The following is a 115,343-nucleotide window of genomic DNA, read 5'->3' on the forward strand; positions in this document are numbered from 1 at the left end:
ACGGATGACAGTGGAAATCTCTGGTTTATCAGCAGTGGAAACAGTAATAAGAATTTTGAAATCAAAGAAGACCGCAGGGTACAGTTGTTTTTTATGAATAACAGTGATTCTCAGTATCTTTCGGTGTACGGAGAAGCTTCTGTTTATCGGGATAAAGCTACCATAGAAGAAAAATGGTCTCCCTTAGCAAAAGCCTGGTTCGACGGAAAAGACGATCCCAATGTTACTATTATCCGTGTAGAACCTAAGGAAACTTATTATTGGGACACTAAAGCAGGAAAACTGGTCAGCCTGTTTAGCTTTGTTGCTTCTGCAATCACAGGGAATAAAACTAATAATTCTGACGGTGTAGAAGGAAATGCTACAATATAAAAGCTCTGAATGAATAATAAAAAACGGCTCAAGAAATTGAGCCGTTTATACAACAAGATTAATATTCTATTTTTTCACATCTTCCATAGATGCTCCAAAATTAATATGAAGAACGTTCCCATTGGGTGTTACTAAAGCAGGTACAGACTTTACGCCTGCCTTTTCAGCCTCTTCAATTTTGTTTCTGTCATTTCCCAAATGGATAATGTCAACATTTTCAAGACCTATCAGGTTGGTAATGTCATGTTCTGCGCTGATACATACAGGGCATCCTGCATGATAAAAAATGGATTTTTTCATAAGATGGTATTAATTAACAAGGGTTTTAATAATATTTTTCAATTCTTCAGTTTCTTTTTCCTGAAGTGGTTTTAAAGGGCTTCTCAAATTTCCGCCATCTTCGCCCAGAATCGTAAGACCTGATTTTACAGCTCTCGGTAATCCTTTATTGACAATAAATTTTAAAAGATCGAACTGTTGGTAGAAAATAGCTTTTGCTTTCTCAAGATTTCCTTCCTCAACGGCATTATAAAGGCTGATCGTTAGTTCAGGAATAAGATTCGGGGCTGCAGTACACCAGCCTCTTGCTCCGGCAGAAAAGGCAGCCAGCGCCAAAGGATTGGAACCGTTATAGAATGCAACTTCTTCTCCCAATTCTCTTCTTAAAAAGTGCATTCTCTGAATATCTCCCGTGCTTTCCTTAATCATGGTAACATTAGGAATCTCCAGGAGTCTTTTCAATAGGGCTGGCGACATGTCTACTCCACTCGTTGCCGGATTGTTGTAAGCCATAATCGGAATAGATATTTTACTTGCTACGGCATCATAATGCGTTACAATTTCATCGTCCGTAAGTTTCCAGTAACTCATCGGTATAATCATAACTGCATCAGCACCTGCTTTTTCTGCAAACTGAGCATGATGAATTGTTTTCTCTGTCGTAAGATTGGAAACTCCTACAAGGGTCGGAATTCGTCCTCTTACCTGCTGCAAAGTAGCTTCTGTCAGTTCTTCTTTTTCTTCATCAGATAAATAAGGCATTACCCCTGTACTGCCCAATGGAGCAATTCCATGGCTTCCGGAAGTAACCAGTCTTTCTACCAGATGCTTGAAAAGAGGAATATTTACTTTTTCATTTTCATCAAAAGGTGTTATGGGATAAGCAATAATCCCTTTAAATGGAACATTTTTCATGTTTTGCTGATTTAAAAATTTAAAATAATTCTAAACCATTAAGAGAACTTAAGATGTTAAGAATATTAAGTTGATCTTCGCATTGAAAAAAATCATATCCGCATCAATAGAGTTTAACAATGAAAGTATCTTAATGGTTTACCTATTGATTATTAAAGATCTCTGCCCTCTTCTTCTCTCAAAGCAACACCCAGATTCTGCAATTGGGGAGCATTTTCGCAGGCAATATATTTGGCAGGCTCAGTATTGCTTAGGTTTTGATGCTTATGCCATGCCCATGAAGGAATATATACAGCATCTCCTGCTTCCCAATGTACTCTTTCATCTTCTACTTCTGTCCAGCCTTTCCCTTCGATCACATATAATACGGTTTCGTAGGTATGGCGGTGTCTGTTGGTTTGCTGCCCTGGAGTGAGCCCGCCAATCGTCATACTGACATTCTTACTTGGTAGATCTACAAAGAAAACAGGATGCTTTCTTTCTGTTGAAAACTGATTGTGTTCTCCTGCATTTTCTACATTTTTATGAATCAAATGGCTTGGTTTTACATACTTTGGTCTTGCAAAAGTTTCGTGGAAATCTTTAGAACTGAATTGTTTCTTATCCATGATTTTAAAATTATTATGGTTTCGTGCTTTATTGCATGACAAAATTATTTTATATTTGGACTATTCAAATGATTCAGTTTTTACACAAATAGATAGTCCAGATGTTACGCCCTTGGAAATTAGAATTGGAAATTGATAAAAAGCTTGATAAAGCCGTTTATCTACAGATTGCAGATACCATTATCAGTGATATCCGCTCAGGAAGATTAAAAGCCGGAGATGCACTCCCCGGAAGCCGAAATCTTGCACAAACCCTAAAAATCAACAGAAATACCGTGGTAGAAGCTTATCAGGTACTGATCAATGAAGAATGGGTGATTTCAAAAGAAAGGAAAGGAATTTTTGTATCAGAAAAACTGCCTCTTTTGCATGACAGAAATGCAGAAGCCACTCATCATTCCCCGCATCAACAGAGCCAATCTACTGGAGTTTTAATCAATTTCGATGATGGTCATCCGGACAGCAAAATTGCTCCCGTAACGGAGCTGGCAAGGGCCTATAGACAGATTTTCAGCATCAAGGCAAAGTGGCAGATGATGGGCTATGGAGATGAACATGGTGATAAAGAATTTCGAAAAATGATTTCCCAAATGCTCAATCATCAGCGCGGAATGCATATTCATGAAGATGAGCTTTCTATAACAAGAGGCAGCCAGATGGGAATGTTTTTGACCGCTCAGACTCTTTTTACTTCCGGTGACGCTGTTATTGTAGAAGATCCGGGATATCAGCCTGCATGGCAAGCTTTTGAATATGCAGGAGCACAGCTTTTACCTGTTACTGTAGATAAAGAAGGAATCAGTATTGAAGCCATTGAAAAGCTTTTAACAAAGCATCAGAATATAAAAGCGATATACATTACGCCTCACAGACAATATCCTACTACCGTTACCCTGAGTTTATCCAGAAGATTAAGGTTAATAGAATTATCAAACCAATACAATATTACGATCATTGAAGATGATTACGATAATGAGTTTCATTTCGGTTACCGCCCTATCCTGCCGATTTCAAGCTTTCCGGAGCTTCAGAATTATGTTTATATCGGAACGTTGAGTAAGGTTGTTGCACCCGCATTAAGAATTGGTTATCTCGCCACTGCCAATCAGGAATTACTGAAAAAAATAGGAGATCTGAGAAAGATTATTGATGTACATGGAGATGTTATTATGGAACAGGCCGTTCTTCAGCTGATAAAAGAAGGAGCGGTAAAGAAACACATCAGAAAAGCAACCGTTCATTACAAGAATAAAAGAGATTTTGTTTTTGAGCTGCTGAAAAAGCATATGACTGGTATTGCAGATTTTACACTGCCTGAGGGCGGACTTGCTTTTTGGATTGTGCCTAAAGTAAAATTAGATTGGGATGCCGTAACCGCTCAGTTATTGGAAAAAAATATAAAAATCATTCACCCTAAACAGTACAGTCAGCATCATGTAAATGGATTCAGATTGAGCTATGGAGCACTTTCTGAGGAACAGCTGGAACAAAGTATTCCTGTTATTTCAGAGGTTTTTGCTAAGCTTTTTTAACAAATAAGAAAATCTGTGGCCCAATAGTAACCACAGATTTTATTTTTTTGAAATCTATTCTATTTCAAAAACCGCCTGAATTTCAACAGAAGAATTCACCGGAATTGAAGAGGCTCCAAAAGTCGCTCTGGCATGTTTTCCTTTGTCTCCGAAAACTTCAACGGCAAGATCAGAAGCAACATTCATCAAGTCTGCATGTTTTGTATAATCGTCTTTTGTATTGAAAATTCCTGTAAGCTGCACACATTGTTTTACTCTGCTCAAATCTCCTCCTACCGCTTCATTCAAAACAGAAATAACGTTCAGCATGGTCACTTTTGTAGCGTCTTTTACCTGTTGTTCATTCACTTCAACACCCAGTTTTCCCGGATTGAGAATTTTCCCGTCTTTCAAAGCAACCTGATTAATAAATACCAGATTTCCAGTACGAACAAACGGCTGATAGTTTCCTGCGGGTTTAGGAACCTGTGGAAGCATAATATTTTTTTGTTTCAGTATTTCATTGAAGTTCTGACGATTTTCAACAATTGGTGTACTTTTTTTCGGACGGGTATCTTTCAATGCCAAAGCTATTTTTGCAAAGTTTTTTCCCTGCAGCTCAGCAATATTTCGTTCTCCTTTGGTAGGTCTTTCAACGTCTTTTAAAGAAGCCATACTTGTCACTCCCAAAACGGTATTTCCTTGTGGAATAGCTTTGTTCAGTTCTTCTGTTCCACGAATTCCGTTAGGTACCAGTACCATTCCATGTACGGCAAGGCTGTTCCAGAATGCCTGAAGTGCAAGTTCTTTTCCTGCCCCGCTTCCCGCTGACATGAAAACAGCAGCCGGAACTCCTTCCAAAGCGTGATTGGTCCAAAGCTGAGCGGTTTTGGATAAAAATTCACTCATTCCTGTACTGATATTCCCGAAATAAACCGGTGAACCAAAAGCAATTCCATCATAATTTGTCAGTTCATCTACGGTAGCTACAGGCAGATTTTTCAGATTGGGATGTTGGGAAGCTTTGACTAATTTGATATAAGGAACTGCATTATTTTCGCTTTCAATGCCTTTGGCGATCTCTTTGGCCAGTTCGTAGGTTCCGCCATTATCAGAATGGATAAGAACCAGTATTTTAGCTTTATTTTGTGCCATGATATTGGTGATATTAGATAATAAAATTAAAATAAAAAAAAGACATAATTTTTTCATTCAGAATAAGATATAAGTTAATATTTTTTGTTGAGACTATTGTTTTTAAGGTCTGTTATCTTGATGATACAAAATTACTATTGTCGTTTTTATTAAATTTGCCAAAATATACATACAAAACGACAACATGAAATGTGGACTGATTGAAAAAACGGAAAGCCAGTTTGTAGATTCCATCGAGAAGGAAGCTTACGTATGGTGTGAAAAAGACTGGAAACATGACGATTATGAACATCAGCACAACCGTGCCCAGCTTACGTTTGTGGAAGAAGGGTACCAATATTTCCATATTGACAGGAAAATCTATCTTGTCCCACAGCATCATGTCATCTGGATTCCGTCAGAAAAAGCCCACAAAATAACTTCTGAAGCACAAACGGTGAATCTGATGGTGTTTCTGTTCAAGTCAGTTTTTGAAGATGAATTTTATCAGAATGTACAGGTATTTGCCGTTCCTCCTGTTCTAAAGGAAATGCTTTTGTATGCTTCAAAATGGAACCAATCGTTGGATGAAAATGAGGAGCAGGATATTTTCTTTAAAGCTATATTAAAGAGTCTTCCCAACTTCTGTAAAGAAAGCAGCGGACTGGAAATTCCTGTTCCTGCTGATGTAAGGTTGATTCCCGTATGCAATGATATCAACGCTCATTTTAAATATAATCTGGACATTGATTCGTTAGCTGAAAAAGCGCAAATGTCTGTGAGAAGCCTTCAGCGAATTTTTAAAAATGAAACCGGAATTACCCTCCAAAAATACCTGCAGCTGACAAGGATTTTAAAAAGTATAGAATTGATAGATACCAAACAGTATACCTTGAGTGAAGTTGCCTATAAAGTAGGCTATCAAAGCTTATCGGCCTTCACATCATCCTATTTTGCGATTATGCAGGTGAAGCCAAAGCTCAATAAAAATCAAGGGGTTTCATCATGAGGCATATCAACGGGTTTTGATTCCGGTGAGCCTTTTTCACGAAGCCAGACAGATAAAAGAACAAGAGAAGCTACAGCCATAAATTCACTCTGCCAGTTCTGAAAAGATTCAAACCAAAACCTTGATTCAGAAATATATTGCATTGCTTTATGTATTCACTCATCTTTAAAGCATTCTGTCAGTTTTCAATCAATTCTTTGTTTTCCGTTTTCCAACCCATAAAAAACTGTGCTATGAGAAAATGATCATCAGAGAAATCAAAACAATACTTAAGCTGTTGCGATAAAAGAAACTGGAGCGTGACATAACTTTGAGTTTAAAGTTTATAGTTTGCACTTTTCATGTGGAAATATTTCCTACAGGCTCTTTGTTGTTATTTTAGCCATTTACAATCAATCCTCCATTGGGATGAAGTACCTGCCCTGTCACCTGCGAGCCATCTGTAGCTGCCAGAAATAAAAAACTGAAGGCTATTTCTTCCGGTGTGGCATTTCTTTCCAGAGGAGGCTTATTGGGATTTTCTTCTTTTTCGTCAAATGTTTCTTCAGTAAGCGGAGTCGCAACGGGGCCTGGAGCAACGGCATTCACCCGGATTCCTTTTGGTTTTGCCTGTAATGCCAGTGAGCGGGTAAAGGAAACAATAGCTCCCTTTGTTGCTGAATAATCTAGCAGTTCAGGATGTCCCTGATAAGCAGAAACAGAGGTTGTATTAATCACAGAGCTTCCTTCTTTCAAATAAGGGAATACGACTTTTGTTAATAAAATCATTCCAACAATATTAGAATCGAAGGTCTCTCTGATGTTTTTCTCTTCAAGATCTTCAATCGTATCCGCGGGAAACTGAACTCCCGCATTATTGATGAGAATATCAATCTTCCCAAATGCTGAAATAACTTCTTTCACCGTCTTTTCACAGAATTCATAATCATTGATATCACCTTTGAAAATCCTGCATTTTCTATTCAGATTTTCAATTTCTGCTTTTGTTTTTCCGGCGTCATGATCACTGGAATGATAAATAATAGCAATATCAGCTCCTTCCAATGCAAAAAGAAGAGCTACTGCTTTACCGATTCCGCTGTCTGCTCCGGTAATCAAAACGGATTTATTTTCTAATTTCCCCATCTCTTGATGTTTTAATTTTTCTTTTGCAGGTTTCTTCTTATTTTAAGATTAAAAGCCTGTTGAGTTCACTTTTAAAACACCCTAAAATAAATTCCGTATAATACAGCTGGGCATTCAGGGCTTGTGTTTTGGGATGTAATTCCAGTTTTTTAGTCAGAATGATCTCCCCTTTATAGGAGAATGCGAAATAGGCAAAAATTTTATAGTCAGAACTCCGGTTCGGTGTACAGTAGCCTGTTGTAGCAATAGACCAGTCCGATTCGTAAAGTCTGGCAACGTTTAATGCCATGGTTTCTGCAATATTTTCTGAGACGCAGTCACATTCTTCAGCCTCCTGTCTGTTGACTTTTAAAAGTCTTACTTTCTCTGGTAAAGAATAAGTTGTCATGCCTCCCTTGTAGAACATTGAGGCATTGGGCATCTGTGAAAGAGCCAGCTGTAAACATCCTGAAGTGACACTTTCAGCAATTGAAATAGTCTCATCTGTAGTCATCAGGGACTGGCTTATATATTCTAAGAGATTTTGTTGAAAATTCATAATGTTAATATTTTGAATGTGGTTAAAATTAATTTGAGAAAATAAAATAGAGAGGTTAAAAAGCTGCTGAATGAATCAATACAGCAGCTTACTTACATATTTAAATTGGTGTGAAGGTGTTCTGATTAAGTGTTTCTTTCCATTTCAAGATCCCAGACTCTGTGTTTGGCAATAGCATTAATAAATTGATCTGCAGGCTTTCCATCTTCCCATGTAATAATACCCGGATCATCATGTTTCTTCGCTGATACATTGGAATTATGATAAAGAGCCTGTGTATCTGTTCCAAAATAAATGGCCTTGCAATGCTTATAAGCTTCGTTGATAAAATGCAGTACATGATGTTTATTTTCTGAAATCATCAGTTCTTTTACGGAATCTGCGCCAGAACAAATGAATAAAGCATCAAAGCAGACACTGGCAGTATTCGTCAGAGAATATTTCGGAGTCAGGTCTGTCCCGTCATTGGTTCTTACAGGAGCTAGACTTGGCGCAATCAATTCCACTTTGGCTCCTTCTGCTTCAAGTTTTGTTTTAAGATCGCTGACAGCTCCGCCATCAGCGCCATTGGCCAGGATAAATCCTATTTTTCTGGTTTTAATAGTGTTTTTAACGGTATGTCTCATGCTTAAGGCATCCGAAATCTTTGTATTAGGCTCCCTTTCTTCGCTTTGAAGCTCTACAATATTACCGTCTGCGGGCAGACTTTGGTTGGGAAATTCTAATTTTTTGACCTCTACCCCTAATTTTTCTGCAACTCTCCAGGCCAAAATCGTATCAATATATGCTAGCTGTCCTACCATTCTTTCTCTAATTTCAGGACGATTCACTTTAGACAATTCAAAGATCAATGCATTCTGGAGGTGCGTTTTCTCCGGTGTCGACTGACTATTGTAGAATAGTTTAGCCTGTGAATAATGGTCTACAAAGCTTTTACTTCTTTCTCTGATCTTTACCCCTGAAACTCTTTCCTCTTGTGAAGTAAACCCACCTTCAGACATCATCGCCTGAAAAGGACATCCACCGCCTATGGAATTGGGTTCGTAGCTCGTTTTTCCTTTGACGATCTGTTGTCTCATATGCCCGTCCCGTTGGTTATTATGAACGGTATTGAGTGATCTGTTAATCGGAATTTCATGGAAATTGGGTGATCCCAGCCTTGACAGCTGAGTATCAGTGTATGAAAATAATCTTCCCTGCAGCAGTGGATCATTCGTGAAATCTATTCCGGGAATAATGTGTCCGGGATGGAAAGCTACCTGTTCAGTTTCTGCAAAGAAATTATCAGGATTTCTATTAAGCGTTAATGTTCCTACAATTTCTACGGGAACTTCTTCTTCGGGAACCAGTTTGGTAGGATCAAGAAGATCAAAATCAAATTTGTGCTCATCTTCTTCAGGAATCAGCTGTACCCCAAAATCCCATTCAGGATAGTCGCCGTTTTCAATGGCTTCCCAAAGGTCTCTTTTGTGAAAATCAGAATCTACTCCGGAAATAATCTGAGCTTCGTTCCAGGCTACGGAATGCACTCCCAGTTTTGGTTTAAAATGGAATTTTACGAAATGTACTTTTCCTTCCTCATTGATGAATTTAAAAGAATGTACCCCGAAGCCTTCCATCATTCTCAGACTTCTCGGAATGGCTCTGTCGCTCATCACCCACATGATCATATGCATACTTTCCGGCATGAGTGAGATAAAATCCCAAAATGTATCGTGAGCGGAAGCAGCTTGCGGAATTTCATTATCCGGTTCAGGTTTTACCGCATGTACCAGATCCGGAAACTTCATAGCATCCTGAATAAAGAATACAGGTATATTGTTGGCTACAAGATCATAGTTCCCTTCATCAGTATAAAATTTCACAGCAAAACCTCTTGCATCTCTGGCCAGATCTGTACTTCCTTTACTTCCTGCAACAGTTGAAAATCGTACAAAAACAGGAGTTTCTTTTCCCGGTTCTGTTAAAAATTTAGCTTTGGTATAGGCTGCAAGGCTTTTGTTAAGTTTAAAAACGCCGTGTGCACCGGAACCTCTCGCATGTACTACTCTTTCGGGAATCCTTTCGTGATCGAAATGGGTAATCTTTTCTCTCAGAATAAAATCTTCCAGTAATGAAGGACCGCGCTCTCCGGCTTTTAAAGAATCCTGATTGTTATTGATCTTTAAGCCCTGATTGGTAGTCAGTTTTTCATTTTCATTGGAAGTACTGTGTACATCCAGCTGTTCTGCTTTTTTGTTGTGTTCGTTGGTTTTCATATTCATAATCTTTTTGTGGTTGGTGTAGGGGTTCAAAGCAGTGAGATAAAGAAATATTTTGCAGAATTAATCTGCTCTTTTCTCCAGAACTTCAAGAAGCCTGTTGATATATTCTTCTTCCTTCAGCACTTTATAGTAAGCCGTTTTAGCATACAAAGTAAAATCCGGAGATTCAAATCTTATTTCATCATCCATATCAGAAGTTTCCATCGTGTTTTTAGTATGGAATTCCCGGATATGAAGGATATATTCTTCCATGTAAGCATCTATTACTCTTTTCAGAACCTCGCATTGAGCATTATTTTTAATCTTTTCCAATGATTTGATCAGAAAAGCAGTCACTCCGTAAGAATTGATAATAAGCGGAAATAAAGATTCATTCTCCAGCGCATTATTTTTATCATTCAGCCCGGAATGTTGTAAAGTGTCGTTTTCAAATATCATGTTCAAAAAGGGTATTAGTTATGGGAAGCTTTTAAATATTGCTCAAAATAATGGAGGTCGTTTTTATCTTTGATGGACAGATAAAACATGATCTGTTCCGGCTCTTTTAATCCGATACTGTTGAAACAGTCGAAATGAGCGATTAACGCCTGTATATTTTCAATATCAATATCTTTCAGGATAATGAATAAAAGAAAGATATTATCCCTGATCTCTTTGGCATAGATTGCGGCTCCATCCTCGAAACACTTTCCTGTGTGGGTAATTTTTATAAAATCTTTGTGTCTCAGCGTTTTTATTATTTTCTGACCGTCCATATATATTTTGATTTCATGGTTAAAATAAGCCATATAGAGCAAGCTACGGGGCTTATTGTCTACTGTTAGTCTTCTTGTTCTGCATCAAAATTGATTGATGTTTCCGCAATATCTGTAAGATGCGAATCGGTATCTTCTTCTTCCTGAAGTGTTCTTTCAAGAAGATCAGCGGCTTTATCATGTCCCATGGTAGTGGCAAGCTGGGCAAGTCCGCCATAGGTTGCAATTTCGTAATGTTCTACTTTTTGTGCAGCAATAATCAATGCCACATCTCTTGTTGCAGAGCCCTCTTCTGTAGACTTGATGACTTCTTCCCCTTCTTCAATGATTCCTTTTATAGCCTTACATTCTTTTTTTTCGGGCTTTTCGTCAATAAGTTTGAAAACTTTCTCCAGACGTTTTACATGTTTTTGGGTTTGAAGATGATGATCTTCAAAGGCTCCCTTCAGTTCTTCGGTGGTAGCAGCTTCCTGCATTTTCTCCAATGCTTCAAGAATAGCATTTTCAGCATAATAAATATCTTTCAGGGCACTTACAAAGAATTTGTGAAGCGGAGCATTTTTCATTTCATCCTTGTTGACAGTCGTCTTGTCTGCAGTTCCTTTCTGGGTAATAGAAACTGCACTATTGGTTTCTAATATTTTATTGGGCATGGTGTAAAATGGTGTTTGTATTAAAAGGATTACCTCTTTATATAAGTCTAAAGAGGCAATCCAGGAAAAAGAATTATGAATTACGTCTGCCTGGAATACCCGGCCTCCTAACTATGGTTCCTGAGTTTCTAGTACATAACTAAATTATTAATATTTAGAGATGAGTATTACATTCCGTGACTAGTATTAGACGGCAACAATTGGGTGTCGGTAATGTTAAAATGATTATAAAAGCAAATGCTTTTTACGTGCCTTTTACTAAGGTCTTAAGTATTTTGAAACGTTTACATATCAAATATACGTCTTAATAACTCACTTTTTTATGACCTGAGTCATGTTAAAGCAGATTAATACAAAATTTTTCGGTCTTGTAAAGTGATATGCCCTTCTTTCTCCATCTTTTTTAAGGTTCTGATGACAGTTTCCACACGCAGACCCGTGAGATTGGCTATCTGCTGTCTTGTAAATGCAATGTGAAAGCAGTGATGGCAGTCATCATTATGGTAGCTTTTAAGGTAATCCAATAATCCTCTCAGCCTTTGCATAGGGTTTTGAGAGGCCAGGCTCTGCATCATTTTTAATTTGTAATAAATTTCCTGTGAAAAACAGGCATTCATTTCCAGAGAAAGATCAGGATGCTGGCTGATCATTTCAAAGAAGTTATTTTTGGGAAGTCTTATAATTCTGGAAGCTTCAAGGCATACGGCATTGATGGGATAATCCTGGCTGAGAAAAAGCATCGCCTCCCCAAAGCTCTGTTTTTTGCCTAAAATATTATGAATAAACTCTTTTCCGTCTTCATTATAATTATTAAGTTTTACTTTTCCCTCGCTGATCTGAAAATAATAAAGTGCATGATCTCCTTCCTTAAAAATCGTCTCACGGTTTTTATAATCCCTGCCTTCCGCACCAAAAGAGTACAGAAGGTTTTCATCAATATTCATGCAGCTTATTGTTTTCATAAATTCACTAGATTTTAATTGGAAAAATCACAAAATCATATACCTGAAATTGATTCTAATATAAGATTTTGCGATTTTCAATTCTTAGGATTTTATCCCTTTCCATATGTTTGATCGTCCTTATAGCGGTTTCCACACAAAGACCTGTAAGGCTTGCCATCTGCTGCCTCGTTAATGGGATCAAAAAAGAATAAGGACTTATATCCTTTTGAAAACTTTTAAGATAATCCATCAGTCCTTTCAGTCGTATAGAAGGGTTTTGGGATGAAAGATTCTGCATCATCACAAATTTATAATAAAGGCGTTCAGAAAGAAAGTTGCTCACCTCCATGTACAATTCCGGAGATTGGTTCAGTAAACTGAAAAAAACGGTTTTATGAAGCCTTAGAACAGTACATTCTGTAATGGCTTCAGCATTCATTGGATAAGGTTTTTCTATAAAAAGGATAGATTCTCCACAGCTTTCTCCGTCGGATAAAATATTTTGAATAAATTCTCTCCCTTCCTCATTATAATTATTGAGTTTTACCTCTCCTTTAATAATCTGGTAGTAATAATTGCATACATCCCCTTCGCAGAAAATAGTTTCTGAAGGGGTATAGTGTCTCGTTTCTGCTCCCGCTGAAATCAAAATCTTTTCGTCGATAACCATAATAGTTGTTTTTGGCGTTGTTTTCTTCTTCTTTTTTTCCTCTTCCTAGTCTTAGTAAAAATATCATTGGGAACTGATGAACGTATACATACAAAAATCGCACCCTTGTGATTAATTAAAAAGTTAAATAATGTTAAATTAATTATCAATTTTAAGTGCTTTCAATTTTATTTACTAAAAAATTATCAATAAAATCATCTTATCTTTACTGTTTCGTAAATTTAATATTTATCCAATGGTTTGATTATTAATGCTTAAACCTCCATCCCTTTTTATGGAATGGAGGTTTTGGTCCTTAGCAAAGAATATTATTTCCTTGTAGTTGTTATTTTATTTTAAATTATTTGGCGAACTTCTTAGTTCCTACAACGCATAAGATCACACCTACTGTCACCCCCAGCATTCCCATACTCACCTGCTCATTAAGAAGCCAGGCAGCCAAAGCTAATCCAAAGAAAGGCTGAAGCAGCTGCAGCTGTCCCACAGTGGCAATACCACCTTGCGCCAATCCTTTATACCAGAATATAAAACCAATAAACATACTGAAAAGAGAAATATACGCCATCCCGAACCATCCCTGAAAACTGACATTTTGAATATCATCAGGAAAATAAATAAAAAATAAAGGAATCATAACAGGAAGTGCCAGTACTAACGCCCAGGAAATCACCTGCCATCCTCCTAATGTTTTAGATAATTTAGCACCTTCAGCATAACCCATACCACATAAAATAACGGCTAGCAGCATCAGAATGTCGCCAATGGGCGAGGCAGATATCCCTTGGGAAACGGCATATCCAATTACTAAAAGACTTCCTACAATTGAGAAAAACCAAAATACAGGATGAGGTCTTTCACCGCCACGCATTACCCCGAACACAGCAGTTGCCAAAGGAAGCATTCCCAGAAATACGATAGAATGGGCGGAAGTAAGGTATTGCAGAGCCAATGCTGACAAAAGAGGAAAACCTACCACACAGCCAAGAGAAACCAAGAGTAAAGGAGTTAACTGTTCTTTAACGGGACGTTTTTCTTTACCCAGCCACAATACCACAAGAGCTAATATCCCAGCCACCATTGCACGAACTATCGTTACAAAGGTGGGACTCATTTCCATTACTGCTAATTTGGTAGCGGGCAAACCACCGCTAAATAATACAACACCTATAAAGCCGTTGATCCATCCACTTATATTTTCATCTTTTGATATCTGTTTTGTCATCATTGTATTGAAACTTTTAATTGATGGTTCAAAATTAGAAAGGATAATTAAATAAACACAGTATCAGTTTTGTATATTTGCATGAGCACAGTTTAATAATATGAATAAAGAATTTTTATATACAGAAATTGCAGACGGTATTGCAGGACAGATCAGGAATGGTATTTTAAAGGCGGGGGATAAGCTTCCTTCGGTAAGGATGCTATGCCATGAACATCAGGTAAGTATGAACACAGCCAAGCGTGTTTTTCTGGAACTGGAATCCCAGTCTTTGGTAGAATCCAAGCCGCAATCGGGTTATTTTGTGAGCCAGTTATTATCTGCAAAACTTCCTTTGCCGGAAGTGAGCCGCCCGTCATTGATTGCCAATAATGATGAACCGGATGAACTGATCAGTAAAATATATGAAAATATGGGTAAAAAGGACCTTACTTTTTTCTCTATTGGTGTTCCGTCCGGAGATCTCTTACCTCAGGCAAAACTGAAAAAAGAAATTGTAAATGCCATCAGAGAATTAAAAGAAGGTGGTACTGAATATGAAGAACTTCAGGGAAATCTGAAGTTGAGAAGAATGATTGCCATACGTTCTTTGCAATGGGGAGGAAACCTGAGTGAAAACGACCTGATTACGACCAATGGCGGAATGAACGCCTTGTCTTTCTGCTTAATGGCATTGGGGAAACCTGGTGATACAATTGCTATTGAAAGTCCCTGCTACCCGGGAATTCTACAGCTGGCCAACGGATTGGGTCTAAAAGTGCTGGAACTTCCTACCCATCCTACTACCGGAATAGAAATTGACGCTCTAAAAAAAGTAATCCCCAAAATAGATATCTGCCTGCTTATTCCCAACTTCAACTCACCTTTGGGAAGCTGTATGCCTGACGAAAATAAAAAGGAAATTGTTAAAATACTTTCGGAGAATAACATTCCTCTGATTGAAGATGATGTGTATGGAGATTTGTATTTCGGTTCTACCCGTCCGAAATGCTGCAAATCTTTTGATAAAGACGGGAATGTACTGTATTGTAGCTCTATTTCAAAAACTTTGGCTCCAGGATATCGTGTAGGCTGGATTGCTCCCGGAAAGTATAAAGACAAGATACTGAAGCTTAAGCTCCTGCATTCCACATCCTCTATTTCAATTGTCAATGAAGCTGTAGCCAATTTTCTGAAATCCGGAAAGTATGAAAAACATCTTCAGCAGCTCCGCAGAACGCTGCAAAACAATTATCAGAACTATGTTCAGACGATCGCGGAATCTTTCCCTGAAGGTACCAAAACCAGCCGTCCACAGGGAGGATTGTCTTTATGGGTAGAATTTGATAAGAAGATACGGACAACAGAACTATATGATCTGGCCATCAAGCAAAACATAAGTATTGCTCCCGGAAGAATGTTTACCTTTCAGGAGCAGTTTGAAAACTGTATGAGACTCTGCATAGGACTTCCTTGGTCAGAAGATACGCAGACAAAACTCAGACAGGTTGGGAATCTTGCGAAAAAGATCTGATAGTTATTTGTTATCTGGAACGAAATTTTTTCTCGCCAGTTCTTTTCTTACACGGCTCAGACTCTCAGGAGTAATTCCGAGGTAAGAAGCAATCATCCATTGCGGAACTCTAAGCAGTAAATCCGGATACATTTTAATGAATTTCATATATCTTTCTTCTGCAGTCTCACCAAGCAAGGAGTTGATTCTGTTTTGAAGACTTCTGATATGTTTCTGAAGCAGAAAATCACTTCTTTCAATACTGTTTGGAAACTGTTCCACCAATTTATTAAAGAAATCAGGATGAAGAAACAGAACTTCCGAATCTTCCACTGCTTCAATATAATAAATGGATTTTTCATTGAAATAAAGACTGCTTCGGTCAGAAATCAGCCAGCTTTCAGGAGCGAACTGTATAATGTGTTCCTTTCCATTTTTATCAATAGAATACATCTTTATCAGTCCTTTTTCTACAAAGAAAATATGCCGGCATATTTCGCCATACTGAAGAAGAAACTGGTTTTTAGGAATTTTCTTTACTTCATAGTGCAGACTACAGGTGTTCACATTTTGAAGAGGAACATTTAAAACTTTGGCTAAATAATCATTTATATTCTTCATGATACAATCTGGCTTAAAGAAATATCCTGGTGTGATGCATTGTTTACAGGTTTTCCGTTCTCTATGACAATCAACTGCGGGCTTTCATGTCTGATCTCAAAATCTGCAGCTATTTTACTGGAAATCGTTCTGTGAGCCAACAGATCAAGGTAGTATACATTGACCGGCTGATCTGAGTTTTCAACTTCTCTCTCAAAGTTCTTCAGCACAGTTTTGCTGATAAAACAGCTTGTTGAATGTTTAAATATGGCAATCTTATTCTGAAAAGAGTCTTCTATCGCTTTTGTAAGGTCTTCTTCAGACTCTATCTTTTTCCAGAATGTTTTTTGGTCAGGGGTTTCGTTTTTTCCACCGAATATTTTATCAAAAAAACTCATACATTAAATTGTTTTAGATGATGATTAAGATGTTTGTACTCCAAAAATGTCCAGTCTTTTTCAGTCATATTTCCGAATAGTCTGTGATGATCCGGCAGGTTGTTTTTTTCACAAGCTTCCCGGAATTCTTCCAGTGTTTTCAGCAGATTGGTTTTTGATTCATCAAAATCACACTCAAAATTAACGATTAGTTTTTGAAAAGTAGGCATGTTTCTGGGAATTCCATTATTGAAGACATACATTTCTGCTTTTGTGATGATTCCTATTGTCTTATACACAACATTGATACGGGGAAGTTCCACCTTTTTCAAAGCGACCTGAAGAACTAAATCACAATGCTTTAACATTTGACATACGTCCATTTCTCCCCACTTTCCAGAGGAATTTTCAGATAACATGGAAATTCTGTCTACAATTTCCTTATAGTATATGGGATTATTAAGATTCTTCCTTACCAACCTTTTTCTATCTTCAGATTTTCAATATGGGCAAAATGATGATTACAATGCCAAACGTATAAAGCAAGGCTGTCTCTTAAATTATAATCTCTATTATGCTCAGGATGGTGAAAAGTTCTTTCAAACTGTTTATTGGTAAGGCTTTTAAGGAGTACAACCCATCTTTGATGTGTTCCTTTCAGCATTCTCATGGCCGGCTTTACAGGCATATGGAAACTATCCTGAAGCTCTGCCCATTTAGCTTCATCGTAAGGCTTTATAGTAGGGTTATCTTCTGTAAGAGCAAGCTTAAAACGTATAAAACTATTCATATGACTGTCTGAAAGATGATTCACAAGTTGTCTTACAGTCCAGCCTCCTTCTCTATAGGGAGTATCCAATTGATCGTCTGTAAAATGTTCAATGAGATTTTTTAACCTGCCTGGAAAGTCTTTAATCACTTTGATGTAAGTATCCAATGTGGTATCGCAGATGTTTTCGGGAGCTTCAAACGGGCCTATTGGAAACTTTTTTTTCTCTAAATCACTCATTGCTCAAGGTTTTTTAATTTTTAAATATTGCCGATTTGTCCGGTCATTACCTTTTGGGACAATTTTCGAATATCATTGGTGTAAATTTATCAAAAATTCAAGAAACTAAGGTGAATAAAGCATTAATTGTAGAGATAACAATTTTTGTGGTACCAATTGTTCACAAAAAAGGCTTCACTGATCAACTGAAGCCTTTTTATAAATTATATTGAAGAATTAATACCCATGCAGATCAATACCTTCTGTTCTTTGCAAGGTTACTTTTTTTCCCATTTTCTTTTGAATCACTCTGAAATGCTGCAATTCATCATCCGTCAGAATACTGATTGCTGTTCCTTTCTCGTTTGCACGTCCCGTTCTACCGATACGGTGAATATAATCCAAAGGAGAACGCGGCAATTCGTAATTGATTACACATGGTAACGACTCGATGTGTATTCCACGTCCAATCAGGTCTGTTGCCACCAGGATCTGAGCTCCGTTTACCTTAAACTCTTCCAGGTTATTTCTTCGGGCCCCTTGTGATTTCTGGCTGTGAATAGCCACTGCTTTAATTTTATTCTTTTTAAGTTTTTCAACCAGATTATCTGCAGATCTTGTAGACGAAACAAAAATCAAAGCCTTTTCAACCTTTTTCTCTTTAATTAAATAACGTAAAAAAGGTCCTTTATCTTCCGGAGAAACATGATATGCCAGCTGTTCGATGTTATCAATTTCAACTTCTTCTTTCTTAATTTCAATAATCGTAGGATTGATAGAAAGGCGTTCTTTCATTTCAGAAACCTTATCATTTAAAGTCGCTGAAAACAAATTGGTTTGTTTGACAACAGGCATCATTGCGAAAAGTTTATTCATTTCTTCTCCAAAGCCCAGCTGAAACATTTTATCCGCTTCATCAATCACCAAATGCTGAATTCCTGAAATACTCAATGCATTATGATCAATTAAATCTAACAAACGTCCGGGAGTAGCAATAAGAACTTCTACCCCAAACATTCCTTTCATCTGCGGATTGATAGAAACACCACCATAAACAGCCATTGTACGAATTTCCCGCTTCAGATTTTCTGTAAAAGCTCTGAAAACTTCATCAATCTGAATGGCCAATTCACGTGTAGGAACCAATATTAAAACCTGAACATTACGGTCTTTTTTAACTTCCGAATTCTGTAGTTTTTCTAAAATCGGCATTACAAAACACGCCGTTTTTCCGGAACCTGTCTGTGCAATTCCCATCAGATCTTTCCCCTGCAAAATAACAGGAACCGCCTGCTCCTGTATTGGAAATGGCTTTAAATATCCCAGCTTTTTAACGGAACGAATAATATTGTGTGATAATCCTAACGATTCAAATGACATAAAAATACTTATTTACTGCAAAGATAAGCTATTGATATTTGGTTTATATCCCAAAATCCAATACTCTGTAAACAAAGTTTGATTATTTTGAGGCTTGAACCCTCATTTTATCAGTCTTACAAATTTATTTTGCCGATTTGTCCGATAATTTGGTTTTGGACAAATTTTTGAAGATTAGTTTTGTAAATTTATCAAAAATTCGAGAAATCAAAATATGAAAAAAGCGTTAATAATAGTCGATGTACAGAATGATTTTTGTGAAGGCGGAGCACTTGCAGTCCCTGGATCCAGCGAAATTATTCCGTATATCAATCTTCTGATGGAGGAAAATGCATACGATCAGGTGGTTCTTACACAGGACTGGCATCCTGCAGGCCACAAAAGCTTTGCAAGCAGCAATGGCAGACAGGTTGGAGAAAGTATTATTTTAAATGGTGTTCCACAGTTTATGTGGCCGGATCACTGTATTCAGGGAACTTTCGGAGCAGAATTCCATAAAGATCTGAACAGAGACAAAGTAACCCACATTATACAAAAAGGTAAAAATATTGAAATCGACAGCTATAGCGGCTTCCAGGATAATAATCATTTTATGAAAACCGGACTGGATGATTTCTTAAAATATCATGATATTCAATTGGTAGAAATCGTAGGATTGGCATTAGATTATTGTGTTAAATTCACTGCTCAGGATGCTGTAGCCAACGGATATGTAACTTGTCTTCACTTCAATGGAACACGTGCTGTAAATGTAAAACCAGACAACGCCAGAGATGCCATCTACGAGATGATTGAAAAAGGGGTAACAGTGCTTGGATAATAATGAATTATAAATGATGAGTTGAATTGTAATACTATTGAAATTCTGAAACTCATAGCCCTATATAAAAAAAGCGCAGAATTACTTTCTGCGCTTTTTATTTTTTACACTTAAATGTACTTTTAAAAAATGAAATAGGTTACAAACCTGAATCTAATATTAAAGCATTTTAAGGTTATTCACTTCCAGTTCTGTAAGGATTCTCCAGTGTCCTCTCTTGATATTCTTCTTCGTTAATCCTGCAAACATTACTCTGTCTAAAGATTCCACTTCGTACCCTAATCTTTGGAATATTCTTCTGATAACACGGTTCCATCCGATATGAATCTCAATTCCAATCTCATTTTTAGGTTTCCCTTCAATGTACGAAATCTGATCAACCACTGCTACTCCTTCATCAAGACGGATTCCTTCTGCGATAAGACGTAGATCTTCACCTGTAAGCTTCTTATCCAACGTTACATGATAAATCTTTTTAGCATCAAAAGATGGATGCGTTAATTTTTTAGTCATGTGCCCGTCATTGGTCAATAAAATAACCCCTGTTGTAGAACGGTCCAATCTTCCAACCGGGAAAACTCTGTAAGGAGAAGCATTCGCTACAAGATCCATTACTGTTTTTCTGGCTTTGTCATCTTTCGTTGTAGAAATATATCCTTTTGGTTTATTCAAAAGTACATAAACAGGTTTTTCCGGAGTAATATTTTGTCCGTCGAAAACTACTCTGTCTGTTTTCTGTACCTGATAGCCCATTTCATTGACTACTTTTCCGTTTACTTCTACCAATCCCTGGGTAATAAGCTCATCAGCTTCTCTCCTGCTGCAGATTCCTGAATTGGCAATATACTTATTAAGACGGATAGTGTCTTTATGAACATCTTTGTCAATTTTGTTTAACCTTCTTTTTTGTACAAAAGATTTTGCTCTGTCTTCTCTTTCCTCTCCATTAGAGGGTCTTCTGCCATATTTCAGACTACCTCTTTCATATTTATCTCTTGCATCAAAGCTATTTCCTCCTCTTTTTGGTTTTCCGAAAGATTTTCTCTCAAAACTCTCACTTTTATTCGTGATGTAAGGTTTTCTTTCAGATTTTGAACCCGTATCTTCGTTGGAACCTTCAGAGCTGTCTGTACTTCTCTTGAAAGGTTTCTTTTCAAATTTTGAGTTAGAACCTCTATGTTCTGGAGCTGGTTTGCCTCCGTCTTTAGAAAAAGGTTTCTTAAAAGGTTTTGATCCTGAAGAATTTCCAGATCTGGAAGCACGAGAATCATCAGAACTTTTCTTAGTTGAAATTCTTGGTCTCTTTGATCTGTCTGAATTATTATTATCTCTGCTCATTCTAAAAATTTTTGCAAAGATAGTAATTTAGTTACGAGTTAAAAATTAAGAATCATAACTTTGCAATATAGTTTACATTTTAACTTTACAAATATTAGAAGATGATAACAATATTAAACGATAATTTTTCTCAGCTTAACGAGTTTCTTCATGAAAAATCTTTCAGTAAAATTTTCATTCTGGTAGATGAAAACACTCATGAATACTGCCTTCCTATTCTTTTAGGAAATATGGAAACAGATTTGGGCTTTGAAATTTTAGAGATTGAAGCAGGAGAAGAAATGAAAAATATCCAGACTGCCAACCAACTTTGGGAAATTCTTACAGAGATGCAGGCAGACAGAAAAGCACTGGTTATCAACCTTGGCGGCGGTGTAATTACGGATATGGGAGGATTTGTGGCATCTACTTATAAAAGAGGAATACAGTTCATCAATATCCCTACTACCCTTTTATCAATGTGTGATGCTTCCATAGGAGGAAAAACAGGCATTGATCTGATGCACTATAAAAATATGGTGGGAACTTTTGCTTTCCCGGAACAGATCTTTATTTTCCCGAAATTCCTAGAAACATTACCATTTAAAGAATTAAGAAGCGGATTCGCTGAAATGCTGAAACATGGATTAATTGCTGATAAAAATCATTGGGACCAGCTGATTCAGGTTCGTAAACTGGAGGTAGAAACAGTAATTCCACATATTCAGACTTCTATGAATATCAAGCAGGATGTTGTAGACAAAGATTTCCACGAACAGAATATCAGAAAAACATTGAATTTCGGGCACACCATAGGCCACGCTGTAGAAAGTTTATGCTTACAGCAGGGAAATCCTATTCTTCACGGGGAAGCTGTTGCAATGGGAATGATTGCGGAGGCTCATCTGGCTTATCTGGAGAATCTTATTTCTGAAACAGATGCAAATATGGTCATCGAAAATGTTCAGAGATACTATCCTTACCTTGATATCAATGATTTTAAAGATGAAGATATCACGGCATTATTAATGAATGATAAAAAGAATACAGACAGTAAAATCAACTTTTCATTACTTTCCGGAATCGGTGCTTGTACTTATGATCACCAGTGCAGCCAGGAAAATATCCTTGAATCTCTATCTTTTTACAGAAAATTGAATAATGCTTAACGGTTTTTTGGAAAAACAAACCCGTTTAAAAGGTTATTTTTAACAAAATTGTCAATTTAGACACCTTCTAAACAAATGTTTATTTAAATTAATAATCAACTGTAATTCAATTACATATTTCAAAAATCACTTAAACACTAAGTGATTTTTTTATTGATTTTAATCATAAAAAATATTTTTGGCAAGCAATTTGAAAGATACTCTGCGTTCAACTGAAAAGCTGAACAAGTAGTAAAATTTAAAATTAAGAAAGAGTAAAATTAAAAAAATTAAAGTTATGAAAAAGTTAATTTTAGGATTAGCGTTAACTGCAGGAACATTCGCATTCGCTCAACAGACAGGAAACACATCTTCTAATCCAGTAACATTTGGGGTAAAAGGAGGAATGAACGTTTCTTCACTTTCAAAAGACAGTGGTCTTGATGATCAGAAATCTAAAATCGGGTTCAATGCAGGTGTATTTGCCAACATTCCGTTAGCAGCTTCATTCAGCGTTCAGCCGGAGGTTCAATATTCACAATATGGTAATAAATCAGATTATACTTTAGGAGGAACAAAGTTCTCAGCTTCTACTAAACTAGATTATATTACAGTACCGGTAATGTTCCAGTACAACCTGATTCCTAACCTTTATGTGGAAGCAGGACCAGAATTCGGTTTCATGGTAAGTGCTAAAAACAAATTCAAAAATGAATCAAACGGACAATCTAATACTACAGATAACTATAAAGACAACTTAAATACTTTTAACTTTGGTATTGGTCTTGGTGCTGGGTATTATTTCACTCCTAACTTAGGACTTACAGCAAGATATGTTGCAGGTTTAACTGATGTAGCGAAAAACAGACCTAGTGGATCTGATGCTACAAGAAACAACCTATTCCAGGTAGGTTTAGCTTATAAATTCAAATAAGCTTACACATTCACTAACAAATTTTATATTCAATAGAAAAGATCAGATTAATTTTTTAATCTGGTCTTTTTTTATGTTAAAAAAATAAAATTTTAAGACTTAATTTTTAAATAAAGAAAAATTCGCTCTTCACACCATACAGTAAACAACTGGATAACAGCTGATTTCAATTTTGGCACACCATTTGATTCTTAATAAAATGTTAAATAAAACTTAAAAACTATTAAAATATAAAACTTATGAAAAAGATTCTTTTAGGCCTTGCCTTAGTAGCAGGTACTTTCACTTTCGCTCAGAAAACTTCAACTTCTACTGCTTCATCTTCACCAGTTAGGTTTGGTGTAAAAGCTGGTCTTAATGTCTCTACTGTTTCTAACAGTGAGTTAAATTCAAAAGCTGGATTTTATGGAGGTGTTTTTGCAAACATTCCAGTAGCACAAGATTTCTCTGTACAGCCGGAAGTATTATACAGTGGTATGGGAGGTAAAGCTAAATCTAACAGCAGTGCAAAACTGAATATGGATTATATCGCAGTACCAGTAATGTTACAGTACAACCTGATTCCTAATCTATATGTAGAAGCTGGTCCTCAATTCGGTTTCCTTATCAGCGCTAAAGCAAAGAATAATAGTGCATCTGCAGACGTTAAAGACAATTTAAAAACTTTTGATTTTGGTATTGGTCTTGGAGCTGGATATTATTTCACACAAAATATCGGAGTGAATCTAAGATATACCGCAGGATTATCTGATGTCCCTAAGCATAACAATGGTGATGCTGCCAGAAACGGTGTATTCCAGGTAGGTTTAGCTTATAAATTCTAAGAAATAGGTTAGCTTTTAAAGCAAACTTTTTAATCAATACAGAGCCGGATTATATTTAATCCGGCTTTTTTATTTTGCAGATGTTCTTTGGCAAGAAATTTGAGTATTGAGTAGTGATTGTACTCCATTGCGGAAATTTCCAACTTACGGTTTCTGTTTTTACAATGAAATAGTATGGGTTCAGCTGATAAATCAGTTAAATTTCAATACTAAAATCTAACTATTACCATATAAAATTTTAACAGAAGCTGCATTGAGTTGGTCCATTCCATAAAGTGCAAAGCAAAAGATGAAGAGTATTTTGCTCCATAATTAGATACATTTTGATTTCAATAGAAAAAGTCAGGTTTATTAGTTTAAGCCTGACTTTTTCGCTTATTGCATGATTTTTATCACTTCTCTCCTTTGTGGCAGATATTTTGCCACAATGAAGAAAATTAAATTAAAACTTTAATCATGAAAAAACTCTTTACAGTACTGGCAATCGCTGGTGGTCTTTTCGCCAACGCACAGGAAAAAACTCAGTCAAAATCTTCTTCTCCCGTTACTTTTGGTGTTAAAGCAGGTTTGAATGGATCTACACTTACCAGAGGAGACGGTTATGAATATGATAACAATGAGAAAATGAAAGTAGGTTTTCATGCAGGAGTATTTGCAAATATTCCGGTTTCTGAGAAATTCAGCATCCAGCCGGAACTCCTTTTCAGCCAGTTGGGATCAAAATCAGATTATAACTACAGAACAAGTTCAGGAAATTACAGAAGAACACAGCACTATGATTATAGTACAACCTTAAATTACCTTTCTCTTCCTGTAATGGTTCAATATAACATTCTTCCCCAGCTTTATGTGGAAGCAGGTCCTGAATTTGGATACCTGTTGGGAGGAAAAACAAAAGGAGATTTAACTACCATTGAAACTTCTGGAAATTCAATAACGGTTGATCATACAGACCACGTTTCAAAGAGTATTTCAACACAACTTTTTAACCGTTTCAATGTGGGATTAGGTATTGGTGCCGGATATTATTTTACGAAAAGCTTTGGTGTGACAGCAAGATTTACCGCTGGTCTTACTGAGGTTTACAAATATAATGAGGAGGATAAAGTAAGAAATAATGCACTTCAAATAGGAGTAGCTTATAAGTTTAAATAGAGATATTTATTATTTTCAAAATCGATACCGGACCTTTTAGAGGTTCGGTATTTTTATTTCAGCCTTACCATCGTCCCGGATATCTTATTTCTATTATAAAAATAGTTTCTGCTTTTAAATTTTTTATCATTTCAATTATCAACAATAAAGCTTTTTGAGTCTTCAACTCTTTTCATAAAATAGTCCGTTTGGAATATATTTATTCATTAAAAAGGGATAAATGATTAAAAAAAATCTTTCTGAAAACCTCTTCAAAACCCTTATAAACAGGGATTTTTCAACTTTGGCAAGCAATTTGCAAAATAATTGACGTCTGATTGAGAAATCATCCGGCACACAAATAGTAAAATTAAAAAAATAAAATTATGAAGAAGTTATTTTTAGGATTAGCATTAACTGCTGGTACTTTAGCTTTCGCTCAAGAGACAGAAACAAAAACAGTAAATGCATCACCACTAAAAAAAGATGTTCAACCTATTAGATTCGGGATCAAAGCAGGGGGAAACTCAGCGTATTTCAGTCAGCAGAAGTTTGGGATCAATACTCAGCAATTAGGTTTCCACGCAGGTGCATTCGTTAATATTCCAATTTCAAAACAATTCAGCTTCCAGCCAGAGATATTATTCAACCAAATGGGGGCTAAAGATGTAATGTATTCTACAGAAACTGACAATGGAGTTACGAATGTGAAAACTAAAGTACAGAGCAGAGTACAAATGAACTACATTTCAGTTCCATTAATGGTTCAAATGAGACCTATTGACAAGTTTTATATTGAAGCAGGACCTGAATTCAGTTATTTCCTTAATGGGAAAAACAAAGCAGAATCTTCTGTAGCAAGTACTACAGGAGGTGTTACTACCACTACTGCAAGTTCAAACTCTCAGGATATTGATAAAGATATGATCAACAAATTCAATTTCGGATTGGGTCTTGGTTTAGGATATGATATCACTTCCAACATTGGTGTAAGTGCAAGATATGTAAACAGTTTGACCAAAATCGATAAGAGCAGACCTGCCGCTGAAAACAATAACAGAGTGTTCCAGTTAGGACTGAACTATAAATTTTAATCAAAAGAACCAATTTTTTAACCATAAGTGCATTAACCTGCACGCATGAAATAGCCGGAAGAATTTCTTCTGGCTATTTATATTAATGTACTTTACAATATTTAAAATTATTCAAATATCCTCGGATCATCACTGATAACGCCGTCTATTCCCATCTCTTTTAATTCTTTTAATCTTTCTTTTGTGTTCACGGTCCATGGGATCACTTTCATGCCTAATGAATGGCATTCCTGTACCAATTGGGGTGTAACAAGGGTATGATCAGGACTGTAAATAGTAGGAGTAAAACTCAGAAACTTCATATCTCCAGCCACACCATTCAGATGATCGGGATACATTTTGAATTTCTCAGTAGGAATATTTTTAAAATAAGCCTGCTGCTGCGCAAGTTTTTTATCATCCACTTTTTCTACCAGCAGAGCCGTCATGATACTAGGATATTCTTTATGAAGAATCTCCAATGTTCTTGGATCAAAAGATTGGATAATCACTCTGTCCTGAATCTTTTTCTCAACAATAATCTTCATCATCAGATCGACAAATTCTTTAGGTTCGGGATGAAATATATGATCGGAGAAAGGACGGGTTTTGGTTTCTATATTATAAAAAGGCAGTGGTCTTTTCAACTCACGGGCATAAGCTTCACATGCATCTACGACGTCTGAAAAGAGAGGTTTCTGCACCTTCATTTTCTTTTGATCAGGATAGTTATTAAGTTTTTTCAAGCCTACGTCAAATGTTTTAATTTTTGCATAAGGCATTTCATAAATTTTGTAATAAAAACCAGAGTCTTTTGGAATATACGTTCCATCCGGTTTGGTGACCAGCTCCGGCGAGAGGAAAGCATCATGGGAAAGGATCACCTTTTTGTCCTTTGTGATAGCCAGATCCATTTCCAGGGTTGTGATATTCATTTTTAAGGCATTCTTCATTGCCGGGATAGTATTTTCCGGATAAAGAGATTTTCCGCCGCGGTGAGCCTGTTTATCGAAAGACTGTGAAGAGTAAAGCTGGGCAAATACCAGAAAAATACCCGTGAAAAATGCGTTTTTCATATCCTGAAGTTTTAATCCAACAAAATTAAAACTCTCCTGTGTATTGTATAATACATGAATATTAAGCTTCTGCTACATTTATAAAACAAAAGAGCCAGGTGATAGACCCAGCTCTTTTATTATATAATTTCAGAAAAGAGATTAATTGAATAACTCTAATTCTTCTCCTTTTCCTACAGGATATTCTTCAGTAAAACATCCGAAGCAGTGATTGGCAGACCCTAAAATAGTTTTCAGGTTATCTATGCTTAAAAACTCTAAAGAATCTACTCCTAAATAATTTTTAAGTTCTTCTGTCGTCATATTGGCAGAAATCAGATCATCTTTAGACGGAGTATCAATTCCTAAATAACATGGTGCAATGATTGGTGGAGAAACACTTCTGAAGTGAATTTCCTTTACTCCTGCATCTTTCAGAATTTTAACAAGTCTTTTAGATGTTGTTCCCCGAACGATAGAATCATCAATGATCACTACTCTTTTATCCTTCATCTCAGAGATGATTGGGTTCAGCTTAAGGTTCACTACCCTTTCTCTCATCTCCTGTGTAGGAACAATGAAACTTCTTCCGATATATCTGTTTTTGATCAAAACAGGACGGAAAGGGATCCCTGAAGCTTTAGAGAAACCAATGGCAGCAGGAACTCCGGAATCCGGAACTCCAATAACCAGATCAGCCTCTACGGGAGCCTGTTCCCAGATTTTCTCCCCAGATTTTTCTCTGATCTCGTATACATTGATGTTTTCTAAAGTAGAGTCAGGTCTTGCAAAGTAAATATATTCAAAAGAACAGATTCTCTGCTTTCCTTTCGCCTCATCCATCATATAAGAATGAAGTTTTCCAGGTTCGTTTTCATTGGTATAAATGATCTCACCAGGAAGAATATCACGAACGTATTGAGCTCCTACAGCATCCAATGCCACAGATTCTGAAGCCACTACATAAGATCTTTCATCGATAGCTCCCAAAACCAATGGACGGATTCCGTTGAAGTCTCTGAATGCAAAGAATTTATTTCTTGTCATCCCTACTACGGAATAAGCTCCTTCAATCTTTTCCATTGTTGCCTTAATGGCTCCACGAAGGCCTAAATCAAGGTTTTTCTGGATCAGTCTCAGGATTACTTCAGAATCGGATGTAGCTCTGAAAACTACGCCTTCAGCCTCCAATTCTTCTTTTAATTCTTTCGCATTGGTAAGGTTACCGTTGTGTGCTATAGAAAGTATAATCTGGTCATATTCGTTTTTCGCGAAAAATGGCTGAAAATTATATTTCTTTTTATCTCCTGCAGTGGTATAACGGGTATGTCCAATTGCAGAATTTCCCATAAAAGTTTCAGGTTCCTGAATGTCTTTATAAACATCTAAAACCAGTCCTTCATCTTTCATGTTTGTAATCCTTCCATCTTTTAAAACGGAAATACCACAAGCTTCCTGGCCTCTGTGCTGTAATGCAAAAAGCCCGAACTGCGAAAGAGAGAAAGTATCCAGATCATTATCCGAATACAATCCGAAGATCCCACACTCTTCATTGGGAGCATCAAGTCTTTCCTCTTCCTGAGTTCTGAAAAGATTTCTTCCGTAAGTCTGGGTTTCAAACTGTTTTAAATATTCACTTTTATGAATGTCTAAACTTTTCATTTCTATTTTTTCTAATTGTAGATCTTAGAAGTCAGATTTCAGATCTCAGACTAAAAGCTAACTTCAAATTTTAATTTTGTTTTAACTAACAAAGTATTTTCAGTACCAGCATCTGATATCTGAAATCTGGTATCTGAAGTCTTATTTCTGTAAAAGATTTTTAAGACGGTTGTAGATTTCTACATAAGCCTCAGTAACTTCTCCTAAGTCTCTTCTGAATCTGTCTTTGTCAAGCTTCTTCATAGTATCTTTGTCCCAAAGTCTGCAAGTATCCGGAGAAATCTCATCAGCAAGGATAATTTCACCATCTGAAGTTTTACCTAGTTCGATTTTGAAATCTACAAGGATGATATTGATTTTATCAAACAGGTCGATAAGGATCTCATTGATATCCGAAGTCAATTCATACATCTCGTCAAGCTCTTCGTAAGTAGCAGCTCCTAAGAAAACAGCATGGTGATCATTGATAAGCGGATCTCCCAATTCGTCTTTTTTGTAGCAGATATCGAAGATGGTTACCGGAGATTTGATTCCTTCTTCTACTCCTAATCTTTGTGCCATACTTCCTGCAGAGTAGTTTCTTACTACCATTTCCAAAGGAATGATAGATACTTTTCTTACCAACTGCTCTCTTTCGTCCAATTGTTTGATGAAATGAGTTTTGATTCCTTTTTCATTTAAGTATTCAAAAATAAGGGTTGTGATTGCATTGTTCATTTCCCCTTTCAGATCAACCTGACCTTTCTTTTGAGCGTTAAATGCTGTAGCATCGTCTTTGAAACGTACTACTACTTCATCAGGATTATCGGTTGCAAATACTTGTTTTGCTTTCCCCTCGTACAACATTTCTTTCTTTTGACTCATAATTTTACTTTCTAAATTGTAGTTAGATTTATTGATTTATTTTATAATTATTCCTGTTAAGACAGCCAGCCCAAAACTCAGCAGTGTACCAATTAATACATATTCTGTAAGTTTTCTCTGTTTTGCCTGTGCAAGGTCGCTGAACCTGAAAATAGATTTGGCAGCTACCATGAAACCCACGCCTTCCCAGTGATTCACCATGATAAAAGTGAAAACCAGCAGACGTTCTAAAATTCCGATATATTTTCCGGCACTTGATAAAGATTCGGTTTGAATAGTGTTTGGGCCATCCGGAGCAGGCGTCCATGATGACAATAAGATTTTGATAAAAATAGATGCTGGTGTTGTCAGAAACAACGCAGCCATGATGAGCTTTAAAAATTCCTGATTCTGCAAAAAGCTGAAACTGAATTCCTGAAAATAAAAGGAAACTCCGGCAATCACCAGAATATGCAGTAACTGATCAATGAAAAACCATCTTTTTTTGGTTTTTGCATTTTGAAATGTAAGCTTGGCAGCATCAATAATGAAATGAGTGATCCCTATCAAAACAGCTACCCACCAAAGTTGCAAATCCCAAAGAAAAATAAGACTTAATGCAGTGTGAATCAGAATATGAAAGTATAAAAACTTACTTTTTAGTTTATAGTTCTCCTTATCTGCAACCCATGAATTTGGCTGAAGTATAAAATCTCCGAGTAGATGTGCCAATATGAGTTTGATAAAGATCATGCCTATAGTTCTGAGATTTTCTTTCTGAAATACTGGTTGGTTTCCACGATGAGCTCATAGTTGGCTCGCTTCAGCCTCTGGCTCACCGAAGACTGTGAAATAGCAAATCTCTTAGCAAGATCTTCCTGGGTAATATCCTGATTCATGATCATCTCATGAATGATCTCTGCCGTAGCCATAGTCCAGTTGTCAAAATCTTTGGAAGACCATTTCAACAGAATATTAAGATCTCTGTCTACAGAGTCACTGGATGTTTTGATGGCAACTGTATGTCCGTCATTTTTAAGATCATTAAGTAATCTTCCGGAATGTACATAAGCTGTACCATTGGATTCTGTGATTTTCTCAGAAGAGAAACTTTCTTCACCAATACCGATGGCCATTCTTACATCTAAATTTTCCAGACTTTTAATAAGAGATTTTATGGCTAGAAACCGCCAGAAAACGTCATCAATACTGCATTTGAACTGGAACTCATCTCCTCTGTAGATTTCCCATGTGCCAGGAGCGCTTCCCCATCTTTCGAGAAGATTTTTAAGTCTGGTAATCCAAACTTCAGTGTCCGCATGCTGTGAATTTATAATATCACCGGTAATGACCGCTATCATACTGCAAATATAAGCATAATTACTTATAAATAAAAAATATAAGCAGAAACACTTATAGATATTGATTATTAGTGAATCTGCTTATATCGATTATGTAGTAACCATAAGGTTTTTAAGCCTTTAACAAAAATGCAAAATTATGAAAATGCAAAGAATTGATAAAACTTTTGTTATTATGTTTACTTTAACTCCACATTTTTTACTTTATTTTTAGGTAAGAAGCTATTCCTGCTATCCGCTCATACTCCTCGCTCCTTCCTTTTCCTTTCATGCTGTGGGGTAACCGCTACTATCAGGGCTAAACTTGTCATTACGAGCAAAGTGAAGCAATCTCATCAATTCCCTTTACCTATTATTTAAAAATAAACTTCACCAGTTTTAGAAACCTGTGAGGTTTTGCTTGTCACAAAAAATAATATTATTTAAATCCTGAGATTATTTATTTTTTTATAAACTGATGTGTCTTATCATCAAGCTTTAAAAAATAAACTCCTGTCGGAATTCCCTGCACTGAAATACTTTTCTTATTTCTGAACGGCTCCTTCTCTGTGAAAATCACTTTTCCGGAAAGATCTATAATCTGAGCTGTTTTTACTTGTTCCGCTGCTCCGCTTACATAAAGATCATCATAAACAGGATTCGGGTAGATTTTAAATTCATTGGCTGCAGCTATCAGCTCTGAAGCAGACAATGTACCGCCAAGATCCTGACAATAATTGGACGGATAAGAATCCCATTGACTAATATTAAAAGTACTCGCTGGCTGATTTACCGTAGCTTTTCTATATAAAGATACATTCCCATTATTATTGGTAGTATATTTTACACCGATAGCATCTATGGTAACCGTTTTATTATAAGCGAGCTCTACATAGTTTTGTCCTGCAAAAATCATAGGATCAGAAGCTGTTACAAATTTTGCCTGATCATTAGTATAACATGATAAAGTCGCTTTTGGATTCAAAATAACAAAAGTTTCATTGTTCCCCACTTTACCTTCCAGCTCATAGGTATCTCCGTTATAAATAGCTCCTGATGAATTGTTTTTAAACTGAATATTGATTCTGTAATTATTTAAATTGACTTCGTGCCCGGTTTTATTAACGATTTCCAGAGCATTATTCTTAACGGAATCTGTATTGGTTCCAGAGATATACTTTGTAATCATAAGATCCTGAGCATAGGAATCCGAAGCAATTGTTGACGCTGTAACCGTATTACTGAACGGAGATTCCAGATAGGCTTTATCAAAAGCTTTCACTGTAAAAGTATAAGTTGTTGACGGGTTCAGGTGGTCTATGCTTATAGAAGTTCCCTTTGTAACAGCTGCAGGTGTTGCTGAACCATTCACATAAACTCTGTATCCTAAAACATCAGTATCAGAAGAAGCCATCCAGCTAAGATTCACAAAATAAGCATTTTGCTGTGTTGAAACCAGCGATCCGGGAGCTGCCGGAGCAACATTATCAGGAGTTTCAGACCAAATCAGATCAATCCATTCAGGATGATCAATAAATGGGTTCCTGTTTTTCTGTATCGTATAAATGGTATTATTTCTGTCGATTTCTCTTTGTGAAACAGGATCTGAGGCACTCCATTGCTTCAGCATAGCAACATATGGAAGGTCAATAGCTCTTTCTTCCGTTCCGTCAAGCGGACACTGATCGGTAGTTGGTGTTAAGTTGGCTGATGTAGTATAGGCTGTATTGAACGACCCTAGTTTTCCTTCATATCTTACCGCAAAATACAACAAAGTCCTTGCAATATCCCCTTTGAACTCATTAATAGGTTCATAAACTCTTCCGGTATAAGGATAATTGGGAATTGCAGCATTGGACATCCTCGAAGTATTGGTGAAAATATAATGATTGGTATTATTTCCTATTCCATAAGGATAATTATTCCTTCGCTGGTTGATATAGGCATCAACAGGAATAATGAAATTCAGATCAGAATACATAGGATAATCACTGATAGAAGAGCTTGTACTGAATGTACTTTGAGGCATCATATGCTCTCTGTTATAACCCAGCCCTTCTCCGGCTGCACCAGCTATTAACTGATCTGATTTGTATTCATAAGCATCCGGGCCCGCAGGTATTTCCGAATATATATCCAGCATATACTGAGTATTGGAAGCATCATGATCATAATATTTGTCAAGATCAGTCTGGTTATAGAGCACCTTCAGGTCATCATAATGCCAGTTGATCATTTTATCCGAAATAATATCGTGAATTTTTGATTTCAGAGCATACCCTGTCAGTCCTGCCGTTCCGTCATAATATCCGGCTGGTGCCTGCGCAGAAATATAGGATGAAATTAAAATGATAGGAAGTAAAATTTTTTTCATGCTTTAAAAATTGGGGAACTAAAATAGTGAAATAAAAAACGGAAAAGACTGAATATTTTATTAAGAAAACATTAATTCTAAAAATATAAAAAATTGAAAATTAAACGCATTACCGCTTAAATATTACGAATGTAATAATTTGTTTTAGCATTCCATCAATTTGGTTATCTTTGGGCACTAACTATTATTATATGAATACAGAGACTATTGACAACATCAAAATGATAGCGGAGACAGCTAGAGAATTTGCAGAAAAGAACATCAGACCGAACATTATGGAGTGGGATGAAAGTCAGACTTTTCCAAAAGACTTATTCCACCAGTTAGGTGAGATGGGTTTTATGGGAATTGTTGTTCCAGAACAATATGGAGGTTCCGGCTTAGGGTATCATGAGTATGTTACTATTCTGGATGAAATTTCTCAGGTTGACCCATCTATCGGTCTTTCTGTAGCAGCACACAACTCGCTTTGCACCAATCATATCTATGAATTTGGAAATGAAGAGCAGAGACACAAATGGCTTCCTCAGTTAGCTTCCGGAAAAGTAATCGGAGCTTGGGGGCTTACAGAGCACAATACAGGTTCAGATTCAGGAGGTATGTCTACTACTGCTGTAAAAGATGGTGACGAATGGATCATCAACGGAGCTAAAAACTTTATCACTCACGCTATTTCAGGAGATATTGCCGTAGTAATGACAAGAACAGGAGAAATAGGTGCTAAGAATAACTCTACAGCTTTTGTTTTAGAAAAAGGAATGCCTGGATTTACTTCAGGTAAGAAAGAAAATAAATTAGGAATGCGTGCTTCCGAAACAGCAGAATTAATCTTTGATAATGTACGTATACCAGATTCTCACCGTTTAGGAGAAGTAGGTGAAGGTTTCAAGCAGGCTATGAAAGTGTTGGATGGTGGTAGAATTTCTATTGCTGCACTAAGCTTAGGTACTGCAAGAGGAGCTTACAAGGCTGCTTTGAAATATGCAAAAGAAAGACATCAGTTCGGAAAGCCAATTTCAGATTTCCAGGCCATCAACTTCATGTTAGCAGATATGGCTACAGAAATTGATGCTGCTGAGCTTCTTATCCAGAGAGCTTCTACTTTGAAGAATGCAAAACAGAAAATGACAAAAGAAGGAGCTATGGCTAAATTGTATGCTTCTGAAGCTTGTGTAAGAATTTCTAATAATGCAGTTCAGATTTTCGGAGGATACGGTTATACAAAAGACTTCCCTGCTGAAAAATTCTATAGAGACTCAAAACTTTGTACAATTGGTGAAGGTACTTCTGAGATCCAGAGACTGGTAATTGGAAGAGATATTACAAAATAAATCTTTAAATCCCAATACAAATGATTAAACAGGCACTTTTAGGTGAATTTCTGCACGAAGCTGAAAACACCAGAAAAATTTTGCAGGCAATCCCTGACAGCGCACTAGACTGGAAACCGTCCGAAAAGAACTGGACTACCGGTCAGTTGGCCTCTCACATTGCTGAAGTATACAATTGGTACGAATCCACTTTCAATGAGGATACGTTTGATATGGGTGCGTACAAGTATGACAAGGGAGACATTTCCAAAGCGGAAAATATCCTAGCAAAATTTGAAGAAAATGTTGCCAATGCACAGAAAGTTCTGGAAAACTCGGATGAAAGCACTTATTTTAATGAGTGGAAAATGGAAATGAACGGAAATGTACTTTTCCCGCCATCTCCCAGAATCCAGGTGGTAAGAGGCTTTCTTTATAATCATCTGTACCATCACAGAGGTGAACTGGTTGTTTACTTAAGATCAACTGGGAACAAAGTCCCTGGACTTTACGGCCCTACTGCTGATGATAAAATGTAATTAAGGATTATATAAATATACTAAGCTGTTTCATTTTGAAACAGCTTTTTTTTGTACAGAAACGTAGAGCATATAGTACTATTTACCAAAACTCAATTCATCAATATTACTCACATATAATTAAATAATTAATGAATTTTATTGTCTCATTTTAGTAAATTAATAAAGAAAATAACTTATTCCGTTTTTTTTCAAAATTAAAATTCATTTCATCACTTTCACTTTTCTTTTATTAATAAGCTTTTTCAATTATATTCAATGTATCGCATAGTATTTTAATTCCATGTTCTAAATTTCTCTTAAAAAATTTTGTTTTTGATAATATATTTTTCATTAGCTTTGATATTCCACAATCAAATTTAATATTTAATATGAAAAAACAATTAACGCTGATTGGAATGCTCCTTATCTCGGGTGTTTCTTTCGCACAGACTGACCGTCTTTGGTCTGAAGGTTCCAGAAAAGCTTCATCAGAGGTTTTTGAAAACAAAACCGGTATCAGCAATCCTAAGGTTTACAACCTAAACATCGACGGATTGAAAAATGCTTTAGCAAAAGCTCCCAAAAGACTGGCTGTAGGCGAAAAATCAGAACTCATCATCTCTTTTCCAAATTCTGAAGGCAGAATGGAAAATTTTAAAGTGAGGGAAAATTCCAACTTTGCCCCTGAACTGGCAGCAAAATATCCGGATATCAAATCCTATGTAGGACAAGGTCTGGATGATCCTAATTCCACAGTCTACTTCAGTGTTTCTCCACTAGGGCTGTCTTCCATGGAAATTTATGGTGATAAATCGACTGTTTTCATTGAGCCTTACACCAAAGATCTTTCTTCTTATGTAGTATACAGAAAATCTGACAAAAAAGACGATCTTAACAAGTTTGAATGTACTGTAGTAGACGCTGCCCAAAAAGGAGTTTCCAACTCTGCTCTTGCGGCAAGACCTAATGCTGATGATGCCAAACTAAGAACCTTCAGACTGGCTCTATCTTGTACCGGAGAATACACCACGTATTTCGGGGGTACAAAAGCTCAGGCTTTAGCTGCAATGAACACTACGATGACCCGTGTAAACGGTGTTTTTGAAAAAGATTTCGCAGCAAGAATGGTCCTGATCGCTAACAATGACACTGTAATCTATACCAATGCCTCTACAGACCCTTATTCAGCAGCTTCCGGAATGAGCAGCTGGAATTCTCAGTTACAAAGTACCTTAACTTCTGTAATTGGTGAAGCCAACTATGATATCGGGCACTTGTTCGGAGCATCAGGAGGCGGAGGAAATGCAGGCTGTATCGGCTGTATCTGTACAAACGGATCAAAAGGAAGCGGATATACTTCCCCGGCAGATGCTATTCCTTCAGGAGATAATTTTGACATCGACTATGTAGCCCACGAAATGGGGCACCAGTTTGGAGGAAACCATACATTCTCTATGAACAATGAAGGAACAGGCGCTAATATGGAACCAGGATCAGGATCAACCATCATGGGGTACGCGGGAATTACCAGCCAGGATATCCAGCCCCATTCTGATGCATTTTTCCATGCGATCAGCATTCAGCAGATCACCAATAATATTAAAGCTAAAACTTGTTCTGTCAATACCAATACAGGAAATTCAATTCCAACAGCCAGCGCAGGTTTAGACTATACAATTCCAAAGGGAACTCCATTCGTACTGACAGGTACAGGAACGGATGCTGACGGAGATTCTCTAACTTACATCTGGGAACAAATGGACAATGCTTCTTCTTCTCAAACAGGAGCAAGTTCAGCAGCCAGTGCAACAAAAGCTTCAGGGCCTAACTTCAGATCATGGGTTCCAACAACCTCGCCTGCAAGATATTTCCCAAGAATGGCTTCTGTATTAACAGGTGCAACAACTACAGCAGGTTCTGAAATCACAGTAGAAGCTCTTTCTTCAGTGGCAAGAACATTAAATTTCAGATTTACGGTTCGTGATAATAAAGCAGGAGGTTCAGGAAACAATTCTGATGATGCTCTTATCACAGTTAATGCAACTGCAGGTCCGTTTGCTATAACTTCCCAGAATTCAGCAACAACCTACGCAGGAGGTAGTTCTCAAACAATCACATGGAGCGTTGCAGGAACTACAGCAAATGGTGTGAATGCAGCGAATGTGGATATTCTTTGGTCAACAGACAATGGAAATACATGGACTACTCTATTGGCTGGAACTCCAAATGACGGTTCACAGGCAGTAACTATTCCTAATTCTACTACAACTACAGGAAGAATTATGGTAAAAGGATCTAATCACATTTTCTTTGATGTAAACAATGCCAACATCTCTGTAAATGCAGGTTCCGGAACTCCTGACACCGTTGCTCCTACAGCACCTACCCTTGCTGCTTCAGGAACCACAGCTACAACAACTAACCTTTCATGGTCAGGGGCTACTGATAATGTAGGCGTTACCGGATATGACGTATATCAGGGAGCTTCATTAATAGGCTCTACAGCTTCTGCTACTTATACTGTAACAGGACTTACTCCATCAACAACGTATTCTTTCTCTGTTAAAGCAAAAGATGCGGCAGGAAACGCTTCAGTTTCCAGCAATACCGTAAGTGTTACTACTCTTGCAGGAGGAAGCGTTTCATATTGCTCTTCTTCAGCATCTAACACCGCTGATGAAAGAATCGGAAATGTAAAATTCGGATCTATTAATAATACATCTACAGGAACAGCAGGTTATGAAAACTTTACTTCAGTTTCTACCAATGTAACCAAAGGAAGTGCTTATACAATCTCTGTGACTCCGGTTTGGACATCAACAAAATATAGCGAAGCATACGCTGTTTATATTGATTACAACGGTGATGGAGACTTTACAGACAGTGGAGAATTAGCTTGGACAAAAGCTGGATCTACAACAACTCCTGTTACCGGATCTATCACAATTCCTGCTACAGCAACTGTTGGGTCAACAAGAATGAGAGTGATGATGAAATACAGCTCAATTCCTACTTCATCTTGTGAAGCTTTCACTTATGGGCAGGTTGAGGATTACACTCTTAATATTGTTTCTTCAGGAAAAGGAGATCTTCAGAATACAAAAGATCTGATCACAGATATTAAGCTTTATCCAAACCCTGTTAGAGATATCCTTTATGTTTCCAATACAACTTCAGAAGACTATAAAATCTTCGATATGGGTGGAAAACTAATTGACTCAGGAAAACTTCAGAGAGGCTCTGTGAACGTAAGCAACCTTATCAAAGGTGCTTATATGATTCAAATTGGAGAATCATCTAAAAGATTTATTAAAAATTAATAACTTTTAAAATTAAACGATGTGAAAAAACTGCCCTTTACGGGGCAGTTTTATTTTTGTAAAATGTAAAATATCACTTCAAAAACATTTATGAATGTAATTAATTTCATAAAAATATTTTATTTAAAATAAAATAACTAGTATTTAAGTTTTTTGATTTAAATTTATCGCACAATAATATTCTTTTATTGTACCGTTTACCCAGTTTGTATTTAAGGGAGCTCCGAAGTCGTTTTTTAACGTCTGATGACGTTGCTTCTCTCGACCCTATTTCGGCAGAATTGATTTTTCAACCATTCAATGCCAGAAAAGCTGTTATTATTGCAAATTCTGATCAGTACCTTTTATTGACAGGAAAGTATTAATAATATTCATATCAGTATTTCCACTTAAGATTTCTGTAAAGAAAATGATGTTTCTAAAAGGCAGCCCCCTCTAATACCTCCTGATTTTAAAATAATTTAAAATTTTTTATATGAAACATTTATTTAAGTACATCTTTTTTTTAACGATTACTTCGTTCTCAATTGCCTGTAATTCGGATAGAGATGATGAAGTAGTTGACTCCAACCCGGACGTCACCACCGTATTCTACAAAAGCGCTGATGAACTGGCGGTAACTTATGACCCCAACAATACGGTAAGCTCAACCGTTAGAAACCAAGCCTATGATCTTTACAAACGAGGTAAATGGAGTGAGCTGGAATCACTTTTTAAAGCTAATAATTTAAATGGCGGATGGCCGCCTGCTAACGGAGGTTACAATATCGTTGATGATGTTGCTTTACAGGCCGGGCAGAAATTTGACAGATACAGCGGAGCTGTAGGCAGTTACAACGGAACAGGTGTTCCTACATTGGGAGGAAGCTTTACAAGCCCTATCATCAACGGATATACCTATACGTTTACCCAAAGAGCATTAAACCAGGCTGAAGAAAAGTATGATTTCTATTATGAGATTGATGTATTGAACAATTCAATGCAGTTTAAAACTCAGACAGCAGACATTATTCCTTGGTTTAGCCAGGCTGGAAAAGGAAAACAAACTATGTGGAAAATTCCAATTGATATCAACACAGGTTATCAGAAAACATGGAATAAATTAGCAGAAGAAGGTTACATAAAAGTGACTATTAAGAAAAGTCCAAGCGGAAAATACCCTAACTTAGTAGGCACGGTTATTCAGCCATAAAATCATTCAGATGTATTCAATATCAAAAAAAATAAGCATTACTAAAAAAGCTTCCGTTACAAAAAGTACTTTCATGAACGATGAAGCACTTCCGGCAGCCATTACTACTTTTACCTGCTGTAATTGTGGTCATGAAAATACAGTTGAGATAAAGCCCTACGAATCGGGATTTTCCATCTTCCAGTTGTACAATGAAGACAAAGTAGTATCAAAAAACGAATTATTAAAGCATGAAATTGTCAATGGAACTTCCCAAAGAATGCTTCATTTCGGAGAACTGACAGTCAATGATCAGCCCACTTTATACTTTGGTACCGATTGTTCCTCATGCTATTCAAAATACATAGGTGTATTTAGCTATGGTGAAAAACAGCCGGGATTGACGATATTGAGTATTTCAGGCATCTGGAAATATGAAGAATTAAAATAATTGAATATAATCAACTGATTTCAAAACAAAAACCACAATTTTTAAAGTTGTGGTTTTTTGCTTTTATAGATTCAGTTTTTCCCACAGATAATATATATTTTCACAGATGTTTATATTTAAATACGATTGTAAATTCAACTTTATTTTGAAAATTAAAAGTTATAATCTTCCCTTCCTCTTTATTCATACATTTTCCCATGGACATTTCCCATTTTAAAAATCCTTTTCTATCTTTGTGGGAAATAAAAAAATTCATGGATAAAATTGATAGTCTGAACCAAGTAGCAGAATTCCATACTACTTTCAAAGCCCCTATTTTAGATACCCCGCAAATTCCTTCTCCGGAAAGATGTAACCTTAGAGTAGAGCTTTTACAGGAAGAATTGAACGAACTGAAGCAGGCGATTGCAGACAATGATATTGTAGAAATTGCAGATGCATTATGTGATCTTCAGTATGTTTTGAGTGGTGCAGTGCTTGAATTCGGACTTGGCAGCAAATTTGTAGAGCTATTCAACGAAGTTCAGCGTTCCAATATGTCGAAAGCGTGTGATAATGAAGAACAGGCAAAAGAAACCGTTGAATTCTACAAAGAGAAGGAAGTAGAATCTTTTTATGAAAAGTCCGGAGAAAAATTTAACGTTTACAGACAGGCAGATCATAAAGTATTAAAAAACAAATACTACTCTCCTGCTGATTTAAAATCAATTATCGAGAAATAATTATGAAAAAATTTATTACCAATATTGTTGCCTTTTCAAGCTTATTTTTAGCTGCACAACAGCTTAGCGCTCAAAAAGTAGTGGTAAACCGTGAGGTTGAAACTCAGAAAGATGGCAAAATGCTTTTAGGAAACCAACTGAAAGAGCAGTTTTTAAAAGCTCCTTATGCAGATTGGTATGTAAAAGAGCATGATGAATATGCCCTTGACCAAAAAGCAGTCAGTGAATTGAAAAAAGAGAAAATCGGTACGTATGACATTATTGTTTTCATAGGAACATGGTGTGAAGACAGCCACAGAGATTTTCCAAGACTGATGAAAATATTGGAAGCCGTAAACTATCCGGAAAATAAATTAAACATTATTGCCGTAAACCGTAAGAAAGAATCTCCTACCGGAGATGAAAGTCTTTATAATCTTCAGAAAGTCCCTACCATTATCCTTAGAAGATATGGAAAAGAGATTGGAAGAATTGTAGAAATGCCTACTACAGGCTATATTGAAAGAGATTTAGCTGAAATCCTTAAAAAGAATGATTCGTCTGTCATCAAAGAAATTTTTAAATAGATTTTGAGAAATTATAGAACAATCCTGTCCTTTGCAGCCGGTGCTGGCGCTATGGTACTTCTGTTTTTTGGTCTGAAGTCCTGTCTGAACCTTGGAACTAAAACTGAACAGTCGGATTATTATATCCTGACCAATCAGATTTCCAAGATGAATAAGATGGTGGTGATGGAACAGAATACTTCCAGCATGCAGAAAACCAAAATGGGCTATGAAGTATTCGGGAAAGAAGTTTCCAGCAACAGCATTATTACGTATACAAAGACGAATGCACAGGTTTCTTATGACCTTAATAAAATGAAGATTGAAGTAGATTCTATCAACAAAAAGCTGGTTATTACAGAACTTCCTGATGCTGAGATCAGAATTACTCCGAGTGTTGAGATTCAATCTTTGGATGACTCTTTTATCAACCGTATTTCGGAAAAAGATATTAAGAATGTTACCGCAAAAGCTAAAGAAACGGCAGAAAAATCAATTGATCAGAATCAGTTGAGAAATGAAGGGCGTAAACAGCTGATGGAAAACCTTAATAATGTTTTTGTGTTGGCAAAAGCTCTAAATTATACTATTGAGGATAAAACCGGAAAAATTGGTATTTTAGGACTTTAGGATAAAATATTTCCGTTTGGCAAACACTTTGAATGATAATATCAATATTCTTGAAATTAAAAATTCAAAGTCATGGATACAAGAGGAAACACCAAAAAGAAAGAATCTGCCAATACCGCAGAAACTAAAAAGCAAAATCAGGATTTCCAGAATATTCCTGCTGCTTCAGAAAAGACCAATCCACCTGATATTGACAAGAAAGATATTCAGAAATCTTCAAAGGCCAAATCAGGAAAAATGGATAATACAAAATAACAAAAGAGCTTTTAAAGCTTCTTTACCGTTGAAAAATGAAAAGTTCCGTCTCATACGAGGCGGAACTTTTCTTCTAACTATCTAAATGAACTTTTTGTTTTCTATACAATAGTTGATTTTCCGATCTTTATATTTTCAAAATTATAATATGATTTTTCGGAATATCTGATATGGTCGGCAATAAAACTTCCCACTTCACTTGTTGAGTAATATTGTTTGGTATTAAGATCAACAGTAACATACTTATTCTCAATAGCATGTTCTACCGACTGTCTCAATTTGCTTGCTGCAGCCTGTAAGTTAAGATGATCCAGCATCATTGCCACACTTAAAATAGAAGCAATAGGATTCGCAATTCCTTTTCCTTTAGCCTGAGGATAAGATCCATGAATAGGCTCAAATAGAGCATTTTCCTCACCTATTGAAGCAGACGGAAGCAGTCCGATAGAGCCTCCAATCACGCTCGCTTCATCTGAAATAATATCACCAAACATATTTTCAGTCAAAATAACATCAAAATGTTTAGGATTAAGGATCAGCTGCATGGCGGCATTGTCTACAAACATATAATCAAGCTGTACATCCGGATATTCCGGAGCAATTTCCTGGCATGTTTTTCTCCACAATCTTGAAGTATCCAAAACATTGGCTTTATCAATAAGGGTAAGCTTTTTATTTCTTTTCTGAGCTTCCTGAAACGCCATATGAGCAATCGGAATAATATCTTCACGGCTGTATTTACAGACATCATAAGCATAATTACCTTCCGTATCTGTAAATTTTTCACCAAAATAAATTCCGCTTACCAGTTCTCTGAAAATCTGGATGTCAGCTCCTTCAATAATTTCTCTTTTGAGCGGACTTTTATCAATTAAAGAGGCATAGGTTTTCAAAGGACGGATATTAGCAAACAACCCCAGCTCTTTGCGGAGTTTCAAAAGTCCTTGTTCCGGTCTTACTTTTGCTTCAGGATTATTATCAAAAACCGGATCACCAATGGCTCCGAAAAGTACAGCATCAGATTCTTTACAGATTTTTAACGTCTCTTCTGGTAAAGGGTTTCCTGTCTTGAAAATAGCTTCTGCCCCGATTAACCCATAGTCAAAATGGAATTTACATTGAAAAGCCTCAGCAATAACATCTAATATTTTAATGCTTTCACTGATGATTTCCGGGCCAATCCCATCTCCGGGAAGAACCGCGATTTTAAAATAATTGTTGCTCATTTGTTTTTTGTGTCTTTAGTTCAAAATTTGTGATCGTCTGTTTTCTGCTGATTAAAAAATCAATATCGTCATAGCCGTTCAACAGACATATTTTTTTATAAGAATCAATCTCAAAAGTCTCCGTTGTATCTTTAAAGCTTACTGATTGTAGTTCCACATCAATCGCAATTTCATTGTCAGGATTTTCATTGATTCCTTCTAAAATTTCTTTTAAAAATTCTTCAGAAACTTTTACAGGAAGAAGTCCGTTATTCAAAGCATTTCCTTTGAAAATATCAGCAAAATAACTGGAAATAATCACTTTGAATCCATAATCTGTCAATGACCAGGCTGCATGTTCACGGCTACTTCCACAACCGAAGTTATTTCCTGCAACAAGAATCTCACCACTGAATTTAGGATTGTTTAAAACAAAATCTGGATTGGGTTCTCCTGTATGAATATTGAATCTCCAGTCTCTGAACAGGTTTTCTCCGAAACCTTTTCTGTCTATACTTTTAAGGAATCTTGCCGGAATAATCTGGTCTGTATCTATATTTTCTGCCGGCAATGGAACTGCGCGGGATTTTAAAACAACTAATTTTTGCATGTATTCTACATTGTTAGACTTGAACCACAAAAGTCACAAAAGTTTTTTTCGTCTCAGTTTACTTAAGGATGGATAAAAGAATCCATATAAGAAGTTCGCAAAAGAATGAAAATCAAAAATTTTCATAAAGCTTAAGTGCTCTTTTATGTAAGCAAATGATAACTTCTTCTTACAAACGACACAACCTTTTGTGCCTTTTGTGGTTAAAATAAATTTAAAATTACTTTTAGTTTAAACTTTCAAGGGCTGAAATTTTACCTTCTATCGCTGCTTTTGCTGCAGTAAGAGGGCTGGCAAGAATCGTTCTTGAACCTTGTCCTTGTCTGCCTTCAAAGTTTCTGTTGGAAGTGGAAACACAATATTCACCTTCAGGAATTTTATCATCATTCATCGCCAGACATGCTGAGCATCCCGGCTGACGGATCTGAAATCCTGCATCATTGAATATTTTATCCAAACCTTCCTCATAAATCTGTTTAACAACCTGTTGAGATCCGGGAACAATCAGAGCTTGTACCGCTTCCGATTTGCTTTTCCCTTTAATATAATGGGCTGCAGAACGGAAATCCTCTATTCTTGCATTGGTACAGCTACCTATGAAAACATAATTAACCTTAATGCTGTTAACCGCCTGCCCGGCTTCCAGTCCCATATATTGTAAAGCTTTCTCCTCCGATTCATTCTGTGGGGTTGGGATAACTTCACGGATGGAAATGCCCATTCCCGGGTTGGTACCATAAGTAATCATCGGATAAATATCTGACGCATCAAAACTTAGTTCTTTATCAAAAATAGCTCCTTCATCCGTTTTCAGGGTTTTCCAGTACTCTACTTTTTCCTCCCATTCATCTCCTTCCGGGGCAAATTTTCTTCCCTGAACATATTCAAAAGTTGTTTCATCAGGAGCAATCATTCCCCCTCTGGCACCCATTTCAATGCTCATATTACAGATTGTCATTCTTCCTTCCATCGACATTTCTTCAAATACATTGCCCGCATATTCACAGAAATATCCTGTTCCGCCATCGGTTCCTATTTTTGAAATAATATAAAGAATCACATCTTTGGGCTGAACATTTTCATTCAGTGTACCATTGACCTTAATTCTCATTGATTTTGGCTTGTTAAGCAACAGACATTGGCTGGCAAATACCTGCGCAACCTGGCTTGTCCCAATCCCAAAAGCAATAGTTCCAAATGCACCATGGGTAGATGTGTGGCTGTCACCACAGACAATACTCATTCCCGGCTGGGTAATTCCTAATTCCGGAGCGATGATATGAACGATACCCTGGTATTGATGTCCTAATCCGAAGAGTTCAATATTGCTTTTCTTACAGTTTTCCGTAAGCTGCTCTACCTGATTTCTTGAAAGTTCATCCCTGATAGGCTGTTCCTGCTGCAACGTAGGCACATTGTGATCCGCAGTGGCCACAATCTGTTCCGGTCTGAATACTTCCAGATTTCTGGATTCAAGTTCTGCAAAAGCCTGAGGACTGGTTACCTCATGGATAAGATGTTTGTCTATATAAATAATCTGAGGCCCGTCAGGAATGGTTTCTACCACATGAGCGTCCCATACTTTATCAAAAAGTGTCTTTTTACTGTTGTTCATTTTTACTTTATCTTGATTTACAATCAAACCTATCCTATTTTTCTGCTGAAAGAATCCATCATCAGGCTCAGATCATCATTACATATTTCTTTTTTAAGGTCAGCGATTTTCAAAAATTCCTGGTATAAATAATCAAGCTCATTCTTGGTAACCTCATATCCAATATGCTTGAATCGATACGCCAATGCTGAACGGCCGCTTCTTGCTGTAAGAATAATTGAAGAGGCATTCACTCCTACTTCTGCAGGATCAATGATTTCATAAGTTTCTCTGTTTTTGATCACGCCATCCTGATGAATTCCTGAACTGTGAGCAAAAGCGTTAGCTCCTACAATAGCCTTATTAGGTTGCACAGACATTCCCATCAGATCAGATACCATTGTGCTCATTTCATTCAGCATTCTGGAGTTCACATCTGTATGCAGATTCAAATCTCTGTGCTGTTTCAGGATCATCACGACTTCTTCCAAGGCTGTATTACCCGCTCTTTCTCCCAATCCATTGATCGTACATTCAATCTGGCGGGCTCCATTAATAGCTCCGGAAATAGAATTAGCAGTAGCCAGTCCCAAATCATTATGACAATGGCATGACAGTACTGCTTTTTCAATACCTTTTACATTTTCCCGCAGATATTTTATTTTCTGACCATATTCTTCCGGCAAACAATAGCCTGTTGTATCAGGAATATTCAAAACCGTCGCTCCGGCTTTGATAACAGCTTCACAAACCTGCGCCAGATATTCATTGTCTGTTCTTCCAGCATCTTCAGCGTAAAATTCTACGTCTTCCACATAAGTTTTAGCGTATCTTACAGCTTCGACTGCTCTTTCAACAATATCTTCTCTTGTTGAGTTGAATTTATATTTAATGTGAGAATCTGAAGTTCCGATTCCGGTGTGTATTCTTGGTCTCTTTGCAAACTTCAGTGCCTCTGCCGCTACATCAATATCTTTCTTATTCGCTCTTGTCAGTCCGCATACTTTAGCTTTTTTCACCAGTTTTGAAATTTCTGAAACAGATTCAAAATCTCCCGGACTGGAAATTGGAAATCCCGCTTCAATGATATCAATCCCTAGCTCATCCAGTCTTTCTGCAATAATCAGTTTTTGTTCCGTGTTCAGTTTACATCCCGGAACCTGCTCCCCATCTCTTAGTGTTGTATCAAAAATTTCAATTTTTTCGGAATCCATAAGTGAAGTTTTTTACTTAATTTTGATTCAAAACTACGGGTTGCAATATTTTTTCATTTTCACTTTTTCTGAAAACTACAATATTCAACCGTTGAAAAAACAATCGTATTCATTTATTAATCAGTATTTTAATTTATAAAAATTTACAATGGCAGAATTGCAGAAAGATTTTTTGTTTGTATTGGTAAAGTCATTGACCACCTCTGAAAAACGTCAGTTTAAGTTATATGTGAACCGTCTCGGAATTAATGTAGATGCCAAATTTCTGCTGCTCTTTTCCGAAATGGATAAGATGAAAGAATATGATGAAAGTGTGATTATTGAGAAAAAAATTTCTACCAAACAACAGCTTTCCAACCTTAAAGCTCATCTTTATAAACAGATCCTCGTGAGTCTTCGTATGAACCCAAGTCACCAGAACTATAGAATTCAGCTTCGTGAGCAGCTGGATTTTGCCAATATTCTGTATCAGAAAGGATTGTACAAACAGGCTTTAAAGATATTAGACAAAACCAAGCAGTCTGCACTGGAACTGGATGAAAAAAGTATTGCTTCTGAAATCATCGATCTTGAAAAAGTAATTGAGTCACAATTCATTACCCGGAGTATTGAAGGCCGTGCCGAAGAGCTTATCAAGCAATCCCAGGAAATCAGCAAACAGAACCGCTATACCACAAAACTGTCTAACCTTTCTCTGAAATTATACAGTGAAATGCTTACCCACGGCTATGTAAAAAATGATACAGGCCGGCAGGAAGTGATGGATGTTTTTAATACCCAGATTAAAAATATAAACCCTGAGAAGCTAAATTTCACGGAAAAACTGTGGTATTACAAAGCCCATGTATGGAAAAACCAGCTGTTGCAGGACTACAAATACACCTTGAAATATGCCTATCAATGGGTAGACCTGTTTCATAAAAAACCTGAAATGATCTACAGCCACCCGGTTTGGTACATCAAAGGGAATACTTATCTGTTGAAGATCCTGTTTTTGTATGGAAATATTGATATTCTGGAGGAGCATTTCGCCAATTTTAATAAAATGGTACATGCTGAGAATTTTATTCAGAATGAAAATCTTCAGTCTCTTATTTTTCTTACCCATTACAATACACTAATGAATATTCACTTTGTAAAAGGAGAATTTTTCACAGGAACAAAGCTTATTCCTGAAGTGGAATTAAAAATGGAAAAACTCAGAGAAAGAATAGATGAACACCACTTTATGATTCTCTACCTGAAAATGGCAGCCATGTTCTTCGGCAGTAAAATGTTTGACAAATCTATTGAGTATTCTATGAGAGTCATAGAATCCAAAGGAAATGTACAGGAAGATCTTCTGTTCCATACCAGGATTCTGATCTTAATGGCGAAATATGAATCAGGAAATGATGAAGATTATGATGAGTTTATTGCCTCGACATTGAAGTTCGCAAAAAAAATGAAAAAGCCGGAAGACTTCCATTTTGAAAGCATTCAGTTTTTTAAGAATCTTAATAATCAGGTGTTGAATCAAAGACAGAAAGCCTTTGAAAGTTTTGATAAAAAGCTGGAAGAATTTTCTAATAACGAATATTACAGACGTTCATTATTTTATATTGACATCCATGGATGGATCAAGTCTAAAGTTCAGAATGTAGATGTAATTGAAATCATCAAACAGAAAGTAAAGTATAAAAGAAAACATTAAATAAAAATATATAAATACATATTATTAAACAACTTAACAAACTTCACTTAATCTGAAATTTAACATTAAAAATAGCTAGTTTACTTAAAAAAATAACCTCCCGCAGATTGAACTGATTTCGCTGATGACATAAAAATCTGCTTGACCTGCTCTATCTGCGAGAGAATAAAATCATCTTAAATATTCTAAACGCAATATTTATTTGTACATATTTTCTATAAAATTCAATGCATTTTTATGACTGATCTTTTCTGCCAGTTCAGATGAAAACCGCTCTTCAATTTCTTTATTGATTGCCGGGTATACAGAAGCATTGGAATGTTCAGGAAAGAAAAAAGGATGACGGGATGTGTCCGGATGATCTTTCCAGTAAAAATAATCTGCCCCATAGGCTATGCTGTCTTCACCACCAAGATCTAGTGCGTATTGGATATGCTCGTAAAGTCTTTCCGGATTGTCAATATCAACATAATCTTTGATAAAATTCAGGCCAATCAATCCTTTTCTGTTAATCACTTCCTTCGCCAGTTCATCAGGAAGATTCCTGTTGTTTTTGTAAACGGTTCTATAATTGGAATGGCTTGCCAGAATAGGAATTGAGTAATTTCTTTGATCAATATAAGTAAAAATATCATAAGCCAGCTGATCACTTGTGTGGGCCAAATCGATAGCGATTTTCCGGTCAGAAATATAATCAATCAGCACTTTTCCATCGTCTTTCAAGCCAGCCGTAGCATTATTTCCACCTCCGAAGCGGTTTTCCAGATGATGGGTAATTCCTATATAAAAGACTTTTTCAGTATTTTCAATAATTGTCTCCAGGTTTTTGAATCCTGATTCCAGACTTTGGTTTTCATCACAGAAAGCAGATGCGTTTTCAATAGAAGCAATGACTCCAACCTTGTTTTTATTTGGAACTTCATTGTTATCATTGTTAAAAAGGAAAAAATTCTCGCTTTTAATAAGCTTTGAAAACAATTTGCTTTGTTCCAGTCCGTGAACCGTACTATTGGCTCCTGTTCCTGCATACATCGCCATGATCTGAAGTTTTACATTTCCGTCCTGTAAATAAGGCAGTGAACAGCCGAGTTCTTTATCATCAAGCGCGGAATCTGATCTTAAAAGGTAATAGAGAAGATCACAATGTAAATCGATGTTTATCCTACTCATAGGGATTGTAGTTTTTGAAGTTTAATATTTATTGGATTTTAATTGAATAAGGTCATTGTATTTCAGAGATTTATAAAAAAGAAGAGTAAAATTTCTGTTCTTTCTATTTTAAACCTTTATTTATTGTATCAATATCCTGTATTCATCGGATTAAGATATTACTTTTAATCTTCTAAAACTTATATTTTTATTCTTTTACTAAGATTTAAAATTTCTATTACTTTTTTCTGAGCCTACTTAATAAAGAAGACCGGTAAAGTGGTGAATTCCAGTCATGCTAAAGGAATAAAAGTGTCAGAATTATTTTCTGAGAACACCCCAATATAAAGTTTATGGCTTCTAAACGGTAAAAATCTTTCTATTTTCGATATTAATTCTCATTCTAAATACAGACGGATGTAGTATTTTATCTAAAAAATGCGTATTTTTGCCTCTTAAAATTTCTTAGTAAACAATGATAAAAATTACACTTCCAGACAATAGTGTCAAAGAATTCGAGGGAGCAGTGACTCCTCTAGATGTGGCAAAATCTATAAGCGAGGGATTGGCTAGAAACACCATTTCCGCAATTGTTAATGACAAACAAGTAGAAATAACCACACCTATAACCACGGATTCTACGGTACAACTATTGACCTGGAATGATGATCTTGGAAAGAAGGCTTTCTGGCACTCTTCTGCCCACCTTTTGGCGCAGGCTATCCTTGATTTTTATCCTAATGCTAAGCTGACCATTGGTCCTGCTATTGAAAGCGGGTTCTACTATGATGTAGATTTCGGGGATGAAAGCTTATCTGAAAAAGATTTTGAAAAGATTGAGAAAAAGATCTTAGAAAACGCGAAGAAAGGTTCTACATTCTCTCTTTATCCGGTTTCTAAAGAAGATGCCTTAAAGACTTATGCAGATAATCCTTACAAAGTAGAATTGATCTCTAATCTTAATGATGGAGAAATCACTTTTGTAACGCATGATAATTTCACAGACTTATGTCGTGGTGGTCACATTCCGAATACAGGAATTGTAAAAGCGGTTAAAATTTTAAATGCAGCAGGAGCTTACTGGAGAGGAAGCGAAAAGAACCCTCAATTGACAAGAGTATATGGTATTTCTTTCCCTAAGCAGAAAGATCTTACTGAATATCTTGAAAGATTGGAAGAAGCTAAAAGAAGAGACCACAGAAAATTAGGTAAAGAACTTGGAATTTTTGCATTCTCTGAAAAAGTAGGTGCCGGGTTACCGCTTTGGTTGCCAAAAGGAACTGCTTTAAGAAGAAAATTGGAGAATTTCCTTTCAGAAGCTCAGAAAAAAGGAGGATATGAGTTTGTAATGTCTCCACACATTGGAGCAAAAGAACTATATGTAACTTCAGGACACTGGGATAAATATGGAGCAGACAGCTTCCAGCCAATCAAAACTCCGAATGAAGGAGAAGAATTCTTATTGAAGCCAATGAACTGTCCTCACCACTGTGAAATTTACAAGACTTCACAATGGAGCTACAGAGATTTGCCTAAGAGATATGCAGAATTCGGTACAGTATACAGATATGAGCAAAGTGGAGAACTTCACGGCTTAACAAGAGTTCGTGGATTTACTCAGGATGATGCCCACCTTTTCTGTACTCCGGATCAGCTTTCTGAAGAATTTGAAAAAGTAATTGATTTGACTCTTTATGTTTTCAAATCATTAGGTTTTGAAGATTTTGTAACTCAGGTATCTTTAAGAGATCCTGAAAACAGAGAAAAATATATCGGTTCTGATGAAAATTGGGAGAAAGCAGAAAGCGCTATTATCAATGCAGCTCAGAAGAAAGGGTTAAAAACAGTTGTAGAATATGGAGAAGCAGCATTCTATGGTCCTAAACTAGACTTCATGGTGAAAGATGCTTTAGGAAGAAAATGGCAGCTTGGAACAATCCAGGTAGATTATAACCTTCCGGAAAGATTTGATCTTCATTATATCGGAAATGATAATGAAAAACACAGACCGGTAATGATCCACAGAGCACCATTTGGTTCTATGGAACGTTTCATCGCTATTTTGCTGGAAAACACAGCAGGTGATTTCCCATTATGGCTGAGCCCGGAACAGTTTATTATTCTACCAATCAGTGAAAAATACGTAGATTATTCAAAAAAAGTTTCACAATTTTTAGAAAATCACGATATTAGCGGTCAGATTGATGACAGAAACGAGAAAACGGGTAAAAAGATCCGTGATGCTGAATTGAATAAGATTCCTTTCATGCTTGTAGTAGGAGAAAATGAAGAAAAAGAAGAAACGATTTCTGTAAGAAGACGTGGAGAAGGAGATCTTGGAGTGATGAAACTGGAGGATTTCGTTGCTTACTTTAAAAAAGAAGCAGCCATATAATTTAAGATTAAAAGATTGAAGGATTCAAGGTTTATATAATAACGGAATCTTTCAATTTTTAAATATTTGAATCAATTAAATTAAGTAATTAACCAATAAAATTATAATACAATAGCACAAAGATTTAACAACAGGGGCCCACAAAGACGTCCTGTACAGGAGGACTTACACTTGATCAACGATAAAATTCGTGTGAGAGAGCTTCGTTTGGTGGGCGATAACGTAGAGCCAGGAATTTATCCAATTGACAAAGCAAGACAAATTGCTGCGGATCAGGAATTGGATTTAGTAGTAATTTCTGATAAGGCCGAACCTTTTATTGCAAGAATATTAGAATACAAGAAATTCTTATATGAGCAAAAGAAAAAACAGAAGGAACTGAAAGCTAAGCAAGTAAAAGTGGTTGTAAAAGAGATCCGTTTCGGACCTCAGACAGATGACCATGATTATGAATTCAAAAAGAAGCATGCTGAAAAATTCCTTGAAGAAGGTTCTAAGCTAAAAACCTACGTATTTTTTAAAGGACGTTCGATTATCTTTAAGGATCAGGGAGAAATTTTGCTTTTAAAACTTGCTCAGGAATTAGAGCATGTAGGTAAAGTAGACCAGCTTCCTAAACTTGAAGGAAAAAGGATGATTATGATGATGAGTCCTAAAAAACCAGCAAAATAATTAAGTCATTATTTTACATATAAAACCTCAAAGTAATTTGAGGTTTTTTATTTTAATATTTTCATGGAAAAAAGCTGAGTCAGGCTATTAACGCCTCACTTTCTAAAAGAGATTTGCTACCCTTCAAAATCACCACAGTCGTGTTCTTTGAAAAGAGGCAATGCCTTTTTAGTTGTAAAGTATCTGGATATTCTTTTGTTACTTAATTCCAGTTTTTGACCTTCTACCACTACTTCATAGACAGGCGCTTTATCTATTTGCGTTACAATATAAGTTCTTTCCGGTGTTTTTAGAATCGTTTTGTTTCCTTCATTAGAGAATGAGAAATCACGGATCTCAAAGGTATCCTTATCATCACAGACGTTTGTCCATAATATTGTATTCTTTGTGATGGATAAGCTTGTTAAATCGCATGAATAGCAGTTACCAGAGAATTCTATACCATATTTCTCGTACACATTTGTACTTTTGCTATTCAATAGATCAATAGGAACCAGCTCTGAAAGCTCACCCGGTATCTCAGATTTTGATTTATCATTTTTTTCCGGACCAAAGGTAGAAACCGGAGTTGTTTGCACATCAGTAGAAGCCACTTTATCCACTTTTTTCTCTGTCGAAGGTGAACAGGAAGCCAGCAAGGTGATTACCACAGAAAGGCTGATTATTACGTTTTTCATTTTTATAAAATAATTTTACAATACTTTAATTTTCGTTTGGTAAAATTGTCCAAATTCTGCCATTCAATATATCCCTGATTTCAGCCATTTATTCCCTATATCAGGCAGTTTTGTTGGTATCTGTATTGAATACCAATACATTTGCTTAAAAATATAAAAAATGAAAGTTTTACATCAATTCTTTATATCATCTATGGTTGTTTTTGTGGGATGCAATCAACAGAATAAAACAACAGAAACAAACAAAGTAGAAACTGAAGTTAAGCAAAAAACAATAACACTCGCTGATTTCAAAAAAATAAAAGGGGTAGATAATGTGCATGATGTACCCTTTGAGTTATTTACCAAGCTTGATTCTATACAATTTTTTGCGACTCCGAGTAAAGAGGCTGCTCATTTGAAAATAGCTTACAATAAATTCGATAATTATTACGGATTTGAAGAGTTTGATGACTTCTACTCTATTCATTACAGCATTAATAATAACATTTCGAACAGCATTGAAGCATTTGTCCTAAAATCAGAATTCACTCCGGCATTTGAACTTACTTTAAAAGGTGCGGATCTTTATGAGATCAGAAGCAGCACATTTAAAGAATCTAGTGATTTTAAGAATAAATCTTTTAAAAAATTTGGCACCATTGCTGAGATCTCAGAGCAGGAATTTCAAGCAAACTCAAAAAATAAAATAGGTGAAGCATTGGTAAAAAATCCGAATATAAAATTGCAGGACGGTAACTGGATATACACCGAAAATGACAGAAAAGAAGTCATTACACAACATGAAAATATCTCTACAGAAACCGGACCGCTTGGTAATGAATATGTAGGACGGTCACCTTACTTAAACCTTGAGGTTTTCAAAGAAAGCTCTGATGAAGTCGTAGATTCTTTCTATTCTTTTTACAGTATAAAGAATGCAGTGATGTTTGAACTGGGTACAGAAGGCTATCCACAAATTCTTCCTACTAAAGGCTGGGTTACTTCTGTCTCATCTAATAATGATGTGGGGAGTAATTTTGTTATTGCTAAATATTTTCCACAAACGAAAAAACAGGACAATCTTTTGTATGTGAATTTTACGAGCTTCAAAATAGCTGATAATAAAAAGGCATTCTGGACGGATAACGATACATTTTATGCCGAAGTCTATCCGCTTAATTCAGCTTCAGCTAATGGTAAAAAGCAAAAAACAGCTTACATAAAGATTCAATTGAAAGCTGATTTGTTTTAGACTATTTATTGTAGCTGATATAAAAACCCCTGAAACCAGCCAGTGCATATGGCTTTAAAGTCTAATATCTTTGCTGTAATAATTTAAAGAGATACAATGAAAAAATTAAGCTTGACAATTCTTTTTTGTTTACTAAGTTTTATAACTTTTGCACAATCGCTGAAAGTGGTTATTAAACAGGATGGAAAGGTAATTGAGCCTGTAAATGATGTTTATGACCTGAAAAAATCGACTTTCCAATTTGAAATTATGTCTTCAAATCTGGAAGGGTTCTTAGTGGGAGCCACTACAAATAAAGATATTTATGCGGGTGCTCTGGGCGTTTTGAACACCGAGGTTGCGTGGTTTCAGAATACGGGTATGGCGGAGGAATTGTACAATAAAGACAAAGAAATGTTTCTGATGGATTCAGCGCCTTCGTATTGGTATTATACTGATGCGAAAGATCACAGATTTGATAAAAATCCTAAAGGTAATGCCAAACAATGGACGGCTACCCGTACTATTACCAGGTTTTATGATATCATGGTAGATCAGCCTATTGCTTTAAAGGATTTTAACGGCAGAGTTTTCATATTAATGTACGAGCCTGTATATAATGATGAATATGATTTAGTAGGAAAGAAAAACCTGTTCCAGGCTGCTTTAAGGTTCAAAGATTAATACATACACACCCAATTATTTGATTATATAAAAAAAGGTCTGCTTTTACGATGTAAGCAGGCCTTTTTGTTGGATGAATATTTTATTCGATAATCAAACCGTATTCTATTGCCAGTTTAATGGCGGAACTAAGATTAGAGGTCTGAAATTTCTCAATAAGGTTTTTTCTGTGACTTTCTACGGTGTGCGGACTGATAAAGAGCTTTTCTGCCATTTGATTGGTTGTAAGCCCCTTTGCTGCTTCGGCTAAAATTTCCTTTTCTCTTCGGGTCAGTTTCGGAACCTGATGCAATCCATTTACGGTTTTTTTATCAAGAACAGACTTGGTTTGCGAGCATAAAAATGGGTTACCAGCATATACAGTGGTGATTCCTTCAATAATTTCAGAAACGGAAGCATTCTTCTGAATGTATCCCAAAGCGCCTTCAGCCAGAGTACTGTTAATGACAGGCAGTTCATTGTGAACACTAAGTATAATAATCTGCAGATTCCCATACTTTTTCTTTAAAGGTTTTATCAGTTCGATGCTGTTGATATCTACTAGATTGATGTCCAGCAGCAAAATATCGACCGCTTGTTTTGCCAGGCCTGCATTCATTTCAGAAACGTTTCTGAAACAGTCTACAACATCTATCGTATCACTGTTTCCTAGAATATTTTTCAACCCCTCTAAGAGAAGCGGATGATCGTCTGTTATGGCTACTTTTATCATGTTTAATGAATAGGGATTTGAAGTTCTATACTGGTGCCAATATTCAATTCGGAGGTGATATTCATCGTTCCTTTTAAAAACTGGACTCTTAATTCTATGTTGTGGAAACCTGCTGTTTTTCTTACGTCTAAACCTGTAGGGTCAAAACCTTTTCCGTTGTCTTCTACCGTTAGATTCAATAGATTGTCTTCTTCGCTTATCTGAACAATAATTTCTGAAGTATCAGCATGTTTTATGGCATTGTTAACCAGCTCCTGAATGATCCTGTAGATAATCAGTTGCTTTTCCTTTGATATTGAATTACTGTAATTAATAAATTCGGTATGGATCTCTAGTGCGTTATTGGATATACGGGAAGCAAACTCCTGAATGGCTACTTCCAATCCATATTTCGTTAATAAATCAGGCATTAAATTATGCGCTACCCTTCTTAACTCTTCTACCGCATCATCAATCTGGTCAATCGATTTTGAAATTCCTTCTTCTATATTTTCAGATTGATGTGGGTTTAAATAAGACAGTTGATGTTTCGTTCCTGAAAGCAGTCCTCCCAATCCGTCATGAAGATCACGGGCAAGACGGCCACGCTCCTGCTCCTGCCCTTCAAGCAATGCGGTAAGCGTAGATATTTTTGATTTTTGTTTCTCTTGTTCCATGGCTAAAGCATGCAGCTCGTCTCTTCGTTTAATAGACTTTGCACGCTGTTTATAAGCATAAAGCAATAAGAGGATCAGAACAATAAAAAAGGTAATAAAAAAAATGTAGTAGGTATTGATCTTTTCTTTGAATGCCAACAGCTTTTTAAAGTTGTTAATATCATTATTCTTCTGCTGGGTTTCCAGTTTTGCCAAACGAAGCTGCTGTTCTTTTTTCTCCGATTCAAGTTCTGAAAATTTCAAGCGTTCACGCTGATTTTCTTCTACCAGTTTTAAGTTATTGTAAACCTGTTCGCGTTGTGCACGAAGTATATTTATCAACCTGATTTCCTGCGCTTTTTTATCACTTTCCAGCTGGAGTTTTATGTATTTCTGCTCCTGACGTTCTTTATCAAACTGAGATTCCAGCCTTTTGGTAATATCCAGTTTTTCCTGGTCATAAACACTTTTGTATTTATCTACGTAACTTTTATAATACGTCAGTGCTTCTTTGTAATTTCCCTGCTCTTCGCTGATTCTGGATAGAGATTCAAGGATAGACAATTCTATCATATGATTTCTTACCGGACTTTTCCCAATTTCCATAGAAGCTTTCAGAAAATAAGACTTAGCTAAATCATAATTTTTATCCTGTAATGCCAATTCTGCTAAAATCCCAAATGAAGAAGCAATGTGAATAGCATCGCCGACTTCAAGACTCACCTTATTAGCGAGCTGGGCATATTGCATTGCCTTATTACTGTCAAACCCTGTATATAAATTCGCTAAATTGATGGCAGCATATGAAAGGCTATTTCCGCTAAGCATAACATCTTTGTTTTTATTGAAAGTAGCAATAGCCTGTAAATAATACTGTTCTGTTTTAGTTCGAAACATTGTATTGGATGGATCCTGTGTATATTTTTGTTCATATACGTACCCCATCCGCATGTAAGCATCAAAGATAAGATTGGGATCATTTTGTTTGGAAGCTAACAATAGAAATTGCTTGCTGTATTTTTCTTCCAGCTGATATTCATTCAGGTCAGAATAAATGGCAGATAATTCTTTGGCTGCATTACCCAATCTTCCATATAGTGTGGAAGTGGTTGGTGAGTTTTCATAATATTTGATCGCTTTCAGGTAAGCGGCAACCGCATCGGTTGTTTTATTATTACGGGTCAGAATCCAGCCTTTTGCATATTCTACATAGCCTTTTGCTTCATTGCTATTTGTTTTTAAACTATATGCCTTTGCTATGTCAAGACTTTTTGAAGACTCGGCTGTTTTGTTATCCAGTCGATAATTCATAGCTAGTACAGCATACAAAATAGTGGCATATTTCCCATCCGCCTGTTTTGCAGCAATGGAAATATTGGTTTCTAAAATCTGGTAAGATTTAGGTTTAAGGTTATGAAAAAATAAGGCAGTCGCGTATTTGGGAGCCAGATTGAGTTGTTCTACCGTATTGTTTGCTGCATGGCTGTATTCTTTTTCTAATTTGCTTAAAACATTCTGTGCCTGAACAAAAAACGGACAAATAAGTAAAATAAATATAAATAATAACCTGTACATCAAACCCTTATCTTTATTAAATTGCATTCCATTAAGGAGCGTAAATATAGGTAAATCCCTGCTAATCTATTTCGAAACCGTGCTTTTCGGCGAAAGATCTCCATTTCTGAAATTTCTTTTCATTTTTAAAGGCCGGATCTTCACTATAGTAATATATTAAGCGTTGAGTTGCATATTCATAAGCACTGTAAGCATTGGCTTGTTCAAAATACTTAATGGCTTTTTTCAGATCTGTTTTTACCTCCATGCCGAGTTCGTACATAATACCGTAATAAATCCCTGAATATGACTGATCATAGTCTTTCTTTAAGTATACCAAAAGATTTTTATAATCTCTTAACTGGTAATAGATTTCTGAGATTTTATCGTAATTATAGTAGTATTTTTTCTCGGCTTTCTGATAAAAATCCAAGGCTTTAGTGTAATCCTGCAGCACATGTTCTCCAAAATAATACAGATCACCCAGGTTGACAAGTGCCAAACCGTCACCAAGTTCAGCGCTTTTTCCATACGCCTGAATTGCTTTTTTGATATTAAAAGAATACCCTATTCCGTTGTGGTACAAAGCCCCGATATTGTTCCAGGCTACAGGATGGTTTCGTTTTGCCGCTTTTTCATAGTAGATGATTCCTTTTTGTGGATCAAACAATGATTCTATTTCAGGATCGGTAAATAGTATTCCTATTTCTACCAGACTATCTATGTCACCCTTTTGAGCAGATAACTCAAACAAGCGAAGTGCTTCGTGGTAATTTTGATTTTCTTTTGCATCAAAAGCCATTTTTGTAATGGTTCCGGCGTCCATGAATTGTTCGGCGTTTTTGCCTGCCTGACTTTTCCAACGGTTATAAAAGGAAGTAAAGTATTCTAAATCTTTTCCCCGGAATGAATACCGATCCAAATAAATCGCACCATATTCAGAAGCCTCTACCCGATGAATGTTTTTATCTTCATTCATTCTAAACATATTTTCATCCTGATATAGAAATAACAAACCTTCTTCTGTTCTATAATTCAAAGGATTGGAAATATAATCGTACCATTGAGCTGACAGGCCATTCTCAAAATCGAACAGCTGATACCTTTCATTTTTTTGAACCGATAAAAATCCATTTTCCAAATAATGAATCTGCTTAATTTCTGATTGGGGAGCAATTAACCAACTTCCATTGTCTGCATCAAAAAGTCCTGATCCTGTTTGGGTTTCCAGGATAAAGACATTGTTTCTATATCCGGCATTTGATTGTGCCTTTACTTTAATAACAGATTCATTTTCTAACAGAAACTTATGCTTTAAAGTGTGATAAATTTTCCAGTTCTTATCTTTACGAACAGCAAGAGTTTCAAAATTATCGATTAAAATCAGTTGATCCGCCTCGTCTATGATAATACGGCCTGTTTCATCTATTAATTTTCCTTTTTTATCAAATTTGTTTGGTTTAATCCAGAAACAGGTACTTGTTTTTATGATACTTCCTTCTAAAAAATCACCCAGACAGTTTCCTTCTTTGGTATAATATCTGCGCTTGCCGGTTCCTTTTTGCTTGGTGAAAAACAGCTCGGGAAAATAATCGTATTCATAAGGGCTTTCGCTTTCAATAGGAATAACCAGTGTGTTTTCATCATTGTAAACACCAAATTGCCCGTCTTTTTCTACGCCTAAGAATCCATAGGCTACTCTTTCAATGGCATCATAATCGGGAGAAACCATCCAGGTATTTGAATAAATTTTTAAAATTCCCGATTTTCCATTCACTTTTACTTCGCCTAAAGGTTCCTGCGCAAAATCGAATACATCAAAAGCTTCTTCATACACTGGAGAAACCCATTCTTTTCCGTCACTTTGCAGATAACCGAACAAACTATCTTTTTGAATCACAGATATACTGTAATTATAGTCTGCTTCAAAAATATCATCATAAATAGCTGGGGCCAAAATACCCCCTTTTGCATCCTTCAGACCAAATTTCCCATCCTCTTCAAATATTGAGGATGCTGCCTTTTTATAGGCAAGTTCCTCAAAATATCCCAATCCGTAATTAATCCAGTCTGTTTGTAAAATTTCGAGAAATGAGGAATATCCGGTGTGCGAGAACAAAGAATCTAACAGCGAAAGATTCTGAGCTTCCACAGCCTTTTTATAGAGTTTGCTTTTCTGCTGAATTTCTACCAGCCATTCCTTTGCCTGTACTTTATGTTTTTCTTCGTTCATGTTGAAAACATCCGTTGCATTCAATACAAAAGAGTCGTAAGGCAGAGCTTCCAGAAACTCAAACATTTTATTAACAGGTTCGTAGTACGTTTTCTTATAATGCAGTTGATAGGTATCTGCCAGCAGATTGAAAAAGTAACGCAACTGAACAATTCCCTGGTTTTTATCTGAGAAAAACTCGACGCCTTCTACTTTAATATCTTCTGCCAGTAAGGGATACAGTAATAATGGAATTTCGTAGTTCCACTCGCCCAGATAGGTATCAAATGTCTGATTCGATTTCTGATCGTAATTGTATAAATAAATCCGGTGTGCCATTCGCTACATTTTACCTGTCGGAAAGCATTAAAAACACTCCCAATTACAGTGATTTTATTGAAATTAAATACTCGTGTTTTGTGAAGCTGTATTAAGTATATTCAAAACAGATAACTGCTTTTTTCAGCTCTTTGTCATGAAACAAATACAATTGATCTGCTGCTGTTTTTTGAAAATCATATCCTTCCAGACACGCAATATAATCCATCAAAGTATTATCATTTTTGAAAGGTTTTTCCAAAAGGTTACATCCTGAGTAGTTACATAATTCAAAAGGAAGTTGACTGGTATTGATTTCATCAAAGATTCCCTCTGTTTTTGATTGAATTCTTTCATGCAAATATTCATTGGGATCATCATTTTCCAGATCCTGCACTGTCAGTTTACGCAACCGTTCTAATCTTCTTATATCACCTACCTCTAATCCAGGCCGATTAAAATCCCTGTCATATAGTTTTACATTTTTCTTGAAGTATCCTTTTAATAATGAATACATGGCACTATTCATATTATATTCAATTTCATCATCTGAATACTGATGACCATAATTTTCCGGATCAATTTCTTTGGAAAAGGTAAAATAATTCCAGTCTGCATCGAATTTATATTTACCATCAATGATATCAAAGCCAATCATATCCGCTTTTGTAAACCGGGTGTAATATTGGGAAGTAGAAGATCCAATTTGCCCGTCAAAAAGTTCTTTCACTGATACAATGTGCAGCCACGTATCATCCTGAGGATCTATCAATTTTAGATTTATTGAACAAACCGGCAGAAAATATTTTTTATGATTTTCGATATCATCATAAAATACATCTTCATATTCCGGGAAAATTTTTATTAAATCTGCCATTTCTATTTTCTTATGAGTTGTAACTGCTTTCCTTTTTCCACAATATCAAAAGTCATTTCTTTTGCTGGCCTGAAAACTTGTGTGGGAGCCTCGCAGGTTCCTGATTTACGAATACTGTCAACTTCCATTTCTATTTGATTGGCCTGTACAAAATAATATCTGCCATATATTTTTGTAAAACAGTCATTTCCACATTGCCAGCTGTCAAAACTTTCAAATCTTTCTTCATCCACAAAGTTGACTGCATGAAAATTGAGAATTAATGCAGAATCCACCCTCTTTGACAGCTCATAGGTTGTATCACCATCCGGAGCAATAAGTCCGCCACTATCAATAATCCAATGGGTATTTTTCAATTCATTCGGAAAATTCGTTTTTTTTCTCCCTGGATTCTTGCAGCTGGTGAATAGTATCAAAATGATGCTCAGCAATATTACTTTTACAGCTTCTTCTTCACTCAATTTTATTTGGCTAGTGTTTTTACCCATACTTTTTTAGTGTTTGTTCGAAATAAGAATTTATCTTTTAATTGGGTGTGAAAAAGAAAGCTATAAAAGTTATAAAAAATATTTATATAAGTAAATGCGAAAATGGCTTTAAAATCACGAGGTTTTTCACCAAATTATTTTAATATTTTCCCGGATTAAAGGTAACAAAAGGGGTTGCATGAAAATATCCCTGATAATAGGGGTTTTTCGTTTTTCTATTTTTTAGAATCTATTCCATCACATCTTTAGGGCATATAAATTTCAGCCTGTTCAAATAATATCATATAACAATAGAATGCGGTTAAAACGACTCCAATAAGTCCGGAAATAAGAAATCCGAAAATATAATAACGCCCTGTTTTATTTTTCTTTCGTATAGAATTTATAATAAAAATGATGAGCGTGCATAAAAATCCTGTTCCGAAAAATAGAATCAAAACAGCAAGAAATAACATTCTTTCCAGGTGTAAATCTGCAGATGAAAGCATAGTATAATTAGTTTAGAATGAGTCTCACTTAATAAGACTATTAAATTATTGTTCTTTGTATTCTTTTCCGGAGTAAATATCAATATAGTAATAGGTGTTTTCTCCGGAACTACGTTTAATACTTACCAGACCGTCAGAATTAATGGAATTATACGTTTTTGATCCAATATCCCTTTTATTCTCATTGTCATAAAGTGTATATAAGCCATCTTTTTCTTTTTGAAGTGCATAGATCTGTTTATCCGTATCCAAAACCGAAATATCATTGTATTCAGGCTTGATTTCCCAGATATTTTTGCTTCTGTTCCACAGACCTTTTGCCCTCAGTTGTTTTTCATCTTCAATGGGAATAAGGTATAAATCATTCATGCTGTGATAAGAATTTATTTTTCCGAATTTCCAGTTTTTATCAATGAACTGATCGGGTAAAATCATTTTTCTGTCCGGCCATACAAGGTTTCCTACCTGATCCAGCACTTTAAAATTATAGGTACCAATAGAATCTGTGACGTTTCCTTTGGTATCAATATAAAGCCAATCGTATGCCCAGATATTATGATCATAATTAAAAACACCCAGCAGAAAATAAGGCGAATTGGTAATAGAATACACTAAAGATGTTTTCTTTATGAAATCAATCTGCGAAGCGGTTGCTTTTGTAATTTCTTTCGGAAAGACCTTTTCATACTGTGGAAAAGGATAAATATCCTGGGTTTTGCTGTCTGCTAAAAGCTTGGGAACTTCCGGATCATACCGTTCTTTATTAACCTGTTTCAGCATTATCATTTCCTTCCCAAACTGAATTGAAAGTGTTTCTGTACCTTTTAATTCTTTGTGAAGTGCCTTTTTTTGATCCAATCCATATATCAAAAAACTTGCATTGGAACCTTTGATAAAGCGTTTATCTTCCAATAATTCAGTAATCCCATTTTCAATTTTATTTAAATGGCCTTTTTTGATTTCGTAAATGTTTCCATTCCAAAAGAGGTGTTTTTCATCTACAGAAACAAAATTCAGATAATAATTTTCTTCCAGGTAAGGAATGTCTTCATTGAGTAAGATTTGTTGGGTTTCTACAACGCCAATCTCAATTTTATGGTAAGTCTGTTCTTTTTTAATACCACTTCCCATGATATTCCAATCCCATTTCCAGACAGGCATTTTCTTTTCGTATTCAATCTCTTTTTTATAAAATGTAAGTCCACCGACAACATTTAAACCTATTGCGCTGGCTGAAAAATCTAAAACGATCTTTCCACTTTCATCAATGACAGCATATTCATTTTTTTCATTTTCAACAACCGCAAAACCTCTAGGAGTAAATAGGGATGCGTTTCTGAATTTTTGTTTGCTGACAGGTTGTAAACTTATCTTATTTACATAAATAAAATCATTCTGCTTCGTTAAAAACGGAACACTACTGATACTTTTTGTTTTTGATGAAACCAACGGGAAATTATCTTTTTTTTCCTGGGTACATGCCGTAACTGAAGTCAGCATAAAAAGGATACTGCATACTATTGTTTTCATACATCGAAATTTTATTCATCGTATTCGTCAATATTAGAGAGAAATAAAAAACACTGCAATCCCGATTATCAGCTATATTTTAGGTAAAAAATCCATTAACAGAGATCTTTTATCCTTTTTAAGGTCATAATATATAAGAATAACTGATAGTAAGAGATTATAGAAAAGACCGCCCTATTCGTCCAGATTAAAAATTACTTTCACATCTCACTTTTTTTCCGTAATTTTGCACACTATTATTCCTAATGTCTTTAGGAGTAACCAAAACAGATATTGATAACAAAAACAATAAAAAAGCAGAACAATGCCAAAATTAAAAACGAAATCAGGTGCTAAGAAACGTTTTGCTCTTACCGGATCTGGTAAGATCAAAAGAAAAAACGCTTACAAAAGTCACATCTTAACTAAGAAAGAAACTAAGCAGAAGAGAAATCTTACTACTACTTCTTACGTAGCTAAAGTGGACGAGAAAAGTGTTCAACGTCAATTAGCAATTAAGTAGTTTTTATAAATCTATATTCGGTTTATAAGAATTCAAAACAAATTCAACATTTTAACCCTGAAACGGTGCAAATAAGAGTAACATCAGTTGCCGCCCTTTTCAAAAAAACAATTTAAATTATGCCAAGATCAGTAAATGCCGTAGCTTCAAGAGCTCGCAGAAAGAAAATTTTTAAGCAAGCTAAAGGTTTTTTCGGTAGAAGAAAGAACGTTTGGACTGTAGCTAAAAACGCGGTAGAAAAAGCAATGCAATATGCTTACCGTGGTAGAAAAGAGAAAAAGAGAAACTTCAGAGCACTTTGGATCACTCGTATCAACGCGGGAACTAGAGAGCACGGAATGTCTTACTCTCAATTTATGGGAGCTCTTAAAAAGAACAACATCGAACTTAACAGAAAAGTTTTAGCTGATTTAGCAATGAATCACCCTGAAGCTTTCAAAGCTGTTGTAGATCAAGTAAAATAATGTAGAATAGATTTTGTTATCAATATAAGTCCCGGGTTTTCCCGGGATTTTTTTGTTTTATATTTTTTAATCTCGTGTGTTTTCAATTCAAAATTCAGTTTCAGCTCCTACTAATTTTAGTTTCATTTGATATATCCTTAGTGACATCTGCGGGGATAGATAATTAAATACTAAATATTTAACATAAAACAATGAAAATAATAGAAAAATATAAACAAATACAATCTATTAAATGAACACCAACCTAGTATAATAATAAAGTGCATAAAAAGACATATTGTTATTAAAAAACAAACATTTTGATTAAAACAGACTTAATTATTAACAATAAATAATGATTTATTGCTATATTTACAATCTATAAAAAGAAAGTATCAAAATGAAAAAAGCTGCAGTTTTTTTGCTGACTTCCATTGCACTCCAAAATATAGATGCACAGAGTTTTATTCAGGCTTATAAAAACCGGGCTGATATGGTCACGCAAGCCAATATCAGTACCAATCTTCAGGAATTTGCCGGGTTTGGAATAAAAAAAACAGGTACAACAGCTAATAATAATGCACTGGACTGGCTTAAAAACAAATATCTGTCTTATGGATATACTGCCAGTGACTTTTCTGAAGATGCTTTCACCTACGGAGGCAATTCGTCAAAAAACCTGATCATCACCAAAACCGGAACTTTGTATCCCAACAAATATGTTATTATCTGTGGGCATTACGATACCATTGTAGGGCCTGGGGTGAGTGATAATGGCAGCGGAACGTCAATCATTCTTGAAGCAGCGAGAATTCTGAAAGATATTCCTACAGAATATTCTATCAAGTTTATTCATTTCTCCGGAGAAGAACAAGGCTTGGTAGGAAGTAACCATTATGTAAACAATGTAGCTTACCAGGGAGGTACAAAGGTTCTGGATATAAAACTTATTTTAAATATTGACCAGGTAGGTGGACTTATAGGAAATAATAACAACACCATTACCTGTGAAAGGGATACAGGCGGAATGTCTGCAAATAATACAGCCTCCAATACTATGACCCAGGAACTGATGACCTGTACCAGTCTCTACTCTCCTCTTCAGACCAATCTGTCTTATGCTTACAGCTCAGATTATATGCCTTTTGAAGCTAAAGGATATACGATTACAGGATTCTATGAATACCTGAGAAGTGAAAACGAGCATACAGTAAGTGATACTTTTGCCAATCTTGATCCTGTATATGTTTTCAATGTAGGAAAAGCGGCTGTAGGAGCGCTGCAGCATTTTGCCGTTGCCACGACATCGAATAATCTTTTGAGTACCCATGAGAACGCAGCACAGAAGTCAGCAGAAGAAATAAGAATTTATCCTAATCCTGCTAAAGATCTTATTACAGTGGAATTTCAACAAAAAGTAACACAATTCAAAGTTGAGATTAATGACATGGTAGGAAATATGGTTTTAAATGTTGAAAACGAAGAAAAAATAAACACATCTGGTCTTAAAAACGGAGTTTATATGGTTACCATCAAGACCGATAAGGGAAATACCACAAAGAAAATAATCATTAATAAATAATGTCAGGGTTGAATACTGATAAGGGTCAACTGTTATCAGTATTTCATGCATTACCATCATAAAATGAAGAAAATCACTACTTTTTTACTGGCTTCCATTGCCATGCAAAGTCTTGGAGCTCAAAGTTTCATTCAGGCTTATCAGGACAGAGCGAATATGGTAACTCAGACCAATATTACCACTTACCTTCAGGAGTTTGCTAATTTAGGGGTAAAAAAAACAGGGACAGCAGCAAACAATAATGCTTTTGAGTGGCTTAAAACCAAATATCTTTCCTATGGATATACTGTCAGTCAGATGGCAGAAGATCCTTTTACTTCAGGAAGTTATAATTCTAAAAACCTGGTCATTACAAAGACTGGAACAGTGTATCCAAATAAATATGTCATCATCTGCGGGCATTTCGACAGCATTACCGGTTTGGGAATCAATGATAACGGAAGTGGAACTTCTATTATTCTAGAAGCAGCCAGAATCCTGAAAGATGTACCAACGGAATATTCTATAAAATTCATACATTTTTCCGGGGAAGAACAGGGACTTCTGGGAAGCACTCATTATGCCAATACGGTAGCCTATCAGGGAAGCATCCGTGTTTTGGATATCAAACTTGTCTTTAACCTGGATCAGGTGGGCGGTGTAATGGGAAATAATAACAATACGGTTTACTGTGATCAGGATCTTGGAGGACTTACCTCTAATAATGCGGCCTCTGCAACGGTGACCCAGGAACTGAGAAATTGCACAGCGCTTTATTCTCCTCTTCTGACAGCTGTAGATCCTGCTGAAGACACAGATTACATTCCTTTTGAGCAGAAAGGCGAAGTGATTACAGGATTTTTTGAAAGAATCAGAAGTACATATCCACATACGGTAAATGACACTTTCGCCAATACGGATCCCGTTTACATTTATAATATAGGAAAAGCATCCGTGGGGGCACTTCAGCATTTTGCTGTTGCTACAGGAACACTGGGAACCCATGAAGCTGTCACAAAAAATACATTAGAAACTGTAAAAATCTATCCAAATCCAGTAAAGGATGTTATCAATATTGACCTTCCTGATTCGGGAATTAAGAATTTCACTTTTGAAATTACTGATTTCCAGGGAAGATCTATTTTCAAAAGAACCAATGAAACAAAAATCAATGCTTCGGGATTGGAAAATGGTGCTTATCTTGGAATTATAAAAGTCGGAGATCAGACTGTAGTAAGAAAAGTGATGATTGAAAGATAGTTCGCATTACATATCATTAAATTATAAAACCTTTGAAGCTGTTCAAAGGTTTTACTTTTCAGAGATTACACAGATTAAAGCATTTGTAACACACTTACATCTTTCAATGCGAAATCTATTGATAACATAGTAAAATTTTCATTTTATTTTAAAACATTAAACACTTCGTTGTGATTTATTTACTACATTCGTGTTACCAAAATAATATCATATATGAAAAAATTTACAACAGTTTTATGCACTGCATTAATGATGCAGAGTATAGGGGCTCAAAGTTTTATCCAGGCTTATAAAGACAGAGCGGATATGGTTACCCAGGCAAATATCACAGCCAATCTTCAGGATTTCGGCAATCTGGGAGTTAAAACTACGGGCTCACAGGCTAATGTCAATACGATGAACTGGATAAAAAACAAATATCTTGCTTATGGATATACTGCAAGCCAGATTGAAGAAAGTCCTTTTACTTTCGGGAGCACCAGTTCTAAAAATTTAATTATCACCAAAACAGGAACACTTTACCCCAACAAATATGTTATTATTTGCGGGCATTTTGACACTATTTATGGCCCTGGAGTGAATGATAACGGAAGCGGAACGTCTATTATTCTTGAAGCCGCAAGGATTCTGAAAAATGTTCCGACTGAGTATTCTATAAAGTTCATTCACTTCTCTGGGGAAGAACAGGGATTGAAAGGAAGCAGTCACTATGTAAATAATGTCGTGTATCAAGGAGGTGTTCGCAAATTAGATATAAAGCTGGTCTTTAATCTTGATCAGGTAGGCGGTGTTAAGGGGAACAACAATAATACGGTGTACTGTGACGAAGATCAGGGAGGTCTTTCCAGCAATAATGCAGCTTCCGCAGCAGTAACTCAACAGCTGAGAAATTGTACGGCACTCTACTCTCCTCTTCAAACTGCTGTAGATCCGGCTGAAGATACCGATTATATTCCTTTTGAGCAGAAAGGTGAAGTGATTACGGGCTTTTTTGAAAGAATCAGAAGCAGTTATCCTCACAGCTCTAAGGACACTTTTACCAATATGGACCCTGTCTATGTATATAAGATTGGAAAGGCTACTGTAGGTGCCTTACAGCACTTTGCAACCGCTTCTACCACTATAAGCAAACCAGCATCTAAAAACGCTTTAGAAACAGCAAAAATCTATCCTAACCCTGCCAGCAACGTTCTCAACATTGAATTGCCGGATGCTAAAGAAAGCAATTTCAGTTTTGAACTCAGCAATGCTATGGGAAGATCAATGCTGAAAGTAAACAATGAAAGAAAAGTTGATGTGTCAACCCTTCAAAACGGAGTGTATATTGGAGTTTTAAAAGTAGGAGATCAAACTCTTGTTAAAAATATCATGATTGAAAGATAAAACATATCTTTATATTCAGAATAAAGAAAACAGCAGGGGGGCTCTCCTGCTGTTTTTGCATTTCCCAGGTACCTCATTTTACTTTAAACAGTCATTTTGTAATGCTAATTCTTTAATTTTGGAAATTATATCTTTATCATTAATATATCCATCTTTGATATCTGTCAATAATTCTTCCAGTGTTACTTTATAAAGATCTGCTTCATTATTGGATAAAAAATCTATTATCTCATCAAAGGCATTATCATAATCTTTTAATTTACAATAAGATAAATATTTCATTTGAGAAGCCATTTCATTTTTAGGATCTTTCTGCAATAATTTATCAGCAATTTCAATTGCCCAATCATATTCTTCTAAATTAAACCAACAATTTGACATGAATAACAACCTGTAGTTTTCAGACTTTGAGGATAAGCCATTTAATGTCTCTAAAATAGTAAGTGATAGAATGTATTGTTCACTATCCATCAAATCTTTAGATTTTTGTAGAGGAGTCATGAGTTAAAAGATTAGCCTATTTTTTAAATTAAAAACCATTTATTTTCAAAGACCTCATTTATTCCTGTCCTGAAGAATCTTCTCTATCTCTTCCAATGAAAAACCTTTTGCTTTCAATAAAATTAAGAAGTGATACAGAAGATCTGCAGCTTCATTTTTAAAAAGTTCTTCGTTATTGTCTTTTGCTTCTATTACAAGTTCTACAGCTTCCTCTCCTACTTTTTGAGCCATTTTATTGATTCCTCTCTGATAGAGTGAGTAAGTATAAGAATCTTCAGCTTTAGCATCTATTCTCTGAGATATTTTCTCTTCCAGCTCATATAGGAATCCTTTAGCATTTTTTTCTCCGAAACAGCTGAAACTTCCTGTGTGGCAAACCACATTCTTAGGAACAACTTTAATTAATATGGTATCCTGATCACAATCGATATCAATACTTTTTACGGTCAAAAAATTACCTGATTCTTCTCCTTTTGTCCAGAGTCTGTTTTTGGAACGGCTGAAAAAAGTAACAATCCCTTCCGTTTTTGTTTTTTCAAAAGCTTCTTCATTCATGTAGCCCAGCATCAGCACCTGCAATGTTCTGTTGTCCTGAATTACTACAGGCACAAGTCCGTTATCTTTATTAAAATCTATTTTCATCGCACTTCAATTTTTTGAGTTTTTAATTGTTGTTTCAAATCCTGAATTCCTATTTCATTAAAATGGAAAATACTGGCTGCCAAAGCTCCTGTAGCTTTCGTTTCATTGAATACTTGAATAAAGTCATTTACAGTACCGGCGCCGCCTGAAGCAATCACCGGAATACTGATCGCTTCTGAAACAAGCTTTGTGATTCTGAGATCAAAACCGTTTTTAGTTCCATCACCATCCATAGAAGTTAACAGAATTTCTCCTGCTCCCAAGCGTGCTGCTTCCTGTGCCCATTCCACAGTAGTAAGCTCTTTTGCTTCTCTTCCTCCTTTGATATGAACGAGATCAATATCTCCAACCTGTCTTGTATCAATTGCAACTACGACACACTGGCTTCCGAACTCTTTAGCCAAATCAGAAATAAGCGTAGGATTTCTCACGGCTGAAGAATTGATACTGATCTTATCAGCACCCGCTTCCAAAAGCGTCCTAACATCTTCTACAGATGAAATGCCTCCTCCTACCGTAAAGGGAATACTAAGTTCTTTCGCAATATCTTTCACCAGTTCTACAAATGTTTTTCTATCCTCAATGGTAGCGGTAATATCCAGAAAAACAAGTTCATCAGCACCTTCCTGCTCATATTTTTTAGCGAGTTCTACCGGATCTCCTGCATTTTTAAGGTCTTCAAAATTGACGCCTTTCACTGTAGATCCATCTTTTATATCCAGACATGGAATAATTCTTTTCTTAAGCATTTTCAATAAAGTTTTGAAGTTGTTGCAGGCTTATTTTACCCTCATAAATCGCTTTCCCGATAATTGTCCCGGCACAACCAATATCTTTCATTTTATACACATCAGCAATGCCTGAAATACCTCCACTTGCTACGAGCTGTACTGATGTTTTATATAAAATCTCAATATAAAGCCCTGTAGATGGTCCTTCCAGCATACCGTCTTTTGAAATATCGGTACATATCGTGGTCTGCATACCTTTTTCCTGATATTGAAGAATAAAATCAACAATGTCATGATTACTTTCTTCCAGCCAGCCAGAGGTTTTAATCTTCCGGTTTTCACAGTCTGCCCCTAAAATGATTTTCTCAGAACCGTATTTTTGCAACATTCCGAAACAGAATTCAGGATCCTGAACAGCAATACTGCCTAAAGTGATCTGCTTTGCTCCGGAATTAAAGGCCGTTTCAATATCCTTCTGAGTTTTTAATCCTCCTCCAAAATCAATATGTAGTGAAGTTGAACCAGCGATATTTTCCAACACCTTTTGATTGACAATATGTTTCGATTTTGCCCCGTCAAGATCCACTAAATGAAGATATTGAATCCCAAAGCTTTCAAACTCTTTCGCCACTTCTACAGGGTCTTCGTTGTATATTTTTTTTGTGCTGTAATCTCCTTTTGATAAACGGACACATTTCCCGTCGATAATATCAATAGCCGGAATTATTTTCATGGTTATAAATTTATAAAGTTGCTAACTATCTGATTTCCCACCATTCCTGATTTTTCAGGGTGAAACTGCACAGCATAGAAATTATCTTTCTGCAAAGAAGCACTGAATGGCAGGATATAATCACAAACAGACGTTGTAAAGTCTGATAGTTCACAATAATAGCTGTGAACGAAATAAACATCACTATTCACATTCATTCCTGAAAACAATGGAGAAGTCTGCCCTGACAGCGTATTCCAGCCCATATGTGGAACAATATCTATTGATGGAAATTTTCTGACATTGATATCAAAAATCCCCATTCCTTCAGTATTTCCTTCTTCATTCCCTTTACACATCAGCTGCATTCCTAAACATATTCCTAAAACAGGCTGTGTAAGGCTAGGAATCAGAATATCAAGCTCCTTTTCCTTCAATAATTTCATGGTTGATGAAGCTTCTCCAACACCGGGAAAAATCACTTTATCAGCTTTTAAAATCTGTTCAGGGTCATCGGTAATCACAGAATCAACATTCAGTCTGTTGAGGGCATTCTGAACAGAATTGACATTTCCTCCGTTATATTTTATTATGGCAATCATATTTATAAACTTCCTTTTGTAGAAGGTAAACTGTAATTAGTATCTGACTGATTTACGGCCATTTTAATTGCTTTTGCGAATGCTTTAAAAATAGATTCAATCTTGTGATGTTCATTATATCCTTCTGCTTTGATATTCAGATTGGATTTCGAGGCATCTGTAAATGACTTGAAGAAGTGAAAGAACATCTCCGTAGGTACATCCCCTATTTTTTCTCTTTTAAATTCAGCATCCCAAACCAGCCAGGGTCTTCCTCCAAAATCAATAGCCACCTGAGAAAGGCAGTCATCCATAGGAAGTAGGAATCCGTATCTCTCAATCCCTTTTTTCTTTCCTAAAGCTTTTACAATAGCTTCTCCCAGCACAATTCCCGTATCTTCTATCGTGTGGTGCTCATCTACGGCAAGATCTCCATTTACTTTGATTGTAAGATCCATATTCCCGTGTCTGGCAATCTGGTCAAGCATGTGATCAAAAAAGTGAAGCCCGGTTGAAATTGCTGACTTTCCATTTCCATCAATATTAACTTCAATTTCTATGTCTGTCTCATTGGTTTTTCGAGATACTTTCGCCTTTCTCATTCCTGATTTTAAGAACTGATAGATCTCAGCCCATCTTGTTGCAGACAGCTCAGATTCACCATTAAAGTCTTTATTAAGATAAATAGATTTAGTTCCCATGTTTTTAGCAAGTTGTACATCTGTACTTCGATCACCAATTACATAGGAATTTTCAAGATCATAGTTGCCATAAATATATTTGCTCAACATCCCAATCCCTGGTTTTCTGGTAGGAAGATTCTCATGCTCAAAACTTTTATCTACTAAAATATCACTAAAAATGATGCCTTCATTTTCGAACGCCTGTACCATTTTTTCCTGTGGTTTTATAAAATCTTCTTCGGGAAAACTTTCCGTTCCCAATCCATCCTGATTGGTTACCATCACCAGTTCATAATCCAGTTCATTGGCGATCTTTGATAGGTTCTGGAAAACTCCCGGATAAAACTCAAGTTTCTCCAGAGAATCTACCTGAAAATCCGTGGGAGGTTCAATGATAAGTGTTCCGTCACGGTCTATAAAGAGTACTTTTTTCATTTTCAGATACTTTTTAAAAGATTAATTAATTTTTCATTCTCTTCACGGTTTCCCACATTGATTCTGATACATCCGGAAATTGCAGGATCTCTTCTGCTGGTTAAAATCTCTTCTTCAAGCATTTTTCCATATACATTGTCCACGTTTTCCAATCTGATCAGAAAGAAATTAGCATCTGTGGAAAAAACTTTTGAAATGCATTTTATTTCTTTAAACTGCTCCTGCAGCCATGTTCTTTCTTCCAGAATATTTCTTACATTGTCCTGAAGCCTGTTTTCATCATCCAACGTCTTCAAAATCAGTTCCTGGCTTAATACATTTACGTTATATGGTGCTTTCACTGTATTGATCAGCCTGATAATTTCTTCGGATGCATAAGCCATTCCTACCCTTGCACCAGCAATTCCCCATGCTTTAGAAAAGGTTTGAAGTACAATTAAGTTGGAATACTGATCTAAAAGCTCAATACTTGATTTTTTCCCAGAGAATTCGATATAAGCTTCATCCACCACCACAATTCCATTGAAATTCTGAAGGTAAAATTCAATATCATCAACACTGTTTCCTGTAGGATTATTAGGAGAGCATAAAAAGAAAATTTTAAGTGATGGATCTTCTGCTGCTTTTAAAAAATTATCTTTTATGATCTCAAAGTTTTCATCAAGGTCGACTTTCAAAACTTTATTCTCATTGATGGTTGCATAGAAAGCATACATCGCAAAGGACGGATTCATCATCAGAATGGCATCTTTTTTAGGCTCACAGAAGATTTTAATGATAAGGTCTATCAGCTCGTCACTTCCGTTTCCTATGGCAATCTGTGAAGGTGAAACATTTTTAAGACCCGAAAGCCTGTTTTTAAGCTTTTTCTGGGTAGAATCAGGGTAACGGTTGCATTCCCCAAAAGGGCTTTCATTAGCATCCAGCATAACAGGTGCATTAAATTCATTATGATCCCTGAAACTGATATAGGGCTGTAATTGTAATATATTTTCCCGTACTAGAGTTTTGATACTTGTATTTTTCATTGTATTACTTTTCATTTTAAAATTATTTTAAACCATTAAGATGAATTAAATTGTTAAGAATAGTGAAGAAAATATCACGTGATATTTAATAAGCTGTGAGCTGAATTCCAATCTATTGGAATCTTAACTTTTCTTAAAAGCTTCTTTTTCTTAATGGTTCAAATTATTTTTTTGGATGAACGCAAGGGCGCAAAGTCCTTTAATTCTTTAAATTTTTTAAGGCGCAAGAAAATCTAAGATTTTCAACAAGGAAATGAATTTTAATTTCTTGTTTTAATTATATATTATTCAATTTTATCTTCGATAAAATCCTTGCGTCTTAAAACATGCTCCAATTATATCCTTCTTGCGTCTTTGCGTTTTCCAACAATTATTATTTTAATCTTATGGATACTGCATTTTTGTGGGCAAACAGACCTTCTGCTTCTGCCATGAGCTCTATTGTTTTTCCTAAATTCTGAAGCCCTTCTTTTGAAAGTTGCTGGAAGGTGATTTTCTTTACAAAACTATCCAGTGAGACTCCGCTGTAATTCTTTGCATAGGCATTGGTAGGAAGCGTGTGATTGGTTCCGCTGGCATAGTCTCCGGCACTTTCACAGGAGTAATTTCCAAGGAAAACAGAACCTGCATTCTGAATCTCGGGAATATATTTTTCAAAATCATCAATGGCCAGAATAAGATGTTCAGGAGCATAAAGATTACTGAATTCAAGAGCTTCTTCCAAAGTGTTCACCAAAATAAAAGAGCTGTTTTCCAAAGCCTGACCTGCAAATTCATTTCTAGGCAACTCTTTGATCTGTTGTTCAACAGCACTGATTGTTTCATTAAAAACTTTAAGATCAGTCGTCATAAAAACAACCTGACTGTCACTACCATGTTCTGCCTGAGAAAGAAGATCTGCAGCACAGAATTCAGGAATGGCCTGTTCATCTGCTATGACAAGAACTTCACTCGGTCCGGCAGGCATATCAATGGCAACTCCAAAACGTTGGGCATATTCTTTAGCAGCAACCACAAACTGATTTCCGGGACCGAAAATTTTATAAACTGCAGGAATACTTTCTGTTCCTAAAGTCATAGCTGCTACAGCTTGTGCTCCTCCTGTTTTAAATATTTTTGAAACTCCGCAAAGCTTTGCAGCATATAGAATTGCAGGATTAATATTTCCGTTTTTATCCGGTGGTGTACACAGAAGAATTTCTTTACAACCTGCCAGGTTAGCAGGAACAGCAAGCATCAGCACCGTAGAAAATAATGGCGCAGTTCCTCCGGGAATATAGATTCCCACTCTTTCTACAGCACGATTCTCGCGCCAGCAAACAACTCCCTGTGTAGTTTCAATTTTTTGAACTTCCTGTTTTTGAGAAGCGTGAAACGTTGAAATATTCTCTTTTGCCTGTTGAATTGCCTGTTTCAATTCATCTTTTATCTGCATTTCTGCCTCCTGAATTTCAGCATCGGAAACTTTTATACTTTGGGTTTCTGCTTTATCAAACTTTCTGTTGAACTCTATTAAAGCTTTGTCTCCATTTTTTTCAACTTCTGCGAATATTTCTGTAATCAGACCTGAAATCTCTTTCTGCTCCAAAACAGGACGCTTTACCAGGTCTTTCCAGTTGTCTTTTGTGGGAAATCTATATATATTCATTGTATCATTTTTAATTTTAGCAAGCTATTAAATTGTTGATTTTTAATTGTTTTTTACGCAAAGGCGCAAAGTTTGTTTAATCCTAAGTGTATTTTAAGGCGCAAGAAAATCTAAGATTTTCAACAAGTATGTGAGTATGGCTTTGCGCCTTACAACAGTCTTAATTTTTATTCTTTTACGTCTTTGCGTTGACCAACATTTTAAATAACCATTTTATCAATGGGAATAATTAAAATATCCTGCGCTCCGTTGTCTTTCAATTCATCAATCACTTCCCAGAAACGCTCTTCATCAATAACAGAATGAATACTGCTCCAGCCTTCTTCTGCCAGAGGAATAACGGTAGGACTTTTCAAAACCGGAAGAACTTCCGATACTTTCTGAATTTTTTCATTGGGAACATTCATCAGAATATATTTTGAATTTTTTGCTTTCAAAACAGCTTTGATCCTGAATACAAATTTTTCCAGAATCACTTCTTTTTCAGCTGACAATTGAGGTGTTTGAGCCAAAACAGCTTCTGATTTAAGCAAAGTAACCGTTTCGCGCAATCCGTTTTTAAATAAGGTACTTCCGGAGCTTACAATATCACATATTCCATCTGCCAAACCAATATTAGGCGCTATTTCTACGGAACCCGAAATGACGTGAATATCTGAAGTAATTCCTTTTTTTTCTAAAAAGTTTTTGAGGGTATTAGGATAGGAAGTGGCAATTTTTTTACCTTGGAAATAAGAGATTTCATCAGTTTCCACCTCTTTGGGAACAGCCAATGAAACACGGCATTTTGAAAACCCAAGTTTCTGGATCGTTCTGATATTTTTCCCTTTTTCAATCAGGAGATTTTCACCCAGAATAGCAACATCTACCACTCCATCTTCCAGGTATTGTGGGATGTCTGAATTCCGAAGGTACATGATTTCCATCGGAAAGTTATCAACTGAAACTTTGAGCTGGTCTTTCCCGTTGTTGACGAAGATTCCGCAGTCTTTGAGAAGCTGTAGAGATTCTTCGTAAAGCCGGCCGCTTTTTTGGATTGCAATTTTTAATTTACTCATTTTGCCTTTTTTGAGGTCCGAGCAAATAAAAACTGATCTGTTGAAATTTCTGAAGAGAATTCAGGAAACAAAAAAACCGTCTATTTACTCAGACGGTTTTTAATTATTTTTGATTTCAGCATATACTTATATCAATCAATTCCGCCTAACAGAGATGATGATAATAATGATGTAATGCTAAAAAAGCTGGTTTCATTGTATGAATTATGATGCAAATGTAAGATTTATTTTTAAAATGCAAAGTTTTTTCAGATCAATTTTTGATAAAAATTCATCAGCTGTTTTGCAATGGGTTCGTCATTAAACTTCTGAACAAACTCAAAACCCTTTTCCTCACGGCGTTTTCTCTCAGATTCATTTTCCCAGAGAAATTGTATTTTAGCGCGGATATCAAGATCGTTATCCGGATTGATATATACTGAGTCTTTCCCTCCTGCTTCAGGCAGACAGCTTGTATTGCTTGTAATCACAACGGTTTTAGAAAAAAGGGCTTCTATCACAGGAATTCCGAAGCCTTCGAAGAAACTCGGATAGATAAAAATATCTGCCAGTTTATAGATTGCCGCCAGTTCATCTATAGAAACTCCCTCCAGAAATAGAACCTGCTTTTCCATCTTATTTTTTTTAAGAAAGTTTTCTATTTTCCGGTAATATTTGGTTTTTCTTCCCACTACAACCAGTGGAATTTCCGTACTCTTGATTGCTTTTACAACATTCAAAAGGTTTTTACGCTCTTCAATAGTTCCTACATTGAGAATAAATCTTTCAGGAAGCTTATATTTTTCTTTTGCAGCCTGCATCACTTCTGGAGACTGCTGTTCTTTATAAGCGTGGTGGCATCCCTGATAAATGACTTCAATCTTAGATTCAGGAACTTTTAAATACTGGATAATATCTCTTTTGGTCTGTTCTGAAATCGCGATAATCTTATCAGCCATATCAGCTGCTTTTTTAAATTTCCAAAAGTGAATTCTTCTGTCAAAAAAAGAGTAATACTGCGGATATCTTACAAAGATCAGATCATGAATGGTAACCACTTTTTTAATAGATTTTGGATCCCATTTTAAAGGAAGTTCACCGGATAAACCATGGAAAATGTCTGCACCCTGTTTCTGGGCATCTTTACCCATTTTCAGCTGGCGTGAAAAGTTTCCTTTTGAAGTTTCAATAAACTGAACATTCGGTCGCTCCAGAATCTCTTTTCCCCGTTCCGACTTGTTTTTGTTGAGTAACAGATATTCATTATCCGGCTCATACTCAGAAAGTATTCTTACCAGATCTCTTGAGTAATTTCCCAGTCCAGATGTATTGTGGAAAAAACGTTTTGCATCAAAAGCAATCTTCATCGTTGTATCTGTTTTTGAAATTCCTGAAATGTTCCGAATGTATGGCCTTTCAGTTTTAGCCAGCCTACAAACGAATCAAATCTTTCCACCATTTCTTTTCCGGAGTTTTTTATCGTAAATCCAGGAAGTTTAAATGCTTCATCTTTGATCTCTGCAAATTCCCATGGATGGAAATAAACATTAAGATACTTATCCTTTTTCAAGGTATCTGAAGCCAGTTTCCTGTACAAAAACAAAGGAAAATTGTGGAAGCTTAACCAAAATAAAGGAATTCTGAAGTTAGGTGAAACAGAAGCCGGAATCTGAGTTACATTTCCTTCTTTAAAGTAAGTTCTGGATACTTTTAAATTATTATATCTTCCCGGTAAAAATGTAGGATTGATGGATGAATTGTATGAATACCCTGCCCTCTCAACTTCTTTTTCATCTACGGGCATCATTCTCGGCATTCTTAATCCGGTTACTCTGGTAGAAAATAATTCTTCCAGTTTTTCTCTTGATTCTTTGAGGTGCTTGTCTTCAAATTCTGAATGAAACCAAGTGTGAGAAGCCAGTTCATGACCTTCGCTCAATAGTCTTTCAATAAGATATTTGCTGTTTTCTGCAAAAACTACGGTAGAAAAGAAAGTAGCTTTTGCGTTATGTTTTTTAAGGATATCGAGTATTCTCTCTAATCCTGTTTGTGAAATTGAAATCTGCTTTTCAAAGGGAATTTCACCCTTATATTCTAATGGCATATCAAATTCTTCAATATCAAAACTCAATAAAACCATTCTAAAAATTTTTGTTTTTAATAATATAATTAGGTCTGTCTTTCACCTGTTTAAATATTTTCCCTAAATAAATCCCCATGATTCCGAGGATGATTAGCTGAAGTCCTCCGAAGAAAACAATGGTCATAATCAATGATGCCCAACCAGAGATCTCTGTTTTTGCAATGAAGGAATGAACCACATAAGCACCATATCCGATTACCGAAAGTGCTGAGAATAAAAAGCCCAGATAAGCCGCCAAATACAATGGTTTCACACTGAACGCTGTGATTCCCGTAAAGGCAAAGGTGAACATTTTTTTAAGATTGTAGCTGCTTTTTCCTGAAAGTCTTTCTGCAGCGGTAAAATCAATTCCAATCTGTTTAAAGCCCATCCAGCTCGTCAGTCCTCTGAGAAATAAGTCATCTTCATTAAAGTTTCTCATGACATCAACTGCCCTTGCATCCAGTAATCTGAAATCTGAGCCGCCTCCTTTCGTCAAATTAACGTCTGAAAGACTGGATAAAAGCTTGTAAAATAAATCTGATGTTTTTCTTTTAAAAAAGGATATTTCCTTAGGATAAGTCCTGAAAGTAAAAACTACATCATAGCCTTCTTCCCATTTCTGAATCATTTCCGGAATAAGCTCCGGAGGATGCTGAAGGTCTCCATCCATCGAAATGACTGCATTTCCCTGAGCATTGTCCATTCCTGCTTTCACAGCGGGCTGATGACCAAAATTTCTCGAAAACTCAATGAATTTCACTTGGTCATATTGGCTGGAAAGTTCTTCTAATTTTTGCTGGGTATTGTCTCTGCTTCCGTCATTTACAAATATGATTTCAAAGTCGTAATTGTGTAAGCCATCAAAAACTTCTTTAATTTTCTGATGGATCATCGCGACATTTCCTTCTTCGTTATAGGCTGGAATTACAATTGAAATTTTCTTCATATTTATTAATTCAGGCTGTAATTTTTTTCAAAATCTTTAGTCAGAAGTTCATAAGTTACTCTCAACCAGATTACAATACAAGGTACAGCTTTTAATGAATATTTGATGATATAGTTTTCTTTTACAAATTTTGGGAATAGATCCGAAGTTGAAAAACAAGTGAAAATAATGACAAAAACCAACAGTCCAATAATCAACGGTGTTCTTTCTTTCTGAAGGAAAAACCATATCAGTACTCCTACAACTGCAATAATATAAGTTGGAGATTCTGAACTGGAACTGAACAATACTAAAAACAGTAAGGTTGAAGCCAGAATCATCAATTGGAAAGCATAGTGTTTGTATTGTTTAATTCTGATATAAGGTAAAGCAAAAAGCGGTAATCCACCTGCTAAAAACACAAGGTTGGAAATGGATGCATCTCCTAAAACTCTTCTTACAAAGCCCATCAACGAAATGTCCTGCATATTTCCTAATACCTGATTTTCACTGTTCTTTTCTACAATAGACTGAAACCAGTCCGAATAACATTGAATAACAAACTGCGGGCTTGAATATGCCATCGGAAGCACGAAAAATAAAACTGCAATGGCAACTCCTGAAAGAATAAATTTGGTTTTGTTTTTAATAAAGAAAAACTGTGTCAATCCTACAATTCCGTAGATTTTCACAAATATTCCTATTAAAATTGCGGTTACAGACTTTACTTCTTTTCTTTCGTAAATATAGACTGCGGATAACAGCAAAAGGCCTGTCAATGCTACATTAAACTGCAAACTTAAAGCTGCTGTAATATATTCCTGAAGGCAAAGCAGTCCGAAAATTGCTTTTTTACTGTCTGAAAACGGCAGTTTATAAATACCGTAGATAAAGATAAAAGTATTGGCAACATTCCAAAGTGAGATTCCCAGCCAATCCGGCATCATGGCAAACGGAGCAATTAATGCACTGAAAAATACGCCATAATGGTTTAAATCAAAATAAAGATCTGGATAATGGATAAATAAGTTTTTCTGATGAATGGTATTAAAGAATACATTTTTAAAAATCAGATAATTATTAATCGCATAATCTCCTCTCAGGTATTTGGAAATTGCTGTAACAACCGATATAATAAGATAAACCCCAAATATATATTTAGGGTTTAATAGTATTTTAAGAAATTTTTCTTTCAAGATTGTGGTATTAGCTTACAATATTAATCTTATACTGCTACATTATTATCTCTCAATGCATCATTCAGAGATGTTTTCTTGTCTGTAGATTCTTTTCTCTGACCAATGATCAATGCACATGGAACCTGATATTCTCCAGCTGGATATTGCTTTGTATAGCTTCCAGGGATTACTACTGAACGTGCAGGAACTCTTCCTTTGATTTCAATAGGAGCATCTCCTGTAACATCAATAATTTTTGTAGAAGCTGTCAATACTACGTTTGCACCCAATACTGCTTCTTTTTCTACATGAACTCCTTCTACAACAATACATCTTGAACCGATAAAACAGTCATCTTCAATGATTACCGGAGCAGCCTGTAACGGCTCCAATACTCCACCGATACCAACACCACCACTCAGGTGAACATTTTTACCGATCTGTGCACAGCTTCCTACAGTCGCCCATGTATCTACCATTGTTCCGGAATCTACATAAGCACCAATATTTACATAAGAAGGCATCAAAATCACTCCAGGAGCAATATAAGCACCTTCTCTAGCAATCGCATGTGGTACAACTCTCACCCCTTTTTCAGCATAATTTCTCTTTAAAGGCATTTTGTCATGAAATTCAAACGGACCTACTTCAATAGTTTCCATTTTCTGGATCGGGAAATACATTACCACTGCTTTTTTCACCCATTCATTTACCTGCCATCCGTTTTCAGTAGGCTCTGCTGTACGAAGTTCACCTTTATCAACCAAAGAAATAACCTCTCTAATCGCCTTTTGGCTGTCTTCATTCTGCAATAAATCTCTGTTGTCCCAGATATTTTCAATAGTTTGTTGTAACGACATGTTTCTTATTTAAATTAGTTTGAAAAATTATACCGGCCAAAGATACAAAAAAGTTCAGCAAAACGGTTTTTAACATTATGCTTTTAATAAAGGCTCAGCATACGCTTAACCCTATTTTTATAGGCCAGGTAGATTTGTCCGTGCTCTTTCATCAAATACTCTTCTTCAAGCCGTATCTGAATCTGCATCAAAATACTTCCCATCAAAAAGAAAGTCAAGGCAATTACAGTTGGAATAACAAGAAAAAAACCAATAAGACTTATTGTCATTCCCAGAAAGATAGGGTTTCTGGAAAATCTGAATAATCCTTGGGTTATCAATTCTGTTTTTGTTGTATTATCAATCCCGATCCGCCAGGAGTTTTTCATCTGAATCTGAGCTGTGATGACCCAAATCAAAGCCTCAATCATTAAAATAAATCCAACACACTGAAAAACAGCTTGATTAAGAAATGAAATTTTAAAAACGGATAAAATATGTGGAAAAATTGAAAAAAGCATTACATAGATAAACAATGTAAAGAGTATCAGTTTAAAATAAAATCCTACAAGCCCATATGCAGAATCGTCTCTGGGGAGCACATTAGGGTTTTTACCAATCTGTTTTGCGACTCTGTAACTGATCCCGATAAAGGAAATGGCAAAGAAAAGAATGAAGTATAAAGGAATAAAGAATCTGGTGAAATCTGTCATACGGAATAGTTTTGGACAAATTTCCGGAGTTTCAGAATGCAATGCTATTGCAATGACAGGAACTTCATTGGGTTTGCAGAAATTCCCCTCCTTTGGAGGGGTGGCGAAAATTCAAAGAATTTTTGACGGGGTGGTTAAAGAATATAATTATATAAATTTTGGCTAAAGCCAGTTGATTGTTTCATTTTTTACTGAACGGGCTAAAGCCCGTTCCTATTGAATTACAAATAATAATCTCCAATTATAAACTCCATTGTTCTGGCAATATGTTTTTCCTGAGTAATCCCCTGCGAATATGGGATATTATGGCCGGTATTGTATTTTGTCAGATATGCCTGATTAATTTCTTCAGTAAGTTCGTTGATGTCATCAGGAATGACAGCTTGTATAGAATAAATAGCTTCGCCACATTGAATTTCTCCTGCTGAATTTTCTAAAAAGGCAATATACCAGCTTCTTTCAGCAAGTCCCCAGGATCTGGCAAATACTCTGTTCCGGACAACAACCATCCATATTTCGAGAAACTCAGGTCTTTGCTGTCCCGCTTTTATTCCAATGATGTTATTGGTTTTGATATAATGCAATGCATTGTCTTTATTCATTCTGTAAGTTTTTGGTAAAACTAGAATAAGAAAACAGGAATAAAAACTTTTTTATGTACAGGGTAAGAAATAGAATGCAGATGAATCTTTTTCTGATGTTGATAAGATTTTTAAAGCATCATTTTACTGAGAGCGGAATGGAGACAGTCTTTATAGCTTTTGGCTACCGCAATTTTTAATTCACCACATATGAGGTGATTGTCTTCAAAAGATTCTATATTGGTAAGATTGACGATGTATGAATTGTGAACCCGCATAAATTCGTCCGGAAGACTTTCAATGAGGTCTTTAAGTGTTTTGTAATAAATATATCTTTTATGATCTATGGTATGAACTTCTACATAATTCCCGAGTCCTTTGATAACATTAATATCTTTAAAGAAAAGCTTGATCAGCTTTTTATCTGTTTTAATGAAGGCAAATGTCCGGTTTTCTATCATGTTGAAAGATATTTACAGAACTCTTTGGGCATGCAGGTATGCCTTATTCCAGTATTTTTCGTTCAGGGATGAAATCATCACTCCTTTTGAGGTAGAGGCATGGATGAACTTCACTTCTCCGTCAGGGCCAATATCATGTACAATTCCTACATGAGAGACTCTGCTTCCTCCTGCTGTTGCAAAAAATAAAAGATCACCAGGTTTTACTTCTTTGATATCAATATTTTTTCCGGCTTCAGCCTGATCAGAAGATCTTCTTGGAAGGTTGAAATCATTTTCCTCAAACACTTTTACGGTAAATCCGGAACAGTCAAATCCTGATGATGTATTTCCTCCGAATTTATAAGGAGTTCCGATGTATTTTTCAGCATCTTTCAGAACATCATTGATTGATCTGGATACACTTCCGTCAAATTTTGAATCCAGTTTTCTGAGATTTTCAGACTTGGCAACAGTTTTCGTATTTGACTTTTTACTGCCGGAAGCACTTTTCGATGATCCGCAGGAAACTACAAAAGCAGATGCAATCAGTAAAACAGACCACTGCTTTATTCTCATTTTTTGTTCAAATAATCCCAATCCCATATTCATCTGATTTATACTTGATTAAGTAATTCTTCAACAAATATACATTTTATATTTTAATTATAATATAACTATACTACAACTATATAATAAATATATGTTAAAATTTTGTTTTCAGGTATTTATTGGTATATTTGATTTCTATTTAGAAGATATGGCAACCTATGAAAGTCTCATCAAGATTACAGGCGCTGTAGGCGACCTGGTATTTTATAATCTGAACGGTAAGAATGTGGTTCGGAAGAAAAGCGGGTTCAATAAAGCTGCTTTTAAAAAGAGTCCGTCGTATGAGAAAGTACGGCAGAACAGTTCGGAATTCGGGCACTGCTCCAAAATCGGAAAGATTATCAGAAATACGCTGGAGCTATACATCAAAGAATCAGGTGATCCCCTCCTCTACCAGAAATTCGCAAAGGTTATGACAATGATCAAAGATCTGGATAGGGTTTCCGAAAAGGGAAAACGAACGGTTGAAAATGGGTTAAAGACTGAAGAAGGAAGAAAGTTTTTGAGAGAATTTCAGATGGGTACGATCCCTAATGTTTTGGATTGTATCAGAATTCAGGATCAGCTCCTCTATAAAAATGATGAATGTATCGTTGATAAAGCTGTAATCATCACTATAAAGTTAGATTCGGAAAATTACAGCACAGAATATGCTGAAGAAGTAATCAGCTGGAAGCAGCAACAGGAAGGTACTTTTAAAAAGTATTTTTCAGAAAATGATCTTCTCCTTTATTTTATGGTTCTGAAGAATGATCACGATGAGATTACCCATATGGGATTTGTTTAAATAAAAAAAGTCTGCAGAATCTGCAGACTTTCTTGTTTTATTTCTTCTCTCCTTTCCAGCTTCCTGACTGTGCTGGTATTGGAAGTGCGTTGGACCAGTTTCCGTTTCCTTTTTTTTCCGTTGTTAACGTTCCCTTGAAATCTCCTTGTGAAGGAAGTCCCACTCTTGCGTTAAGATCTCCCGATTCACTTAAATTTCCGGTAATGCTGTAATTTTCATTATTAACATCGGAATGCATTGTTCCTACTACTTTACCACCCTCATCTACCACGAAGTTCCAAACTCCTTTATCATTTCCTTCATAAGAACCTGACCATGTTCCTACATAATCATAGATGGTATCATCATTAGAGCTGCAGCCGATAAATAAAAACGCCGTTAATAAAAGTAAAAAAAGTTTCTTCATAGTTTCAGTAGTTTTATAACCTAAAATCCTGTTATTCCCGATGTACTTCCTTTTAAAAATTCCGTCACAGAGAATAGTGCTTAATATTTATTATTTTTTTGTTCCGTGCAAATCTACTAATTTTTTCATTCAAATTATCTGAATTTTAATTAGCACCCAATATGTTTATTAAAAAACAACATATTTTGGCTAAAATACAAATATTTTTCAAACAAATACATAGTGTATAAACTTTGAGTTATTTTTAAAAAAGATACTTAAAATTTGATATTACTCTATTTAATATCCGTTTACAATTAGTTTATATGAGATTTCAGGCGATTTCTACAAACGTTTTAAAGTTATTTCCTATATTAGTGAAAAATTTAACCTTTTCAAAAAATAACATGAAAACAAAAACATTCTTTTTGGCAGCAATTGCTATTGGTGGGAGTTTAACAGCACAGGTTGGGATTAATACATCTACTCCTTCTCATACGTTGGATGTGAATGGTCTGGTAAGAGTAAGAGGACTGTCAAATGCTGAAAAAAAAATTGTTGCGGCGGATGCACAAGGAGTTTTAACCCTTATATCTCCTGAAGAAATTTTTGCTCCGAAAGCTTTATTGAACACTTCTACTTCTTCCAGTGAACAAAGGCTGACCATCTATGAAGGAAAATGCTTTCAACCTACTGATAATGCTTCTTCGTGTACGGTATCTGTAAACCACTATACTTCTTGCGCTGGTTTTACTAATCCTGTCGATACACAAATCATTGTAGGACAAGGCATTAATACAGGTAACGGACAGTTTTTAGGAACCTGGGCAGCCCGTTATGTTGATAATAAAGGATTCAGCGGAACAACTCCTATTGCCAATCAGACAGCTCCAGATTATCCAAGAATCTCCTATCCCGCTACTAATACTGTAAACTATTTAGGAAACGGTAATTTCGGTGGGCAATGCAATACTGATCTTGTAACAACGATCAACCAGACCACCGGAGACATAAAAGTAGAGTCTGTGAAACGAAACATGTTTGCACATCTTGTGTATCTTATCAACATTGCCCGTTCCAGATCTTTATAATACCAATATTTGATTTCAAAAGAGACAGCCACAATTGAATTGTGGCTGTTTTTTTAGTAAGATTTCGTAAATAATCAATCTTTTCTTGAAAGGAAAAGAAATACATTACTTAAAAAATCGTACTATTATCATATGAAACAGATACCGACTGAAGAAACTTTTTCCTCCCCGAAATGGTTAAAAATAATTTGTTATTTTTTCGGACTACTCTTAATCTTGGCTGGATTTGGTCTTCTCATACAGAAAGACCTTCCACAAGAGATTATTTTCTTGGTGCCATTACTTTTGCTGATTGCTATAAGTATGTTGATGTATACCCGGCTAAGACTAATCATTTCAAATACGGATATCCGTTTTACAGGAGGTCTGAGACAACATCAATTTCTCTGGACTGATATTACAAGAATAGATATGAGAAAGGGTGGTAAATATCAGACCCCCATCTGCACTTTATTCTATGCCAAAAAATCACTGCCACTCCATAGAAGCTTTTATTTAAAAGGACAGTTTGATAGAATTTTATCCCTGTTGGAAATGAAGGCTGCACCAGAACTATTCTCTGAGCAATATCAAGCAATCCGTCATCAGATCAATTAATCAGTAAGATTATTTCAATAAAAAAAGCCCCCATCGGGAGCCTAAAACTATTGGATGAATGAAAAACTTATCCCAAATGTATGAAATATTCATTCCGCCTTTTATGCGTACAATCATAATCAAAGATTTTCCTTGTACTTATTATTTGATATCAAGTAGATGAAAGCGAATAACAGGGTTAATTGATAATCTCTCCTTTGCTGTCATCTAATTTTTCACGAAACCTTTGAAGATCTTCAGGATTAGGTTTTGTCCATCCTTTAGCCTCTCCAATAATTTTTAAAGCCATTTCGGAGCGATAAGAACGGGTGGGATTCCCTGGGAATTTCTTATCTGTTACATTGGGATCATTTTCATAGATGCCCGTGGGCTCTACAATATATACACGCTCTACTCTATCTCCTTTTGCTAAGGCTGCAGCAAGTCCAGCTCCGTTAATCAAAGCTGTGAAGTAAATATGGTTCATTTTTAATTCTGACTTATAATTGGAGATTCCGCCTGCGGTCAATAGATCTCCAATTTGCAGATCGGCTTTTGTTCCATGGTAAAAAGGGCCTTTATCAGAAGGATGATTTTTTAATAACAACGATCGTTCAGCGTTCTTTTTTGACATTTCAGTATCTCCCAAATCCTCATAGCATTTGGAAATATTCAAATAAAGAGAAGGTAACGCACTTTTAACCGTATCATCATTAACTTTCAAAGCAAAGTCTAAGGCAATTTCGAGCCATTTTAATCGATCAGCAGCTGTTTTTTGATGTCGTGAAATATAATGGGCTGCAAGAAACTTCTCATGGCCATCCGTAGCTTCTTCCCAGGCTTGTAAAAATAATCTTTCTGCCTCTTCTGGCATCTTATTATCTTCCATGCTCATCCCTTGCAGACATAACTTAACTAAATTATTAAAAGGTGAAAATTCCATACTTTGTTTTTTACTTATTTCTGAATACACTCTATCCTAATTGAGCAAATTTATACAAAATACAACAATGCTGGTGGCCAATGGGCTGAAATTATTTTAATGTTCTCTTGATAATAATATTACTATGATAAGCTTATTTATCCGAATTTCCAGCTATTGATAATCATTTGAGAAACGGAGCTTTTCAACGATTGTTTATGCCCGTTTATCGAAAACCGAGGCCGTTTTACTGTATTATGCAGGACCTTTACATCAGAAAAAGAGCAATAATGCTCAACTATAAATACCATTATTATGAAAACAAAAATCGGAATTACAGAAAAAAACACAGAGGCAGTCGCAGAACAATTGGCAAAATTATTAGCTGATGAGACGCTGCTTTACATCAAAACAAGAAATGCACACTGGAATGTAACGGGAGACAACTTCCACGCCAACCACATTTTCTTTGAAGAACAGTACAAACAACTGGATGAACTGATTGACAGCGTTGCAGAACGTATGCGAAAAATAGGACATTATGCTCCGGCAACCATGAAAATCTATTTGGAACTGACTCATTTAACTGAGGATAGTGATAGAACCAATGACGGACCGGGCTTTATGAAAGATCTTTTGAGCGACCACGAAAGCATCATCGAGTTTCTCCGTGGAAACATCACTCCTTTTGCTGAAAAATACAAAGATTATGGAAGCAGTGATTTCATAACAGGGCTGATGGAAACCCATGAAGAGATGGCCTGGATGATCCGTTCATATTTTAGATAAAAAATATATTTAATTTTAAAAAAAACAGTTATGAAAACCGCATTGAAACAACTTATAGTCATTCTGTTTATCATTACAGGAGCCTTAGGGAATTTTATGTATGGACAAAAAACACCTGTCAAAAACATTGTTTTGGTTCATGGAGCTTTTGTAGATGGCTCCGGCTGGGAAGGAGTATATAAAGAACTTGTCAAAAAGGGATATCATGTTTCTGTTACCCAACAGACTTTATTATCTTTTGAAGATGATGTGAAGCAGGTAAACAGAATCATTGATCAGCAGGATGGTCCCTGTATCTTGGTAGGTCACAGCTATGGCGGCGCCATTATAACTACCGCAGGAAACAATCCAAAAGTTGCCGGACTGGTATATCTTGCTGCCCATGCTCCTGATGAAGGTGAATCAGAGGCAGACAACGGAAAAAAATATCCATCAGAATATAAATCTCTAATTAAAGGAAATGACGGATTTGATTATATAAACCCTTCCAACTTTCCGACAGACTTTGCAGGAGGTGTGGCAAAAGAAAAAGCTGATTTTATGGCCATATCACAAACGCCTACACAAGATTCTGTTTTTCACGCTATTATTCATAATCCGGCCTGGAAATCAAAACCAGTATGGTATATGGTTGCTAAAGCAGATAAAATTATAAATCCAGATTTGGAACGTCTCTATGCAAAACGAGCCAATAGCAAAAAAACAATAGAAATTGCAGGTGCAAGCCACTGTGTCTTCATGACCCATCCTAAAGAAGCTGCTGAACTGATTATGGATGCTGCTAAAGAAAGTAAATAAAATTTGATACACATACGATCTTATTAGTTTACAAATTCAAGCATAACGAATGAATCTCCGAAAATAATTAAGTAGTATATTTGTGTAAACAGAAAGAATTATACCTATGAAAGCTTTAATCGTGGACGATAATGACATTGCAAGAACCACTTTAGCACATCTGGCAAAACAGATTCCGAATCTCACGGTTATTGATGAATTTTCCAATGCAATTAACGCTTACAATTACCTGCAGTCCAATCCGGTTGATTTAATTTTTCTGGATATAGAAATGCCTGAAATGACAGGAATTGAACTCACGAAAACACTTTCAGGTAAAGATACTATTATCATTTTCACGACTTCCAAAAAAGAGTATGCACTTGAAGCTTTTGAACTCAATATTGCGGATTATCTTTTAAAACCTATTATGCCGGCAAGATTCCTGCAGGCGGTAAGCAAGGCACAAACTATTCTCGAAAGCAGAAAAGAAAATGTGGAAGTAACCAGGGATGAGTTTCTTTTCGTAAGAGATTCCAATGTTACCAGACGCTTAAAGCTGGATGATATTTTTTACGCAGAAGCTATGGGCGATTATGTGAAGTTTTATACAAAAGAAAAAATGTTTGCCATTCACGGTAAAATGAAAACCGCCGAAGAACGTCTCCCTAAAGAGCATTTTATAAGAGTTCACCGCTCTTATATTGTTTCTGTAAGTAAGATTGATACCCTTCAGGATGGCGGGATTATGATCAACGGTAAATTCATTCCCGTAGCGGATGCCTATCGTAAAGCACTCAATACAAGAATGAACGTTTTTTAACAGCCAGAGATCGTTAAACCCCTTACCCCATCTTTTGATCCTAATCCTCAATAGGCTTAGGGCTATCTCCTTCTTTTACCAATACTTCCACCTTAAATCAGATCGTTATTTATGAAAAAAACATCTTCAGTAATGAATAGTAAACGATTCAGTTATTTCATTATTCTGGCATTTATTGCGGGTTCGCTTCTATTGATCATTGTTCAGATCAATTCAGCAAGAAATACCAAAGCTCTTATTCAAAATAACAATACCCTTCTGAATGAATTGCGCTCAAGCAACCATTTACGGGAGATTGACCGTGATATTTTGGGGGTAGAAAGCAGAATCAGGGCTTCAATTGCTACAAATGACACCTCACACCTGGAAGGTATTGATCAAAAAATCAATCAGATTGAAAATTTTCTGGACTCTCTCTCCAGAGACAATGTAAGTGCCTCAGAAGAAAAGCTCATCCACAGGTTAAGTGTTCTTGCCATGGAAAAAAAGACCACCAAAGACAAATTAATGCAGCGTTACAGGTCTTTGGGAAATATGGATGACAATACCTCAATCGCCAATCCACGCGCAAGAAATATTTCTAATGAAATCACCAGGATTACCGCCAAGATCTATGAGAGCCGAAAGCTGAATATGGTTGAACTCAGCCAGAAAAGTGGAAAAATGGGACAAAAAGCAAGGTTCTATGATATTTCATTGCTGGTTTTGCTCATATTAAGCGGATCCATTGTAGGGTATCACATTCTTCGTCAGTTCAACCGCCAGAGATTATTAATCAGTGAACTAGATGTTGCCGAAAAAAAAGCGTTAATAGCTGCACAAACCAAAGAAAATTTTCTGGCCAATATGAGCCATGAAATCAGAACTCCTTTAAGTGGAATTCTAGGATTCACCAATCTGCTTCAAAAACGTCCGCTGGATGAAACTTCAGCAGAGTTTGTCTCTTCCATACAGCGTTCTGGAGAAAATCTAATGACCATCATCAATGATATTCTTGATTTATCCAAAATAGAAGCAGGAATGATGCGCATCACACCAGGAATTTTCAGTATCAATGGACTGGTCAATTCTGTTGAGACATTTTTCACAGAACGGGCAAAAGAAAAAGGGCTTACTATTTCCAGTACAATTGACTCCTCCATTCCTGATACGTTGGTGGGAGATGCAACAAGATTAACCCAGATTCTGGTCAACCTGATCGGAAATGCTATAAAATTTACCCAGCAGGGAAATATTACCATTGAAATTTATAATAAACAGCAGACTGAAAAAGAAGCTGTAGTCGGATTCAGGATTTCAGATACCGGAATCGGAATTGACAAAGAAAAGCTCAGCGAAATTTTCGAAAGATTCAATCAGGGAGAAGATTCTACTACCAGAAATTACGGAGGAACCGGATTAGGATTATCTATCGTGAAAAGTTTAATTGTATTGCAGAATGGAAACATTGAAGTGACCAGCGAACAAGGCAAAGGCACAACATTTCATTTTTACATACCTTACGGGATTGCTGAAGAACAGCTCACAATAGTTCCTGCAACGGATCCAAATTATTTTAAAGATACATCCAATACTCCTTTGAAAGTTCTGGTTGTTGATGATAATACGATCAACCAGAGTCTGATGAAACATCTGCTTTCCCAGTGGAATATAGATTTTCATGTGGTATCAAACGGTCTTGAAGCAGTCGGTTATCTCACCAGTAATGAATGTGATCTCATATTAATGGATATACAGATGCCGCAAATGGACGGATATGCTGCAACACAAAAAATAAGAGAGGAACTGAAACTGAATATTCCAATCATCGCAATGACTGCCCACGCTCTGCCAGGTGAAAGAGAAAAATGTCTGAGCCGTGGGATGAATGAATATATTCCGAAGCCTGTAAAGGAAGAAGAACTGTTTACATTGATTTCAAAATTAGGATTTAAAGACAATAACAGGTCCGAAAAGAAAACCGAAGTTACACCATCTGATTATCATTACATTAATCTAACTTATATGCACGCTGTAAGCGGTGGCGACAAAAGTTTTGAAAAGCTGGTCACCCAACAGTTTATTGAGAATATTCCCAATCATTTACAACAGCTGGCAACAGCATATAAAAATCACGATTTTGCAGCCACGAAACTATGGGCTCATGATCTCAAATCAAGTATTTCAATAATGGGACTACACCCCTTACTAAAAGAAAAACTGGATATTCTGGAAATGGCTTCGGAAGAAAACCCTGAATTGCAAAAAATATTGAAAGAGGTACAGGAAGTTCTGTTACAGGCTGTTTCCGAAGCTGAATCATTTTCAAAATCACTTTAAAAAACTAAAAAAAATGAACTTATTTTCACCGATACACATCCGCAGTCTTACGCTAAAAAACAGGATTGCATTATCTCCTATGCAGCAATACAGTGCAAAAAACGGAATTCCAGGCAACTGGCACCTCGTTCATCTGGGAAGTCGGGCCGTAGGCGGAGCCGGACTGATCCTTACAGAATGTACTGCTGTTTCAGAAGAAGGCCTGGCCACATTATCCGATGTAGGAATCTGGAATGAAGAACAGCAAAATGCATGGGCAAACATTGTGAATTTCGTTCACGAGCAGGATGCAAAAATAGGTATTCAGCTGTGGCATGCAGGAGGAAAAGGAAGCCTGAAGCATCCCAATGAAAGAATGAAACCTCTCACCCCGGAAGAAGGAGGCTGGACTGTAAAATCATCTTCTACAAGAGAATTTAACGGCGTTTTTGCTGAAGAGCTTACGATAGATGAAATCAGGGAGCTTACCGCTAAATTCGTAAAAGCAGCCCTTCGTTCTGTTGAAGCAGGTTTTGATACCATTGAACTTCATGCTGCCCACGGTTATTTATTTCACCAGTTTTATTCCGCAGTGATCAATAAAAGACAGGATCAATATGGCGGAAGTTTTGAAAACAGAATCCGGTTTTTGATAGAAACCGTTCAGGAAATCAGGAAAGTGATTCCGATTGAAATGCCTTTATTCGTAAGAATTTCCTCAGTTGACTATATAGAATCAGATGAAGCATGGACCCTGGAAGACAGTATCAGACTTTCAAAAATACTTAAGGAAAGTGGTGTAGACTTTATTACTGCGTCCGGCGGCGGGTTTACCAATGTAAGCAAGGACAAAGTATTTCCCGGATATCAGGTTCCTTTTGCAAAATCAATTAAAGAACAGACGGGAATTATGACCGGAGCTGTTGGAATGATTACAGAAACTGAACAGGCTAATGATATTATCGCCAGCGGAAATGCAGATTTGGTTATTATTGCCAGAGAGCATTTGAGAGATCCATATTTTGCAATTCATTCTGCTAAAACATTGGGTATTGAAACAGAGATCCCATGGCAGTATAAAAGAGCGTATTAAATCAAACAGAAAAAATATCAGTTATGGAAAATCAGGGCGCTTCCGTTGTTATTACTCATCATATTCAGGATGGAAAACAACAGGAATACGAAAAATGGCTGAACGAAATTGTTCCGGTTACCAAGCATTCAGAAGGATTTATTGATCTGCAGATTGTACGTCCTATTCCTGATCTGACTTTTGTATATACTGTTATTATCCGTTTTGATACCATTAAAAATCTTAAAAACTGGATGGAGTCAGATGACCGGAAAAAACTTATTGAGCGAGCCAATCCGTTATTCACAAAAAATGACAATTACCAGATAAAATCCGGGCTGGACTTCCTTTTTAATTCAGAAAATGAAGGCAATAAAGTTCCTGTCCGCTGGAAACAGTTTCTGGTTACCTGGTCTGCCATTTATCCGTTATCAATTCTTATTCCTGTTGTCGTCCTACCCTTTTTAAGAACAATTTTAATTCCTGCTAATCATTATTCTGACGGATTTATCAATTCAGGGATCATCGTTTTTCTGATGGTATTCGCAGTAATGCCCAATTACACCCGGCTAATCAAAAAATGGCTGTATAAATAAAATGGTACCATACAATTCACTTATAATAAAAATCACTGGAAAATTCCGGTGATTTTTTTATTGAATAAAATTCGTATCCTCCTCCCGGCAGCCCTATTCATCGATTATCATATTATTTTTTATTCTCAACGACTCATTTTGCCTTTTCACCGAATGACACCTAAAAAAGAAGCGGTTTCGAGGTAGCTTTACAATAGTAAAAACAAAGAAAATTAATCCCTAAAAAACAAGAATATGAACTCAACATCATTAAGTTTCAGATACGAATTAGAAAAAAAAGAACCGCGTACCAATGATGGCGGTACAACAAGAGGAGCTTCTGTAAAAGAATTTCCAGCTTCTATAGGTATTGCCGGAGTCTCCATGAGACTACAGCCCGGAAGCATGAGAGAACTTCACTGGCATGCCAATGCTGCAGAATGGGCTTATGTGATTTCAGGAACGGTACGTACAACGATCATTCATCCGGACGGTCACAGTTATACAGATAATTTTGAGCCTGGTGATGTCTGGTATTTTCCAAAAGGTTACGGCCATTCTATTCAGGCTACAGGAACGGAAGAATGTCATTTTATCCTGATTTTTGATAATGGTAATTTTTCGGAAGACCATACGTTCAGCGTTACAGACTTTGTTTCAAGCATGCCTCCGGAAATTGTTGCACAAAATCTTGGTCTGAGTCTTGAAGAAGTAGCAGCACTTCCTCAGAAAGAGGTGTACTTCGCGGCAGGAGTTGTTCCGGACGAATTATCTGCTAATGCAGCAGCCCGTCCAGAAGAGTCAGATATTGAACTGACAAGTCTTCACCGCTACCCTTTGCATTCCCAACAGCCAAGAATTATTCCCGGTGGAGGTTTGCAGAGACTGGTTACTCATAAAGAATTTCCTATCAGTACAACAATGGCCGGATCTATACTGGAACTTCAGCCCGGAGCATTAAGAGAAATGCACTGGCATCCCAATGCAGACGAGTGGCAGTATTTCATTTCAGGACAGGCAGAAATGTCGGTGTTTTTGGCAGAAGGTATTTCTGTTACAGAGCAATTCAATGCCGGGGATGTGGGTTATGTGCCTATGGGAGCCGGACATTACATCAAAAATACGGGTGATACGGTCTGCAAAGTATTGATTGGATTTAATAACGGTACCTATGAATCTATTGATGTAAGCGAATGGCTTGCAGGAAACCCGAAAGATGTAGTCACAACTAATTTTGGACTGAAAGAAGGAGAAATAGAAAAGTTTCCGCAAAAGAAAGTATTCATCAAACCTGGAAAATAAACACCTTGCTTTTGGAAACACAATCTCTTACATCTGACGGCTCTGTCAGAATACAGGAGAAACTTGCAATATTTCTGGCTTTTATCGCAGGATATACCGATGCTACAGGACTGATTCAATGGAAAACTTATGTTTCTTTTATGAGTGGAAATACCACGCAGATGGGGGCGGCTTTTTTCAGTGAAAAATCCGGCATAATCATTACTTCTGTTACAGTCATCTTATTTTTTCTGATCGGAATCTATACTGGTACCTGTTTATCATTATGGAAGAAATGCAGAATTAAAAATATTACCTTCTACATCGTTTCAGGAATAATGATCTTTTACAGTATAGCTGATTATTATGAACCTATTGCCAATGTGATATCTATCGCAGTGATCGGTTTTTCGATGGGACTTATGAATACGATTGTAACATCAGTCGGAAGCCAAAAGATCAACACTGATTTTGTTACAGGAACTTTAAACAGCCTCGCAAGAGCAACAGCTATGTTTGTAATGAATGATCATAAAGACCAGCGCAGTGAATATAAAGCGAATATCTTTCATTTATTATTCTTATGGCTGGGTTTTCTCTCCGGTGCTTCAGCTGCTCCTTTCCTACTCTCTTTTTTAGGAAACTGGACACTGATTTTTCCGGCAGCTTTACTGCTGATTTGCGCATTAACAATACCTATTTCAACTATTAAAAACTAACCCAATGTTACAAAAAAATACAGTTGCTCCTGATTTTACATTATTTGCAACTCCAGATCAGAAAATCACCTTATCTGAATTCAGGGGCAGAAATGTCATTCTTGCCTTTTATCCCGCAGACTGGAGCCCGGTTTGTAGTGACCAGATGGCATTGTATAACGAAATGCTGAAATATTTCAAAAAGTATGATGCTGAGATTTTTGGAATTTCTGTAGACAGTAAATGGTGTCACCTGGCATTTTCACAATCCAGAAGCCTTCATTTTCCTTTGCTGGCAGATTTTGAAGCGAAGGGAGACACTGCAAAGAAATATGGGGTTTACAACGATGAGGGAGGGGAATGCAACAGAGCACTTTTTGTCATTAATAAAGATGGCATTATCCAATGGAGTTATCAGTCTCCTACGGCTATCAACCCAGGCGCGGACGGAATTTTAGAAGCATTAGAAACCCTTAACACAAAATAATTATGTCATTAAAACCAGCAGTCAGTAATGCTGACCATACCCAAGGCAGTTTAGATGCCGATTTAGTCATTGTAGAATACGGGGATTACCAGTGTCCTTATTGTGGAGCCGCTTATCCGGTACTTAAAGAATTAATGAAAGAATTCGGAGATCAGATCAGATTTGTTTTCAGAAATTTTCCTCTGTCAGAAATGCATCAGTATGCAAGACCGGCAGCGTTGGTAGCAGAAGCGGCCGGGTTACAGGGAAAATTCTGGGAAATGCATGATGCTATTTATGAAAATCAGGAATTTCTGAATGAAGATCTGCTACTAAAGCTTGCAGAAAAACTGAAATTAAACATTCCCGAATTCCAGGAAGATATTCAAAAACAGGCATTAGCAGAAAAAGTAGATACCGATTTTGAAAGCGGTATTATGAGCGGGGTAAACGGAACTCCTTCATTTTTCATTAATGGAAATAAATTCAATGGAAGCGCCGAAGATCTTTTTCAGCTGGTACGTGAAAATACCATTAACTAAACAAAATCATTTTTAAAATAAAATAAAATCAATTCATAACATTAAAAACATAACAACAATGAGCACATTAACATTAAAAGACGGAACAGAAATTTTTTACAAAGATCAGGGAGAAGGACCCGTACTGATGTTTCACCACGGATGGCCTTTATCATCTGATGACTGGGATGCACAGGTGATCTTTTTCTTACAGAAAGGCTACAGAGTAATTGCCCACGACAGAAGAGGACACGGCCGCTCCAGCCAGAACATTTATAATCATACCATTGAACAATATGCTTCTGATGCAGCCGAACTGGTAGAATTTCTTGATTTGAAAGATGTGGTTCACATTGGGCACTCAACAGGTGGTGGTGAAGTAATCCGTTATGTGAATAAATATTCTAACGGAAGAGCTAAAAAAGCAGTTCTGATCAGTGCTATTCCACCGGTAATGGTAAAAAGTGAAAGCAATCCTGATGGTGTTCCGATTGAAGTTTTCGACAATATCAGAGACCAGACCCTCAACAACAGAAACCAGTTTTATATTGATTTAACATTTCCTTTCTACGGGTACAACAGAGAGGGTGCCAACATCAAAGAAGGTATTCAGAGAAACTGGTGGAGACAAGGAATGATGGGCGGTATTGTAGCACATTATGACGGTATTAAAGCTTTTTCTGAAACAGATTTAACCGAAGATTTAAAAGCTGTTGATATTCCTGTTTTAGTTCTTCACGGAGAAGATGACCAGATTGTCCCGATTGAAAACGCCGCCATAAAATCAGCGAAGTTATTAAAGAATGGAAAACTGATTACCTATCCCGGTTTCCCTCACGGAATGCCGACTACAGAGCACGAAACAATTAACAAAGATATCCTGGAGTTTATCAGATCTTAATCTGATCTACCCTTACTTCTATACCAAGATGAGCCTTATAAGGCTCATCTTTTTATTATTTCAAAAGGTTTGATATTTCCTATATAAGAATTAAAATATCAGTTTTGCAGATAATCTTTAATCGCTTTCAATACACCAAAGCTGTCATTCGTAGAAGCCTCAAAATTAGCTACCAGCTTTACATTTGGGTGGGCATTTTTCATAGCATAGGAATATTTGGCATTCTTCAGCATTTCTATATCATTCATATAGTCTCCGAAAGCCATCGTATTTTCAGGAGAAATCCCCAGAGACTTCTGAAGTATTTTCAGGGCATTCCCTTTATTAATATCTTTATTCATGACATCCAGCCAATGTGCTCCGGAAATGACTATTTCCAGACCCAGATCTTCAAATTTTTTAAGGGCAGGATAAAGATGCTTTTCAGAACCATCCGGATGATAAACTGCAATTTTAAAGGCTGTATCATCAATTTTTTCCGTCAGATCATCTTTCTTCATATTTTTGGTATAATACTTAGAGAAAAAATCCACGAACTGCTGATCATCGGTTTCATAATAAGCATATTTCTTAGCTGATAATACAGCTTTGGCTCCTGGTATTTCACGAACAGTCTTTATGATCTCAACAATATGTTTATATTCCAGGGTATCAGCAAAAAGTTCCTGATCTTTATAGACCACATAGCCGCCGTTTTCAGCAATAAAACCGATCTCGTTCTCTATATCTCCGAAATAATGGGTAATCCCGGGCATCTGCCTTCCGCTTGCCGGTACAAATAAAATATTTCTTTTTTTCAGTTCCTTGTAAACATCCGAAAATTCAGGGCTCATTTCATGACTGGAATTGAGGAAAGTCCCGTCCATGTCGGTAACAATTAATTTAATATGCTCCATAATTTTAGTGGGAAAAGCTACATTCTGAATGAATCAGAATTACAATTGGTTTATTCTTTTTCAAAGATATTGATTTTATTATTTTTTATTGTATTGGATAGCTGGCAGACTTTCTAATATTTATTTTTATATTGTCTTTTAATATCCTTACATCATCCTTTTGCAACATCCTATCAGGGTAATAATATTAAGCATCTAAATTTTGAATGCATACAAAATTTAATTCTGTTCCATTTCAAATTTTTATCAAATAAAAAACTACAAAATAGTTGCATATATTATTTAAATACTTACTTTTGTACCCGCTTCACAATAAAAGAAGACAAGGGGGATTGGCGCAGTTGGCTAGCGCGTTTGACTGGCAGTCAAAAGGTCACGGGTTCGAATCCCGTATTCTCCACTTTGTGTAACTGATGAAATCCTCAAAATGCACTAAAAACTCATAAATCCCGCAAAATTAAAATTTGCAGGATTTTTTTTTATACAATGAAATCGCAGATTTTTCAGCAGAATAATTCCTGGGTATTGGTAAGCATCTATAGTTCAAGCGTTTTCGAACATGAAAATCACTATAAGAATCACGTTCACCCTTAGCTACTCGCTTTTTTATTTATAGGAAAAATTAATCACGGTTAACACTTTTGGCCTGCCGGACAGCCTGGTTATCTTTCAGATTAAGTTTATAGACCAATGTTAACCGATAGCGGGCTGCATTGGGAATACTGGTTTGGTTGATCTCGTAATCTGAGCCTTTAGTCACGCTACTGGATTTTCTAAGCTCAAACAGGTTACTTACATCAAATGTCACCGTTACTTTATCCTTCAAAAAAGTCTTGCTGCAGCCAAAATCAATACTATGTAGAGCATTGTTACGGGTTTGCGCAGTGGCATTGGCTCCTCTCAGATTATAAACGGCCTGGAAAGCAAGTTTATTCTTCAGTTTCAGCTGGGCACTTAACCGTGCGGTAAGCGTATTACCTGAATAATCAAAGCTTTGAGTATGATAAGTTCCTTGCTTGGCATAATGAAATAGATTAAGCTCTGTATTTACCTGCAGCCATTTAACAGGGTTATACAATAGTGATAATTCAAAGCCCTGTCGTATTTCTTTATCAATGTTAACGGGCATACTGATAAACAATCCATTGGCATTCCTGTAAGTATAATCTTCTATTACTCCCCTATTTTGCTGGTAATAGAATGCAGGATTAAAAGTGAGGGTTTTCCAGTTTCTAAGAAAAGCGACTTCAAATACATCAGCATAAGATGGGTTGAGGTCAGGGTTGCCAACATAACGAGTGCTCAGATCTGTTAATTCATTAAAAGGATAAATCATGTATAGAGAAGGTCTGTTGATCCGTTTACTGTAACTGCCCTGCAAGGTTGTCCCTTCATTAAAACGATAGCTGATATTGAATGTTGGAAAAAGACGGTTGTAATTTTTATCATTGGTATAGCTCCCTTTGAGGTCTTTGATCCCGATATGGGTCAGCTCACCGCGTAAGCCTGCCTGATAGCTCAATTTTTCTGTCTTTCCGGAAAATTGTACATAAGCACTTCCAATCAATTCTTTATACAGCAGATGATTGTCAATCTGATCAATGATTTCCCATTCTGTATTATTTTGTTGTTCGGCAATAAAATCACTGGTTACACTGCGATTCTCTGCTTTCAGTCCAAATTCCAGTACAGAAGTGCTGTCCAGAGGTTGTACCATATCTGTTTTAATCATAAAATCTTTACTTCCACCCGTTGAATTTGTTCTGATTACAGGCAAAGTAGCAGCAGCCGGTAAAAGCTTACTGGTTACCAGATTCCAATCTTTACTGCTGTTCCAGAAATCATATTGCAGGTCAACGGTAAATTTCTTTCCAACCCGTTCAAAAGTACGGGTATAATTAGCTTCCAGCTGATTGAAGCTTCGTTTTTCCCATGATTCACCTTTGCGGATAAGACTGCTGTCGATCATGTCATTCTTTCCTGAATACAGGTAATTTAAGCTGGTCTTGTCATGATCATTGGTTGCGTTTCTTAAAAATGCAACAGTAAGCGTATTATGGTCGTTGATCTGATAATCTGCCCCAAGATAAAGTAATCTGGCATCATCATGTCTGTCTTCATCCTGTCGCTGGTTCAGGTAAACCGGTGTATCCAGAAGCCCGGTAGACTGCTGCATCGTATACAAGCCTACATAATCTGACAATCTCAATCCATAAGTTCCAAACAAATTAAGCTTATTTGATTTATAATTAATACTGGGACTCAGGCGGGTTTCATTGGGGATACCACCAACTACCCGAAGCTGGCCGCTAAATCCTGACTTCTTATTCTTTTTCAGGATGATATTAATTATTCCAGCCGAGCCTCCAGCATCAAATCTTGATGAAGGATTCGTGATCACTTCCACCCGTTCCACCTGATCTGCAGGCACCTGCTCAAGGGCATTTCCCTGGGTTAATCCGGTACGTCGTCCGTCTATCAATACCAATACATTCGTGTTTCCCCGAAGGCTGACTGCGCCTATAGGACTTACACTCACCGAGGGAACCATATTCAGCAGATCTGTGACAGCTCCCGATTGTGAGAGAACATCTTTCCCCACTTCGAAAACTTTTTTATCCAGTTTCAGGCTGACAGATGCTCGTTGAGAAGTCATTGATACTTCTTCCAACAATTTTGCATCAGGCTCTAAAAGGATTGTCCCGACCTTTACCGAAGTACCAGAGCTGACCTCTACAGGCTGATTAATGGTTTTAAACCCCATAAGACTGTAACTGATATGGTAATTTCCTGCGGGGATATTTTCCATACGGAACATTCCTTTACTATCTGTGATAACAACGGCAAGTTGTTTTTCCTGATTTTCTTTAAGTATTACAGTTACATACGGTATAGGCAGAGCCGGTTTTTCATGCACCGTACCTGTTATTTCTGATCCCTGTGCAAAGCAGTATTGAGCAGTAATCAGTACAACAAAGATTAGTATTATCTGTTTCATAATGTAAATGTAAAGCGAGGAGCCAGGCACTTTACTTAAAAACATGTGAACGGCTCTATCAGCTTTTAAACAGTCATCAGATTTTGGGTATTCCGTTGTATATTTACATTATGCAGCATCTGTTATTTTTATTAACGTTTCTTGGTTTCCTGGTTCCGGCTGTTATCAGCAATGAAAATCCCATACCTGTCTACAAAATCGGTGACAATACGGCATGGGCAGCAAAAAACTTCAATGATAAAGACTGGTCAGAATCCCGGGGAAATACTTCGGACAAGATATTCTGGTCGCGAACGCATTTAGAGCTTCGTAAAGTAGAAAAAGATGTCCTTCCTCTTGGTCTCCAGATACAATCCTTTGGTGCTTTTGAAGTCTATTGGGATGGAATATTAATCGGTAAAAACGGACAGGTTCCTCAAAATGGAAGACCTGAAGTACCCGGTACCGAGGGCAGCTATTACAGAATTCCGGATCATTTAGTTTCGCCTGGTCTTCATACGGTTGCCTTGCGAAGTTCACAATCTTCGCTTCCCCATGTACAACGGAGCATTAGTTTTAGTATAGAAAACTATCCTACATTATTGACCAATCCATTGATTACCATGTCTTATATGAACTTAATGGCCGGAGCCTTCCTCACTGCAGCGATCTATTATTTTTTCCTTTATGTGAACAGCAAACGTAAACAATGGGATATCCTGATTTTCGGAACCATTTGCCTGCTTTTTTTTGCTTTACTAATAATGGAATACCTGAAGTTCCATGTGGTTATCCCTTATTCCAGATTTTTTATCCGGCTGGAAATCATCGGCTGGCTGACTTTTGCCAATGCACTACTCGTTCCCTTGTATTTTATCATCCAATTCAACTTTAAAAAAGGAGGCTGGCTCATAGCAGCTTTATTGGTAACTCTGCTGTTATTGTATGGGTTTAATTATGGGCATTATGACCTGACGGCCCGGCTCTACAGTCTTGCTATGCTTGTCACTGCTTTTATTGTGGTACTGAACAGTATTATCCAAAAAGAGAAGGGAAGTTTTATCGTACTGACCGGGCTTTTACTCAGTGCTTTGGTCAACAGATATATGGTATATGATTTCGGACTGTTCGTGAGTTTTACCGTGATCGTCTTATGTATGCTTTATCTTCATTCCATCCGTACCAGTGTTATTGAGGCTGAACATCAAAATTCTTTACTACTTTCTTCAAGACTGCAGCTGGAACTGATCAAAAAAAATATCCAACCCCATTTTTTAAGAAATACTCTTACTTCCATGATGGATTGGGTGGAAGAATCTCCCAAAGAAGGGTCACGCTTCATCCAGGCATTAGCGGCAGAATTTGATATTATGAACGAAATCTCTGAGCAGACCCTGATCCCTGTATCCAAAGAACTGGAACTCTGCAGACAGCATCTTTCTGTGATGGGATTCCGAAAGGAAATTAATTATATCTGGGAACAAACCGGGATTGACGAAACACAGTTTATACCGCCTGCCATTATTCATACTTTACTGGAGAATGGTATTACTCATAGTGAACCGATGTCCGGAAATACTGTTAAATTCATCCTCCGTTATTCGGTTTCGAAAGAGGCTCATCAGTATGTTTTTGAAACTATCGCAAAAAATCGGCGGGTACTGACAGACCGGACGGGTGGTAACGGTTTTAAATATATCAGAGCGCGTCTAACGGAAAGCTATCAACAAAACTGGACCTTCAATTCGGGAGTTACAGAAAGCGGCTGGGCATCTACCATTCAAATTTTACGACCATGAATATACTCATCATAGAGGACGAATCCCGGATTGCCAGACGTTTAGAACGAATGACCACTGAGTTTTTCGGGAATGAGCCTACCCGAATTACGATCTGTGATTCTCTACAAAAAGGCCTTGATGAAATTGCCAGTCAAACTCCGGATCTACTCCTTTTGGATCTTAATCTTAATGGTGATAACGGTTTTGAGGTATTGGAGCAGATGGTTGCAGCTTCTTTTCATACAATTATTGTTTCCGCCAATATCGACAAAGCGATCCACGCATTTGCCTATGGTGTGCTTGATTTCGTTCCCAAACCTTTTGATCAGGACAGACTTTTTCAGGCTTTGAACCGGTTTATCAGTCCGGCAATAAAACACGATGAAACTATTAAATACCTAGCAGTAAAAAGGGCCGGACAGATTCGGCTGGTGAATATTGCGGAGGTCATCTACGTCAAAGGGGCCGGAATTTATACTGAACTGCATCTTAAAAACGGGCAGCAAGAATTACATGATAAATCACTTGAGCTTTTGCAGCAACTCCTTCCCGACCGGTTTGAACGTATTCATAAATCTTACCTTGTTAATCTTCAACAGGCTGAAAAGATATTGATTAATCCTGGTTCCCGGTATGAATTGCTGCTCCTGACAGGGGAAATCTTACCGATAGGACGTTCAAAATACAAGGAACTTAAAAAAAAGATAATCTGATGCATGATATAAGCTGAATCATCACCTTCAGAGTTCGTCTTTGTAAAGAAAAACTATCTACCAAAAATCCCGTTTCTGTATTTTCATCATTAAAGTGCTACCCAGGATGAGATCGATACATTAAATAAATAGAAGAAAAACAGGGTAGCACAATTTTAAATAATAAGCCTTAGCTTACTCATCTTCTAATGGTAAACGTGATACTTTTATATAATCATTTTTAGATTTACTAAATACAACGATAATTAATAAGCTAAAGAAAAAGATAAAAAATAGCAGTGTTATACTTTGATATAATTCTTTGTTTTCAATATTGAACAAAAAATTTTTAAAATTTTGTGGTATCATTTTTATGTTGTTAATTGTTACTAACAGTTTTTATTTCTGTTGTTTTTATATCTGTACCTAACCTTTGAAGGTATGAAATAAGTGCTACAATTTCTTTCTTCTCCAATTCTCCTTTAGGTTTTTTAGAATATGCTTCTTTTAAGTCATTCGCTTCAGAAAAAATATCTTTTACAATTTCAGATGCCTGATGATCTGCCCAAATTTCAGCAGAATCAATTTCAGCTTTACTATATGGAACATCATACATTTTCTTCATAAAAACAATCTTATCTACCATTTGAGACCTATCAAGATCATTCGTAATAAGCCATGGATATCTCGGCATTATTGAACCTGCAGAGGTAGATCTGGGATTATACATATGTTTATAATGCCATGAACTTGGATTCTTGCCGCCTTCTCGATGTAAATCCGGGCCGGTTCTCTTTGAGCCCCACAAGAAAGGTCTGTCATAAACAAATTCTCCAGCTTTAGAATACTCCCCATTTTTCCCATTAAATCTTACTATTTCGTCTCTAAAAGGTCTTATCATTTGGGAATGACAAGCATTACATCCTTCACGAATATAAATATCACGCCCCTCTAACTCAAGTGGTGAATAGGGTTTTACTGCTGAAATAGGCGGAACACTTTGTTTTAGAGATAATGTTGGAATAATTTCAACGGCACCTCCTATAGATATTACAATAAAGGATAAAACACTTAATAAATAAGGCATCCTTTCGATCCATAAATGTACACCCTCACCGTCTTTTCGCCGATTGCTTATAACTGCCAGTGCAGGGGCTTCAGCATGTACAACTTTTTGAAATGATCCTTTTCTAACGGTTGCAATAACATTTATAACCATAAGAATAGCTCCAGAAATATAAAAAGTTCCTCCAATAAATCTCATTTTATAATATGGAATAATAGCCGTCACTGTATCCAGCCAGTTTTTCCACATTAATGTTCCATCAGGATTGAATTGTTTCCACATCAAGCCTTGGGTAAACCCAGAAATATACATGGGAACTGCGTAAAAGATTATCCCTAATGTTCCTAACCAAAAATGCCAGTTAGCCAGTTTAGCAGACCATATTTTTGTTTTCCACATAATAGGAACTAAGTAATAAATCATCCCAAAAGCCATAAATCCGTTCCATCCCAGTGCGCCTAAATGAACATGGCCGATGACCCAGTCTGTAAAATGTCCAATTTTATTAATATTCTTGGTGGCTAATAAAGGGCCTTCAAAAGTTACCATTCCATAGCAGGTTACTGCAACAACAAAGAACTTCAATATCGGATTTTCTCTTACCTTATCCCAGGCCCCTCTTAGAGTCAAGAGTCCGTTTAACATTCCGCCCCAAGACGGTGCAATAAGCATAATGGAAAAACCGGTTCCCACTGCTTGAGCCCATGCAGGTAAAGCTGTATACTGCAGGTGATGCGGACCCGCCCATAAATAGACAAATATCAATGACCAAAAATGGATAATTGAAAGCTTATAGGAAAAAACAGGTCTTTCAGCAGCTTTAGGAAGAAAATAATACATTAACCCCAAAATAGGAGTTGTTAAAACAAATGCAACAGCATTATGACCATACCACCATTGTACCAAAGCATCTTTCACACCGGAATACATAGAATAAGACTTCCACCCTGTAAAAGATAAAGGAATCTCCAGATTATTCAAAATATGGAGCATTGCCAACCCAATCCAGGTTCCTATATAAAACCATATTGCCACATAAAGATGCCTAACCCTTCTCCTGGCAATTGTCATAAACATATTAACGCCAAAAATAACCCATGAAAAAGTAATTAAAATATCAATTGGCCATTCATGTTCTGCATATTCTTTAGAAGTATTTATACCCATAAAAAAGGTGATAAATGTAGCTACAATCATTATTTGCCACGTCCAGAAGTGAATCCAGGATAATGTTGCACTTGCCATTGGTGTCTTTAAAAGCCGCGGTAAAGAATAATAAACTCCGGTATAAATACTATTGCAGACAAATGCAAAAATAACCGTATTAGTATGCAGCATTCTGATTCTTCCAAAACCAAAAGCTCCGTGTGTATCAATTAAAGACTGAATTCCTCCTGTCTTTAAACTTTGAATTGTTGTATCATCTGTTCCAAATAAGAACTCAGGAAGTTCAGGATAAAAAAGCATTAATGCTGCTGTTAAACCAAACGTAAATCCTATTATCCCAAATATTATCGTAGCATATAAAAAAGCCCGGACAATATTGTTATCATAACTAAACTTTTGTGACTCCATATCAACTATCTATTTTATTTTCCACTTTTCAACCTTATCATACCGCTTTAGTGCGCTATTTCTTAGCCTTAAAATAATTTTCAAATTTATAAAGTCCACTGAGTCTATCTATGGTAATAATTATGGAAAATATTGCTTTAATGAAAGATTTAATGAAGTCATTATTCTAATTATATAGGGTAAAGATTTAGACTTTAGAAAAGATGATTGTTAACCAACACATCGTAAAACGCTCGTTGTTATGAGTGATTTGTACAGTATTTTGTACAATTAGTCCTATTATTTCATTTAAAGATTGGCTTACATTTGATAAAATAATTAATCCTAACCATTGTTATAAAAAGTTCATAATAATTCTACGGTCTAAAAGAATAAACAATAACCTTGAACATTTTACTTTTAAACCATTGATGAAATAAAAACATAGAAAATTAGATGGAAAAGCCATATCCAACATTTGATATTTGCCATTTGATAACTCATAAATTATCAAACGATCTTTTCAATGCAGACAGATTTGAAGGATATTTAGCAAAGAATCCCCCCATAAAAAACATTCACAAACACAATTTTTATCATCTGGTCTATTTTACATCTGGTACAGGAAATCATACTATTGATTTTACAAACTATCCTATTGAAGCAGGCAGTATTTATTTTATGTCTCCCGGACAGGTTCATCATTGGGATTTTGAAACTGATGTTCAGGGATATGTTATTAATTTTTCCGGGATTTTTTTTGATCAATTATTTTTAAGCTCTTCCATTCTTGATCAGTTTGCATTTTTCAATGTATTTTCTCGTTGTCAAATGTTAAAGATTAACGAAACTAACCGATCAAAGGTTATTGATATTTTTGAAAACATTCTTGGAGAATTGGCTAACGATGATCAATATATACCATTGATGATCGCTTCAAAAATGCTGCAACTTTTTATCATTGTGAGTAGAGAATTACAAATGGAGATCCCTGTTCTAGGTACAACCCATCATAATTCTATAATATTAAAGCAGTTCTTTTCTCTTATTGAGGACAATTTTAAGGATCTTAGGCTTCCAAAAGATTACGCTGCATTACTCTACATAACTTCAAATCATTTAAATTTTTTATGTAAAGAACACCTCAATATATCATCTGGGGAAATAATAAGAAACAGAATATTACTTGAAGCTAAAAGAATGCTTGTGAATTACAATGTATCAGTCGCCAATATAGCACTGGAATTAAACTTTTTTGATACTTCTTATTTTATAAAATTTTTCAAAAAATATACGCGGCTTACTCCTGAAGCATTTAGAAAACAACATTATACAGCGTAGTTTTTAATTCTTAAAAAACAGCTTTAAAATGATGAGTACAGGGCTTTCCCTTTTAAGTATAAATCGTCCGAAATGCAAAGCCAATAAAGAAAAAGTATAGTGGATGCAGCAAGCTGAAAGTCAAAAAAATCTGCAAAGAAGATAATCTTCACCCTTCTTACAAAAGAGCAATCTATAATACTGTATATTTTTCGTAAAATGGAGCAACCCTTGTTCTTACAATAATTAAAGTAACTAAATCATTATCTATTAAACATGATATAATCATGGTCCTGTACCATTTTTTAATTGTAAAGGTAATCCAGTTACCCTTTTCGATCCATTGGTACATTTTTTTCTTAAAATACCGCATAATATGATCCTTCCTCTTCCCTTGTAATGAAAATAAGTCTTTCATAATCTTTGATAATCTTTAATAATTTTTAGTCTAACAAGTTTTTATGTTATCCTTATTTCATGGATTAGTTTTATTATTCCAAAAATAGTGAAATACGAGTCACAATATTATGATTAAAATCATAATATTCATGTTAAAATATATTAAATCCTTTCTGGCAGGGAATTTCCAATTGAAGACAATAGTGAAGGATTCAAAAAAAAAGAGTAAAAAATGTGGTACTTTTTTTTACAAAATTTGATGAATATGGTTTGTTTTTTGTTTTGCGTTTGATAATTTTTTTAAAATAATTCATTATTAACTTATAAAATTTAAAGACATGATAATAAGTGAAGATTTATTATTAGCCTACGGTGCAAATTATGAAAACTTTGAAGCTCATCAAACGATTTTTCATGAAGGAAATTTGCCAAAGTTTTATTATCAGATTATTAATGGTATTGTTGAACTAAACAATTATCACGAAGACGGCAAAGAATTTATTCAAAACATTTTGTATGACGGGGAAAGTTTTGGAGAATCTTTTCTCTTTGATGAAAAGGCCTACCCTACCAATGCTACAGCTAAAACTTCCTGTACTGTCCTCAAACTATCCAAAACGGATTTCTTCAGTTTACTGAATCAAAATCCTGAAGTGTCTTCCAAAATGTTCAAATGTCTGGCTGAGCGGTTATACTACAAGTATGTCATGTTATTTAATGTTTCCTCACCTGATCCCTTAAATAAGCTCAAAACGGTAATGGATTATCTTAAGGGTGATAATGACCATAACAAATATTCATTCCAGATTCCCCTTACCAGACAGCAACTAGCTAATTTAACAGGGCTGCGTGTGGAAACAGTGATCAGAACAATAAAAAAAATGCATAATGCACATTTAATAAAAGTTCAGAACAGGAAGATATTTTATTAAAAATCAGGAATTCAGTAGCATCACATCAAAAAATTGAGAGACTCCCTGAACAAAGGAGCCTCCCAGCATATATTAAGACATTTGTGTATTGTATATATAAATCATGAATCAACAGCATTATTGTTCTACGATCGTCAGTGAATTGTATGCTCCGCTTCCTGATATATCGAATTGGCTTATTGTACCGTCAAATGCCACTGTAATCCAGGTGAAAGGTCTCAACCGATCTCCTTTATTCAAATAAACACTTACAGTACATGCGGAACCTACAGGTACAACATTGGGACTGGCTCCTGTATCAGAAGCATATCCATTATTTGTTTTTACCCTTTGAGTAATTGTACCTCCCGGATTTCTGACCTCCCATATGGCTTCTGTCTGGTTATTTCCTCCGGTATTTACCTGGCTTGGCTGCAGCGCAAAAGTAAAGGTTGCAAAGTATACTCCGGTTCGGGGAGCAATAAACTCTCCTGTTGCAGGATCAAAATTATTTGTCGGCACTCCTGAATCTGAGTCAAGTTTTTCTACCCAATTGGTTAAATAAGACGATCTACGCTGTACAATACCGGATTTAGTACCTATTTCTGAAGGGGTTGCACTTTCAAACACATAGGTATCCTGAGTCATCTTATTCGCCATTACTACAATACGGGGCTTACCTTTAGGAAAAAAACTTACCCAGTTGTTACCATCAGAAAATTCTAAATAGCCTTTTACTCCGATGGCTGGACTTGCAACATACCGCAAAGCCCCTGCCCCTGCCTGGCTGGCTGTTTTATCCGTATTGCCTATCGCTATGGAACCATTATTTCCACTGCGTAAATCTACAGCAACCTTAGGACTGGGAACCAGTACTCCCAACCTGCCCGTATTGTCTATAACCACTTTACCTGCATCAGTATTGATTTCCACAGGATTTGTCGGGTTACCTACTCCGAATCCTATTTGTGCATTAACATGAAGAGTTCCCAAAAGCAGAAGAATGAAAACGAAGGGTGTGTTTTTTGTTTTATATAGCTGTATCATCATTGTATTTTTATAGCTCACTAATACTTAAATTATTTAATTTTCCATCATTCAGGGTATTTCTTGCAGTCCCTAAATTATGTTTAACACTGAATTTAATCGTGTTCCCAGTCTTCAGGTTGAAAATGGCATTACAGTTTCCGCTTATAAAATTGCTTACTGCCCCTGCCTGAAATGCAGGATAAGAGTTTACTGTTTTAAATACGGGTATGTTTTCAGAATTTTGGTTACTTTCTATTGCCGTTTCTATAAAGGTATTTTTAGGAATATTACCATTAGCTAACGTAATATTAAATGACACCAGATAAAATCCGTCACGGGGAGCAGTAAACGTCCCGTTAGAAGGATCAAAATCACCATTCGGAACCGCTGTGCCCAAATCAACAGTCTCATTCCATCCTGATATTGAAGTAGTTGTATTGTTTCCGATGCTTTGCGCTGAGGTTTTATTAGCATTAACAAGTGCTTTGGTTGGAGCTTTAAGAGGAAGCGCAATCCATTGTTCCCCATCAGAGTATTCTAAAAATCCACCTGTATTGTAGCGTATAGCACCGGCACCCGCTTCTGTTGCGACTTGTGTGCCTGTTCCTAATCCCATAATTCCTTTATTATCTGCAGAACGAAGATCAAGCTTGGTAACCGGATTCAGCAGACCAATTCCCAGGTTGCCTGTTGTACTTACCACAATATCATTAGCTATTTTCAAAGCATCTGGTGTATCACCATTGTCTTTGGCGGCATCTATATGTAAAGTCTGTGCAGGGTTATGGGTAAAAATACCTACCTGCGCAAAAATGTTACCCGAGGAAAAACATAAAATATAGGCAAGCAGTGTGTATGGTATATTCTTATTCTTTTTCATCATATTCATTTTTTTAATGTTCGATAATTGTTAAATTATTAAACCCGTCATCCGGATTAGTGGGATCTGTAGAATTGCTTGTGACCCTGAGTGTAACGGCACCGCTCGAAATGAGATTATGCCAAAGCCTCGTCACTACTTTTGTACCGGCACTCAACGTAAGGGTAACTGTACTTGATCCCCCGGCTTGGGTAGACCGGGTTGCATTAGCATCATCGGAAGTACCTGTCATAGATTGCCCGAAGGTTTTATACACACTTGCCAGCACAGTGTTTGTTGTTGTATTATAAAATTGTGATTCAACTCTGGAACCGTCATTTATAACCACTCCATTAAAATTAAAGGTTAATAGAAAAGTATATGTACCATCACGGGGAGCTGTAAAAATGCCTAAAGCAGCATCAAAACTATTGCTCATATCACGTACTACATTCCAGTTGCCAATATTGGTCGCTGATCCCTGTGTTATGGACTGGCTTGTAATTTTGCGTGCCACTACCACTGACTTCTGGGGAGCAACATAAGCCTTGCTCCATACTGAACCATCTGACACTTCAATCTTGGCTCCTGCGGGTGCATTGATGACATCATAGCGTACGGCTCCTGCTCCGGCCGAAGCAGCACTCATTGTAGTGGTATTTAATCCCAGAGCATTTTCCAAGCCTGCAGATCTCATATCAAGCTTTACTTTAGGTTCAAGAACTCCCAATCCTAAAAAACCGGTAGCCTTGTTGATGATAACATCGTTTGCAGCCTGAGCTGCAGTTGGTATTCCGGTAGCAGCATTATCCCTGGCACCATCTACATGTAAAATGCCTTGAGGATTTGAGGTTCCTATTCCTGTTTGGGCATATACCGGAGAAAAGAAGCCCTGTACTCCGCCCAGTAGTACTATTATCATTTTTTTATTCATCTGTTTTATATTTTTTAAGTGAACTATTGGAGTATCATCATAGCAGATCTGTCAAAAGGGTAAGAAATATTAGATTGGAAAAAGAGTTTTCCATTTAGTAACAGTATTCCTGCTTAGTTTAAAATGTCCGGCAAGTTGGGAATTGTTCAGCCGGTTCTTTTTCTGATATTCTAATATTTGATAAATCGCTGATTCATTATAAGAGCGGTGTGTCTGGTTAAAAACACTATTCTCTTTGGAAGAATTTCTGAAAAGAAGCTCATTGAGGTCTATAATATCAAGTATTGATAAATTGGATTTATCTAATAAATGGCTGCATACTTCCTTTTTTTCAGGGAATTTTATGTGGATTATATCGGTAAAAATTTTTTTATAATCAGGCGTGTTTTTCATTTAATTAATCTTTCTTTTTTGATTGTGCATATTTGTTCACCCATTTGTACAAAGTAGATCTCGGAATTCTGTACTCTTTTACGATTTGCATTTGTGTTTTATTTCCATTTCCAATTTGTTCCAAAATAAAGTCTACCATCTCTTTTGTATAGATGTTTTTCCGGTATTGAGGAAGAGCGGTTTTTTTTTCAGGATCATTTGAAATGGTTTGAGGAGCATAAAGGATCAGATACTGAGAATAAAGTCTGAAAAAATCATATTCCAGCAGCGTACTTAGTTTCAGGATGATTTCAGAATCCAAAGACTTTTCAGAGAACATTGAGGTTAATTCTTCTTCTGTACATTTTAGAAATTTACATATCCGGAGTACATTGATATTCCGTTCTTCAATACGCAGTTTTATCAGAGATCCTATATGAATGTTTTTAAGATCCAGCATCATTGGCGTAAAGCTTTTACAGTTATTTTTTTCATCATTCAGGTTTTTTTGTTTAGAGTTTTGTGTTTATATCAAAGGCTGTTTTTATTCTCCAGGCATTAGATTTAACTAGTGTAATTTTTCAAATCCTTGTCGCAGCGTAAAGCATTCTTCAATCGCAAATGTAGATGATTGGGATATAGTAAATGAGAGTATATAGTAAGAAATTCGGTTTATATTACTGAAAACTGATGCCCTAAAATCTTCATATTACAGCATATTTGGTTGTCTTTGACTTTTGTGTTTGAGAATATTTTGAACAGTAAATACATTCTTTTTTATCTGTAATTCTGCTACTCACTTTTCCTCTATTATGAATAATTTTAATGTCAAAAATCTATTGAATGAAAAATATCACATTCCCAGAACAGGCAAAATACAAGGTTAAAATCACATAATTGGATAAAAAGGGAATACAATGTATGAAAACACTTATTAATACGGATTAAATTAATAATCAAATATTTATCTACAAAAACAGCATTATAATTTCCGAAATAATTACATTTAAATGACAGATAAATACTTAAAATAGCGCTAAAATTGCAAACAGAAAAAACAACTTAATTAGGATGAAAAACAACATTATTCTTTTGTTCACTTGTATCATTTTCGGTTTTTATCACGCACAAATAAATGACCAAACTATTACAAAGCAAAGTATAGAAAAGAAATTAGCATCAGCTAAAAATACATCTCTTGATCCCAAAAAAAAGATTCAGCTTTATTTACAAATATTCAAGGATGCTAAAGACATTAATGACAGAGAATCTATCCTTACAAGTGGGAAGAACCTGATGATGCTCTATCATAATATTGGTGAAAATGAAAAATCTATTGAATACTCGTATGAAGTAGAAAAGGCAGCCAAAGAAGCTGATGATAACGAATCTATTGCCATGGCATATATTGAGAGAGGGACTGCCCTTTCGGCACTTGGTCTTTTTGATGAAAATTATAAAGAACTTCATAAGGCAGAATATTATGTCAATAAACTTACTGATGAGAACAAAAAACACTTTAACAGAGCTCATATTTACCAGGGGTTAACAGCTGGTTATTATATTCCCAAAAAAGCCCATCAGGATACTATTTTACTGTATTTCAAAAAAAGCCTGCAGGAAACAGAAAAAATAAGTGATGTTGGGAACATCCGGCAAACAGACGAAAAATATGACATGATCTCTTATCTTTATATGAATATCGGGATGCATTATGCCATGATTTCAAAGCCCAAACGGCTGGATATTGCTGAAGAATATCTTCAGAAATCATTAAACATCCTGAATCAAAGGAAATTTACCCACATGAAAGTTGATAAAATTCC

Annotated in this window: 113 protein-coding genes and 1 tRNA gene (2 of these 114 running past the window's edge); 49 read left to right on the forward strand and 65 right to left on the reverse strand. The window is 36.2% G+C overall.

The window, feature by feature from the left end; genetic code table 11:
- Positions 1 to 372, forward strand: the 3' portion of a protein-coding gene (locus GFU89_RS03740) for a pyridoxamine 5'-phosphate oxidase family protein (RefSeq protein WP_318845871.1). 135 nt of this gene lie to the left of the window's left edge; 372 of the gene's 507 nt are visible here — the last part of the coding sequence; the start codon falls outside the window, past its left edge; its stop codon occupies positions 370 to 372.
- A 66-nt stretch (positions 373 to 438) separates the two neighbouring features.
- Here the strand turns inward: GFU89_RS03740 and GFU89_RS03745 are convergent, their stop codons facing one another.
- The 3 genes from GFU89_RS03745 to GFU89_RS03755 all read right to left on the reverse strand — a co-directional run bounded on the left by GFU89_RS03745 (position 439) and on the right by GFU89_RS03755 (position 2,174).
- Entirely contained in the window at positions 439 to 672 is a 234-nt protein-coding gene (locus GFU89_RS03745) for a thioredoxin family protein (RefSeq protein ID WP_318845872.1), read from the reverse strand.
- 9 nt (positions 673 to 681) lie between these two features.
- Entirely contained in the window at positions 682 to 1,566 is an 885-nt protein-coding gene (locus tag GFU89_RS03750; protein ID WP_318845873.1) for a dihydrodipicolinate synthase family protein, read from the reverse strand.
- Positions 1,567 to 1,718: 152 nt separating this feature from the next.
- On the reverse strand, positions 1,719 to 2,174 hold the full coding sequence (locus tag GFU89_RS03755; protein ID WP_318845874.1) for a cupin domain-containing protein: 456 nt from the start codon (positions 2,172 to 2,174) through the stop codon (positions 1,719 to 1,721).
- A 101-nt stretch (positions 2,175 to 2,275) separates the two neighbouring features.
- Between GFU89_RS03755 and GFU89_RS03760 the strand changes: the two genes are divergently transcribed.
- Positions 2,276 to 3,706 (forward strand): PLP-dependent aminotransferase family protein, encoded by a 1,431-nt coding sequence (locus GFU89_RS03760; RefSeq protein WP_318845875.1) that lies wholly within the window; start codon positions 2,276 to 2,278, stop codon positions 3,704 to 3,706.
- A gap of 54 nt (positions 3,707 to 3,760) precedes the next feature.
- Here GFU89_RS03760 and GFU89_RS03765 read toward each other — a convergent pair whose 3' ends face one another.
- Positions 3,761 to 4,840 (reverse strand): Atu1372/SO_1960 family protein, encoded by a 1,080-nt coding sequence (locus GFU89_RS03765; protein ID WP_413228573.1) that lies wholly within the window; start codon positions 4,838 to 4,840, stop codon positions 3,761 to 3,763.
- A 184-nt stretch (positions 4,841 to 5,024) separates the two neighbouring features.
- Here GFU89_RS03765 and GFU89_RS03770 point away from each other — a divergent pair, with 184 nt between their 5' ends.
- Entirely contained in the window at positions 5,025 to 5,828 is an 804-nt protein-coding gene (locus GFU89_RS03770; protein WP_318845877.1) for an AraC family transcriptional regulator, read from the forward strand.
- Here the strand turns inward: GFU89_RS03770 and GFU89_RS03775 are convergent.
- The 10 genes from GFU89_RS03775 to GFU89_RS03820 all read right to left on the reverse strand — a co-directional run bounded on the left by GFU89_RS03775 (position 5,810) and on the right by GFU89_RS03820 (position 14,002).
- Positions 5,810 to 5,971, reverse strand: a complete 162-nt coding sequence (locus GFU89_RS03775; RefSeq protein WP_318845878.1) for a DUF6766 family protein — start codon at positions 5,969 to 5,971, stop codon at positions 5,810 to 5,812. The two genes, GFU89_RS03770 and GFU89_RS03775, sit on opposite strands and share 19 nt — an antisense overlap.
- Before the next feature lie 235 nt (positions 5,972 to 6,206).
- A complete protein-coding gene (locus tag GFU89_RS03780) occupies positions 6,207 to 6,953 on the reverse strand; it encodes an SDR family oxidoreductase (protein ID WP_318845879.1) in 747 nt (248 codons plus the stop codon).
- A 37-nt stretch (positions 6,954 to 6,990) separates the two neighbouring features.
- Positions 6,991 to 7,491 carry a nicotinamide-nucleotide amidohydrolase family protein gene (locus GFU89_RS03785; RefSeq protein ID WP_318845880.1) on the reverse strand — a complete coding sequence of 167 codons (501 nt, stop codon included), beginning with the start codon at positions 7,489 to 7,491 and terminating at the stop codon, positions 6,991 to 6,993.
- Between the two features lie 125 nt (positions 7,492 to 7,616).
- Positions 7,617 to 9,755, reverse strand: a complete 2,139-nt coding sequence (locus GFU89_RS03790) for a catalase (RefSeq protein ID WP_318845881.1) — start codon at positions 9,753 to 9,755, stop codon at positions 7,617 to 7,619.
- Between the two features lie 60 nt (positions 9,756 to 9,815).
- Entirely contained in the window at positions 9,816 to 10,193 is a 378-nt protein-coding gene (locus GFU89_RS03795; protein ID WP_318845882.1) for a hypothetical protein, read from the reverse strand.
- A gap of 14 nt (positions 10,194 to 10,207) precedes the next feature.
- Positions 10,208 to 10,510 carry a hypothetical protein gene (locus GFU89_RS03800; RefSeq protein ID WP_318845883.1) on the reverse strand — a complete coding sequence of 101 codons (303 nt, stop codon included), beginning with the start codon at positions 10,508 to 10,510 and terminating at the stop codon, positions 10,208 to 10,210.
- A gap of 65 nt (positions 10,511 to 10,575) precedes the next feature.
- Complete coding sequence (locus GFU89_RS03805; protein WP_318845884.1) at positions 10,576 to 11,163, reverse strand: ferritin-like domain-containing protein; 588 nt, start codon at positions 11,161 to 11,163, stop codon at positions 10,576 to 10,578.
- 347 nt (positions 11,164 to 11,510) lie between these two features.
- Positions 11,511 to 12,125, reverse strand: coding sequence for a Crp/Fnr family transcriptional regulator (locus GFU89_RS03810; protein WP_318845885.1), 615 nt, complete (start codon positions 12,123 to 12,125; stop codon positions 11,511 to 11,513).
- A gap of 55 nt (positions 12,126 to 12,180) precedes the next feature.
- A complete protein-coding gene (locus GFU89_RS03815) occupies positions 12,181 to 12,777 on the reverse strand; it encodes a Crp/Fnr family transcriptional regulator (protein WP_318845886.1) in 597 nt (198 codons plus the stop codon).
- A gap of 340 nt (positions 12,778 to 13,117) precedes the next feature.
- Positions 13,118 to 14,002: a DMT family transporter gene (locus GFU89_RS03820; RefSeq protein WP_318845887.1), complete on the reverse strand. Its 885-nt coding sequence runs from the start codon at positions 14,000 to 14,002 to the stop codon at positions 13,118 to 13,120.
- Positions 14,003 to 14,099: 97 nt separating this feature from the next.
- Between GFU89_RS03820 and GFU89_RS03825 the strand changes: the two genes are divergently transcribed.
- Positions 14,100 to 15,512: a PLP-dependent aminotransferase family protein gene (locus GFU89_RS03825; RefSeq protein ID WP_318845888.1), complete on the forward strand. Its 1,413-nt coding sequence runs from the start codon at positions 14,100 to 14,102 to the stop codon at positions 15,510 to 15,512.
- Between the two features lie 3 nt (positions 15,513 to 15,515).
- Here the strand turns inward: GFU89_RS03825 and GFU89_RS03830 are convergent, their stop codons facing one another.
- The 5 genes from GFU89_RS03830 to GFU89_RS03850 all read right to left on the reverse strand — a co-directional run bounded on the left by GFU89_RS03830 (position 15,516) and on the right by GFU89_RS03850 (position 18,836).
- Positions 15,516 to 16,112, reverse strand: coding sequence for a Crp/Fnr family transcriptional regulator (locus tag GFU89_RS03830; RefSeq protein WP_318845889.1), 597 nt, complete (start codon positions 16,110 to 16,112; stop codon positions 15,516 to 15,518).
- The gene (ytxJ, locus tag GFU89_RS03835; protein WP_318845890.1) at positions 16,109 to 16,489 is read right to left on the reverse strand and encodes a bacillithiol system redox-active protein YtxJ; all 381 of its coding nucleotides are present in this window, start codon (positions 16,487 to 16,489) and stop codon (positions 16,109 to 16,111) included. The genes GFU89_RS03830 and ytxJ overlap by 4 nt, the downstream gene beginning before the upstream one ends.
- Positions 16,486 to 16,947 carry a DUF1569 domain-containing protein gene (locus GFU89_RS03840; protein WP_318845891.1) on the reverse strand — a complete coding sequence of 154 codons (462 nt, stop codon included), beginning with the start codon at positions 16,945 to 16,947 and terminating at the stop codon, positions 16,486 to 16,488. The genes ytxJ and GFU89_RS03840 overlap by 4 nt, the downstream gene beginning before the upstream one ends.
- Positions 16,941 to 17,477: a YfiT family bacillithiol transferase gene (locus GFU89_RS03845; RefSeq protein WP_047384988.1), complete on the reverse strand. Its 537-nt coding sequence runs from the start codon at positions 17,475 to 17,477 to the stop codon at positions 16,941 to 16,943. Before GFU89_RS03845 ends, GFU89_RS03840 begins: the two co-directional genes overlap by 7 nt.
- Positions 17,478 to 17,693: 216 nt before the next feature.
- Positions 17,694 to 18,836, reverse strand: a complete 1,143-nt coding sequence (locus tag GFU89_RS03850; RefSeq protein WP_318845892.1) for a DEAD/DEAH box helicase — start codon at positions 18,834 to 18,836, stop codon at positions 17,694 to 17,696.
- A gap of 214 nt (positions 18,837 to 19,050) precedes the next feature.
- Here GFU89_RS03850 and pncA point away from each other — a divergent pair, with 214 nt between their 5' ends.
- Positions 19,051 to 19,656 carry a bifunctional nicotinamidase/pyrazinamidase gene (pncA, locus tag GFU89_RS03855; RefSeq protein WP_149832152.1) on the forward strand — a complete coding sequence of 202 codons (606 nt, stop codon included), beginning with the start codon at positions 19,051 to 19,053 and terminating at the stop codon, positions 19,654 to 19,656.
- Between the two features lie 159 nt (positions 19,657 to 19,815).
- On the opposite strand, the gene GFU89_RS03860 is transcribed toward pncA, so the two are convergent.
- A complete protein-coding gene (locus GFU89_RS03860) occupies positions 19,816 to 20,727 on the reverse strand; it encodes a pseudouridine synthase (RefSeq protein ID WP_318846248.1) in 912 nt (303 codons plus the stop codon).
- Positions 20,728 to 21,095: 368 nt separating this feature from the next.
- On the opposite strand from GFU89_RS03860, the gene aroB reads away from it, so the two are divergent.
- The 5 genes from aroB to GFU89_RS03885 all read left to right on the forward strand — a co-directional run bounded on the left by aroB (position 21,096) and on the right by GFU89_RS03885 (position 26,107).
- On the forward strand, positions 21,096 to 22,142 hold the full coding sequence (gene aroB / locus GFU89_RS03865) for a 3-dehydroquinate synthase (protein ID WP_318845893.1): 1,047 nt from the start codon (positions 21,096 to 21,098) through the stop codon (positions 22,140 to 22,142).
- A gap of 277 nt (positions 22,143 to 22,419) precedes the next feature.
- Complete coding sequence (locus GFU89_RS03870) at positions 22,420 to 23,055, forward strand: porin family protein (RefSeq protein ID WP_318845894.1); 636 nt, start codon at positions 22,420 to 22,422, stop codon at positions 23,053 to 23,055.
- A gap of 239 nt (positions 23,056 to 23,294) precedes the next feature.
- Positions 23,295 to 23,879: a porin family protein gene (locus GFU89_RS03875; RefSeq protein WP_318845895.1), complete on the forward strand. Its 585-nt coding sequence runs from the start codon at positions 23,295 to 23,297 to the stop codon at positions 23,877 to 23,879.
- A gap of 456 nt (positions 23,880 to 24,335) precedes the next feature.
- A complete protein-coding gene (locus GFU89_RS03880) occupies positions 24,336 to 25,034 on the forward strand; it encodes a porin family protein (protein ID WP_318845896.1) in 699 nt (232 codons plus the stop codon).
- Positions 25,035 to 25,399: 365 nt separating this feature from the next.
- On the forward strand, positions 25,400 to 26,107 hold the full coding sequence (locus GFU89_RS03885) for a porin family protein (RefSeq protein WP_318845897.1): 708 nt from the start codon (positions 25,400 to 25,402) through the stop codon (positions 26,105 to 26,107).
- A 107-nt stretch (positions 26,108 to 26,214) separates the two neighbouring features.
- Here GFU89_RS03885 and GFU89_RS03890 read toward each other — a convergent pair whose 3' ends face one another.
- The 6 genes from GFU89_RS03890 to GFU89_RS03915 form a co-directional block, all read right to left on the reverse strand.
- Entirely contained in the window at positions 26,215 to 27,162 is a 948-nt protein-coding gene (locus GFU89_RS03890; protein ID WP_318845898.1) for a glycerophosphodiester phosphodiesterase family protein, read from the reverse strand.
- A 141-nt stretch (positions 27,163 to 27,303) separates the two neighbouring features.
- Positions 27,304 to 28,803, reverse strand: coding sequence for an amidophosphoribosyltransferase (purF, locus tag GFU89_RS03895; RefSeq protein WP_318845899.1), 1,500 nt, complete (start codon positions 28,801 to 28,803; stop codon positions 27,304 to 27,306).
- Positions 28,804 to 28,944: 141 nt separating this feature from the next.
- A complete protein-coding gene (gene purC, locus GFU89_RS03900) occupies positions 28,945 to 29,667 on the reverse strand; it encodes a phosphoribosylaminoimidazolesuccinocarboxamide synthase (RefSeq protein WP_027372243.1) in 723 nt (240 codons plus the stop codon).
- Positions 29,668 to 29,703: 36 nt separating this feature from the next.
- On the reverse strand, positions 29,704 to 30,399 hold the full coding sequence (locus tag GFU89_RS03905) for a DUF3307 domain-containing protein (RefSeq protein ID WP_318845900.1): 696 nt from the start codon (positions 30,397 to 30,399) through the stop codon (positions 29,704 to 29,706).
- Positions 30,400 to 30,401: 2 nt separating this feature from the next.
- Positions 30,402 to 31,007: a SatD family protein gene (locus GFU89_RS03910; RefSeq protein WP_318845901.1), complete on the reverse strand. Its 606-nt coding sequence runs from the start codon at positions 31,005 to 31,007 to the stop codon at positions 30,402 to 30,404.
- Between the two features lie 439 nt (positions 31,008 to 31,446).
- A complete protein-coding gene (locus tag GFU89_RS03915) occupies positions 31,447 to 33,360 on the reverse strand; it encodes an endonuclease (protein ID WP_318845902.1) in 1,914 nt (637 codons plus the stop codon).
- 191 nt (positions 33,361 to 33,551) lie between these two features.
- On the opposite strand from GFU89_RS03915, the gene GFU89_RS03920 reads away from it, so the two are divergent.
- The 9 genes from GFU89_RS03920 to GFU89_RS03960 all read left to right on the forward strand — a co-directional run bounded on the left by GFU89_RS03920 (position 33,552) and on the right by GFU89_RS03960 (position 42,285).
- A complete protein-coding gene (locus GFU89_RS03920) occupies positions 33,552 to 34,691 on the forward strand; it encodes an acyl-CoA dehydrogenase family protein (RefSeq protein WP_318845903.1) in 1,140 nt (379 codons plus the stop codon).
- A 20-nt stretch (positions 34,692 to 34,711) separates the two neighbouring features.
- Positions 34,712 to 35,209 carry a DinB family protein gene (locus tag GFU89_RS03925; protein ID WP_318845904.1) on the forward strand — a complete coding sequence of 166 codons (498 nt, stop codon included), beginning with the start codon at positions 34,712 to 34,714 and terminating at the stop codon, positions 35,207 to 35,209.
- A gap of 371 nt (positions 35,210 to 35,580) precedes the next feature.
- Complete coding sequence (locus GFU89_RS03930) at positions 35,581 to 38,511, forward strand: reprolysin-like metallopeptidase (protein WP_318845905.1); 2,931 nt, start codon at positions 35,581 to 35,583, stop codon at positions 38,509 to 38,511.
- Positions 38,512 to 38,986: 475 nt separating this feature from the next.
- On the forward strand, positions 38,987 to 39,703 hold the full coding sequence (locus GFU89_RS03935) for a glycohydrolase toxin TNT-related protein (protein ID WP_318845906.1): 717 nt from the start codon (positions 38,987 to 38,989) through the stop codon (positions 39,701 to 39,703).
- A gap of 10 nt (positions 39,704 to 39,713) precedes the next feature.
- Complete coding sequence (locus GFU89_RS03940) at positions 39,714 to 40,133, forward strand: hypothetical protein (RefSeq protein WP_318845907.1); 420 nt, start codon at positions 39,714 to 39,716, stop codon at positions 40,131 to 40,133.
- Positions 40,134 to 40,387: 254 nt separating this feature from the next.
- Positions 40,388 to 40,855, forward strand: coding sequence for a nucleoside triphosphate pyrophosphohydrolase family protein (locus GFU89_RS03945; protein WP_318845908.1), 468 nt, complete (start codon positions 40,388 to 40,390; stop codon positions 40,853 to 40,855).
- Positions 40,856 to 40,857: 2 nt separating this feature from the next.
- Positions 40,858 to 41,421: a thioredoxin gene (locus GFU89_RS03950; RefSeq protein ID WP_318845909.1), complete on the forward strand. Its 564-nt coding sequence runs from the start codon at positions 40,858 to 40,860 to the stop codon at positions 41,419 to 41,421.
- Between the two features lie 3 nt (positions 41,422 to 41,424).
- Positions 41,425 to 42,030: a DUF4230 domain-containing protein gene (locus GFU89_RS03955; protein ID WP_047422912.1), complete on the forward strand. Its 606-nt coding sequence runs from the start codon at positions 41,425 to 41,427 to the stop codon at positions 42,028 to 42,030.
- A 72-nt stretch (positions 42,031 to 42,102) separates the two neighbouring features.
- Positions 42,103 to 42,285, forward strand: coding sequence for a hypothetical protein (locus GFU89_RS03960; protein ID WP_318845910.1), 183 nt, complete (start codon positions 42,103 to 42,105; stop codon positions 42,283 to 42,285).
- A gap of 101 nt (positions 42,286 to 42,386) precedes the next feature.
- On the opposite strand, the gene leuB is transcribed toward GFU89_RS03960, so the two are convergent.
- The 4 genes from leuB to GFU89_RS03980 all read right to left on the reverse strand — a co-directional run bounded on the left by leuB (position 42,387) and on the right by GFU89_RS03980 (position 46,908).
- Positions 42,387 to 43,511, reverse strand: coding sequence for a 3-isopropylmalate dehydrogenase (gene leuB, locus GFU89_RS03965; RefSeq protein WP_318845911.1), 1,125 nt, complete (start codon positions 43,509 to 43,511; stop codon positions 42,387 to 42,389).
- The gene (gene leuD / locus GFU89_RS03970; protein ID WP_142716870.1) at positions 43,492 to 44,100 is read right to left on the reverse strand and encodes a 3-isopropylmalate dehydratase small subunit; all 609 of its coding nucleotides are present in this window, start codon (positions 44,098 to 44,100) and stop codon (positions 43,492 to 43,494) included. Before leuD ends, leuB begins: the two co-directional genes overlap by 20 nt.
- A 226-nt stretch (positions 44,101 to 44,326) precedes the next feature.
- Positions 44,327 to 45,715, reverse strand: coding sequence for a 3-isopropylmalate dehydratase large subunit (leuC, locus tag GFU89_RS03975; RefSeq protein WP_318845912.1), 1,389 nt, complete (start codon positions 45,713 to 45,715; stop codon positions 44,327 to 44,329).
- A gap of 29 nt (positions 45,716 to 45,744) precedes the next feature.
- The gene (locus tag GFU89_RS03980) at positions 45,745 to 46,908 is read right to left on the reverse strand and encodes a 2-isopropylmalate synthase (RefSeq protein WP_318845913.1); all 1,164 of its coding nucleotides are present in this window, start codon (positions 46,906 to 46,908) and stop codon (positions 45,745 to 45,747) included.
- Between the two features lie 148 nt (positions 46,909 to 47,056).
- On the opposite strand from GFU89_RS03980, the gene GFU89_RS03985 reads away from it, so the two are divergent.
- A complete protein-coding gene (locus tag GFU89_RS03985; RefSeq protein WP_318845914.1) occupies positions 47,057 to 48,601 on the forward strand; it encodes a hypothetical protein in 1,545 nt (514 codons plus the stop codon).
- A 198-nt stretch (positions 48,602 to 48,799) separates the two neighbouring features.
- Here GFU89_RS03985 and GFU89_RS03990 read toward each other — a convergent pair whose 3' ends face one another.
- Positions 48,800 to 49,771, reverse strand: a complete 972-nt coding sequence (locus tag GFU89_RS03990; protein WP_318845915.1) for a dipeptidase — start codon at positions 49,769 to 49,771, stop codon at positions 48,800 to 48,802.
- A 454-nt stretch (positions 49,772 to 50,225) separates the two neighbouring features.
- Between GFU89_RS03990 and thrS the strand changes: the two genes are divergently transcribed.
- Together thrS and infC are read left to right on the forward strand one after the other, a co-directional pair.
- A complete protein-coding gene (gene thrS, locus GFU89_RS03995) occupies positions 50,226 to 52,145 on the forward strand; it encodes a threonine--tRNA ligase (protein ID WP_318845916.1) in 1,920 nt (639 codons plus the stop codon).
- 171 nt (positions 52,146 to 52,316) lie between these two features.
- Positions 52,317 to 52,817, forward strand: coding sequence for a translation initiation factor IF-3 (gene infC / locus GFU89_RS04000; protein ID WP_185097810.1), 501 nt, complete (start codon positions 52,317 to 52,319; stop codon positions 52,815 to 52,817).
- A gap of 116 nt (positions 52,818 to 52,933) precedes the next feature.
- Here infC and GFU89_RS04005 read toward each other — a convergent pair whose 3' ends face one another.
- Positions 52,934 to 53,494: a hypothetical protein gene (locus tag GFU89_RS04005; protein WP_318845917.1), complete on the reverse strand. Its 561-nt coding sequence runs from the start codon at positions 53,492 to 53,494 to the stop codon at positions 52,934 to 52,936.
- Positions 53,495 to 53,654: 160 nt separating this feature from the next.
- On the opposite strand from GFU89_RS04005, the gene GFU89_RS04010 reads away from it, so the two are divergent.
- Complete coding sequence (locus tag GFU89_RS04010; RefSeq protein WP_318845918.1) at positions 53,655 to 54,728, forward strand: resolvase; 1,074 nt, start codon at positions 53,655 to 53,657, stop codon at positions 54,726 to 54,728.
- A gap of 96 nt (positions 54,729 to 54,824) precedes the next feature.
- A complete protein-coding gene (locus tag GFU89_RS04015) occupies positions 54,825 to 55,391 on the forward strand; it encodes a hypothetical protein (RefSeq protein WP_318845919.1) in 567 nt (188 codons plus the stop codon).
- A gap of 82 nt (positions 55,392 to 55,473) precedes the next feature.
- On the opposite strand, the gene GFU89_RS04020 is transcribed toward GFU89_RS04015, so the two are convergent.
- The 6 genes from GFU89_RS04020 to GFU89_RS04045 all read right to left on the reverse strand — a co-directional run bounded on the left by GFU89_RS04020 (position 55,474) and on the right by GFU89_RS04045 (position 64,205).
- The gene (locus GFU89_RS04020) at positions 55,474 to 56,103 is read right to left on the reverse strand and encodes a response regulator transcription factor (RefSeq protein WP_318845920.1); all 630 of its coding nucleotides are present in this window, start codon (positions 56,101 to 56,103) and stop codon (positions 55,474 to 55,476) included.
- Between the two features lie 2 nt (positions 56,104 to 56,105).
- The gene (locus GFU89_RS04025) at positions 56,106 to 58,313 is read right to left on the reverse strand and encodes an ATP-binding protein (RefSeq protein ID WP_318845921.1); all 2,208 of its coding nucleotides are present in this window, start codon (positions 58,311 to 58,313) and stop codon (positions 56,106 to 56,108) included.
- Between the two features lie 61 nt (positions 58,314 to 58,374).
- Complete coding sequence (locus tag GFU89_RS04030; RefSeq protein ID WP_318845922.1) at positions 58,375 to 60,843, reverse strand: tetratricopeptide repeat protein; 2,469 nt, start codon at positions 60,841 to 60,843, stop codon at positions 58,375 to 58,377.
- Positions 60,844 to 60,934: 91 nt separating this feature from the next.
- The gene (locus GFU89_RS04035; protein ID WP_318845923.1) at positions 60,935 to 61,699 is read right to left on the reverse strand and encodes a hypothetical protein; all 765 of its coding nucleotides are present in this window, start codon (positions 61,697 to 61,699) and stop codon (positions 60,935 to 60,937) included.
- A gap of 2 nt (positions 61,700 to 61,701) precedes the next feature.
- Positions 61,702 to 62,187 (reverse strand): hypothetical protein, encoded by a 486-nt coding sequence (locus GFU89_RS04040; protein ID WP_318845924.1) that lies wholly within the window; start codon positions 62,185 to 62,187, stop codon positions 61,702 to 61,704.
- Positions 62,188 to 62,720: 533 nt separating this feature from the next.
- The gene (locus GFU89_RS04045; protein ID WP_318845925.1) at positions 62,721 to 64,205 is read right to left on the reverse strand and encodes a hypothetical protein; all 1,485 of its coding nucleotides are present in this window, start codon (positions 64,203 to 64,205) and stop codon (positions 62,721 to 62,723) included.
- Between the two features lie 304 nt (positions 64,206 to 64,509).
- On the opposite strand from GFU89_RS04045, the gene rpmI reads away from it, so the two are divergent.
- The 5 genes from rpmI to GFU89_RS04070 all read left to right on the forward strand — a co-directional run bounded on the left by rpmI (position 64,510) and on the right by GFU89_RS04070 (position 69,354).
- Positions 64,510 to 64,707 (forward strand): 50S ribosomal protein L35, encoded by a 198-nt coding sequence (gene rpmI, locus GFU89_RS04050; RefSeq protein ID WP_002979658.1) that lies wholly within the window; start codon positions 64,510 to 64,512, stop codon positions 64,705 to 64,707.
- Positions 64,708 to 64,826: 119 nt separating this feature from the next.
- Positions 64,827 to 65,171, forward strand: a complete 345-nt coding sequence (gene rplT, locus GFU89_RS04055; protein ID WP_034694451.1) for a 50S ribosomal protein L20 — start codon at positions 64,827 to 64,829, stop codon at positions 65,169 to 65,171.
- 379 nt (positions 65,172 to 65,550) lie between these two features.
- Positions 65,551 to 66,732 (forward strand): M28 family peptidase, encoded by a 1,182-nt coding sequence (locus tag GFU89_RS04060; protein WP_318845926.1) that lies wholly within the window; start codon positions 65,551 to 65,553, stop codon positions 66,730 to 66,732.
- Between the two features lie 63 nt (positions 66,733 to 66,795).
- Positions 66,796 to 67,971: a M28 family peptidase gene (locus GFU89_RS04065; RefSeq protein WP_318845927.1), complete on the forward strand. Its 1,176-nt coding sequence runs from the start codon at positions 66,796 to 66,798 to the stop codon at positions 67,969 to 67,971.
- Between the two features lie 213 nt (positions 67,972 to 68,184).
- The gene (locus GFU89_RS04070; RefSeq protein WP_318845928.1) at positions 68,185 to 69,354 is read left to right on the forward strand and encodes a M28 family peptidase; all 1,170 of its coding nucleotides are present in this window, start codon (positions 68,185 to 68,187) and stop codon (positions 69,352 to 69,354) included.
- Positions 69,355 to 69,432: 78 nt separating this feature from the next.
- Here the strand turns inward: GFU89_RS04070 and GFU89_RS04075 are convergent, their stop codons facing one another.
- The 18 genes from GFU89_RS04075 to GFU89_RS04160 all read right to left on the reverse strand — a co-directional run bounded on the left by GFU89_RS04075 (position 69,433) and on the right by GFU89_RS04160 (position 84,759).
- Positions 69,433 to 69,855: a hypothetical protein gene (locus GFU89_RS04075; RefSeq protein WP_318845929.1), complete on the reverse strand. Its 423-nt coding sequence runs from the start codon at positions 69,853 to 69,855 to the stop codon at positions 69,433 to 69,435.
- A gap of 54 nt (positions 69,856 to 69,909) precedes the next feature.
- Positions 69,910 to 70,497, reverse strand: a complete 588-nt coding sequence (hisIE, locus tag GFU89_RS04080; protein ID WP_318845930.1) for a bifunctional phosphoribosyl-AMP cyclohydrolase/phosphoribosyl-ATP diphosphatase HisIE — start codon at positions 70,495 to 70,497, stop codon at positions 69,910 to 69,912.
- Entirely contained in the window at positions 70,494 to 71,246 is a 753-nt protein-coding gene (hisF, locus tag GFU89_RS04085) for an imidazole glycerol phosphate synthase subunit HisF (RefSeq protein ID WP_318845931.1), read from the reverse strand. The genes hisIE and hisF overlap by 4 nt, the downstream gene beginning before the upstream one ends.
- Entirely contained in the window at positions 71,239 to 71,961 is a 723-nt protein-coding gene (hisA, locus tag GFU89_RS04090; RefSeq protein WP_318845932.1) for a 1-(5-phosphoribosyl)-5-[(5-phosphoribosylamino)methylideneamino]imidazole-4-carboxamide isomerase, read from the reverse strand. Before hisA ends, hisF begins: the two co-directional genes overlap by 8 nt.
- A gap of 2 nt (positions 71,962 to 71,963) precedes the next feature.
- Positions 71,964 to 72,542: an imidazole glycerol phosphate synthase subunit HisH gene (gene hisH, locus GFU89_RS04095; protein ID WP_318845933.1), complete on the reverse strand. Its 579-nt coding sequence runs from the start codon at positions 72,540 to 72,542 to the stop codon at positions 71,964 to 71,966.
- 2 nt (positions 72,543 to 72,544) lie between these two features.
- Positions 72,545 to 73,639 carry a bifunctional histidinol-phosphatase/imidazoleglycerol-phosphate dehydratase HisB gene (gene hisB, locus GFU89_RS04100; RefSeq protein ID WP_318845934.1) on the reverse strand — a complete coding sequence of 365 codons (1,095 nt, stop codon included), beginning with the start codon at positions 73,637 to 73,639 and terminating at the stop codon, positions 72,545 to 72,547.
- A 2-nt stretch (positions 73,640 to 73,641) separates the two neighbouring features.
- Entirely contained in the window at positions 73,642 to 74,682 is a 1,041-nt protein-coding gene (gene hisC, locus GFU89_RS04105; protein WP_318845935.1) for a histidinol-phosphate transaminase, read from the reverse strand.
- Positions 74,683 to 75,040: 358 nt separating this feature from the next.
- The gene (hisD, locus tag GFU89_RS04110; protein WP_318845936.1) at positions 75,041 to 76,315 is read right to left on the reverse strand and encodes a histidinol dehydrogenase; all 1,275 of its coding nucleotides are present in this window, start codon (positions 76,313 to 76,315) and stop codon (positions 75,041 to 75,043) included.
- 200 nt (positions 76,316 to 76,515) lie between these two features.
- Positions 76,516 to 77,373: an ATP phosphoribosyltransferase gene (gene hisG, locus GFU89_RS04115; RefSeq protein ID WP_318845937.1), complete on the reverse strand. Its 858-nt coding sequence runs from the start codon at positions 77,371 to 77,373 to the stop codon at positions 76,516 to 76,518.
- Positions 77,374 to 77,621: 248 nt separating this feature from the next.
- Complete coding sequence (locus tag GFU89_RS04120) at positions 77,622 to 78,719, reverse strand: glycosyltransferase family 1 protein (RefSeq protein ID WP_318845938.1); 1,098 nt, start codon at positions 78,717 to 78,719, stop codon at positions 77,622 to 77,624.
- Positions 78,716 to 79,492 (reverse strand): polysaccharide deacetylase family protein, encoded by a 777-nt coding sequence (locus tag GFU89_RS04125; RefSeq protein WP_318845939.1) that lies wholly within the window; start codon positions 79,490 to 79,492, stop codon positions 78,716 to 78,718. Before GFU89_RS04125 ends, GFU89_RS04120 begins: the two co-directional genes overlap by 4 nt.
- A gap of 1 nt (position 79,493) precedes the next feature.
- The gene (locus tag GFU89_RS04130) at positions 79,494 to 80,423 is read right to left on the reverse strand and encodes a glycosyltransferase family 2 protein (RefSeq protein WP_318845940.1); all 930 of its coding nucleotides are present in this window, start codon (positions 80,421 to 80,423) and stop codon (positions 79,494 to 79,496) included.
- Positions 80,424 to 80,428: 5 nt separating this feature from the next.
- Positions 80,429 to 81,598, reverse strand: a complete 1,170-nt coding sequence (locus GFU89_RS04135) for a glycosyltransferase family 87 protein (protein WP_318845941.1) — start codon at positions 81,596 to 81,598, stop codon at positions 80,429 to 80,431.
- A gap of 29 nt (positions 81,599 to 81,627) precedes the next feature.
- On the reverse strand, positions 81,628 to 82,440 hold the full coding sequence (locus tag GFU89_RS04140) for a 2,3,4,5-tetrahydropyridine-2,6-dicarboxylate N-succinyltransferase (protein WP_318845942.1): 813 nt from the start codon (positions 82,438 to 82,440) through the stop codon (positions 81,628 to 81,630).
- Positions 82,441 to 82,523: 83 nt separating this feature from the next.
- On the reverse strand, positions 82,524 to 83,132 hold the full coding sequence (locus tag GFU89_RS04145) for an isoprenylcysteine carboxylmethyltransferase family protein (RefSeq protein ID WP_318845943.1): 609 nt from the start codon (positions 83,130 to 83,132) through the stop codon (positions 82,524 to 82,526).
- A 221-nt stretch (positions 83,133 to 83,353) separates the two neighbouring features.
- Complete coding sequence (locus tag GFU89_RS04150) at positions 83,354 to 83,734, reverse strand: DUF2255 family protein (protein ID WP_318845944.1); 381 nt, start codon at positions 83,732 to 83,734, stop codon at positions 83,354 to 83,356.
- A gap of 110 nt (positions 83,735 to 83,844) precedes the next feature.
- Positions 83,845 to 84,174, reverse strand: a complete 330-nt coding sequence (locus GFU89_RS04155) for a LytTR family DNA-binding domain-containing protein (protein WP_318845945.1) — start codon at positions 84,172 to 84,174, stop codon at positions 83,845 to 83,847.
- Positions 84,175 to 84,186: 12 nt separating this feature from the next.
- Positions 84,187 to 84,759 (reverse strand): C40 family peptidase, encoded by a 573-nt coding sequence (locus GFU89_RS04160; RefSeq protein WP_318845946.1) that lies wholly within the window; start codon positions 84,757 to 84,759, stop codon positions 84,187 to 84,189.
- A gap of 97 nt (positions 84,760 to 84,856) precedes the next feature.
- Here GFU89_RS04160 and GFU89_RS04165 point away from each other — a divergent pair, with 97 nt between their 5' ends.
- Positions 84,857 to 85,552, forward strand: a complete 696-nt coding sequence (locus tag GFU89_RS04165; RefSeq protein WP_318845947.1) for a hypothetical protein — start codon at positions 84,857 to 84,859, stop codon at positions 85,550 to 85,552.
- Between the two features lie 37 nt (positions 85,553 to 85,589).
- On the opposite strand, the gene GFU89_RS04170 is transcribed toward GFU89_RS04165, so the two are convergent.
- Positions 85,590 to 85,958, reverse strand: a complete 369-nt coding sequence (locus GFU89_RS04170; protein WP_318845948.1) for a hypothetical protein — start codon at positions 85,956 to 85,958, stop codon at positions 85,590 to 85,592.
- 386 nt (positions 85,959 to 86,344) lie between these two features.
- On the opposite strand from GFU89_RS04170, the gene GFU89_RS04175 reads away from it, so the two are divergent.
- Together GFU89_RS04175 and GFU89_RS04180 are read left to right on the forward strand one after the other, a co-directional pair.
- Positions 86,345 to 87,028: a hypothetical protein gene (locus GFU89_RS04175; RefSeq protein WP_318845949.1), complete on the forward strand. Its 684-nt coding sequence runs from the start codon at positions 86,345 to 86,347 to the stop codon at positions 87,026 to 87,028.
- Between the two features lie 132 nt (positions 87,029 to 87,160).
- Positions 87,161 to 87,625, forward strand: a complete 465-nt coding sequence (locus tag GFU89_RS04180; RefSeq protein WP_318845950.1) for a hypothetical protein — start codon at positions 87,161 to 87,163, stop codon at positions 87,623 to 87,625.
- Between the two features lie 178 nt (positions 87,626 to 87,803).
- Here the strand turns inward: GFU89_RS04180 and arr are convergent, their stop codons facing one another.
- Complete coding sequence (arr, locus tag GFU89_RS23330; protein ID WP_413228579.1) at positions 87,804 to 88,238, reverse strand: NAD(+)--rifampin ADP-ribosyltransferase; 435 nt, start codon at positions 88,236 to 88,238, stop codon at positions 87,804 to 87,806.
- A 603-nt stretch (positions 88,239 to 88,841) separates the two neighbouring features.
- On the opposite strand from arr, the gene GFU89_RS04190 reads away from it, so the two are divergent.
- From GFU89_RS04190 to GFU89_RS04240, 11 genes are all read left to right on the forward strand, one after another.
- Positions 88,842 to 89,315: a DNA starvation/stationary phase protection protein gene (locus GFU89_RS04190; RefSeq protein WP_318845952.1), complete on the forward strand. Its 474-nt coding sequence runs from the start codon at positions 88,842 to 88,844 to the stop codon at positions 89,313 to 89,315.
- A gap of 30 nt (positions 89,316 to 89,345) precedes the next feature.
- The gene (locus GFU89_RS04195; protein WP_318845953.1) at positions 89,346 to 90,113 is read left to right on the forward strand and encodes an alpha/beta hydrolase; all 768 of its coding nucleotides are present in this window, start codon (positions 89,346 to 89,348) and stop codon (positions 90,111 to 90,113) included.
- Between the two features lie 106 nt (positions 90,114 to 90,219).
- Complete coding sequence (locus GFU89_RS04200) at positions 90,220 to 90,915, forward strand: LytTR family DNA-binding domain-containing protein (RefSeq protein WP_318845954.1); 696 nt, start codon at positions 90,220 to 90,222, stop codon at positions 90,913 to 90,915.
- Positions 90,916 to 91,047: 132 nt separating this feature from the next.
- Positions 91,048 to 93,234, forward strand: coding sequence for an ATP-binding protein (locus tag GFU89_RS04205; protein ID WP_318845955.1), 2,187 nt, complete (start codon positions 91,048 to 91,050; stop codon positions 93,232 to 93,234).
- Between the two features lie 13 nt (positions 93,235 to 93,247).
- Positions 93,248 to 94,306: an NADH:flavin oxidoreductase/NADH oxidase gene (locus GFU89_RS04210; protein WP_318845956.1), complete on the forward strand. Its 1,059-nt coding sequence runs from the start codon at positions 93,248 to 93,250 to the stop codon at positions 94,304 to 94,306.
- A 23-nt stretch (positions 94,307 to 94,329) separates the two neighbouring features.
- Complete coding sequence (locus tag GFU89_RS04215) at positions 94,330 to 94,881, forward strand: antibiotic biosynthesis monooxygenase (protein ID WP_318845957.1); 552 nt, start codon at positions 94,330 to 94,332, stop codon at positions 94,879 to 94,881.
- 234 nt (positions 94,882 to 95,115) lie between these two features.
- On the forward strand, positions 95,116 to 96,162 hold the full coding sequence (locus GFU89_RS04220) for a cupin domain-containing protein (protein ID WP_318845958.1): 1,047 nt from the start codon (positions 95,116 to 95,118) through the stop codon (positions 96,160 to 96,162).
- An 11-nt stretch (positions 96,163 to 96,173) separates the two neighbouring features.
- Positions 96,174 to 96,860, forward strand: a complete 687-nt coding sequence (locus GFU89_RS04225) for a YoaK family protein (protein ID WP_318845959.1) — start codon at positions 96,174 to 96,176, stop codon at positions 96,858 to 96,860.
- Positions 96,861 to 96,864: 4 nt separating this feature from the next.
- Positions 96,865 to 97,326, forward strand: coding sequence for a redoxin domain-containing protein (locus tag GFU89_RS04230; protein WP_318845960.1), 462 nt, complete (start codon positions 96,865 to 96,867; stop codon positions 97,324 to 97,326).
- A gap of 2 nt (positions 97,327 to 97,328) precedes the next feature.
- Positions 97,329 to 97,847, forward strand: a complete 519-nt coding sequence (locus GFU89_RS04235) for a DsbA family protein (RefSeq protein WP_318845961.1) — start codon at positions 97,329 to 97,331, stop codon at positions 97,845 to 97,847.
- Positions 97,848 to 97,905: 58 nt separating this feature from the next.
- Positions 97,906 to 98,727: an alpha/beta hydrolase gene (locus tag GFU89_RS04240; RefSeq protein WP_318845962.1), complete on the forward strand. Its 822-nt coding sequence runs from the start codon at positions 97,906 to 97,908 to the stop codon at positions 98,725 to 98,727.
- Positions 98,728 to 98,825: 98 nt separating this feature from the next.
- On the opposite strand, the gene GFU89_RS04245 is transcribed toward GFU89_RS04240, so the two are convergent.
- Positions 98,826 to 99,623: an HAD family hydrolase gene (locus GFU89_RS04245; protein ID WP_318845963.1), complete on the reverse strand. Its 798-nt coding sequence runs from the start codon at positions 99,621 to 99,623 to the stop codon at positions 98,826 to 98,828.
- A gap of 326 nt (positions 99,624 to 99,949) precedes the next feature.
- Here GFU89_RS04245 and GFU89_RS04250 point away from each other — a divergent pair.
- Positions 99,950 to 100,023 (forward strand) — tRNA-Ala (locus GFU89_RS04250).
- Positions 100,024 to 100,245: 222 nt separating this feature from the next.
- On the opposite strand, the gene GFU89_RS04255 is transcribed toward GFU89_RS04250, so the two are convergent.
- On the reverse strand, positions 100,246 to 102,621 hold the full coding sequence (locus GFU89_RS04255; protein ID WP_318845964.1) for a TonB-dependent receptor domain-containing protein: 2,376 nt from the start codon (positions 102,619 to 102,621) through the stop codon (positions 100,246 to 100,248).
- Between the two features lie 110 nt (positions 102,622 to 102,731).
- Between GFU89_RS04255 and GFU89_RS04260 the strand changes: the two genes are divergently transcribed.
- Both GFU89_RS04260 and GFU89_RS04265 read left to right on the forward strand, forming a co-directional pair.
- Positions 102,732 to 104,399: a histidine kinase gene (locus tag GFU89_RS04260; RefSeq protein WP_318845965.1), complete on the forward strand. Its 1,668-nt coding sequence runs from the start codon at positions 102,732 to 102,734 to the stop codon at positions 104,397 to 104,399.
- Positions 104,396 to 105,094, forward strand: coding sequence for a LytTR family DNA-binding domain-containing protein (locus GFU89_RS04265; protein WP_318845966.1), 699 nt, complete (start codon positions 104,396 to 104,398; stop codon positions 105,092 to 105,094). The genes GFU89_RS04260 and GFU89_RS04265 overlap by 4 nt, the downstream gene beginning before the upstream one ends.
- A gap of 358 nt (positions 105,095 to 105,452) precedes the next feature.
- Here the strand turns inward: GFU89_RS04265 and ccoN are convergent, their stop codons facing one another.
- Positions 105,453 to 107,714 (reverse strand): cytochrome-c oxidase, cbb3-type subunit I, encoded by a 2,262-nt coding sequence (gene ccoN / locus GFU89_RS04270; RefSeq protein WP_318845967.1) that lies wholly within the window; start codon positions 107,712 to 107,714, stop codon positions 105,453 to 105,455.
- 435 nt (positions 107,715 to 108,149) lie between these two features.
- Between ccoN and GFU89_RS04275 the strand changes: the two genes are divergently transcribed.
- Positions 108,150 to 109,034 (forward strand): AraC family transcriptional regulator, encoded by an 885-nt coding sequence (locus tag GFU89_RS04275; RefSeq protein WP_318845968.1) that lies wholly within the window; start codon positions 108,150 to 108,152, stop codon positions 109,032 to 109,034.
- 716 nt (positions 109,035 to 109,750) lie between these two features.
- On the forward strand, positions 109,751 to 110,344 hold the full coding sequence (locus tag GFU89_RS04280) for a Crp/Fnr family transcriptional regulator (RefSeq protein ID WP_318845969.1): 594 nt from the start codon (positions 109,751 to 109,753) through the stop codon (positions 110,342 to 110,344).
- Positions 110,345 to 110,461: 117 nt separating this feature from the next.
- On the opposite strand, the gene GFU89_RS04285 is transcribed toward GFU89_RS04280, so the two are convergent.
- From GFU89_RS04285 to GFU89_RS04300, 4 genes are all read right to left on the reverse strand, one after another.
- The gene (locus GFU89_RS04285; RefSeq protein WP_318845970.1) at positions 110,462 to 111,373 is read right to left on the reverse strand and encodes a hypothetical protein; all 912 of its coding nucleotides are present in this window, start codon (positions 111,371 to 111,373) and stop codon (positions 110,462 to 110,464) included.
- A 7-nt stretch (positions 111,374 to 111,380) separates the two neighbouring features.
- On the reverse strand, positions 111,381 to 112,235 hold the full coding sequence (locus tag GFU89_RS04290) for a hypothetical protein (protein ID WP_318845971.1): 855 nt from the start codon (positions 112,233 to 112,235) through the stop codon (positions 111,381 to 111,383).
- A 10-nt stretch (positions 112,236 to 112,245) separates the two neighbouring features.
- The gene (locus GFU89_RS04295) at positions 112,246 to 113,133 is read right to left on the reverse strand and encodes a hypothetical protein (RefSeq protein ID WP_318845972.1); all 888 of its coding nucleotides are present in this window, start codon (positions 113,131 to 113,133) and stop codon (positions 112,246 to 112,248) included.
- A gap of 409 nt (positions 113,134 to 113,542) precedes the next feature.
- Positions 113,543 to 113,980, reverse strand: a complete 438-nt coding sequence (locus GFU89_RS04300; protein ID WP_318845973.1) for a helix-turn-helix domain-containing protein — start codon at positions 113,978 to 113,980, stop codon at positions 113,543 to 113,545.
- A gap of 608 nt (positions 113,981 to 114,588) precedes the next feature.
- Between GFU89_RS04300 and GFU89_RS04305 the strand changes: the two genes are divergently transcribed.
- On the forward strand, positions 114,589 to 115,343 hold the 5' end (the start) of the coding sequence (locus GFU89_RS04305; protein WP_318845974.1) for an AraC family transcriptional regulator. The gene runs 868 nt beyond the window's last position; only the first 755 of its 1,623 coding nucleotides appear in the window; the start codon lies at positions 114,589 to 114,591; its stop codon lies off the right edge, out of view.

Origin of the sequence: Chryseobacterium sp. JV558, assembly GCF_033712365.1 — a bacterium.
Taxonomy (GTDB): Bacteria; Bacteroidota; Bacteroidia; order Flavobacteriales; family Weeksellaceae; genus Chryseobacterium.

What these genes read in the sequence shown, in the direction of transcription:
- GFU89_RS03745 (WP_318845872.1), bottom strand. Translation starts at nt 672, where the DNA reads ATGAAAAAATCCATTTTTTATCATGCAGGATGCCCTGTATGTATCAGC.
- GFU89_RS03750 (WP_318845873.1), bottom strand. Translation starts at nt 1,566, where the DNA reads ATGAAAAATGTTCCATTTAAAGGGATTATTGCTTATCCCATAACACCT.
- GFU89_RS03755 (WP_318845874.1), bottom strand. Translation starts at nt 2,174, where the DNA reads ATGGATAAGAAACAATTCAGTTCTAAAGATTTCCACGAAACTTTTGCA.
- GFU89_RS03760 (WP_318845875.1), top strand. Translation starts at nt 2,276, where the DNA reads ATGTTACGCCCTTGGAAATTAGAATTGGAAATTGATAAAAAGCTTGAT.
- GFU89_RS03765 (WP_413228573.1), bottom strand. Translation starts at nt 4,840, where the DNA reads ATGGCACAAAATAAAGCTAAAATACTGGTTCTTATCCATTCTGATAAT.
- GFU89_RS03770 (WP_318845877.1), top strand. Translation starts at nt 5,025, where the DNA reads ATGAAATGTGGACTGATTGAAAAAACGGAAAGCCAGTTTGTAGATTCC.
- GFU89_RS03775 (WP_318845878.1), bottom strand. Translation starts at nt 5,971, where the DNA reads ATGCAATATATTTCTGAATCAAGGTTTTGGTTTGAATCTTTTCAGAAC.
- GFU89_RS03780 (WP_318845879.1), bottom strand. Translation starts at nt 6,953, where the DNA reads ATGGGGAAATTAGAAAATAAATCCGTTTTGATTACCGGAGCAGACAGC.
- GFU89_RS03785 (WP_318845880.1), bottom strand. Translation starts at nt 7,491, where the DNA reads ATGAATTTTCAACAAAATCTCTTAGAATATATAAGCCAGTCCCTGATG.
- GFU89_RS03790 (WP_318845881.1), bottom strand. Translation starts at nt 9,755, where the DNA reads ATGAATATGAAAACCAACGAACACAACAAAAAAGCAGAACAGCTGGAT.
- GFU89_RS03795 (WP_318845882.1), bottom strand. Translation starts at nt 10,193, where the DNA reads ATGATATTTGAAAACGACACTTTACAACATTCCGGGCTGAATGATAAA.
- GFU89_RS03800 (WP_318845883.1), bottom strand. Translation starts at nt 10,510, where the DNA reads ATGGACGGTCAGAAAATAATAAAAACGCTGAGACACAAAGATTTTATA.
- GFU89_RS03805 (WP_318845884.1), bottom strand. Translation starts at nt 11,163, where the DNA reads ATGCCCAATAAAATATTAGAAACCAATAGTGCAGTTTCTATTACCCAG.
- GFU89_RS03810 (WP_318845885.1), bottom strand. Translation starts at nt 12,125, where the DNA reads ATGAAAACAATAAGCTGCATGAATATTGATGAAAACCTTCTGTACTCT.
- GFU89_RS03815 (WP_318845886.1), bottom strand. Translation starts at nt 12,777, where the DNA reads ATGGTTATCGACGAAAAGATTTTGATTTCAGCGGGAGCAGAAACGAGA.
- GFU89_RS03820 (WP_318845887.1), bottom strand. Translation starts at nt 14,002, where the DNA reads ATGATGACAAAACAGATATCAAAAGATGAAAATATAAGTGGATGGATC.
- GFU89_RS03825 (WP_318845888.1), top strand. Translation starts at nt 14,100, where the DNA reads ATGAATAAAGAATTTTTATATACAGAAATTGCAGACGGTATTGCAGGA.
- GFU89_RS03830 (WP_318845889.1), bottom strand. Translation starts at nt 16,112, where the DNA reads ATGAAGAATATAAATGATTATTTAGCCAAAGTTTTAAATGTTCCTCTT.
- ytxJ (WP_318845890.1), bottom strand. Translation starts at nt 16,489, where the DNA reads ATGAGTTTTTTTGATAAAATATTCGGTGGAAAAAACGAAACCCCTGAC.
- GFU89_RS03845 (WP_047384988.1), bottom strand. Translation starts at nt 17,477, where the DNA reads ATGAGTGATTTAGAGAAAAAAAAGTTTCCAATAGGCCCGTTTGAAGCT.
- GFU89_RS03850 (WP_318845892.1), bottom strand. Translation starts at nt 18,836, where the DNA reads ATGTCATTTGAATCGTTAGGATTATCACACAATATTATTCGTTCCGTT.
- pncA (WP_149832152.1), top strand. Translation starts at nt 19,051, where the DNA reads ATGAAAAAAGCGTTAATAATAGTCGATGTACAGAATGATTTTTGTGAA.
- aroB (WP_318845893.1), top strand. Translation starts at nt 21,096, where the DNA reads ATGATAACAATATTAAACGATAATTTTTCTCAGCTTAACGAGTTTCTT.
- GFU89_RS03870 (WP_318845894.1), top strand. Translation starts at nt 22,420, where the DNA reads ATGAAAAAGTTAATTTTAGGATTAGCGTTAACTGCAGGAACATTCGCA.
- GFU89_RS03875 (WP_318845895.1), top strand. Translation starts at nt 23,295, where the DNA reads ATGAAAAAGATTCTTTTAGGCCTTGCCTTAGTAGCAGGTACTTTCACT.
- GFU89_RS03880 (WP_318845896.1), top strand. Translation starts at nt 24,336, where the DNA reads ATGAAAAAACTCTTTACAGTACTGGCAATCGCTGGTGGTCTTTTCGCC.
- GFU89_RS03885 (WP_318845897.1), top strand. Translation starts at nt 25,400, where the DNA reads ATGAAGAAGTTATTTTTAGGATTAGCATTAACTGCTGGTACTTTAGCT.
- GFU89_RS03890 (WP_318845898.1), bottom strand. Translation starts at nt 27,162, where the DNA reads ATGAAAAACGCATTTTTCACGGGTATTTTTCTGGTATTTGCCCAGCTT.
- purF (WP_318845899.1), bottom strand. Translation starts at nt 28,803, where the DNA reads ATGAAAAGTTTAGACATTCATAAAAGTGAATATTTAAAACAGTTTGAA.
- purC (WP_027372243.1), bottom strand. Translation starts at nt 29,667, where the DNA reads ATGAGTCAAAAGAAAGAAATGTTGTACGAGGGGAAAGCAAAACAAGTA.
- GFU89_RS03905 (WP_318845900.1), bottom strand. Translation starts at nt 30,399, where the DNA reads ATGATCTTTATCAAACTCATATTGGCACATCTACTCGGAGATTTTATA.
- GFU89_RS03910 (WP_318845901.1), bottom strand. Translation starts at nt 31,007, where the DNA reads ATGATAGCGGTCATTACCGGTGATATTATAAATTCACAGCATGCGGAC.
- GFU89_RS03915 (WP_318845902.1), bottom strand. Translation starts at nt 33,360, where the DNA reads ATGAAAAAAATTTTACTTCCTATCATTTTAATTTCATCCTATATTTCT.
- GFU89_RS03920 (WP_318845903.1), top strand. Translation starts at nt 33,552, where the DNA reads ATGAATACAGAGACTATTGACAACATCAAAATGATAGCGGAGACAGCT.
- GFU89_RS03925 (WP_318845904.1), top strand. Translation starts at nt 34,712, where the DNA reads ATGATTAAACAGGCACTTTTAGGTGAATTTCTGCACGAAGCTGAAAAC.
- GFU89_RS03930 (WP_318845905.1), top strand. Translation starts at nt 35,581, where the DNA reads ATGAAAAAACAATTAACGCTGATTGGAATGCTCCTTATCTCGGGTGTT.
- GFU89_RS03935 (WP_318845906.1), top strand. Translation starts at nt 38,987, where the DNA reads ATGAAACATTTATTTAAGTACATCTTTTTTTTAACGATTACTTCGTTC.
- GFU89_RS03940 (WP_318845907.1), top strand. Translation starts at nt 39,714, where the DNA reads ATGTATTCAATATCAAAAAAAATAAGCATTACTAAAAAAGCTTCCGTT.
- GFU89_RS03945 (WP_318845908.1), top strand. Translation starts at nt 40,388, where the DNA reads ATGGATAAAATTGATAGTCTGAACCAAGTAGCAGAATTCCATACTACT.
- GFU89_RS03950 (WP_318845909.1), top strand. Translation starts at nt 40,858, where the DNA reads ATGAAAAAATTTATTACCAATATTGTTGCCTTTTCAAGCTTATTTTTA.
- GFU89_RS03960 (WP_318845910.1), top strand. Translation starts at nt 42,103, where the DNA reads ATGGATACAAGAGGAAACACCAAAAAGAAAGAATCTGCCAATACCGCA.
- leuB (WP_318845911.1), bottom strand. Translation starts at nt 43,511, where the DNA reads ATGAGCAACAATTATTTTAAAATCGCGGTTCTTCCCGGAGATGGGATT.
- leuD (WP_142716870.1), bottom strand. Translation starts at nt 44,100, where the DNA reads ATGCAAAAATTAGTTGTTTTAAAATCCCGCGCAGTTCCATTGCCGGCA.
- leuC (WP_318845912.1), bottom strand. Translation starts at nt 45,715, where the DNA reads ATGAACAACAGTAAAAAGACACTTTTTGATAAAGTATGGGACGCTCAT.
- GFU89_RS03980 (WP_318845913.1), bottom strand. Translation starts at nt 46,908, where the DNA reads ATGGATTCCGAAAAAATTGAAATTTTTGATACAACACTAAGAGATGGG.
- GFU89_RS03985 (WP_318845914.1), top strand. Translation starts at nt 47,057, where the DNA reads ATGGCAGAATTGCAGAAAGATTTTTTGTTTGTATTGGTAAAGTCATTG.
- GFU89_RS03990 (WP_318845915.1), bottom strand. Translation starts at nt 49,771, where the DNA reads ATGAGTAGGATAAACATCGATTTACATTGTGATCTTCTCTATTACCTT.
- thrS (WP_318845916.1), top strand. Translation starts at nt 50,226, where the DNA reads ATGATAAAAATTACACTTCCAGACAATAGTGTCAAAGAATTCGAGGGA.
- GFU89_RS04005 (WP_318845917.1), bottom strand. Translation starts at nt 53,494, where the DNA reads ATGAAAAACGTAATAATCAGCCTTTCTGTGGTAATCACCTTGCTGGCT.
- GFU89_RS04010 (WP_318845918.1), top strand. Translation starts at nt 53,655, where the DNA reads ATGAAAGTTTTACATCAATTCTTTATATCATCTATGGTTGTTTTTGTG.
- GFU89_RS04015 (WP_318845919.1), top strand. Translation starts at nt 54,825, where the DNA reads ATGAAAAAATTAAGCTTGACAATTCTTTTTTGTTTACTAAGTTTTATA.
- GFU89_RS04020 (WP_318845920.1), bottom strand. Translation starts at nt 56,103, where the DNA reads ATGATAAAAGTAGCCATAACAGACGATCATCCGCTTCTCTTAGAGGGG.
- GFU89_RS04025 (WP_318845921.1), bottom strand. Translation starts at nt 58,313, where the DNA reads ATGTACAGGTTATTATTTATATTTATTTTACTTATTTGTCCGTTTTTT.
- GFU89_RS04030 (WP_318845922.1), bottom strand. Translation starts at nt 60,843, where the DNA reads ATGGCACACCGGATTTATTTATACAATTACGATCAGAAATCGAATCAG.
- GFU89_RS04035 (WP_318845923.1), bottom strand. Translation starts at nt 61,699, where the DNA reads ATGGCAGATTTAATAAAAATTTTCCCGGAATATGAAGATGTATTTTAT.
- GFU89_RS04040 (WP_318845924.1), bottom strand. Translation starts at nt 62,187, where the DNA reads ATGGGTAAAAACACTAGCCAAATAAAATTGAGTGAAGAAGAAGCTGTA.
- GFU89_RS04045 (WP_318845925.1), bottom strand. Translation starts at nt 64,205, where the DNA reads ATGAAAACAATAGTATGCAGTATCCTTTTTATGCTGACTTCAGTTACG.
- rpmI (WP_002979658.1), top strand. Translation starts at nt 64,510, where the DNA reads ATGCCAAAATTAAAAACGAAATCAGGTGCTAAGAAACGTTTTGCTCTT.
- rplT (WP_034694451.1), top strand. Translation starts at nt 64,827, where the DNA reads ATGCCAAGATCAGTAAATGCCGTAGCTTCAAGAGCTCGCAGAAAGAAA.
- GFU89_RS04060 (WP_318845926.1), top strand. Translation starts at nt 65,551, where the DNA reads ATGAAAAAAGCTGCAGTTTTTTTGCTGACTTCCATTGCACTCCAAAAT.
- GFU89_RS04065 (WP_318845927.1), top strand. Translation starts at nt 66,796, where the DNA reads ATGAAGAAAATCACTACTTTTTTACTGGCTTCCATTGCCATGCAAAGT.
- GFU89_RS04070 (WP_318845928.1), top strand. Translation starts at nt 68,185, where the DNA reads ATGAAAAAATTTACAACAGTTTTATGCACTGCATTAATGATGCAGAGT.
- GFU89_RS04075 (WP_318845929.1), bottom strand. Translation starts at nt 69,855, where the DNA reads ATGACTCCTCTACAAAAATCTAAAGATTTGATGGATAGTGAACAATAC.
- hisIE (WP_318845930.1), bottom strand. Translation starts at nt 70,497, where the DNA reads ATGAAAATAGATTTTAATAAAGATAACGGACTTGTGCCTGTAGTAATT.
- hisF (WP_318845931.1), bottom strand. Translation starts at nt 71,246, where the DNA reads ATGCTTAAGAAAAGAATTATTCCATGTCTGGATATAAAAGATGGATCT.
- hisA (WP_318845932.1), bottom strand. Translation starts at nt 71,961, where the DNA reads ATGAAAATAATTCCGGCTATTGATATTATCGACGGGAAATGTGTCCGT.
- hisH (WP_318845933.1), bottom strand. Translation starts at nt 72,542, where the DNA reads ATGATTGCCATAATAAAATATAACGGAGGAAATGTCAATTCTGTTCAG.
- hisB (WP_318845934.1), bottom strand. Translation starts at nt 73,639, where the DNA reads ATGAAAAAAGTACTCTTTATAGACCGTGACGGAACACTTATCATTGAA.
- hisC (WP_318845935.1), bottom strand. Translation starts at nt 74,682, where the DNA reads ATGAAAAGTAATACAATGAAAAATACAAGTATCAAAACTCTAGTACGG.
- hisD (WP_318845936.1), bottom strand. Translation starts at nt 76,315, where the DNA reads ATGAATATATATAGATTTCCCACAAAAGACAACTGGAAAGACCTGGTA.
- hisG (WP_318845937.1), bottom strand. Translation starts at nt 77,373, where the DNA reads ATGAGTAAATTAAAAATTGCAATCCAAAAAAGCGGCCGGCTTTACGAA.
- GFU89_RS04120 (WP_318845938.1), bottom strand. Translation starts at nt 78,719, where the DNA reads ATGAAGATTGCTTTTGATGCAAAACGTTTTTTCCACAATACATCTGGA.
- GFU89_RS04125 (WP_318845939.1), bottom strand. Translation starts at nt 79,492, where the DNA reads ATGGTTTTATTGAGTTTTGATATTGAAGAATTTGATATGCCATTAGAA.
- GFU89_RS04130 (WP_318845940.1), bottom strand. Translation starts at nt 80,423, where the DNA reads ATGAAGAAAATTTCAATTGTAATTCCAGCCTATAACGAAGAAGGAAAT.
- GFU89_RS04140 (WP_318845942.1), bottom strand. Translation starts at nt 82,440, where the DNA reads ATGTCGTTACAACAAACTATTGAAAATATCTGGGACAACAGAGATTTA.
- GFU89_RS04145 (WP_318845943.1), bottom strand. Translation starts at nt 83,132, where the DNA reads ATGACAGATTTCACCAGATTCTTTATTCCTTTATACTTCATTCTTTTC.
- GFU89_RS04150 (WP_318845944.1), bottom strand. Translation starts at nt 83,734, where the DNA reads ATGAATAAAGACAATGCATTGCATTATATCAAAACCAATAACATCATT.
- GFU89_RS04155 (WP_318845945.1), bottom strand. Translation starts at nt 84,174, where the DNA reads ATGATAGAAAACCGGACATTTGCCTTCATTAAAACAGATAAAAAGCTG.
- GFU89_RS04160 (WP_318845946.1), bottom strand. Translation starts at nt 84,759, where the DNA reads ATGGGATTGGGATTATTTGAACAAAAAATGAGAATAAAGCAGTGGTCT.
- GFU89_RS04165 (WP_318845947.1), top strand. Translation starts at nt 84,857, where the DNA reads ATGTTAAAATTTTGTTTTCAGGTATTTATTGGTATATTTGATTTCTAT.
- GFU89_RS04170 (WP_318845948.1), bottom strand. Translation starts at nt 85,958, where the DNA reads ATGAAGAAACTTTTTTTACTTTTATTAACGGCGTTTTTATTTATCGGC.
- GFU89_RS04175 (WP_318845949.1), top strand. Translation starts at nt 86,345, where the DNA reads ATGAAAACAAAAACATTCTTTTTGGCAGCAATTGCTATTGGTGGGAGT.
- GFU89_RS04180 (WP_318845950.1), top strand. Translation starts at nt 87,161, where the DNA reads ATGAAACAGATACCGACTGAAGAAACTTTTTCCTCCCCGAAATGGTTA.
- arr (WP_413228579.1), bottom strand. Translation starts at nt 88,238, where the DNA reads ATGTCAAAAAAGAACGCTGAACGATCGTTGTTATTAAAAAATCATCCT.
- GFU89_RS04190 (WP_318845952.1), top strand. Translation starts at nt 88,842, where the DNA reads ATGAAAACAAAAATCGGAATTACAGAAAAAAACACAGAGGCAGTCGCA.
- GFU89_RS04195 (WP_318845953.1), top strand. Translation starts at nt 89,346, where the DNA reads ATGAAAACCGCATTGAAACAACTTATAGTCATTCTGTTTATCATTACA.
- GFU89_RS04200 (WP_318845954.1), top strand. Translation starts at nt 90,220, where the DNA reads ATGAAAGCTTTAATCGTGGACGATAATGACATTGCAAGAACCACTTTA.
- GFU89_RS04205 (WP_318845955.1), top strand. Translation starts at nt 91,048, where the DNA reads ATGAATAGTAAACGATTCAGTTATTTCATTATTCTGGCATTTATTGCG.
- GFU89_RS04210 (WP_318845956.1), top strand. Translation starts at nt 93,248, where the DNA reads ATGAACTTATTTTCACCGATACACATCCGCAGTCTTACGCTAAAAAAC.
- GFU89_RS04215 (WP_318845957.1), top strand. Translation starts at nt 94,330, where the DNA reads ATGGAAAATCAGGGCGCTTCCGTTGTTATTACTCATCATATTCAGGAT.
- GFU89_RS04220 (WP_318845958.1), top strand. Translation starts at nt 95,116, where the DNA reads ATGAACTCAACATCATTAAGTTTCAGATACGAATTAGAAAAAAAAGAA.
- GFU89_RS04230 (WP_318845960.1), top strand. Translation starts at nt 96,865, where the DNA reads ATGTTACAAAAAAATACAGTTGCTCCTGATTTTACATTATTTGCAACT.
- GFU89_RS04235 (WP_318845961.1), top strand. Translation starts at nt 97,329, where the DNA reads ATGTCATTAAAACCAGCAGTCAGTAATGCTGACCATACCCAAGGCAGT.
- GFU89_RS04240 (WP_318845962.1), top strand. Translation starts at nt 97,906, where the DNA reads ATGAGCACATTAACATTAAAAGACGGAACAGAAATTTTTTACAAAGAT.
- GFU89_RS04245 (WP_318845963.1), bottom strand. Translation starts at nt 99,623, where the DNA reads ATGGAGCATATTAAATTAATTGTTACCGACATGGACGGGACTTTCCTC.
- GFU89_RS04255 (WP_318845964.1), bottom strand. Translation starts at nt 102,621, where the DNA reads ATGAAACAGATAATACTAATCTTTGTTGTACTGATTACTGCTCAATAC.
- GFU89_RS04260 (WP_318845965.1), top strand. Translation starts at nt 102,732, where the DNA reads ATGCAGCATCTGTTATTTTTATTAACGTTTCTTGGTTTCCTGGTTCCG.
- GFU89_RS04265 (WP_318845966.1), top strand. Translation starts at nt 104,396, where the DNA reads ATGAATATACTCATCATAGAGGACGAATCCCGGATTGCCAGACGTTTA.
- ccoN (WP_318845967.1), bottom strand. Translation starts at nt 107,714, where the DNA reads ATGGAGTCACAAAAGTTTAGTTATGATAACAATATTGTCCGGGCTTTT.
- GFU89_RS04275 (WP_318845968.1), top strand. Translation starts at nt 108,150, where the DNA reads ATGGAAAAGCCATATCCAACATTTGATATTTGCCATTTGATAACTCAT.
- GFU89_RS04280 (WP_318845969.1), top strand. Translation starts at nt 109,751, where the DNA reads ATGATAATAAGTGAAGATTTATTATTAGCCTACGGTGCAAATTATGAA.
- GFU89_RS04285 (WP_318845970.1), bottom strand. Translation starts at nt 111,373, where the DNA reads ATGATGATACAGCTATATAAAACAAAAAACACACCCTTCGTTTTCATT.
- GFU89_RS04290 (WP_318845971.1), bottom strand. Translation starts at nt 112,235, where the DNA reads ATGATGAAAAAGAATAAGAATATACCATACACACTGCTTGCCTATATT.
- GFU89_RS04295 (WP_318845972.1), bottom strand. Translation starts at nt 113,133, where the DNA reads ATGATAATAGTACTACTGGGCGGAGTACAGGGCTTCTTTTCTCCGGTA.
- GFU89_RS04300 (WP_318845973.1), bottom strand. Translation starts at nt 113,980, where the DNA reads ATGATGCTGGATCTTAAAAACATTCATATAGGATCTCTGATAAAACTG.